Source organism: Achromobacter sp. SX5, assembly GCF_056711425.1.
Genome location: NZ_CM160041.1, coordinates 2,979,008 through 3,092,236, shown reverse-complemented (window position 1 = coordinate 3,092,236; position 113,229 = coordinate 2,979,008). Strand labels below are relative to the sequence as shown.

Below are 113,229 nucleotides of genomic sequence, written 5' to 3'. Positions count from 1 at the left end.
GCGCTTCGTAGGTGCCGGCCAGCGCGCGGGCGGCCTCCTGCATGCGCGGCAGCCACGCGCGCGCGCCGTCGATGGACAGCCGCGCCACCGGCGCATGCAGCGCCACGGCGGCGATGGCGCGCTTGCCGTGCAGGATGGGCACCGCCATGCAGACGATGCCGAGCAGGTATTCCTCGCGGTCGAAACTGGCGCCCTCGGCCTTGATGGCGCGCAGTTCGCGCTCCAGCGCCGCCACGTCGCACAAGGTGTTGGGCGTGTAGCGCGGCAGCGGCGCGGCGGCCAGCAGGCGCTGGCGCGCCTCGCGCCGCATATGGGCCAGGAACAGCTTGCCGCTGGCCGAGCAGTGCAGCGGCACGCGCGAGCCCGGCTGCAGGTTGACGCGCAGCGGCCACGCGGTCTCGACGCGGTCCAGGTAGATGACTTCGTCGCCGTCGAGCATGGTGCAGTTGCAGGTCTCGCCGATTTCGTCGACCAGGCTGTCGAGGATGCGGTGGCGTTCGCCGCGCAGCGGCGAATTGATCAGCGTGTCGCGCGCCAGCGCGCTGAGCCGCGGCCCGCTGACGTAGCTCTTGGCGGCCGGCTCGCGCAGCAGCATGCCGGCGTCGACCAGCCGCGAGAGGATGCGCAGCACCGAAGGCTTGGGCAGGCCGGTGGCCTCGGTGAGCGCGGCCAGCGACACCGGATGTGCGGCGCGCGCAACCTGTTCCAGCAAGGCCAGCGCGCGCAGCGCGGCGGAGGATTCGTCTTTCATCTTTCAATAATTGAAGATTCGGCGCGGTGATGCCTATGCTCGCACGGATTTTGCAGAAAATGAAACGCGGCGGGCTGGGATAGGCGGACGTTCTGCTGCAGTATCAAGGCACGCCGGCCTAGATGCAACCCGACCCGCGCCGGCCTGCCAGGAGAGACACCATGAGCAGCAAGCAACACATGACGCCCAGCGAAGCCTTCGTCGAGACGCTGGTCGCCCAGGGCGTAAAGGATGTATTCGGCATCGTCGGCTCGGCCTTCATGGACGCGCTGGACCTGTTCCCGGCGGCGGGCATCCGCTTCGTGCCCACCGTGCACGAGCAGGGCGCCGCGCACATGGCCGACGGCTATTCGCGCGTGACCGGCCGCCACGGCGTGTGCATCGCGCAGAACGGCCCCGGCATCACCAACTTCGTGACCGGCGTGGCCGCCGCCTACTGGGCGCACAGCCCGGTGGTGGCGATCACCCCCGAGACCGGCACCTCGGGCATGGGCCTGGGCGGCTTCCAGGAAACCGAGCAGCTGCCGATCTTCTCGCGCATCACCAAGTACCAGGCGCACGTCAACCGGCCCGACCGCATGGCCGAATTCACCGCCAAGGCGTTCGACAACGCCATGGCCGAGCGCGGTCCGAGCCAGCTGAACATCCCGCGCGACTACTTCTACGGCGAGATCGACGTGGCCATCCCCGAGCCGCGCCGCGTGCGCCGCGGCCCCGGTTCCGACGAGGACCTGGAAGCGGCGGCCGCGATGCTGGCGCAGGCCAAGTTTCCGGTCATCGTGGCCGGCGGCGGCGTGCTGTTCTCGGACGGCCAGGCCGAATGCGTGGCGCTGGCCGAACTGCTGGGCGCGCCGGTCGTCACCAGCTACCTGCACAACGACGCCTTCCCGGCCAGCCATCCGCTGTGGTGCGGGCCGCTGGGCTACCAGGGCGCCAAGGCCGCCATGCTGCTGTTGTCGCAGGCCGACGTGGTGCTGGCGCTGGGCACGCGCCTGGGCCCGTTCGGCACCTTGCCGCAGCACGGGCTGGACTACTGGCCGCAGAACGCGCGCATCATCCAGGTCGACGCCGACCACCGCATGCTGGGCCTGGTGCGGCCGGTCTCGGTCGGCATCTGCGGCGACGCCAAGCCGGCCGCCGCCGCGCTCACGGCAAGGCTGCAGCAACGGGAAGTCGCCAGCGCACGCACCAAGGCCGAGCGCGCCAGGCAGATCGCGGCGCAGAAGGCCGAATGGGAAAAGGAACTCGACAGCTGGGCGCACGAGCGCGACGACTGGAGCCTGGACGTGATCGAGCGCGGGGGCGGGCGCATGCACCCGCGCCGCATGCTGCGCGAACTGGAGCGCGCCATGCCCAAGCACGTGATGGTGTCCACCGACATCGGCAATATCTGCTCCGTGTCCAACAGCTACCTGCGCTTCGACGAGCCCAACTCCATGCTGGCCGCGATGAGCTTCGGCAATTGTGGCTACGCCTTGCCGGCGCTGATCGGCGCCAAGCTGGGCCGGCCCGACCGTCCGGCCGTGGCCTACGTGGGCGACGGCGCCTGGTGCATGAGCTTCCAGGAACTGCTGACCTGCGTGCGCGAGCAGATCCCGGTGACGGCCGTGGTGTTCCACAACGGCCAGTGGGGCGCGGAGAAGAAGAACCAGGTGGATTTCTACGGGCGCCGCTTCGTCGGCAGCAACCTGAAGAATCCCAACTTCGCCGAGCTGGCGCGGGCCATGGGCGCCGAGGGCATACGGGTCGAGCACGAGGACCAGGTCGGCGCGGCGCTCGCCGCGGCGTGCCGCGCGCAGTCCGAGGGCAAGACCACGGTGCTGGAGATGATGGTCAGCCAGGAGCTGGGCGACCCGTTCCGGCGCGACGCGCTCAAGCAACCCGTGCGCCTGCTCGACAAATACAAGCGCTACGTGAACCAGCCGTTCCGCCCTGGCGAGGTGGCGCTGCCCATCGATCCGGTCGGCAGCTGACGCGACCCGTGGGGCGCGGCGCCCGCCGCGCCCGGCCCGCTGGCAGGAGCACACAGAATGGAAAGCGATCGAATGTTCGAGCCGCTGCGCCGCGCCGCGCTCGAGGCCGGACGCCTGCGCACGGCGGTGGCCTATCCGCTGTGCCCCACCAGCCTGGGCGCCGCGGTGCAGGCGCGCGAGGCCGGCTTCATCGAACCGGTGCTGGTGGGTCCGGCGGCGCGGCTGCGCGCGCTGATGGCCGAGACCGGGCTGGCCGAGGACGCGCTGGAGGTGGTGGACACGCCGGACGACGAAAGGCTGGCGGCCGGCGCGGCCGCCGCCCTGGCGCGCGACGGGGCCGTGCGCATGCTGATGAAGGGCAGCCTGCACACGGATCATTTCATGTCGGCCGTGGTGGCGCGCGAGGCCGGGCTGCGTGGCGCCCGGCGCATCAGCCACGCCTTCGTGATGGCGGTGGCGGCCTATCCCAAGCTGTTCATCCTGACCGATGCGGCGGTCAACATCGCGCCCACGCTGCAGGAAAAGGCCGATATCGCCCAGAACGCCATCGACCTGGCGCGCGCGCTGGGCGTGGCGCGTCCCAAGCTGGCGGTGCTGTGCGCCACCGAATCGGTCAACCCGTCCATGCCCGCCACGCTGGACGCGGCGGCCCTGTCGAAAATGGCCGACCGCCAGCAGATCCGCGGCGCCGAGGTCGACGGCCCGCTGGCCTTCGACAACGCGATCTCGCGCGCCGCAGCCGAACAGAAAGGCATCGTGTCGGCCGTGGCCGGGGACGCCGACATCCTGCTGGTGCCGGACATCGAGGCCGGCAACATGCTTTACAAGGAACTCACCTGGCTGGCCGGGGCAGGCACCGCGGGGCTGGTGCTGGGCACGCGCGTGCCGGTGCTGCTGACCAGCCGTTCCGACTCCATGCCGGCCCGCGTCAACAGCTGCGCGGTGGCCGTGCTGTACGCGCGCGCGCTGGCCGCCTCGTGAGCACCGGGGCGGGGCGCGCTGGTTCCAACAAGTCCGGCGGTTTGGTACTAAGCCCGGACCCGCATGCTGGCTACGCTACCCCCCAAGACCATCATCCGATGCATGGTTCATAAGCCGGAACATAAAGGGGTTCGACATGCGCAGCGCAAGACACTACCTGACCACCATACTGGCCGCGCTGGCGCTGGCCGGAACCGCCGCGGCGGCCGATGCGCCCAAATCCGGAGGCACGCTGGTCATCGGCTCGACGCAGGTGCCGCGGCACCTGAACGGCGCGGTGCAGTCCGGCACCGCGACCGCGCTGCCCAGCACCCAGCTGTTCGCCAGCCTGCTGCGCTACGACGCCGACTGGAAGCCGCAACCCTATCTGGCGCAAACCTGGGAGCTGGCCGAGGACGGCAAGTCGCTGACGATGCACCTGCGCAAGGACGCGCTGTTCCATGATGGCAAGCCGGTCACCTCGGAAGACGTGGCGTTCTCCATCATGGCGGTCAAGAAGAACCACCCGTTCCAGACCATGTTCGCGCCGGTCGAGGCCGTCGACACGCCCGACCCCTATACCGTGGTGCTGCGCATGAGCAAGCCGCACCCGGCGATCCTGCTGGCGCTGTCGCCGGCCCTGATGCCGGTGCTGCCCAAGCACATCTACGGCGACGGCCAGGACCTCAAGACGCATCCGCGCAATTCGGCCAATGTGGTCGGCTCGGGGCCGTTTGTATTCAAGGAATTCAAGCCGGGCCAGGAAATCGTGCTGGAGAAGTTCGACAAGTTCTTCCTGCCGGGCAAGCCCTACCTGGACCGCATCGTCATGAAGTTCAACCCGGACGCCACCAATCTGCTGATCGGGCTGGAGCGCGGCGACATCAACGTCTTGCCCTACATGACCGAGCCGACCATTCTGCGGCGCGCCAAGGACAACGCGGCGCTCACCATGACCAACCAGGGCTATGAAGGCATAGGCGCGCTCAGCTGGCTGGCCTTCAACACGGCGCGCAAGCCGCTGGACGACGTGCGCGTGCGCCAGGCCATCGCCTACGCGATCGACAAGCGCTTCATCACCAAGGCGCTCAATGGCGGGTTCGCCAAGGCCGCCGACGGCCCCATCGTCGCCACCAGCCCGTTTGCGTCCCCGGACGTCAAGAAGTATCCGCTGGACCTGAAGAAGTCCGAAGAACTGCTGGAGGCGGCCGGCCTCAAGAAGGACGCCAACGGGGTGCGCCTGACGCTCACGGTGGACTCCATACCGGGCTCGGACGTGCAGGGCAAGAACGTGGCGGAGTACCTGCGCAGCCAGCTCAAGAAAGTGGGCATCGCCATCCAGGTGCGCGCCTCGCCCGACTTCGCGACCTGGGCCAAGCGCGTGTCCAGCCACGATTTCGACCTCACCAACGACATTGTCTTCAACTGGGGCGACCCGGTGATCGGCGTGCACCGGACCTACCTGTCCACCAATATCCGCGACATCATCTGGACCAATACGCAGTCCTACGCCAATCCCAAGGTCGACGCCCTGCTGGAGCAGGCCGGCACCGAGACCGACGTGGACAAGCGCCGCGCGCTGTACGCCGAATTCCAGCGCATCGTCACCGAGGACCTGCCCATCGAGTTCCTGACGGTCGTCCCGTACCACACCCTGGCTTCCAAGAAGGTGCACGCCTTGCCCAACGGAATCTGGGGCGTCATGTCCCCCATGGACGACACCTATCTGCAGTAGGAGCGCAGCCATGATGCGCTATCTCGTGCGCCGTCTCGCCTATGCCCTGGTGCTGCTGCTGGCGGTGGTGACGCTGAATTTCCTGCTCATCCACATCGCGCCGGGCGATCCGGTCGAGACCATCGCCGGCTCGATGGGCGGCATCAGCGCCGAACTGAGCGCGCAGCTGCGCGCCCAGTACGGGCTGGACAAGCCGTTCCTGGCGCAGCTGGGCATCTACCTGTCGCAGGTGCTGCGCGGCGACCTCGGCTATTCGTACTTCTTCAACGTGCCGGTGGCGCAGCTGATCTGGGAGCGGGTGCCGGCCACGCTGCTGCTGGTGGTGACCTCGGTGCTCAGCGCCTTTCTGGTCGGCACGCTGCTGGGCACGCTGGCCGCGCGCAAGCCCAACGGGCCGCTGTCGCAGGGCATCACGCTGCTGTCGGTGGTGGGCTATTCGGCGCCGGTGTTCTGGACCGGCATCATCCTGATCCTGTTGTTCGCCTCGGTGCTGCCGCTGTTTCCGGTGTCGGACATGCGCTCGGCGGGCGGCCCGCAGGAGGGCTGGGCGGGCGGGCTGGACGTGCTGCACCACCTGGTGCTGCCGGCCTTCACGCTGGCCTTCGTGTACCTGGCGCAGTACAGCCGGCTGGCGCGCGCCAGCGTCATGGAGGCGCTGGCGGCCGACTACATCCGCACCGCGCGCGCCAAGGGCCTGCCCGAGCGCTCGGTGCTGTACAAGCACGCGCTGCGCAACGGCGTGCTGCCGGTGGTGACCATGCTGGGCCTGCAGTTCGGCAACGTGCTGGCTGGCGCCATCCTGGTCGAGACGGTCTTCAACTGGCCCGGGCTGGGGCGGCTGGCATTCGATTCCGTGCTCAGGCGCGACTATCCCACGCTGCTGGGCATTCTGCTGTTCGCATCGCTCCTGGTGGTGGTGATGAACCAGCTTACCGATCTGGCCTACCGCCTGATCGATCCCCGGATCAAGACGACATGAGCCAAGCTCCCTCCGCCATGCCTGTTATCGCGCCCGCCGACACGGCGGCGGCCCGCCCGCCGGCCCGGCCTTCCTACGAAGCGCTGCGCGTGTTCGCGCGCAATCCCTCGGCGGTGGCCGGCGCGCTGCTGCTGGCCGCCATCCTGGGCGTGACGATCTTCGGGCCGATGGTCATGCAGGCCGATCCTTTCGAGATCGCCTGGGCGCCCATGACCCCGCCGGGCGAGGACGCGCTCTTGGGCACCGACTACCTGGGACGCGACGTGCTGACCGGCATGGTCTACGGCGGGCGCGCCACCTTGCTGGTGGGCCTGGTGGCCGCCGTGCTGTCCATGGCGATCGGCCTGACGGTGGGCGCGCTTGCCGGCTATTACGGCGGCTGGATCGACGAGATCCTGATGCGCATCACCGAGTTCTTCCAGGTGCTGCCCACCTTGCTGTTCGCGATGGTGCTGGTGACGCTGTTCTCGCCATCGCTGGCCACCATCGCGGTGGCCATCGGCGTGGTCAGCTGGACCGGCACGGCGCGGCTGGCGCGCGGCGAGTTCCTGCGGCTCAAGCGCCGCGAGTACGTGCTGGCCGAGAGGGTCATCGGCGCGTCGGACGCGCGCATCATCTGGAAGGTGATCCTGCCCAACGCGCTGGCGCCGCTGATCGTGTCGGCCACGCTGGCCATCGGCACGGCGATCCTGTTCGAGGCCGGGCTGTCTTTCCTGGGCCTGGGCGATCCGAACGTGATGAGCTGGGGCCTCATGATAGGTAGCAACCGGCCCTACATCCTGACCGCGTGGTGGGCCGTGACGCTGCCGGGCGCCGCCATTTTCCTGACGGTGCTGGCCGTGAGCCTGATCGGCGACGGGCTGAACGACGCGCTCAACCCCAACTCGCGGGGGCGCGCATGACGGCCGCCGATCAGACCCCGGTGCTCGAAGTCGACGGCCTGAGCCTGGAATTCCGCACGCGCTCGCGCGTGGCCGAGGTGCTGAGCGCGGTGAGCTTCGACATGCGCGCCGGCGAAACGCTGTGCCTGGTGGGCGAGTCGGGCTGCGGCAAGAGCATGACGGCGCTGGCCATCATGCGGCTGATCCCGCCGCTGGGCCGGATCGGCGCGGGCAGCGTGCGCCTGCGCGGCGCCGACCTGGCCGCGCACGACGAAGCGGCCATGCGCGAGGTGCGCGGCAACAAGATCTCGATGATCTTCCAGGAACCCATGACGGCGCTCAACCCGGTCTACACCGTGGGCGACCAGATCGCCGAGCCGCTGCGCCTGCACCAGGGCCTGAGCAAGGCCCAGGCGCGCGAGCGCGCCATCGAGATGCTGAAGTCCGTCGGCATTCCGCTGCCCGAGCGGCGCGTGGACGACTATCCCCACCAGATGTCCGGCGGCATGCGCCAGCGCGTCATGATCGCCATCGCGCTGGCCTGCGACCCGGACGTGCTGATCGCCGACGAGCCCACCACTGCGCTGGACGTGACGGTGCAGGCCCAGATCTTCGACCTGCTGCGCGAGCAGCAGGCGCGCCGCGGCACCGCCGTGCTGCTGATCACGCACGACATGGGCGCGGTCTCGGAAATGGCCGACCGCGTGGTCGTGATGTACGGCGGGCGCGTGGTGGAGCAGGGCGGCGTGCGCGAAATCCTGGCCGAGCCGCGCCATCCCTACACCCGCGGGCTGATCGCCTGCCTGCCCGAACTGGACCGCCAGCCTACCGACATCCGGCCCGACCTGCCGGAGATCCCCGGCGTGGTGCCCTCGGTCTGGGAGCGCGGCGCGGGCTGTCCGTTTCGCGACCGCTGCAGCCAGGCGATGGCGCGCTGCGCCGAGGCCTTTCCGCCGCTCACCCAGGTGGGCGCCGCCCACGAGGTGGCCTGTTGGCTCTATCCGGAGGCAGCGCCATGACGACGCCGCACGCTCCCGCCTTGCTGTCCGTGCGCGACCTGGCGGTGCATTTTCCCATCGGCGGGCGCGGCCGCGACGGCAGGCCCGCGGTGGTCAAGGCCGTGGACGGCGTGTCGTTCGACCTGGCGCGCGGCCGCACGCTGGCGATCGTGGGCGAGTCGGGCTCGGGCAAGACCACCACGGCGCTGTCGGTGCTGCGGCTGGCCGACCCGACCGCCGGTTCCATCCACTTCGACGGCGCCGACCTGACGGCCTTGCGCGGCCAGGCCCTGCGGCGCATGCGGCGGCGCCTGCAGCTGGTGTTCCAGGACCCGTATTCCTCGCTCAATCCGCGCCAGCGCGCGGGCGACATCGTGCGTTCGCCGCTGGACCTGATGGGCATCGATCCGCCCGGCGGGCGCGAGGCGCGCGTGGCCCGCATGTTCGAGCTGGTCGGCCTGCGGCCCGAGCAGCGCCAGCTGTTTCCGCACCAGTTCTCGGGCGGCCAGCGCCAGCGCCTGAACGTGGCGCGGGCGCTGGCCAGCGCGCCCGACCTGATCGTCTGCGACGAACCCGTGTCGGCGCTGGACATCGCCATCCGCGCGCAGATCCTGAACCTGCTGCGCCGCATCCAGCGCGAGCAGGGCCAGTCCTTTCTGTTCATTTCCCACGACATGGCGGTGGTCGAGCACATCTGCGACGACATCGCGGTCATGTACCTGGGCAAGATCATCGAACAGACCACGCGCGAGGCATTCTTCTCGCGCCCGCTGCATCCCTATAGCGTGGCCCTGATGTCGGCGGTGCCTACCGTCAAGGGCGGACGCGAGCTGGCCGCGCGCCGCGTGCGGCTGGCCGGCGACCCGCCCAGCCCGGTGGACCCGCCGCCGGGCTGCCGCTTTGCCGGGCGCTGCCCGGCCGCCCAGCCCATGTGCGCCGCGCAGGAGCCGGCGCTGCGCGAGGTCGCGCCGGGCCACCGCGTGGCCTGCCATTTCGTCGAAACCCGCAACGGCGTGCTGACTTCGCCGCTGCAGGGCTGACCCCGGATAGCCAGAGGAGAGAGCCGGATGAACACCACGATCTATGCCGCACGCAGCATCCTGACGATGAACCCGGCGCAGCCGCGCGCCACCCACGTCGCCGTGCGCGACGGCCGCATCCTCGGGGTGGGCACCAAGGAGTCGCTGGCTGGCTGGGGGCCGGCCCGGCTGGACGAGCGCTATGCCGGCCAGGTGCTCATGCCGGGGCTGGTGGAAGGCCATTGCCACCTGCCCGAAGGCGGCATGTGGAAGTTCGTCTACGTCGGCTTCTATGACCGGCGCGGGCCCGACGGCCGGCTGTGGGAAGGGCTCAAGAGCTTCGAGGCGGTCGCCGCGCGGTTGCGCGAGGCCGAGCGCGCGCTGGCCCCGGACGCCACGCTGATCGGCTGGGGCTTCGATCCCATCTTCTTCGAAGGCCGGCGCATGGACGTGCGCGACCTGGACGCCGTTTCGGCGCAACGGCCGGTCGTGGTCATGCACGCCAGCATGCACCTGATGAACGTCAACACGCCCATGCTGGCGCGCGCCGGCATCGACCGCGACACCGACATCGAAGGCATCACCCGCATGGACGACGGCCAGCCCAGCGGCGAGCTGTGCGAATTCGCCGCCATGTTCCCGGTGATGCGCCTGATCGGCAGCCCGTTTCGCACGCTGGGCGTGTCGGAAGAGGGGCTGCGCATGTTCGGCCAGGTGGCGAAATGGGCCGGCGTGACCACCGCCACCGACCTCGTCAACGAGCTGACCGAGGAGGGCGCCGCGGCGCTGGCGCGCGTGACCGCGGAGCCGGACTATCCGGTCCGCATCGTGCCGGCGGCCTCGGCCCTGACCTACGCCGGCGATCCGGCGGGCTGCCTGGCCCGGCTGGAGCGGGCGCGCGCGCAGAACCACGACAAGCTGCATTTCGGCATGGTCAAGCTGGTGGTGGACGGCTCGATCCAGGGCTTTACCGCCCGGGTGCGCTGGCCGGGCTATTACAACGGCGCGCCCAATGGCATCTGGGTCACCGCGCCGGCGGAACTGGACGCGCTGGTGCAGACCTATCACGACGCCGGCGCGCAGCTGCACATCCATACCAACGGCGACGAGGCCACGCAGCTGGCCATCGAGGCGGTGGACCGGGCGCTGCGCCGCAATCCGCGGCGCGACCACCGCCACACGCTGCAGCATTGCCAGATGGCCGACGCCGCGCAGTTCCGGCGCATGGCCAGCCTGGGCATGTGCGCCAACCTCTTCGCCAATCACATCTACTACTGGGGCGACGCCCACTACGCGCTGACCATGGGCCCGGACCGCGCCAACCGCATGGACGCCTGCGCCACCGCGGCGCGCGCCGGCGTGCCGTTCGCGATCCACTCGGACGCGCCGATCACGCCGCTGGGGCCGCTGTTCACCGCGTGGTGCGCCGTCAACCGGCAGACCGCCTCCGGCCGGGTGCTGGGCGAATCGGAACGCATCGGCGTGGACGCGGCGCTGCATGCGGTGACGCTGGGCGCGGCCTACACCCTGCACCTGGATCATCTGGTCGGTTCGATCGAAGTCGGCAAGTACGCCGATTTCTGCGTGCTGGAGGACGATCCGCTGAGCGTGCCGGCCGACGGCCTGAAGGACCTGAAGGTGGCCGGCACCGTCATTGGCGGGGTGCCGCTGGCCTTGCAGGAAGGCTGATGGCCGCGCGCATCGCGCTCACGGTGGTGGGCGGCTTCCTGGGCGCGGGCAAGACCACGCTGCTCAACCACGTGCTGGCCGACAGCCGCCGGCGCGCGGCGGTGCTGGTCAATGACTTCGGCCCGGTCGACATCGACGCGGGCCTGATCGCCCAGCGGGCCGACGAGGTCATCCGGCTGGCCAACGGCTGCGTCTGCTGTTCGATGGCCGGCGGGCTGGACGACGCGCTGGCGCGCGTGCTGGCGCTGGACCCCTTGCCCGAATGGATCGTGATCGAGGCCAGCGGCGTGTCCGACCCGGCCCGCATCGCCCAGGTCGGCATGAGCGATCCGATGCTGCAGCTCGAAAGCGTGGTGGTGGTGGCCGACGCCGCCCACGTGCGGACGCTGGCCGCCGATCCGCTGCTGGCAGACACGCTGGAACGCCAGCTGCGCGCCGCCGACCTGCTGGTGCTGAACAAGACCGACCTGGCGCCGCCCGAGGAACGCGAGGCGCTGCGCGCCTGGCTGGACCGCATGACGGGCGGCGCCCCGCTCATCGAGGCCTGCGAAGGACGCGTGGACCTGCGCTATCTGCTGGGCGATAGCGCCGCCGCGCCGGCGCAGGGCCATGCCTGCGCGGGCTCGGGCTGCAGCCATCCGGCGCACCATCACGAGGACCCGGCGCATCCGTTCGAAAGCTGGCTGTGGCCCGCGCCGGCCTTGCTGAACGCCGACCGGCTGGCCGAACGGCTCAGGCAGACGCCGCGCCAGCTGCTGCGCGCCAAGGGCTGGGTGCGCACGGACCGGCACGGACTGGTGCTGGTGCAGCTGGCGGGGCGCCGGGTGCGCTACGACACGCGGGCGAGTCCGCCGACAGAGGCGCCGCCGCAGGGGCTGGTGATGATAGGGCTGCGCGGGGCGCTCGACCGGGACGCGTTAGCGGCGTGGCTGGCGGCGGCCGTGGCGTAGCGCGAATTCTGGTGCAAGCGATTTCCCGTTTCTGGTTCTAGACCCTGTCCCGGCGCTCACTTACCTTGGCTCATGAGCACTGGCGCGCCGTGCGCCGGCGCATACCGGAGGTTCGCAATGCACAACACCGTCACCGAGGAAATGCTGGCCGACTTCGCGGCTGCCTGGAACCGACACGATATCGACGCCCTGATGTCCTTCATGAGCGAGGACTGCGTGTTCGAAACCGTGGGCGGGCCCGAGCAGTGGGGCACGCGGCATTCGGGGCGCGAGGCGGTGCGCGCCGCCTTCGCCGCGGCCTGGGCCGCCTTTCCCGACGCGCAATGGCGCAACGGCAGGCACTGGGTCGCGGGGGATCGCGGCGTGTCCGAATCGACCTTCACCGGCACCGCGGCCGACGGGTCGCGGGTGGAGGCGGACATGGTCGACGTCTTCACCTTCCAGGACGGCAAGATCCGCGTGAAGAACGCGTTCCGCAAGCAGCGGCCGGCCCTGCCGGCGCGTTCCTGACCGTCGACTCGCATCCGTCAGCCATGCATCCAACAACCGGAAGCCGCAGCATGGATACCCAAATGTCCTTCGAATCCGCAGGTCCGGCCCGCCCGGGCGGCGCGGCCATCAACGCCTATAACCCGGCCTACGATCCGCTGGTCTCGCCGCCGGGGCGCGGGCAGGACTACGCGCCCACCTACTGGGTCGCGACGGCGGGCGAGCCGCCCGCCGACGACGGCCCGGTCGACGGCGACATGGAGGCCGACGTGGTCATCGTCGGTTCGGGCTTCACGGGCCTGTCCGCGGCGCTGACGCTGGCGCGCGACTTCGGCGTCAAGGCGGTGGTGCTGGAGGCCAACCGCGTGGTCTGGGGCTGCACCAGCCGCAACGGCGGCCAGGGCCAGAACGCCTCGGGCCGGCTGTACCGCTCGCAGTGGATCGCGCGCTGGGGCCTGGACACCGCCAAGCGCCTGGACGCCGAGATCCGCGACGGCTTCGAGTACTGGAAGAGCCTGGTCGCGCAGGTCGATTGCGACGCGCAGCCGGGCGGGCACCTGTACACCGCGCACCGCCAGAAGAAAATGGCGTTCCTGCAGAACGAGGCGCGCGTGATGCGCGAAGTGTTCGGCTACGACACGAAGATGCTGGGCAAGGCGGAACTGCGCGAGCGCTACATCGACGACCACGAGGCGGTGGGCGCCATGCACGAGCCCGACGGCGTGGGCGTGCATCCGCTCAAGCTCGCCTACGGCTATCTGCGGCAGGCGCGCGCGCTGGGCGTGCGCGTTCATCCGGGCAGCCCGGTGCTGGGCTGGCGCGCGGAAAACGGCCGGGTGCGGCTGCAGACGCCGGGCGGCGTGGTGCGCGCGCGGCGGGTGGCGTTCGCCACCGGCGGCTATACCGCGCAGGGCGTCAACCGGCTGCTGGACAACCGCATCATGCCGGTGCTGTCGAACTCGCTTGTCACGCGCGTGTTGTCGCCCGCCGAGCGCGAGGCCGCCGGCCTGAAGAGCACGGTGTTCATCACCGACACGCGCACGCTGCGCTTCTATTACCGCCTGCTGCCGGACGGCCGCATGCAGATAGGCAGCCGCAGCGCGCTGCGCGGCGCGGATGCGCAGCATCCCCGCCACCTGGCCTTGCTGCGCGAGGGGCTGGCGCGCAAGTTTCCCGCGCTCAAAGGGATAGAGGTGGCGTATTCGTGGTGGGGCTGGGTGGACGTCAGCCACGACATGATGCCGCGGGTCACGCAGCCCGATCCGGCCCAGCCGGTGTATTACGCGTTCGGCTATGGCGGCAACGGCGTGGCGTTCTCGGCGCAGGCCGGCCGGCGGCTGGCGCAGCGCATGATGGGCCATGACGACCAGGCCTGGAACCTGCCCATCTACGACACTCCCTTGCCGGGACATCCGTTCGCGCCGTTCCGGCGGCTGGGCCAGGGGCTGCTGTACCGGTGGTACTACTTACGAGACGAACTGCTCTAGGGCGCTGAGGGCCGGGCCGGCCGGCTGCCGGCTTTCGGCCTGCGCGCGGTAGCGGGCCACCACCCTGGCCAGCCTGGCGATGCCCGGCTCGATGTGTTCCGGGCGGATGGACGTGAACCCCACGCGCAGGAAGTTGCGCGGCGCGCTGGCGCCGTCCATGAAGAACACGTCGCCCGGCTCGACCACCACGCCTTCGGCCAGCGCCGCCTCGGACAGCTCGGCGGCGTCCAGCCAGGGCGGGCCTTGCAGCCAGCACGAGGACGATCCGGTGATGGGGATGGCCTTGAAGTCGGGCAGGTGCTGCGCCAGCGCGCGCGCCAGCTCCTGGCCGCGCTTCTGGTAGGCCTGGGACTGCCGGCGCAGCAGCGCGTGGTGATGGCCCAGCGAGATGAACAGCGAGAACGCCCGCTGGATATAGGCCGACGGGTGGCGCAGCATCAGCCGGCGCAGCGCGCGCAGTTCGGCCGTGAGTTCGCGCGGGGCCACGATATAGCCGATGCGCAGGCCGGGCGCGAAGGACTTGGCCAGGCTGCCCACGTAGATCACGCGGCCGTCGCGGTCCAGGCTCTTGAGCGCCGGGATGGCGCCTTCGCCCCAGCGGGTCTCGCTTTCGAAGTCGTCCTCGATGATCAGGCTGTCGGCCTGGCGCGCCAGCGCCAGCAGGGCCTGCCGGCGTTCGGGCGCGAGCGTGACCGTGGTGGGGCACTGGTGGCCGGGCGTGACGAACAGGTAGTCGCAGCCCAGCAGGTGCGTGCCGGTGCGCAGGCCCTGTTCGTCCACCGGCATGGGCAGCAGGTGGCGCGTGTGGCTGGCGAAGATGTTGCGGGCGTCGGGGTAGCCGGGATCTTCCATGCCGACCACCGTGTCCTCGTTGACCAGCAGGTCGGCCAGCAGGTAGAGCGCGTGCTGCGCGCCCACGGTGATGACGATTTCCTCGGCGTCGGCCCATACGCCGCGGCGCGGCAGCACCTGGGTGCGGATCTGCTCGATCAGCGCCGGGTCGTCATGGGTGATGAGGTCGGGCGCCCAGCTGCGGATGTCCAGGACCGACAGGGCCTTGATGCAGCATTCGCGCCATTCGGCGGTGGGGAACAGGTCCTGGTCGAATTGCGCGTAGACGAAAGGGTAGGGCTGCTTCTGCCAGTCGCGCGGCTTGCTGATGTTGCGCTGGCGCGAGGGGCGGAAGCGCAGCCGTTCGTTCCAGCGCACGGCGGGCGCGCCGCCGGCCGGCGGCGCGGGATCGGAGGCGGGGCCGGAATGCCCCTGCATGACGGTCTCGCTGACGAAATGGCCGCTGCGCTCGCGCGAGACGAGGTAGCCTTCGCTGACCAGCTGCTGGTAGGCGAAGACGACGGTGTTGCGCGCGATCCGCAACTGGTCGGCGAGATGGCGGCTGGATGGCACCGGCGTGCCGGGCGGCAGGTGGCCGCTGAGGATGGCGGACACCAGCATCTGGCGCACGCAGCCTTGCAGGCTGAGGTTGGGCGCGCTTTCGCGTTCGAACAGGCGCTCCCACAACACGGGCTTGAGCATCGAGGCCTGGCTGGACATGAGGGCTCCCCCTTGGGTGGACCGCGGAGACGGCGCTGCGTCCCCGGGGCTGCCACTGAGAATAGAGGAGCGGGGTTGGCGAAGGAATGAGGGATTGCCCGGGCGGCGATCAGACCCGTCCCTTCCAGGGTATGGCGAACTTTTCGAGGTAGCGCACCAGCAGGTCGAAGGCGAAGGCGAACACCCCGATCACGATGATGCCCATGATGACCGTGTCGCTGGCCAGGAACTGGGCGGCGTTGAGCACCATGAAGCCCAGGCCGCGATCGGCGGCCACCATTTCGGCGGCGACCAGCGTGGTCCAGCCCACCCCGATGCCGATGCGCATGCCGGTGAAGATTTCGGGCATGGCGGCCTTCAGGATCACGTGCCGGACGATCTGCGCGCGCGAGCCGCCCATGGCGTAGGCCGCGTGGATCTGCTCGATGGACACCGAGCGCACGCCGGCGCGCGCGGCGATCGCCATGGGCGCGAAGATGGCCAGGTAGATCAGCAGGATCTTGGGGAATTCGCCGATGCCGAACCAGATGATGATCAGCGGCAGGTAGGCCAGCGGCGGCAGCGGGCGGTAGAACTCGATGGGCGGGTCGAATATGCCGCGGGCGTAGCGGTTCACGCCCATCAGGATGCCGACCGGGATGGCGGTGGCGCAGGCCAGGAAAAAGGCGCCGAAGACCCGCGACAGGCTGGCCAGCGCGTGCTCGGCCAGGGTGGAGTTGGCCACGCCTTCGGTCATGGCGAAGACGAACTTGTCGTAGACCGCCAGGGGCGAGGGCAGGAACAGCGGCCGCACCCAGCCGGAGGCCGTCACCAGGAACCACAGCGCGATCAGCGCCAGGCTGGTCAGCAGGCTGATGTGGCCGCTGTAACCCGCGCCCGGCGCGCCGTACACCATGCCCGGCGCCGCGGGTTTGTGCCCCTTAGGCATGGAGGCCCGGCGACGAGGCGACGGCGCGCTCGTCGCCATAGATGATGCCGAGGACCTGCTCGCGCATGTCGATGAAGTCGGGACTGGATTTGATGCTGCGGCCATCTCGGGTCTCCAGGTAGCGTCGGTTGAAGTCCGGCGTGAAGGTGTGCGTGATCCGTCCCGGGCGCGGTGACATGACGATCAGCCGCGAGCCCAGGAACAGCGCCTCTTCCACGCTGTGCGTGATGAAAAAGAACATCTTGCCGGTCTGGCGCCAGATGTCCAGCAGCAGCTCCTGGATGGTTTCGCGCGTCAGCGCGTCCAGCGCCGCCATGGGTTCGTCCATCAGCAGCATGGCGGGGTCGCAGGTCAGGGCGCGCGCGATGCCCACGCGCTGCTGCATGCCGCCGGACAGCTGGTAGATCATGTGGCGGTGGAAGTCCTGCAGCCCGACCAGTTCCAGGTTGCGGCGCGCCCGCGCGCGGCGGGTCTGCTTGTCCACGCCCTGCAGCATCAGGCCGAACTCGGTGTTCTCCAGCACGTTCAGCCAGGGCAGCAGGGCGTGCTTCTGGAACACCACGCCGCGGTCCGCGCCGGGGCCGACGATGGGCTTGCCGCCCAGCGTGATCTCGCCCTCGGTCGGCGAAAGAAACCCCGCCAGCAGGCTGAGCAGGGTGGTCTTGCCGCAGCCGGAGGCGCCCAGCGCGACCACGAACTCGCCCGGCTGGATGGTGAGGTTGACGTTCTGCAGCGCGATCACCGGGCCGCTGTCGTGCAGGCCGGGGTAGGTGACGCTGACGCTTTCCGCGCACAGGCGCTGCGCGGCGCTGGGGGATGGCTGGGTCATGCCGGCTCCTGGTTGAACGGCGGGGATGGCTACTTGGCCGCCGCCTTGGCGTACTGGCCGTTGACGTGGGCGCTGTAGTCGTCCAGGCTGCGGTCGATCTGCTTCTGGTCCTTGAGGAACTTGGCGCTGGCCGCGAACGCGCGCGCCGCGCCCGACTCCTTGCCGCCGCCCAGCCACTCGTTGGAAGCCTGCTCCTGCGCGGTGGGAAACACCAGCAGCTTGAGCGCCTCGACCACGTCTTCGGGCTTGCCGCCGATCAGCTTGACCATGCCCTTGACCTGCGGCGAATCGGCCGTCCATTTGGCGCCGTTGGCGCGATAGTCGGCGTAGGACTTGGCCAGCACGGCGGTGAACGCCGCCATGAACTTGGGATGCTTGGCGGCCCAGGCCCGGTCGGCCACGATGCCGTCGAAGGTGGGCACGCTGGCCTTGCCGATCTGTTCCGAGTCCGCAATGATCTTGCCGGTCTTGGCGATCTCGGTGAGCGCCGGCGGCCAGACATAGGCAGCGTCGATATCGCCGCGCTGCCAGGCGGCGACGATCTGCGGCGGCTGCATGTTCAAGAGGCGCACCTCGCGCGGGTTGATCTTCCAGACCTGCTCCAGCCCCACCAGCAGGTGGAAGTGCGAGGTGGAGACGAACGGCGTGGCGATGCGCTTGCCCTTCAGGTCGGCCGTGCCGTTGATGCCGGAGCCGTTGCGCGCCACCAGCGCTTCGGACTTGCCGATGTTGTCCAGCACCCAGAAGAGCTCCATGTCCACGCCGCGCGTGGAAGCCGCGGTGATGCCGGTCGAGCCTAGCACGCCGACCGGCACGTTGCCCGAGGCCAGCGCGGTGGAGATGTCGCCGCCGGACGTGAACTGGCGCCAGTCCACCTGGTAGCCCGCCTGCTTGAGCGCGGCGTCGAAGCTGCCGTCGGCGATGGCGGACAGGAACGGGCCGACGATCAGCTGGTATCCGACCACGAGCTTGGTCTGGGCGTATGCGGGAGCGGCCAGCAGCGCGGCGGCCAGGCCGGCCAGGGTGCAGCGGCGGATGAGGCGGGATATCGCGTTCATGGTGATCTCCGTGGGTGAGACCGCGTTCCGGCGCGTCCGGCTACGCCGCGTTGCTGCGGTTTGATGTCAGTTTGCCCGGATGGATTCGGAACGCTAGGACCAGATGGGGAGATCAGTAGGTGCCAAAGAGACGGTGCGTTCAGGTCCGGCTGAATTGCTCGACCAGGAAATCGAGAAAGGCGCGCAGCTTCGGGGCGACATGCTGTCTGGACGGATAGACCGCATAGAGCGTGGTTTCGACCGTGGCCCAGTCTTCGAGCGCCGCCTGCAGCCGTCCCGCTTTCAAATCGTCTTCGACGTAAGGACGAGGCATCAGGCTCAGGCCCAGCCCGCCGCGCAGCGCATCGCGCACGGCCAGGCTGGATGACACGGAGTATTGCCCCTTGACCGCGATGCTTTCGGTGTGGCCGTTCTTGCTGAACTCCCATGCGTCCGCATGCCCCGAAAGGCTGAACCGGATGCAGTTCAGCGCCTTCAGGTCGGCGGGCGCTTGCGGCTTTCCATGCGCCTTGAAATAGGACGGCGCCGCGCACAGCACGTGCGGCATGACCGCCAGCTTTCTGGCGATCAGGCTGGAGTCTTCGAGCTTGTCGCTGCCGCGGACGGCGAGGTCGAAACCCTCGCGGATGAGGTCGACCCGCCTGTCGTCCAGATGCAGGTCGAGCCTGAGGTCGGGATGGCGCGCCAGGAATCCGGGGATGGCGGCCGACAGGCGCGTCAGGGTCACGGTCATGGGCGCGCTGACGCGCAGCGTGCCGCTGGGCGCCGCCTTGACCGGGCAGAGGGCCTGGTCCGCCTCGACCAGCGCGTCGAGCCCGCGCGTCACGTGCTCCAGGTAGATCCTGCCTTCTTCGGTCAGGGCCATGCGCCGCGTGGTCCGGTTGATGAGCCGCACGCCCACGTGCGCTTCCAGTTCGGCGATGTTCTTGCTGACGGCCGCGGGCGAGAGTCCGAGCCGGCGCCCGGCCTCGGCGAAGCTGTTGCGTTCCGCCACCTGGCGGAATACCTGCAAGGCGGTCAGGCGGTCCATGGGTAATATTCTTTTGGTAAATAATGAATTTGTATTATCGAATATTATCTTTATTGGGTGAATTATGTATATTTTTCCGTAAGCCCCTCAAGAGCGGAACGAAATGATGATCGACGTCCTGGAAATCGCATGAGCACGCGCGGCGCCGATCTGCTGCTGACGGCCGTGGCCCCCGCCATATGGGGCAGCACGTATATCGTCACGACCGAATTCCTGCCCGGCTTTGCGCCGATGACGGTGGCCATGCTGCGCGCGCTGCCGGCCGGGTTGCTGCTGCTCCTGATCGTGCGGCGCCTGCCTGCCGGCATATGGTGGCTGCGCATCTTCGTCCTGGGCGCGCTCAATTTCTCCATCTTCTGGGGCATGCTGTTCATCTCGGCGTACCGCCTTCCGGGCGGCGTCGCCGCGACCGTGGGCGCGATCCAGCCGCTGATCGTGGTGTTGCTTGCCGCCGTCCTGCTGGGCAGCGCGCTGCGCGCGATAACGGTCGTGGCGGCCATCGCCGGCGCCTTCGGCGTGGCGCTGCTGGTGCTGACGCCGGGCGCCTCGCTCGATGCCGTCGGCGTCACGGCCGGCCTGGCCGGGGCGGTGTCGATGGCGTTCGGAACGGTGCTGAGCCGCAAGTGGCGGCCGCCGGTGTCGCTGCTCACCTTCACCGCGTGGCAATTGACGGCGGGCGGCCTGCTGCTGGTTCCGGTGGCGCTGCTGTTCGATCCGTCCATGGGGCTGCCGACCGGACGCAACCTGATCGGACTGGCATGGCTGGGGCTGATTGGCGCGGCCCTGACCTATATGCTCTGGTTTCGCGGCATCGCGCGGCTGGAATCGGCCGTCGTGTCCTCGCTGGGCTTTCTCAGCCCGGTCACCGCGGTGCTGCTCGGTTGGCTGTTCCTGGGCCAGACGCTGACCCCGGTTCAGCGCATCGGCGTGGCCCTCGTCATCGGCAGCATCTGGTTCGGCCAGCGCGCCGGCGTCCGGAACCAGACTGGAGGGATGGCTGCGCAGCAGCCGGAACGACGTTAAGCTCGATGCCGTCCACCGAACGGAGGCATCCCCCATGGCCCGCATCGAGTCCGTAGACATTTTCCTGGTCGACCTGCCGCCCAAGACCGTGCGCACCGACGCCGTGCAGAGTTTCGAACGGCAGGAAACCCCAATCGTGCGCATCACCGACAGCGACGGCGCGGTGGGAGTGGGCTACAGCTACACCATCGGCACGGGCGGCTCGGCGGTGGCGCGCCTGCTGGACGAACACCTGGCGCCCATGCTGCCCGGCCGCGAGGCCGAAGACATCGAAGGCCTGTGGCGGGACCTGATGTACCGGGTCCACGCGACCACGGTGGGCGCGCTGACTTCCATCGCGCTGGCCGCCATCGACACCGCGCTATGGGATTTGCGGGCGCGCCGCGCCGGCCTGCCGCTGCACCGGCTGGCGGGCGGGGCCAAGGATCGCATCGCGCTCTACACCACCGAGAGCGGCTGGCTGCACCTGCCCGCCCAGGCCCTGGTCGAGGGCTGCCAGCAGGCGCGGGCCGATGGCCTGCGCGGCGCCAAGCTCAAGGTCGGGCGGCCTCACGTATCCGAGGACGTGGCGCGCATCGCGGCGGTGCGCGAGGCGATGGGAGAGGGCTGGGAGATCATGGTGGACGCCAACCAGGGCTTTTCGCTGCCCGAGGCGATACGCCGGGCGCGCGCCTTCGAAGCGCTGGACCTGGCCTGGCTGGAAGAACCGATACATGCCGACGACGTGCACGCGCATCGGCGCCTGTCGGAGTCCACCCGCCTGCCCATCGCGGTGGGCGAGTCGCTCTACAGCCTGTCGCAGTTCAAGGACTATCTGCATAGCGGCGCGTGCTCGGTGGTGCAGGTGGACGTGGGACGGATCGGCGGCATTACGCCGTGGCTGAAAGTCGCGCACCTGGCCGAAGCCTATAACGTGCCGGTCTGCCCGCACTTCCTGATGGAAATCCACGTGGCGCTGTGCTGCGCCGTGCCCAACAGCCGCTGGCTGGAATACATCCCGCAGCTGGACCTGATTACCGAGTCGCGCCTGCGGATCGAGGACGGCCACGCGCTGCCGTCGCAGGAGCCGGGGCTGGGGATTGCGTGGGACTGGGCCGCGATCGAGCGGCTGGCGGGGTCTCGCAGCCGGCACGGGTGATTGGCGGCCGGGGCCGCCCGATGGGTTGCGCGCGCTCGCGGTTCTCTTTCTTGCCTATGGTTTCTCGCGCTGCACCCATCCTACCGGATCAGGCTGAGGAATTCCGCGCGGGTCGAGGGGTTGTCGTGGAACTCGCCCAGCATCACGGACGTGACCATGGACGAATTCTGTTTTTCGACCCCGCGCATCATCATGCACATGTGCTGGGCCTCGATCACCACGGCCACGCCGGCGGCGCCGGTGACCGACTGCACGGCCTCGGCCACCTGGCGGCTGAGGTTTTCCTGGATCTGCAGGCGGCGCGCGTACATCTCGACGATGCGCGCCACCTTGGACAGGCCCAGCACCTTGCCGTTGGGCAGGTAGGCCACGTGCGCCTTGCCGATGAAGGGCAGCATGTGGTGCTCGCACAGCGAATACAGCTCGATGTTCTTGACCAGCACGATCTCGCGCGTGTCGGAGGTGAACAGCGCGCCGTTGACGATCTCTTCCAGGTTCTGGCCGTAGCCGCGGCACAGGTGGCGCATGGCCTTGGCGGCACGCGCCGGCGTATCGGCCAGCCCTTCGCGGGACGGATCTTCCCCCAGCTGTTCGAGTATGGCGGTGTAGTGTTGTTCCAATGACATGGGGGACTCCTGGATGCTGCGGCGTTTTGCTGTTGCTCTGGGACGCAAGTCTACCTCAGGGTCAGACCCCTCGGTTTTCTACGGCGTATTTGATGAGCTCGGCCTGGCCGTCTATGCCGAGTTTGCGCTTGATGTTCAGCCGGTGCGTTTCCACCGTGCGTACCGACAGGCCGAGGTCGTGGGCGATCTGCTTGTTGGCGTGGCCGCTGGCGATGTGGCGCAGCACGTCGCGTTCGCGCTGGGTCAGCAGGGTGGCCGGCGCGCTGGCCTGGGACAGGCGCAGCGCGACGGCGGCGCTGAAGTAGCTGCGCCCGGCCATGACGGCCTCGATGGCGGTGACGATTTCGTGCGCCGGCTCGTCCTTGAGCAGATAGCCGCGCGCGCCCGCCTTGACGGCCTGCACCATGTATTCGGGGTTGTCGTGCATCGACAGCACCAGCACGGCGATCTGCGGGTAGCGCTCGTGCAGTTCGGCGGTCAGTTCCAGGCCGCCGACGCCGGGCATGTTCAGGTCCATCAGCGCCAGGTGCGGCAGCGTGCCGCCCTGCGGGTCCTCGGCCATACAGGCGCCCAGGAAGGCGCGGGCCGCGGCGGCGTTGCCGGCCTCGCCGACCACGCGCAGGTGCGGCACGGTCTCCAGGCGCAGGCGCAGCCCGTCGCGCACCAGCGGATGGTCGTCGATCAGCAGGAGTCGGACAGGGGCGGGCTTGGCGGTCATGCTTGGGGCTCCGGAGCGGAGACGGCAGGCGGCAGGGGCAGCCAGGCCTGCAGGATCGTGCCGTGGGCGGTGGATCGGAAAGTCAGGTTACCCGATAGCGCATTCATGCGTTCGCGCATGTTGCGCAGGCCGATGCCGCGGCGCGGGTCCTGCTGCACTTCGTCGTAGTCGAAGCCGCGGCCGTCGTCGGCGATGGTCAGGCGCAGGTCGCGTTCGGAATAGGCCAGGGTCATGTCGGCGCGGGTCGCGCCGGCGTGGCGGATGACGTTGGTCAGCGCCTCCTGGGTCACGCGGAACAGGGCGGTGGCGTAGGCTTCGGGCAGCTTGACCGGACGGCCGGTGGTGTGCAGGCGCACGGCCAGCGGCGGCGCGCCGTCCGGGCTGGGGATGGCGAACTCGCGGCCCAGGTGTTCGAGCGCGGCCGGCAGGCCCAGGTCGTCGAGCAGGGTGGGGCGCAGGTTGTGCGAAATCCGCCGCACTTCGCCCACGGCGGTGTTCAGGCGCTCCAGCGCGCCGCCCAGCGGACCGTCGATGTGGGCCAGCGCGCCGGCGTCGGCCGGCAGCGACTGGCGCAGCCGTTCGCGCGCGGCTTCCAGCGACAGCTTGCTCGACACCAGCACCTGGCTGATGCCGTCGTGCAGCTCGCGCGACAGGCGGGCGCGTTCGTCCTCCTGGGTGCGCACCAGCTGCCGCGCCATCAGGCGCAGCTTGGCGTCGGACTGGCGGTGGTCGCTGATGTTCAGGGCCAGGCCGCAGGCGGCCACGCCCAGGATGGAGACGGCGGCGATGCCGGCCACCCAGGTGAACATATTGATGATGTTGGCCTGCGCCGCCGCGTCGATGCGCTCCAGCGCCTGTTCCACGTCGTCCAGGTAGATGCCGGTGCCCAGCATCCAGCCCCAGCGCTCCAGCACCACGACGTAGCCCAGCTTTTCCTCGGTCTGGTGGGTGGAGGGCTTTTCCCACAGATAGCGCACCGCCTCGCCTTCCTGGCCGCTGCGGCGGGCGGCGGTCAGCAGGTTCTGGATCACGGGCTGGCCGTGGGTGTCGCGCAGGTTCCACAGGTCCTGGCCCACCAGTTCCGGCTGGCGCGGGTGCATCAGGTTGCGGCCGTGCAGGTCATAGACGAAGAAATAGCCGTCGTGGCCGAATTCCATCTGCGCCAGCAGGTCCAGCGCGCGCTGGCGCGTGGCCTCGTCGTCGGACAGGGCCTGCAGCGGGGCGATGGCGCTATAGGCCAGGTTCACGTAGTGGCGCAACTCGCCCTCCTTGCTGGCCAGCCAGGCGTTCTCGACCACCTGTTTCTCGCGCTGGGCCAGTTGCAGGCCCTGCACGTAGACGGCGACCGTGATGGCGGCCAGCGCCACCAGCAGGGGCACGGCCGCCAGCAGCAGGATTTTCAGGCGCAGCTTCATAGGGATTTGTATCAGCGCGGATTCGCTTGTTGCGATGCAATATCGCGTGGGCCCCGATGGAGGAACGTTCGGGGCATGCCGCAGATTTTACGATTTCCGGAAAATTATGTTGCGGCGCATTGCGTAGTAATACGTAGCGGGCTTGCGTAGTTCCGCGCTTGTTGCTGCCGGGGCAAAACGAAATACTAGCGTCCGCGCTTACCGGGCGCAGTGTGGACGCGTGCGTCCGCCACCCCACAACAATGAGTCTGCCTTCCGCGGGACGACAACAGCGTTTCCACGCCAAGAGCATGGCGGGAGGCAAGAGGAGCAGTTATGCAAACCAGCAGTAAAGGACTGGGTCAACACCTGGTCTGGCTGGCGGTTGCGGTGCTGGGCGCGTTCGCGCTGGGCACCGTGGCGCTGGCCAGAGGGGAGACCATCAACGCGCTATGGGTGGTGATCGCCGCCGTCTGCGTCTATCTGATCGCGTATCGCTACTACAGCCGATTCATCGCCAACAAGGTCTTCCAGCTGGACCCCACGCGCATGACCCCGGCCTGGAAGTACAACGACGGCCTGGACTACGTGCCGACCAACAAGCACGTGCTGTTCGGCCACCACTTCGCCGCGATCGCCGGCGCCGGTCCGCTGGTCGGCCCGGTGCTGGCCGCGCAGATGGGCTATCTGCCGGGCATGCTGTGGATTCTGGCCGGCGTGGTGTTCGCCGGCGCGGTGCAGGATTTCACCATCCTCTTCATCTCGACCCGCCGTGACGGCCGCTCGCTGGGCGACCTGGTCAAGTCCGAACTGGGCAAGGTCCCGGGCGTGATCGCGCTGTTCGGCGCCTTCATGATCATGGTCATCATCCTGGCGGTGCTGGCGCTGATCGTGGTCAAGGCCCTGACGCACTCGCCCTGGGGCACGTTCACCGTGGCCGCGACCATCCCCATCGCGCTGTTCATGGGCGTGTACCTGCGCTATATCCGTCCGGGCAAGATCGGCGAAGTCTCCATCATCGGCTTCGTGGGCCTGATGGCCGCCATCACTTTCGGCCAGGACGTGGCCGCGCACCCGGTGATCGGCCCGATGTTCGACTTCGACGGCAAGGGCCTGACCTGGATCCTGATCATCTACGGCTTCATCGCCTCGGTGCTGCCGGTGTGGCTGCTGCTGGCGCCGCGCGACTACCTGTCGACCTTCCTGAAGATCGGCACCATCGTCGGCCTGGCCATCGGCATCGTGGTGGTTGCGCCCGAGCTGAAGATGCCCGCGCTGACGCAGTTCGTCGACGGCACCGGTCCGGTGTGGTCGGGCAACCTGTTCCCGTTCCTCTTCATCACGATCGCCTGCGGCGCCGTGTCGGGCTTCCACGCCCTGATCTCCTCGGGCACCACGCCCAAGCTGATCGAGAACGAAACCCAGGCCCGCTACATCGGCTACGGCGGCATGCTGATGGAATCCTTCGTGGCCATCATGGCCCTGGTGGCGGCCTGCGTGATCGAGCCGGGCATCTACTACGCCATGAACAGCCCGGCCGCGGTCATCGGCACCACGCCGGACCAGGTCGCCCAGGTGGTTTCGAGCTGGGGCTTCGTGGTGACGCCGGCCGACCTGGTGCAGACCGCCAAGGACGTGGGCGAAAGCACCATCATCTCGCGCGCCGGCGGCGCGCCCACGCTGGCCGTCGGCATGGCGCACATCCTGCACCAGGCCCTGGGCGGCCCGAGCATGATGGCGTTCTGGTATCACTTCGCCATCCTGTTCGAAGCCCTGTTCATCCTGACGGCCGTCGACGCCGGCACGCGCGCGGGCCGCTTCATGCTGCAGGACCTGCTGGGCACCTTCGCGCCCTCGCTCAAGCGCACCGACTCGCTGCCGGCCAACCTGATCGCCACCGGCCTGTGCGTGCTGGCCTGGGGCTACTTCCTGTACCAGGGCGTGGTCGATCCGCTGGGCGGCATCAACACGCTGTGGCCGCTGTTCGGCATCGCCAACCAGATGCTGGCCGCGGTGGCGCTGACGCTGGGCACCGTGGTGCTGTTCAAGATGAAGCGCGACCGCTATGCGTGGGTCACCGTGCTGCCGACGATCTGGCTGCTGGCGTGCACGCTGACGGCCGGCTGGCAGAAGATCTTCGACGCCGATCCGCGCGTCAGCTTCCTGGCGCACGCCGCCAAATACAACGCGGCGATCGCCGAAGGCAAGGTCCTGGCCCCGGCCAAGTCGCTGGCCGAGATGTCCCGCGTGGTGTTCAACGACTACATCAACGCCGGCCTGTGCGGTATCTTCATCTTCGTCGTGGTGAGCATTCTGGTGTTCGGCCTGCGTTCGGTGCAGCGCGCGCGCAACGAGAACAAGCCCACCGCCCGCGAAACCCCGTACGAGACGCTGCCCGCCGGCGCCGGCGCGGATTGAGCAGGAGAGCCGCATGCTGTTCGCCAACATGAGCTCGGCCGCCGGCGCGGCCGGCCGCTACCTGGGGCAGACGCTCCGGCTGATGGTGGGGGTGCCCGACTACGAGACCTACGTCGAGCACGTGCGGCGCACCCATCCCGACCGGGAGCCGATGAGCTACGAAGAGTTCTTCCGCGAGCGCCAGGACGCGCGCTACGGCGGCAAGAAACGCATCGGCTGCTGCTGACGCCAAAAGGCCTCGCCACCCGGCGAGGCCTTTTTCATGGCACTCAGAACGAGGCCGTGAGGCTGGCGTAATAGGCGCGGCCGGGTTCGTTGTAGGTGGCCGCGCCGGCCTCGACCGCGTTGCCTTCGCGGTAGCGCTTCTTGTCCAGCAGGTTGCTCACGCCCACGCGCAGCCGCAGGTTGCGGTTGAACGCGTAGCCGGCGCTCAGGCCCACCAGGGCGTAGGGGCTGACGCCTTGCAGCCCGCGGTCCGTGATCGCCTCGCCGCGGCGCGGGTTCAGGGTCGGACCTTGCTGCCGGCCGTAGTAGGTCAGGTTGGCCTGCAGCGAAAGCCGTTCGGTGGCGTACCAGTCCAGCGTGGAATTGACGGTGTATTTCGGGATCACGCTCAGCGGCTGGCCGTCGTCCTTGCTTTCGCTGCGGATCATGTAGGTGAAGTTGGTGTTCCAGTCCAGGTCCGGCGCCAGGGCGATGAACAGATTGCCTTCCACGCCCTCGACCACCGCCTTGCCGGCGTTGCTCCATTGCAGCACGCGCGCGCCGTTGGCCAGGCGGTAGGCGATGTCGGTGCCGGCGACGATCTTGTTGCGGTAGTCGTTGCGGAAGTAGGCCGCGCTCGCGCGCCAGCCGCCCGGGTCGTACTCGAAGCCGATTTCCTTGTTGACGCTGGTCTCGGGCGCCAGATCGCGGTTGCCGACGAGATAGCAGCCGTTGCGGTTGGCCTGCGATACCGGGCAGCCGTAGCCGCGGCTGTACATCAGGTAGTTGGGGTTGGACTGGTACAGGTTGGGCGCCTTGTAGGCGCGCGCGACGCCGCCTTTCAGGCGCAGCGCCGCGGTGAGCTCGTAGGCGGCGTTCAGGCTGGGGCTCCAGTTGCTGCCGAACTTGTCGTTGCGGTCGAACCGCAGGCCCGGCGTCAGCGTGGCGCGCGCGCCGGCCTGGATGTTGTCCTCCATGAAGAGCGCATAGCTGTTCTGGGCGGTTTTCGGGTCGCGGCCGTCCATGGCCACGCCGCCGATGGCGCCGCCGGTATAGGTCTGGCGCAGGCTGGCGGCGTCTTCCAGCGATTCGCGCAGCCATTCCACGCCTATCGTGGCGACCTGCTCGAAGCCCAGCTCGAACGGCAGATTCACTTCGCCCACGGCGCTCCAGTTGCGCAGCCGCGACGTGGCCCGGCCCAGGTCCACCGGCATGCCTTCGCCGCCGCCGGCCAGGCCCTCGTTCTGGCGCGCATTGCGCGTGTAGTCGTAGCCCAGCGCGGCGCGCGATGTGCCCCAGTCCCAGACGCCGCGGTGGGTCAGGCCCAGGCTTTCGCGGTAGAGCGCGCTGGTTTCCTTGCCGTACAGGCTGTCGGAGAAGGACGAGGTGCTGTTGAGCATGGTGTCGCCGGCGTACAGATTGCCCTGGCGGCTGAACGCGGCCTCCAGGTCCACCGTGTTGCGGGCATCCGGGCGCCACGAGAACAGCGCGTTCAGGTCCTGGTTGACCACGCCTTCGCGGCCGGCCGATTCCGCCAGGCCGTCGGCGTTGAGTTGCGAGCGCGCGGCGTTGATGTTGCGCGCGTCGGGAGTGGTTTTGTTGTAGTTGCCGTAAAGCCGCAGGCTCAGGGTGTCGCTGATCGGGCCGCTCAGGCGGATGCCGACGCGGTTGGTATTGCCTTCGTCGCTGTCCTCGGGCTGGTTCAGGTAGTAGGTGAGCGACCCGCCGAACCGGTCCGCGGGACGCTTGGTGATGATGTTCACCACGCCGCCCATCGCGCCCGAGCCATAGCGCGCGGCGGCCGGTCCGCGCAGCACCTCGATGCGCTCGACTTCCTCGGCCGGCACCCAGTTGCTGTCGCCGCGGGTATCGCGGTCGCCGTTCCAGCCGTAGCGCACCGCATTGCGCGACGTGGCGGGCCGGCCGTCGATCAGGATCAGGGTGTTCTCGGGGCCCATGCCGCGGATGTCGATCTGGCGGCTGTTGCCGCGCGAGCCGCTGGCGCTGTTGCCGGTGAGGTTCACGCCGGGTTCGCGGCGCACGATGTCCGACAGATCGTTGACGGGCGGGCGGCGGGCGATCTCGTCGGCCGTGATCACCGAGACGCCGAGCGCTTCCTTGACTTCTTCTTCGGCGGTGCCCAGCACCTGCACGGTCGGCAGTTCCGGGACGGCCTGCGCGGCGGCGATGGTTCCATGCAGGCCGCAAAGCAGCAGGGCGGCGTAGTTCAGACGGTGCACTGACATTTCTCCAAGAGCAGAAAGGCAACCCGGAAGCGGGCGGCCATGTTTTAATTGAGAACGATTGCTATTTGAATTTCGGCGAAATTATGTCAGCGGCTACACGCGCCGGGGTTTGCGGCGCCACCACAAAACTTTGCGGCAGCGCCAACTCCCCAGAATCGGACCAAGAGAAAGCAGGCAGCGTGGGCGGGCCGCAACTGCTGCCGGCGCGCCCGGACGGGTATGGCCGGACGGCCGCGGCGCGTCCGCGCGCCATGCTGGAGGGCTGGTCCGACCTGACGGAACTGGCGCCGGGCATGGTGCTGCGGCGCCTGGACGTGCGCGATCTGCAGGGCGCGAGCGCGCGCGGCTCGCTGCGGCCGGGCCTGCACATTGCCCTGGTGGTGGGCGGGCGCGTGAACGTGACGCTGGCCGGCCAGCGGCTGGCCCTGGGGCCGCGCCCCGACGGCAAGGTACTGGGCGTGGCGCTGTCGGTGCGGGAGCCGGACGGCTTCGTGCGCGAATCGTGCCTGGGCGACATCGAGCGCACGGTGCTGCTGAGGCTGGAACACGAATGGATGGACCGTCAGCGGCTTTGCGCCGGACTGCCGGCGCTGCGCAATTTCGCGCAACGCCACATGGCGTTGCGGACCTGGCAGGCTTCGGGGCCGGCAGTCGCGGCGGCGGAGCAGATGCTGCGTCCGCCCGTGATGGCGCCGTCGCTGTGGCGTCTTTACCAGCAGTCGCGCGCGCTGGCCATTCTGGTGGACGCGTTGGAAGGGCTGCAGGATGGGGCGGCCGACCACACGCCGGAACTCGGCCAGCGCGAGCGCCTGCGCATGATGGCGCTGCGCGAACTGCTGGACGAGGGCGGCGCCGATGCGCTGTCGCTGGCGCAGATCGCGGCCCGGGCGTGCATCAGCGTCAATACCCTGCAACGGCATTTCCGGGCGATGTGGGGCACCACGGTCGCCCAGTACCTGCGCGAGCGCAAGCTGGCGCGCGCGCGGCTGGCGCTGGAGGTCGATGGCGTCAGCGTGACGCAGGCGGCATGGCTGGCCGGCTATAACAGCGCGGCCAATTTCGCCACCGCGTTCCGGCGCAGGTTCGGCATGACGCCGGGGCAGGTGCGCGCGCGCCGCCGCTGACGCAGCCGGGCGGCGCGGCGCGCGGGATCAGCGCTTCATGCCGTCCTTGGACATGCCATCCTTGGCCATGCCGTCGTGCGACATGCCGTCCTTGCCCATCTTGTCCTTGGACATCTGGTCCTTGCCCATGGCGTCCTTGCCCATGGCGTCCTTGGACATGCCGTCCTTGCCCATCGCATCCTTGCCCATCTTGTCCTTGGACATCTGGTCCTTGCCCATGCCGTCCTTGGACATGGCGCTGTGGTCGCCGGCTTTCTTGTCCATGGCGTCGGCCGCGAGCGCCGTGGTGGCGGCGCCGAAGGCCAGGCAGATAGCGAATGCTGCGGTAGCGTAAGTCTTCATGGTGTGTTCCTTTTAGAACAGGGGTGGGGAAAAAAATCTTGGCCTAGCTGCCGCCGAACCAGTTGTAGCCCTGGTCCTCCCAGTAGCCGCCGGGATAGGTGTTGGTGACGAAGATCGCCTGGACGTGCTTGGGGTTCTTGTAGCCAAGCTTGGTCGGCATGCGCAGCTTCATGGGAAAGCCGTATTCGCGCGGCAGCGTGCGGCCGTCGTAGGTCAGCGCCAGGATGGTCTGGGGATGCAGGGCGGTGGGCATGTCGATGCTGGTGTAGTAGTCGTCGGCGCACTTGAATCCCACGTACCTGGCGCTCAGGTCCGCGCCCACGCGCTTGAGGAAATCCGCGAACGGCACGCCGCCCCATTTGCCGATGGCGCTCCAGCCTTCCACGCAGATGTGGCGGGTCACCTGTTCGGCCTGGGCCATGGCGCGCAGCTCCTCGAGCCGCCAGGCGCGGCGGTCGGCGACCAGGCCGCTGACTTCCAGCCGGAACGATTCCTCGTCCACGCGCGGCGCCTGGTCGATGCCGTAATAGGCGTTGAACGGAAACGGCCGCGCGATCATGGATTCGGGATAGGTGGGAGCCAGCTGGGTCGGATCGAACAGCCAGCCCTGGACGCGGTCGTTCCAGCGCGACACCGCGGCCAGCGCGCGCTCCACGCCTTCGTCGTCGGCCAGCGAGCAGCCCGACAGCATGGCCAGCCCGCCCAGGGTCAGCCCGCGGCGCAGGAAGGCGCGGCGCGCCGGCAGCGGCAGGCGCTTTTCCAACAGCCCGCCGGCTTCGCGCAGGATCTCCGCGGCGTCCGGGCGGGCGGCGGCGAGACGGTTTTTCGGCTTGGATTGCGGATTCATTCGTGGCTCCCGTTCGTTTGCTCAGCGCCCGCGGATCATGGCGGCCAGGCTGCGCGGCACCACGGCCACCATCAGCACGTGCACCGCGACGAAGGCCGCGAGCAGGGCCATGGCGTAGAAGTGCACCAGGCGCGCCCCTTCGTATCCGCCCATCAGTTCGCGCAGCAGTTCGAACTGCACCGATTTCCACAGCACCAGGCCGGAGGCGACCAGCAGCGCGATGTCGGCCATCGCGAACAGGTAGGCCAGGCGCTGCAGCTGGTTGTAGCGGCGCGGGTCGGCGTGCGAGAGCCGGCCGCGCAAGGCCGCGCCCAGGTCGGCGGCCAGGCCGCGCAGGCTCAGCGGAAAGAATTTGCGGCGCAGCCGGCCGGTGGCGAGATTGGCGGCCAGGTACAACACGCCGTTACCGGCCAGCAGCCACATGCCGGCGAAATGCCATTGCAGGGCGCCGCCCAGCCAGCCGCCGAGCGTGACGCCGGCGGGGAAGCTGAAGTCGAACAGCGGCGAGGCGTTGTAGATGCGCCAGCCGCTGGCGGCCATGACGCCCACGGCCAGCGCGTTCAGCCAGTGCTGGATGCGCAGCCAGCCGGGGTGGACAGGGCTGGCGCCAGGGGCGCGGTGGGCGGGAATGGCCGGCATGGAAGGCTCCGGGTTGCTTGTCGTTGGCGACATTCTTGTCCGGGGCCGGTGGCGAAGTCCTCACGCAAACTTAAATTAAATGTGATAACTCGCCGCGCGCGGATTGGCGACAATACGCGCATCATTCCCCATCCGAGCTGCCCATGGACACGCCCCGACGCGTACTGATAGTCGAAGACGACGCCCACATCGCGGAACTGCTGCGCATGCACCTGCGCGACGAAGGCTATGCGGTCGAACACGCCGCCGACGGCCACGACGGCATGCGCAGGCTGGAGGAAGGCAACTGGGACGCGCTGGTGCTGGACCTGATGCTGCCCGGGATCGACGGGCTGGAGATCTGCAAGCGGGCGCGCGGCATGGCGCGCTACATCCCCATCATCATCACCAGCGCGCGCTCCAGCGAAGTGCACCGCATCCTGGGCCTGGAGCTGGGCGCGGACGACTATCTGGCCAAGCCGTTCTCCATGCTGGAGCTGGTGGCGCGCGTGCGCGCGCTGCTGCGCCGCAGCGAGGCGCTGGAGCGCAACGCGCGGCTGGACGCCGGCAGCCTGTCGCTGCACGGCCTGGCCATCGATCCGCTGGCGCGCACGGCCGACGTCGACGGCCGCCGGCTGGAGCTGACGCCGCGCGAATTCGACCTGCTGCTTTTCTTTGCGCGCAATCCGGATCAGGTGTTCTCGCGCCTGGACCTGCTGAACCAGGTGTGGGGCTACCGGCACGAAGGCTACGAGCACACGGTCAACACCCACATCAACCGGCTGCGCGCCAAGATCGAGGCGGACGCGTCCAATCCGCAGCGCATCCTGACGGTCTGGGGCCGGGGCTACAAATTCGCGGCGGCGCCCGGCCGCGCGGGAGACGCGGCATGAAACGCCTGACGCTCACCCAACGCCTGTCGGGCGTGTTCGCGCTGCTGCTGCTGGCCTGCTGCGGCGCCTCGGCCTGGCTGCAGATCGCCGCCAATTCGCGCTACCAGCAGGAGGTGGTGCAACGCCTGTCCAGCGGGCTGGCGCAGCATATCGCCGGCACCAACGAGCTGATGGACGTCAACGGCTGGCGGCCGCAGGCCGTGCGCTCGCTGTTCGACATGCTGATGGCGGTGAATCCGGCGGTGGAGGTCTATCTGCTGTCCAACGACGGCCACATCGTGGCCGACGCCGCGCCGCCCGGCGAAATCAAGCGCGGGCGCGTCGACATGAAACCGATCCGCCGGCTGCTGGCCGGAGACATGATGCCCATCGTCGGCGACGATCCGCGCAATCCGCAGGCGCGGAAAGTCTTCAGCGCCGCGCCGGTGCGCGTGGGCGGACAGGAGCAGGGCTATGTCTACGTGGTGCTGCAGGGCCAGGCGCGCGACGCGCTGGCCCAGGACGTGTCGCGCAGTTCGGTGCTGCGCATGACCTTGTGGTCCATCGGCCTGGTGGCGCTGCTGGGCCTGGCCGCCGGCCTGGCGGCGTTCGCGCTGATCACGCGGCCGTTGCGCGGCCTGACGCGCGCGGTGCGCGCTTTCGGCACGGACGACGGCATGGCGCTGGCCGCGCTGGAAGGTCCGGACGACGGGCGCGCCGGCGAGCGCGGCGACGAAATCGAGGTGCTGCGCCGCAGCTTCGTGCAGATGGGCGCGCGCATCTCCGAGCAATGGCGCGAGCTGACGCGGCAGGACCAGCAGCGGCGCGACCTGGTGGCCAATATTTCGCACGACTTGCGCACGCCGCTGACTTCGCTGCACGGCTACCTGGAAACGCTCCGGCTCAAGGACGCCACGCTGGAGCCGGCCGAGCGGCGCCGCTACCTGGACATCGCGCTGGCGCAGAGCCGCAAGGTGGGCCGGCTGGCGCAGGAGCTTTTCGAATTGGCGCGGCTGGAGTCCGGCCTGGTGCGGCTGGAGCCCGAAACCTTTTCGCTGCCGGAGCTGGCCCAGGACGTGATCCAGAAATTCGAGCTGGCCGCCGAGGCGCGCCAGCAGCGGCTGGCCACCGACATCGCGCACGGGCTGCCGCCGGTGCGCGCGGACCTGGGTCTGATCGAACGGGTGCTGACCAACCTGCTGGACAACGCCATCCGCCACAGCCCGCCGGGCGGGCGCATCGAACTGCGCCTGGGCGCGGCGCAGGACCGGGTGCGCGTACAGGTCAGCGATTCCGGCGACGGCATCCCGCAAGCGCTGCGCCCCGGGCTGTTCGTGCGGGCCAGCGCGCTGAACCGCGGGCCGGGGGAAAGCGGCGGGCTGGGGCTGGTGATCGTGCAGCGCATCCTGCAACTGCACCAGAGCGAGATCCGGCTGGTGGAGCAGGCGGGGTGGGGGGCGGTGTTCGAGTTTGAATTGGTGGCGGCTGGGGCCGCCTGATGGGTTTCGCGCGGTTGACAGCAGGTTTCTTATATCGGATGCCGCGCGCTGCACCCATCCTACGATCCGATCCCCGAACGTAGGATGGGTGCAGCGCGAGATTCCTTATGCAAGAACTCGAATACCGAACGCGCGAAACCCATCAGGCGGCAAAAGCCGCCACCGCCTAAACCCGCCGCACCGTCCCCCCGCCCGCATCCACCTCCAGCACGTCCCCGCTGCCCACTTCCCGCAATATCCCCTGCACGTTCACGACAGCGGGAATACCGAATTCCCGCGCCACGATGGCGCCGTGCGACAGGTAGCCGCCGGCCTCCATGACCAGCGCCGCGGCGCGCAGGAACAGCGGCGTCCAGGCCGGATCGGTGGAGGGCGCGAGCAGGATGCTGCCGGCCGGCATCTCCAGTCCCTCGGCCGGCGTGCGCGCGACGAAGGCGGGGCCGGTCGCCCGTCCGCCGGCCGCGGGCGTGCCGCGCCAGGCGCCCGAGGCGGATTGTCCGGCCGGGCGGCTTGCCGGCTGCGCCGGCGCCGGCACCCGCGCGCCGCCCGCCGCGGGTTCGACGATCACGTCCGGGTCGGGCGTGGCGGCCCAGGTTTCCAGCTGGGTGCGGCGCAGGGCCGCGCGGCGGCCCGCCGCCACGGGTGCGAGCCGGCCGTCGGCCAGCGCGAACAGTTCGGTGGCGGTCAGGTGGAATACGTCGTCGGCCACCGCCAGGCCCTGGCCGAGATAGCGTTGCCCCAGCGCCAGCGCGCTGCGGCGCGCCGCCGCCAGGTAGGCCACCAGCACGCTGCGCGCGGCCTCGCGCTGCCGGCCTTCAAGGCGCGAGGCCTGCAGCAGTTTCGCGGCCAGCGGACGCTGCCAGAACGGCAGCGCGGCGCGTAGCCGTTGCCAGGCCAGGCGCGCCGCTTCTTCCTGGCGCGCGCGCAGCGCGCCGGCGTCGGCGCCGATCAGGTTGACCACGCTGTCGAGCAGGTAGCCCGGCGCCTCGCGCCAGCGCGGATTGCGCAGATAGGTTTCATACACGGCGCGATGGCCGTAGCGGGCCAGGAAGTCGGCGAAGGCCTGTTTGAACGGGCTGCTGTCGGGCAGCGCCTCGCGCCAGGCGGCGCTGTCGCGCTGCGGGCTGCGCAGCCAGGCCAGCGCCGCCGCGTCGGCCTGGGCAAGTTCGGCCAGCGCCATCAGCGCATAGCCCTGGCTCGCGGTCACGCTGGGCTCGCCGCCCGCCATCAGCGCGGCCGTCAGGGCATGGCCCTGGCCGGGGCAGGCCTTCTCGACCAGCTCCAGCAGCTTCGACAGTGCGCCGCCGCCCGAGCCTTGCAGGAAGAACAGTTCGTCCGCGCCCAGCACCGTCAGGAACTGCGTGCGCAGGCGCGCGCCGAGTTCGGCGCCGGCGTCCGGCAGCGGCTCGTCCAGCCAGGCCCGGGCGCGCGCCAGCAGCCGTGGCAGGTCGGTCTCGGCGCGCTTGCGCAAGGGGGCGGCGCGGCGCAGGTAGCGCAGGATGCGCGCGGCATGGCGCAGGCGCTGCGCGGGCGTGGGCGCGGGCGCCTCGATCGCGGGCTGGGGGCCGCCCAGCAGCGCGTTCATGGCCGCCGGCGGCACGCCCAGGGCGTCGTAGCCGACCCACTGGATGACCGAGGCGTCCAGGTACACGCGGCCCTGGAACAGCGCCGCCAGCCGCACGCCCGGCAAGGGCGCGTAACCGCTCAGTTCGAAACCGCTGCTCAGCATGCGCTGGGCCATGACCCGGCCGCTGTCCCATTCCAGCGCCGACATGGCCTCGGGCAGCACTTCGCGCGTGTTGCCGCGCGACCAGTACGAAGGCTGCGAACGCAGCGCGGGATAGGTGTAGCGCGCCGCCGCGGTGATCGGGCGCGCCTGCAGAATCCAGAATTGCCGCCCGTCCCAAGCCCATTCGAGGTCGTGGCCGGCGCCGGCATAGTCCAGGGCGCGGGCCGCGTCGCGCGCGATCTCGCCCAGCGCCTCGGCCTGCGCATCGCTAAGCACGGGCTGCGCGGCCCGGGCGGCCGCGGTGTCGGCCAGTTGCGTGCCGCCGGCGGCGGCGGGCAGGCTGGCCTGGCGCTTGGCGCCCACGCGCCGCGACGCCAGCGGCCAGGCCAGGCGCAGGTAGTCTTCGCGCAGCCGGTATTCGTCGCCGTCGGCCTGTCCGGCCACCAGCGATTCGCCCAGGCCCCAGTTGGCGTGGATCAGCATTTCGTCGCGGCGTCCGGACAGCGGGTCCATCGTGAACGCGATGCCGGAAGCGGCGGCCTCGATCAGCGGCATCACCACCACGGCCATGCCGCCCTCGGCGTCCAGCCCCAGACGCTGGCGATAGGCCTGCGCCTGCGGCGTGGCCTGCGAATCCCAGACGCGCGCCAGCGCCTCCAGCACCGCCTGTTCGCCGGTTACGTTCAGGCAGGAAAGATGGATGCCCGCGAAGGACGCGCCCGCGGAGTCCTCCTGCGGCGCGGACGAGCGCAGCGCCAGCGGCCGCGCCAGCCAGCCGCGGTCGCGCAGCGCCTGCAGCAAGACGCGCTGCGCCTCGGGGGGCACCGGCTGGCCCGGCTGGCGGCCCAGGCTGGCCGCGGCCGCCAGCACGAAGCCTTCGGGCACGGGCACGCCGAGCTGCGCCATGCGCGCCAATTGCCAGCCCTTGCCGCCGGCGGCGCGCGGCCCGGCTTTTTCGGCCGCCGCCCAGTCCAGCACCAGCGCGTTCATGGCGCCTCCTTGGCGGCGCCGCCCAGAAACAGGCTCAGGGCTGCGTCGTATTCGTCGCGCAGGCTCGCGCCGGGCCGGTCCAGCCAGCGCAGCATCGCGCCCAGGTGCAGGAATTGCAGGTGGTGAGCCAGTTGCTCGGCGGACAGGTCGGCGCGCAGCTGGCCCGCCGCCTGCGCCTCGGCAATCAGCGAGGCGTACGCCGGTTGCAGGCCGCTGCGGGGATGGCGGGCGGCGTCGGACTGCGCATGGGCCAGGCGATAGCGCAGATACGGGCCCAGATACGCGCGATGCGATTCGGACCAGTCGGCCGAGGCGCGCAGGATGCGCGTCAGCCGTGCGGCGAACGAGGGCAGGGCGCGCAGCGCCGGCCACAGCGCCGCCAGCGAGGCGGCGAGTTCGCCGTGCAGATGGTGCGCGAGCAGCGCCTCCTTGACCGGGAAATGGTTGTACAGCGTGCCCTTGGCGACGTCGGCCGCGGCCGCGATCTGCTCCATCGTGACGGCGTCGTAGCCCTGCGCCTCGAACAGGCCGAAGGCGGTGCGCGCCAGATGGTCCAGCGTCTGCAGGCGCTTGCGCTCACGGCGGCCGGGATCGGCCGCCGGCGCGGCGGGCGGGAGGGATTCGGTGGCGGACATGGCGGCTCGGATTATCTGAACGATGAATAATATTATACGTCGTTCAATAATTTATCAAAGCCGCCGGGCGGGCGGTGGCCGCAGGGATCAGGCGTTGGCGGGCATCTGTCCGTGCAGCAGGTAGTCCATCAGTTCGCGCACCGAGCGCATGGCGTTGCCGAAAGGCAGCTTGGATGCGCCGCGGAAGAACAGGCCGCGGCTGACTTCGCCGCGCATGGCGGCGGCCAGCTTGAGGTCGATGCAGAACTGGCCGAAGCGCGACAGCCCGTCGCGCAGGCCGCACTGCGTCAGGCAGTCCATGCGCTGGCTGCAGCGGCGCGCGTCGCAGCGGGTGTTTTCCTGCAGCGTCTTTTCCTGGCGCAGGTAGCGCGTCAGCCACGGCGTGGCCACGGCGCGCGCCGGCAGGCCGGCCACGCTGGTGAATTCCTTCAACTGGTCGGGGTCGGCGTCGATCAGCACGCGCTTGAAATTCTCGTGCGCGTCCCCCTCGATAGTGACGGCGAAGGCGGTGCCCACCTGCACGCCGTCGGCGCCGTGCCCCAGCCAGTGGCGCACCTGGTCGTGGCTGCCCACGCCGCCGGCCACGATGAGCTTGGGCGCGTCCTTGCCCAGCGCCAGTTCCTGGAACAGCTTGTGGCAATCGGCCAGCACGCGCTTGAAATCGAAGCGTTCGTCGTGCACGTCTTCGAGCCGCGCCGCGCCCAGGTGGCCGCCGGCGTGGCCGGGATGCTCGATCACCACGGCGTCGGCCAGCCGGCCCTTCTTGATCCATTTCTTGAGCACCGCGGCCACGCCGCGCGCTTCGGACAGAATCGGCACCAGCGCGACCTTGGGGAAATCGGCGGTCATTTCGGGCAGGTCCAGCGGCAGGCCCGCGCCCATCACGATGGCCTGGGCGCCGCTTTCGCAGGCCTGGCGCACCAGGGCCGGGTGGCCCCGCACCGCCTTCATGACGTTGACGGCGACCAGGCCGCGGCCCTGCGCCGTGTCCAGCGCGGCGCGGATTTCGCGGTGCAGCGCTTCGAGGTTGGCGCTGTCGATCAGGTCGCGGTCATGGCAGCGCTCGGTCTTTTCGAGCAGATCCGGATGATGGTGGCGCAAATCGATGCTGGCGATGGTGCCCATGGCGTTCTGGCTGGCGACCGCGCCGGCCAGGCGATGGGCCGAGATGCCGACGCCCATGCCGCCTTGTACGATGGGCAGCAGTTCGCGTCCGGCGAGAGTGAGTGATTTGAACCACGTCATGATCAGGTCTTTCCTCAGGTCAAGTTGACAGAGGCTAGAGCAAGGGCCGTCCGATCGCCTTGCGCGGGATCAAGCGGCGGGGAATTGCGGACGGGGCCGGGCCCCGTCCGATACGCGGTATTTCAGGCCAGCAGCTTGACGATCGCCGGCACCGACAGCACGGCGGTGTAATAGCCCATGAACTGCACGCCGGTGTTGAAGCCGAACAGGCGCGACAGCAGGCCGCCGAACAGGCCCATGGTGAGGATCACGAGCAGGCCCAGGAACTGGCCTTCCCAGACGCTGATGACGATGATCAGGCCGACGAAGGTGGCGATGATGGCCTCGTGGCTGACCTTGCGCGACACGAACAGCGCGGCGCGGCGCGCAAAGTTCATGGCGAACGGATAGGACACCACCGCGGCCAGCAATACCGCCAGCATGCCGTAGCCCAGGAACTCCCAGTGGTTCAGCAGGTTGTGCAGATTGTTGGTCTGGCCGGTGGCGGCGTCCACCGTGAAGCGCGGCGGCGCGTTGAACAAGGGCGCCGCGGGGCCGGCGGCCACCGGACTGAGCGGCAGGCCGAAGGCGATCAGCGGAATCAGCGCCTCGGCGATGTAGGTGGCCTCGGTGACGCCGTTGCGCGCGCTCAGCACGGTGGTCAGGCGGTGATAGGCATGCTTGACGCGCGAGCCCACCAGCTCGCCCAGCACCACGGTCATGGCCACGGGGCTGAACACGAAGGTGGCGCTGGAGACCGCGGCCGTGGCCAGCGTCCAGCGGGTCTGCGTGCGGTCCATGACCTTCAGCGGGTTGGGGAAGTAGCCCGACCAGCCTTTCACGTCCGGCGCCAGCGAGAAGGTGCGTACCTTGTCGCGCAGCATGCGCGAGCGCCCCTGCGGCGAGGCCACGCTGAACAGGTCCGCGATCAGCGGCCCGATGGCGATGCCCAGGAAGTAGCTGATGCTCAGCTTGACCCCGTACTTGGCGGTCAGGCTTTGCAGCGCGACGATGAGCACGACGAACGGCACCAGCAGCGCGACCGCGGCCCAGCGGCCGGCCGAGAAGTAGGCGATGAGCAGCGCCGCGGCCAGGAAGATCCAGGGCGCGAACCGGGTGATGACCGCGCCGAACGGCGCCAGCAGCACCGCGAACAGCACGGCCAGCGGCACCGCCACGAACGCGGCGACGATGGCGCCGGACACCATCTTGCGCAGCGCGATGTGCGGCACGCCCAGCTTGCGCAGCATGTTCGCGTCCTGCAGCAGCGGCGTGGCCATGGTGTCGCCGGGTATGCCCAGCAGCGCCGTCGGCACGGCATGGGTCATGTGCTTGGCCACGGCGCCGGCCAGGAAGAAGGTGAAGACGCCCGCCGGCGGCACGCCCAGCAGCACCACCAGCAGGGTCAGCGGCGCCAGCGTGGTGGTTTCGTCGGTGCCGGACACCAGGCCGATGGCCGCGAACACCACCGCGCCCAGCAGGCCCATGGCGGCCGCCATCATGATTTGTTCGAGTAGCGCGGGATTGCTCATGCCAGCGCCTCCTTGTTCGCGCCCTGCGGCGCTTCGGCGCGCACGCGCGCATCGGACGCGGGCGCGGCGGGCTGGGCGAACAGCTCGTACAGGTCCAGCGCCTTGAGTTCGCGCACGGCGGCCTCGGGCAGATCGGCCAGCGTGCCCAGGCCGCCGGGCTGCTCGGCCAGTTCGGCCAGCACTTCGGCGCGCCAGGCCGGGTCCTGGGTGGCGCTGTGTTCGACCACGATGCGCTTGGGCGGGAACAGGCGGGCGCAGATCAGGCCGGCCAGCACGCAGCCCGCCAGCCCGGCCAGCATGGCGTAGGCATGGGCCAGCTCGGGCGAGGCGACGACGCCGCGCAGCCAATGGCTGGCGGCATAGAACCCCGCCACGCTGATCACGATGCCGATGCCGATGGCCCACGCCAGCTGGCGCAGGTCGACCGTGTCGCTCCAGACTTCCGCCAGGCGCGCAGGCGGCGCCGGGGTGTTCGGATTCATGTCTCTCTCCTTGGTTCTTGTCAGGCCGGATGGCCGGGTTTATCGGGGCGCGCGCAATTCCTCCAGCAAGGCGCGCGCGCGGTCGCTGGTTACGTCCCGCAGGGCCGCCATGCGCTTGGCGACGGTGTCGATCTCGGCGCCCGCCGCGCCGGCGGCCAGGGCGATGTTGCGCGCGTGCAGCGCCATGTGGCCGCGCTGGATGCCTTCGGTGGCCAGCGCCCGCAGCGCGCCCAGGTTCTGCGCCAGGCCCACGGCCACGGCGATTTCGCCCAGTTCCTGCGCGCTTTTCACGTCCATGATCTTCAGCGCCAGGCGGGCCAGCGGATGGGTTTTGGTGGCGCCGCCCACCAGGCCCACGGGCATGGGCATTTCGATGGAGCCGACCAGCGCGCCCGCGGCGTCTTTCTCCCAGTGGGTGAGGGAGGTGTAGCGGCCGTCGCGGCTGGCGTAGGCGTGGGCGCCGGCTTCCACCGCCCGCCAGTCGTTGCCGGTGGCGACGATCACGGGGTCGATGCCGTTCATGATGCCCTTGTTGTGCGTGGCCGCGCGGTAGGGATCGACCGCGGCGAAGGTGTAGGCGTCGAGCACGCCTTCGATGATGTCGGCGCCGCTGCGCTCGGCCGTGTCCAGCGCCTGCGGCGTCAGGCGCACGCGGGCGCGCGCCAGGCGCAGGTCGGCCAGGTTGGACAGGATGCGCAGGCGCACGGAGCCGCCGGAAATTTCCTCGATCAGCGGCGCCACGGCCTCGGCCATGGTGTTGACGGCGTTGGCGCCCATCGCGTCGCGCACGTCCACGATCAGGTGCAGCACCAGCATGGGGCCGCGCGGGGTGTCGGGAAATACGTGGACTTCGATGTCCTGGCAGCCGCCGCCCAGCTCGACCAGGGTGCGGTCGCGGCCGTTGGCCAGCGCCACGATGCGCTCGCGTTCGCGCAGCAGCGCCAGCCGCGCGCCCTGCGGATCGCCCAGCCCCAGCACCTGCACCTGGGCGCGCATCAGCGGCCGGGTGCTGGAAGTCTCGAAGCCGCCGCAGGCGCGCGCCAGCTTGGCCATGTAGGACGCGGCGGCCACCACGGACGGCTCCTCGACCGCCATCGGCACCAGCACGTCGCGGCCGTTGACCTGGAAGTTGGCGGCCACGCCCAGCGGCAGTTCGAACGCGGCGATGACGTTCTCTATCATGCCGTCGGCGCGGTCCAGGCCCAGCGCGCCTGGCGCGGCCAGCAGCCGGCGCTCCTCGGCGCTCAGGTCCACGGCGTCGGCCACGGCCGCCAGGCGGTCGGCGGGGGTGAGGGAACGGAAGTTGGGCAGGCGGGAATCGGCCACTTGCGGGGTCTCCATGTATCGGAATCGGGTGGCCAGATTCTAGGTAGACTGTACCGGTATTGAGAGGTACAGTTTCGACAAACAGTGTCATTGCACTGCACCAATTTTTGCATATGTCCGGCAGCCTTCCTCCCCTGGCGACGCGCCCGCCGCGCGCCGCGCCCATCGCCGAAAGCCTGGCCCGGCTGATCGGCCAGCAGATCGCCGACGGCGTGTACCGGGCCGGCGACAAGCTGCCGTCGCTGCGCGAGCTGGCGCAATTGCACCGCTACGCGAAGAACACCGTGGTGGTGGCGTTCGAAATGCTGGTCGCGCAGGGCCTGGTGGAGCCGCGCCGGGGTTCCGGCTTCTACGTGCTGGAGACGGGCAGGACGCGCAAGGCCGCCGACGAGGAGCCGGGGCAGCTGAGCCGCGCCATGGACATCGTGTGGCTGATGCGCGAGCAGCTCAAGACCCAGCCCGACGCGGTCGCGGTGGGCGACGGGTTTCCGCCGGTGGAATGGCTGGCCGACATGCGCATGGACCGCTACCACCAGAAGGTGGTGCGCACCGGGCTGGGCGCCTTGTTCCGCTACGGCAGCCGCTTCGGCTATGCGCCGCTGCGCGAAAGCCTGGTGCGCAAGCTGGGAGACGTGGGCATCAATGCGGCGCCGCCGCAACTGGTGCTGACGCACGGCGCGAACGAGGCCATGGACCTGGTGATCCGCTACTTCGTGCCGCAGGACGCGCCGGTGCTGGTCGACAACCCCGGCTATTACCCCCTGTTCGGCAAGCTCAAGCTGGCCGGGGCGCGCATGCTGGGCGTGCCGCGCCTGCCGGACGGTCCGGACATCGCCGCGCTGGAAGCGCTGCTGCAGCGGGAAAAGCCGCGCCTGTTCTTCACCCAGTCGCTGGCGCACAACCCCACGGGGTCGGACATCTCGCCGGCCAAGGCGTACCGGGTGCTGCAGCTGGCGGAGCGCCACAACCTGATCCTGGTGGAGAACGATCCGCTGGCGGACTTCAAGCCCACGTCCGCGGTGCGCCTGGCGGCGCTGGACCAGCTGGAGCGCACCATTTACATCGGCAGCTTCTCCAAGTCATTCTCCGCCGCGCTGCGGGTGGGCTTCATCGCCTGCAACGCCGCGCTGGCCAGCGACCTGGCCGACCTCAAGGCGCTGGTGCACGTCAGCAGTTCCGAGTACTGCGAGCGCATGGTGGACGTGATGCTGCGCGACGGCCACTACGAGCGGCATCTGGTCAGGTTGCGCCAGCGCCTGGAAGCCGCCACCGGCCATGCGCTGCAGGTGCTGGATTCGTTGGGCGCCGAGGTCTTCGCCCGGCCCACCAGTTCGCTGTACCTGTGGTCGGCCTTTCCCGGCGTGGACGACACGCTGGCCCTGGCCGCCGAGCTGATGCCGGAAAAGATCATCATGGCGCCGGGGCGGGTGTTCAGCGTGGACCCCACGATCCGATCGCCCTGGGCGCGCTGCAACGTCGGCGCCATCGGCTCGCCGCGTTTCCGGGAGGCGATGGCGCGGCGTGCGATGGGGGCAGGCTCAGCGGTAGTCGAATAGCTCGAACCATTCCCGCATCCGGCTTTCGGCCTGCGCGCTCAAGTGGCGCGCGGCCGGCGAGTCCGGCGTGCTGCGCGCGCCCTGCACGGCGAAGCGCCGCACGCCGCGGCGGGACAGTTCCCGGGCCACGTCCAGCAGCCGGGTCTCGTCGAACCAGTCGGGATGCCAGGTGACGCGGCATTCGAAATCGCGCCGCGCCGACAGCAGCTGGGCCAGGCACGACATGGCGGGACGCTCGGAATCGCGGCGGCCGGTGATGTCGTCGTAGCCGGCGGCGTCGGCCTTGATGTCCAGGCCCACCCAGTCCAGGTGCTGCAGCACGTCGGCCAGGCGCAGCGGATAGATGCCGGCGGTGTGCATGCCGACCTGGTAGCCCATGCGCCGCACGTCGCGGATCATCTGGGCCAGGCGCGGCTCGCTCAGGGGTTCGCCGCCGGAGAATACGACGGCGTCCAGCAGCCCCTTGCGGGTTTCGAGGAAAGCGCGGATGTCATGCCAGTCGTAGCGCGCGGTGCGCGTCTGCAATTCGGTGTTGTGGCAGTAATGGCAGCGCCAGGGGCAGCCGGCGATGAAGACCACGGCGGCCAGCTTGCCGGGCCAGTCCACGGTGGAAAAAGGCACCAGCCCGCCCACCGAATGGGCGTGGCGCGGCAAGGGCTGCAGTACCGGCTGCGGCAAGGCGGCGTAGGCCGGCCTGACGGCCATCCTGCGCGCGGCGGGAGCGGACCCCGGCCCGCAGGCCGGGGCAGGACGCGCGCCCTCAGGCGCGGCGTTCGACGAAGAAGCGGCGTTCATTGAATTCGCCTTGTTTGCCGGTGTTGAAGGACGAAACGGGACGGTGGTAGCCCATCACGCGGGTCCAGATCTCGCAGCGCACGCGCTGGCTGTCGTCCAGCATCGGGGCGGTGGCGGGGGCGATGTCGGGGGTGGTCAGGGTTTGCATAGAGGTTCCTTGGTAGAGGCCAGGGGGATATCCGGCTAGGCCGGGGTGCAGCATGACGATTGCCGGGCGAGCAGCTCGGCATCGCATTTGGGGCAGAACTCGTGGCGTCCCGCCAGATAGCCGTGGTTGGGGCAGATCGAGAAGGTCGGCGTGACGGTGATGTAGGGCAGGCGGAAATTCGACAGCGCGCGGCGCACCAGCTCCTTGCAGGCGCCGGCCGAGGACACGGCCTCGTTCATGTACAGGTGCAGCACGGTGCCGCCGGTGTACTTGCCCTGCAGCGCTTCCTGAAGCTCCAGCGCATGGAAGGGGTCGTCCGTATGCCCCACCGGCAGCTGGCTGGAATTGGTGTAGTAGGGCTGCGCGTCGCTGCCGGCCTGCAGGATGTCGGGATAGCGCTTGCGGTCCTCGCGCGCGAAACGGTAGGTGGTGCCTTCGGCCGGCGTGGCCTCCAGGTTGTACAGGTGGCCGGTCTGTTCCTGGAATTCGGTCATGCGGGCGCGCACGCGGTCCAGCAGCCGGACCGCCATGGCGTGGCCCGGCCCGGTGGTGATGTCGTCCATATCGCCGGTGAAGTTGCGGATCATCTCGTTGATGCCGTTCACCCCCAGCGTGCTGAAGTGGTTGCGCAGCGTGCCCAGGTAGCGGCGGGTGTAGGGATACAGGCCCTGGTCGATGTAGCGCTGCACCACCTTGCGCTTGGTTTCGAGCACGTCGCGCCCCAGTTCCAGCAGATGGTCCAGGCGCGCCATCAGCTTGCCCTCGTCGCCGCGGCAGGTATAGCCCAGGCGCGCGCAGTTGACCGTGACCACGCCCACCGAGCCGGTCTGCTCGGCCGAGCCGAACAGGCCGTTGCCGCGCTTGAGCAGTTCGCGCAGGTCCAGCTGCAGGCGGCAGCACATGGAGCGCACCATGTGCGGCTCCAGGTCGGAATTGAGGAAGTTCTGGAAATAAGGCAGGCCGTAGCGCGCCGTCATTTCGAACAGGCGTTCGGTGTTGGGATGGTCCCAGTCGAAGTCCGGCGTGATGTTGTAGGTGGGGATGGGGAAGGTGAAGACGCGGCCCTTGGCGTCGCCGGCCATCATGACTTCGATGTAGGCGCGGTTGATCATGTCCATCTCGGCCTGCAGGTCGCCGTAGGCGAACGGCATTTCCTCGCCGCCCACGTACGGAATCTGTTCGCGCAGGTCGGCCGGGCAGGTCCAGTCGAAGGTCAGGTTGGTGAACGGCGTCTGCGTGCCCCAGCGGCTGGGCACGTTGAGGTTGTAGATCAGCTCCTGCATGGCCTGCTTGACCTGCGCGTAGGTCATGGCGTCGCGGCGGATGAAAGGCGCCATGTAGGTGTCGAACGAGCTGAAGGCCTGCGCGCCGGCCCATTCGTTCTGCAGCGTGCCCAGGAAGTTGACGATCTGGCCGATGGCGGCCGACATGTGGCGCGGCGGCGTGGCCTCGACCTTGCCGGGGATGCCGTTGAAGCCTTCGGTCAGCAGCTGGCGCAGCGACCAGCCGGCGCAATAGCCGCTCAGCATGTCCAGGTCGTGGATGTGGATGTCGCCTTCGCGGTGGGCGCGTCCGGCCTCCGGCGCGAAGACATTGGACAGCCAGTAGTTGGCGGTGACCTTGCCCGCGACGTTCAGGATCAGGCCGCCCAGGCTGTAGCCCTGGTTGGCGTTGGCGTTGACGCGCCAGTCGCGCTGCTCCAGGTATTCCTCCATGGCGCTTTCCACGTCCACCAGGGTGTGGCGCAGCGAGCGCAGGCGGGCGTGCTGCTCGCGGTAGACGATGTAGGCGCGCGCCGTGCGCCAGCGGCCGGCCTGGACCAGGACTTCCTCGACGCGGTTCTGGATGGTTTCGACGCCGGGGCAGGGCTGGTCGGCCAGCGCGTCGATGACGGCGTCGGTCAGCGCCTGCGCGCCCGCGAGGTCCAGTTCCCCGGTGCTCTGGCCGGCCGCGGCGATGGCGAGGGCGATCTTGTCGCGGTCGAACGCCACGACCCGGCCGTCGCGCTTGAGTATGTGCTGGATATGCATGACTGACACCATATGTAGTAGGGTGGTGAAACTCTATCACCACATATGGTGTCGTCGACGTACGCGAGACGCGGGATTTCAGCCCTGCTTGATGCGCGTCAAACGCGTTTTTCGCGCCTTGCGCGGACCGTCAAAAGCCGATTCCGACCCCGGCCAGCGCGATCGCCAGGGCCAGCGCCGCGGTGCGCGCCGCCGGCTGCGGGGCCCACGACAGCATGCCGACCCACAGCAGGGCGCCGGCCGACAGCCAGCCCAGCCAGGCCACCACGCCCACCGTATTGCCCCACAGGCTGACGCAGGGCAGGAGGGCCAGGGCCAGCAGCAGCAGGCCGGCGCCGCGCAGCACGCGGCTGTGTCCGGCCGACGGGTCGCGGCCCCAGACCTGGTCGTAATGGCGCGGCATGGCCAGGCTCAGGCAGGCCATGCCGGAGTAGGTCAGCAGCAGGGCCATGCCGATGGCGTACAGGTCGTTGGAATTCATGCCGCTGCCTCTTCGTTTGCGCGGGGGATGCGCTGCGAGGGCGCCGTAGCGGGCCGGCGCCATAACCGCAGGGCCGCCCAGCCCGATAGTACGCCGAAAGCCAGGGCGCTCAGTTCGACGCCGGCGCTTTCCCAGTCGCCGCGCGCGATCTGCGCGTACAGGTGGTCGCCCACGGCGGCGTACGACATCAGCGGCAGCAGCAGGCACAGCGCCGACAGCAGGCCCAGCTGCATGATCCAGGCGCGGCGCGGGGCGCATAGCCAGGCATGCGGCAGCGTCAGCGCCCAGATCAGGAAGAAGACGCGCAGCTCCCAGGCGGCCCGGTCCTGCAGCGTCACCGGCAGCAGGCGATTGGCCCAGAAATAGCCGACGCAGGCGATGCCCAGCCCGGCCATCGCGGCCACGTTCAGTCCTTCGATCAGGCGGTAGACGCGCGCGGTGGCGGCGCCGAATTCGCCGCCGTGCCGGGCGCGGCGCTTGACCATGAAGAGGACCGCGCCGGTGCCCATCAGGGCCGCGCCGGCCATGCCGCAGATGAAATACAGCCATTGCATGGCCACGCCGCCGAACCTGGCCATGTGCAGGTCGCTCAAGACCTGGCGCGTGCGCGGCGCGGCGCCGCCCAGCACTTCGCCGGCCGGGCGCACGCGCAGCAGTTCGCCGTCGCCCGTGAACTCCGCCATGCCGGTGGTGGCGCTGATGTTGCGCAAGGTGTCGGCCGCCTCGTTCCAGCCGTACACGCCGATGCGCATGGAGCTGTCTTCGGGGTTGCGGATGACGATGGCGCGGGCGGTCTGGCCGATCAGGCTTTCGGCCCGGGCGACGATGGGCTCCAGCGCCGGCACGGCCTGGGCGGCGCCGCTGCGCGCGAGCATCGGCTCGCCTTCCAGTTCGGCCAGATAGGCGCGCAGCGCCTGCGGGCCCTCGCCGTAGGTGGCGGAAACGGGAGCGGGCATGAGCGTCGCGCCGGAAATCACCACGCCGGTGTAGGCGATCATGAACAGAAAGGGCAGGGTCAGCACCGCGCTCGTATTGTGCGCGTCCAGCCACGAGCGCTGGCCCTTGTTGGCGCGGAAGGTGAAGAAATCCTTGAAGATGCGTTTGTGCGTGACCACGCCGGAAATCAGCGCCACCAGCATCGCCATGGTGGCGAAGGCCACGATCCACAGCCCCAGCCCGGCGTCGTGCAGGGTGTAGTGGAAGTCCACGAAGTGCTGGCCGCCCAGCGTGGCGCGGCTTTCGGCCTCGTCGTGGTGCTCGTCCAGTTCGGCGCCGGTGACGGGGTCGAGCTCGGCGTCGGCGTAAAGGCCGTTCTTGTCGAACCAGTAAACCGTCAGCCCATTGTCGTGGTAGCGGTTGACCGGCCAGATTTCCCACATGCCCGCGCCGGCATGGTTGCGGGCCATGTAGTCCACCGCCAGGCCGAAGCGGTGGGCGCGGTCCACCGGCGCGCCTTGCCGCTCGGCGGCCGAGGCTTCGGCAGCCTGGTGTTCGGGCGTCATCCAATGGGTGATGGGTTCGGAGAACACGGCCAGCGAACCCGTCAGGAAGACGGCGAACAGCAGCCAGGAGAACCACAGGCCGACCCACGTATGGAGCCAGGCCATGGACAGGCGGAAACCGGATTTCAGGGCGAGCCTCTTTCTTGTGACGCCGCCGCGAACCGAGGCGGTCTGATTTTATTGAGAATAATTCCGATTCTAAACTAAATGGGGCCAGTGTTGTCCGGTCCGGGGCTTTGTATTTTCTGCACCCGGTGCGCGCAGGCGCGGCGTGCGGGGCGGCGCGGGAACGCGGGTTGCTGGGGTCGCGCAGGTCGCCAGGCCGCCGGTACGCGGCGGCGGTGGCGCGACACCACACAGACAGAGGAGCGTCCAATGAAACGCAAAGCCGGAAATGCCGCGCAGATCGAGGAACTGCTGTATCAGGCCCTGGAAACCGAGATCGGGGGATTGAAAATCTACGAGACCGCCGTGACCTGCGCGGTCAATGAAGACCTGAAGCAGGAATGGCAGGACTATCTGGAAGAAACGCGCACTCATCGCCGCGTGCTGCTGACCGTGTTCGAGCAGCTGGGGCTGGACCCCGAGCGCGAGTCGCCGGGCCGCGAGGTCGTGCGCCATATCGGCGAGTCGCTGGTGAAGGCCATGAAGATGGCGATCGCCGCCGGCGACGCCGACGCCGCGCAGCTGGTCGCGACCGAATGCGTGGTGCTGGCCGAGACCAAGGACCACGCCAACTGGACGCTGATCGGCGTGATCGCCGAGCAGCACGGCGGCACCGAGGGCAAGGTGCTCAAACAGGCCTATGACGCGGTGGTCACCGACGAGGAACACCATCTCTATCACACCAAGGGCTGGTCGCGGGAGCTGTGGATCGAGGCCCTGGGCTATCCCGCCGTGCTGCCGCCGCCCGAAGAGGTCAAGCAGGTGGAGTCCGCGATCGGCGCATCCCGCGCCGAGCAGTCCCGCGCCAAGATGCTTTAGGAGAACCGCCATGCCAGGGAAGAAACCAGCCAAGGCGGGCGCCGCGCCGGCCGTCGATAGCGCCTACCAGAACACCGACAGCGGCCCCGGCGCCGCGCCCGAGGGCGGCGCGCGCGGCCGGGCGCGCAGTCCGGCCGCCAGGCGGGCCGCGGCCGTGGACGCCGCCGCATCCGCGCTGGACCACAACGCCGGCAAGGCCGCCGAGTATGGCGAGGAAGGCGCGCGCTGTCCGTATACGGGCGCCAGCGTGTCTCCGGCGGACCCGGCCGCGGGCGCCAGCTCCCTGTCCGAAAGCGCGGACTCGCCCAAGACCGGCGGGCCGGCCGCGCCCGGCGTCAACGCCGCCGACGGCCGGCTGGCGCGCGTGCGCGCCGACCCCACGGGCCAGCCGCTGACCACCAACCAGGGGGTGCGCATCAGCGACAACCAGCATTCGCTCAAGGCGGGGCTGCGCGGACCGGCGCTGCTCAAGGATTTCATCCTGCGCGAGAAGATCACGCACTTCGACCATGAGCGCATCCCCGAGCGCATCGTGCACGCGCGCGGCTCGGCGGCGCACGGCTACTTCGTCTGCGAGCGGGCCCTGACCGACCTGACCGCGGCCGCGCCGTTCGCCGAGGTCGGCAAGCGCACGCCGGTATTCGTGCGCTTCTCGACCGTGGCCGGCGAGCGCGGCTCCAAGGACACCGCGCGCGATGTGCGCGGCTTCGCGGTCAAGTTCTACACCGACGAAGGCAACTGGGACCTGGTGGGCAACAACATGCCGGTGTTTTTCATCCAGGACGCGATGAAATTCCCGGACCTGGTGCACGCGGTCAAGCCCGAACCGCACCACGCCATGCCGCAGGCCGCGTCCGCGCACGACACGTTCTGGGACTTCGTGTCGCTGATGCCGGAATCCACCCACATGCTGATGTGGCTGATGTCGGACCGCGCGATCCCGCGCAGCTTTCGCATGATGCAGGGCTTTGGCGTGCACACCTTCCGCTTCGTCAACGCCGACGGCGAGTCGCGGCTGGTCAAGTTCCACTGGAACCCCTTGCTGGGCACGCATTCGCAGGTCTGGGACGAGGCCGTCAAGACGGCCGGCGCCGACCCCGATTTCCACCGGCGCGACTTGTGGGAGGCCATCGATTCCGGCAACCCCCCGCAATGGGAGCTGGGCGTGCAGGTCTTTACCGAGGAAGAGGCCGAACGCTTCAGCTTCGACGTGCTGGACGCCACCAAGATCGTGCCCGAGGAACTGGTGCCGGTGGTGCCGGTGGGCCGGCTGGTGCTGGACCGCAACCCCGACAACTTCTTCGCCGAAACCGAGCAGGTGGCTTTCTGCGCGGCGCACGTGGTGCCGGGCCTGGACTTCACCAACGATCCCTTGCTGGCCGGACGCATCCATTCCTACGTGGACACGCAGATTTCTCGGCTGGGCGGCCCCAATTTCCACGAGATCCCGATCAACGCGCCGCTGGCGCCGGTGCAGAACAACCAGCGCGACGGCATGCACCGCCAGGCCATCCACCGGGGGCGGGCGGCCTACGAGCCCAATTCGCTGGGCGGCGGCTGTCCGTTCCAGGCCGGCATGGACGGTTTCGTGTCCTTTCCCGAGCCGGTGGCGGGCGACGAGCTGCGCGGCCATCCCGAGAAATTCGCCGAGCACTACAACCAGGCCACGCTCTTCTACCTGAGCCAGACCGAATGGGAGCGCCGCCACATCGCCAGCGCGTTCGCGTTCGAACTGAGCAAGGTCACGGTGCCGGCCGTGCGCCGGCGCATGGTGGCGTCCCTGCGCAACGTGTCCGACGAGCTGGCCGGCTCGGTGGCGCAGCGCCTGGGCATGGCCTTGCCCGATCCGCTGCCGCGCGCCTGCGAACCGCCGGCGCCCGAGGTCGAGGTCTCGCCCGCGCTGTCGCTGACCGCGCGGCCCGGCGACGGCGGCGCGGCCACGCGCAAGGTCGCGATCCTGGTGGCCGAAGGCGTGGACGCCCGCGCCGTGCGCGCCTTGGCCGACGCGCTGATCGCCGCCGGCGTGGTGGTGCGGTTGGTCGGCCAGCGCATCGGGCCGCTATCGGGCGAGGGCGAAGTGCTGGACGCCGACGCATCGCTCGACAACCAGCCCTCGGTGCTGTTCGACGGCGCCATCGCGCCCGGCGGCGCGGCGGCGGCGGAGCGTCTGCACGCCGACGGACGGGCGCTGGAATTCCTGCGCGACGCCTATCGCCACGGCAAGACGCTGATGGGGCTGGCCGAAGGCAAGCAGCTATTCGTTGCGGCCGGCATCGAGCCGGACGAAGCCGACGCCGGCCTGCTGCTGGTCGACGGCGAGCCGGGCAACAGCGCGCCGCTGTTTCTGGAGGCGCTGGCCCGCCATCGCCATCCCGAACGGGAGACCGATCCGCCCGCCGTCTAGTCCTGTCGCGTCCAGGCCCTCGTCCATCGGCGGAGCTTGACAACGTACGCGCGCCTGCCAATACTTGCTCGGGCAAGTCGGGGCGAGCGCGCGTGGCGCTTGCCGTCTTCATTCCAGGAGGCTGTATGCGTCGCGTATCCGTTTTGCCTGTCAAGTTTCACGGTTGGCTGTGGGCCAGCCTTTTTTTATGGGTGGCCGGTTTCTGTATGGCGACCCAGGCCCGCGCCGAGTCGGCCGCCGACATCAGCCGCGATGCGCGGGCGGCGCTGGAACGGCTGTACCAGCAGGAGCCCAAGACCCGGGTGCTGGGCGAGAAGGCGGTCGCCGTGCTGGTGTTTCCCAGCATTCTCAAGGGCGGACTGCTGGTCGGCGCCGAGAGCGGCGACGGCGCCCTGATCCGCCACGGCAAGGTCCAGGCCTACTACAACATCACCGCGGTGTCCTTCGGCCTGCAGGCCGGCGCGCAGAAGTTCGGCTACGCGCTCTTCTTCATGAACGAGGCGGCGCTGAAGTTCCTGGACCAGAGCGACGGCTGGTCGCTGGGTTCCGGACCCACGCTGGTCATGGTGGACGAAAGCTACGCGGCCAGCATCACCACCACCACCCTGACCCAGGACGTGTACGCCGTGCCCTTCGGCGGACAGGGGTTGATGGCCGGGGTGGGGCTGCAAGGGTCCAAGATCACCTCGTTGAACCTCAATTGAGCGTTGGCGGCTCGGCGATGCCGGGCCGCGCTGTCATCGCGCGGATTGGTCAGCAAGAGCGTAGGCGCCTGGGTCGGCGCGGCCGCGCTTAAAATGCGCCTGTCGATGCGCGGCCCGTCGCCGCGCCACGCTGATGAAAGGCTCCCGCCATGCAACAAAATCCGCCCGCCGCGCCGCAGCCGCGCCAGAAGTTCGAAGCCCTTAGGCACGATTTGCAAGAGGCGCAGGCCCGGCTGTCCCGGTGGGGGCAGGTCGCGCAGGACTATGCGCAGCGGTACGCCGACGAGCTGGCGCCGCTGGAAACCATGGAAGTCGAACTGAAGGCCAGACTGGTCCTGTGTTTCGACCACGCCTGCAAACAGAAGGAACTCAGCAAGGGGCAGCGCCAGCTGGCCTCCGAAATCGCGGCGCAGCTTGCCGACGAAACCCTGTGTTCGCTGGAGCTGGACGGCACGCCCGGGGAATGCGACCTCGCGAAGCTGAAGGCCGTGTACCGCAAGCACGCGGGCAGCGATTTCGATGCGGACTATGCCGATGAGCGCGGCGCCGCAGACGCGCTGGCCGAGGAGCCGCCCGCCGCCTTGCCGCCGGCGGATGCGCCGGCCTTGCCGGAAGAGGCCGGGGCGCTGGAGGCGCGGCTGGCCGAGGTGCGGGCGGCGGTGGCCGGCGCCGAACGCGCGTTCAAGGCGCGCTACCGCTTCGACCCGGAACAGTCGATAGATCCGGCCGATCTGATGGAGGACCTGGAAGCCGAGATCGCCGACGTGCGCGAATATATCGGCGAGCTGGAATTCGAACTGGCGCAGTTCGTGGACATGCAGCAAGTCAAGGCCTGGCTCGATGCCATGAAACAGCAGATGGCGGCGCAGCGGCGTCGCGAAGCGCGCCGCTGAACGCATTGCGCGCGATTCAGGCGGCCGGGCGTCCGGGAGCCGGCGCGACGCGCATGACCGGCGCGGCGGTTTTGCCGGCGTCGGCGCGCGGCCGGATCATCATGGGGAAGAAGCGCCACAGGTACAGCGCGAAGCCCAGCGCCCACGCCGTGGCCGAGGCGTGCAGCAGGCCCAGCGCGGCCGCGGTGGGCAGCAGGGCGGCCAGGCGCAGCAGCGCGGCCAGTATCACCAGCACGTAACTGGCGACCATGCTGCGGTCGGCGCGCAGCGGCCGGCCCAGGTGGCCCAGCGCGGTGCGCGTGGCCATGCCGATGATCAGCACCGAAAACCCGGCCACGCCGACCACGTGCGCGGGCCAGGCGGTGCGCAGCACGAAGCCGGCCAGTTGCGCCGCGCCGACCAGCAGGCCCACGCCCAGTCCGAAATAGCCCGCGTACAGAATCCACAGCAGCGGCACGCGGCGCGCGGCCCAGGGCTTCCAGGAGATCCATTGCACCAGCGCGATCAGCCCGGTCGCGGCCAGCGCCACGGCCGCGATCTGCGGACGTCCGGCCAGCAGGCAGGCGATGGCGACCACGCCCGTGCCCAGCTGCCAGTGGCCGCTGCGGGTATGCGGTGGAATGTCCAGGCCGGCCACGGCGCGCTTGGCGAAAAAGGGCAGGATGCGGCGCGCGATCAGCAGGGTCAGCACGGCCATGCAGAGCAGGCCGGCGTTGAAGTAGCGCATCAGCGCGAAGTAGTCGCCCTGGACCGTGGCCCACAGGTACAGCGCGTTGGTCAGGGCCAGCGCCACCAGCAGCAGCGGTATGCCGTAGTTGCGCCGGTTGCGCGTGATGGCCACGGCGCGTCCCAGCGCGGCCGCGCCCCACAGGAAGAACAGCAGATCGGCCAGCGCGGCGATGAGAAACGCGGGCCGGCCCGGCGCCAGGTAGCCCGCGCGCGCCACGATCCATAGCACGCACAGCGCCGCCAGGGCATTGCCGCGCAGCGGATTCCTGCCGGTCCAGTTGCCGCCGGCGGTCAGCAAAAAGCCCACGGCGATGGTGGCGACGAAGCCCCACAGCATTTCGTGCGCATGCCAGGGCATGCCGCCCAGCACGCCGTTGAGCAGGGACGGGGCATGCACCCACAGCAGCACCGAGGCCAGCGCCCAGAAGCAGCCCGCCAGATACAGCGGGCGGAAACCCATTTCGGTGAAGGCGCGCCATTGCGGGCGCGCGCGGCGCGAGTCCTGGTCGGGTTCGTCGATGGTCAGCAGCGTGCTCATGGGGGCCTGCGTTTTTAAAGGTGTATTTCAAATGCATATTAATACGCCGCACCGCGCATCGCCAGCTTGGCGAATTGATCCAACGCAAGCCCGGCCGCAACGGCGGGGTGACTAGTCACATCGACAGGCCGCTTCTGGTCGGCTGGCGAATGGTGCGCAAGGCGCGCCGTCCTTAGGCTTGGGGCAAGTCAGATTTCTTCGTGACCAAAGCGAGAATAACCATGGCAGCAACCAGTCATTCCTCGGCCGGCGCGCCGATGCGGGTCCTGATATCCAGCACGTTCGCCTTCACCATCTGCTTCGCGGTGTGGATGATCTTCGCCGTACTGGGCATACCCATCAAGACGCAGCTCGGCCTGTCCGAAACCGAATTCGGCCTGCTGGCCGCCATGCCGGTGCTGACCGGTTCGCTGGTGCGGGTGCCGCTGGGCATCTGGACCGACCGCTACGGCGGCAGGCCGGTGTTCTTCGTCCTGATGCTGGTGGCCGTGGTGCCGATCTGGCTGCTGTCCTACGCGACGCAGTACTGGCAGTTCCTGGTGCTGGCGCTGTTCGTGGGCCTGACCGGCGGCTCGTTCTCGGTGGGCACGCCCTACGTGGCGCGCTGGTTTCCGCGCAACAAGCAGGGCCTGGCGATGGGCGTGTTCGGCGCCGGCAACTCCGGCTCGGCCATCACCAAGTTCGTGGCGCCCGCGCTGATCGCGGCCACCGCCGGATCGTGGATCATCGTGCCGCAGGTCTATGCGATCGCGCTGCTGGTGACGGCGGTGCTGTTCTGGCTGTTCTCGGCCTCGGACCCGTCGCACCGGGTGACCGGCGGGGCCAGCCTGTCGGCGCAGTTCGCCATGCTCAAGGACCCGCGCGTCTGGCGCTATTGCCAGTACTACTCGGTGGTGTTCGGCGGCTACGTGGCGCTGGCGCTGTGGATGACCAAGTACTACATCGGCGAGTACGGCTTCGACATCAAGCTGGCGGCGCTGCTGGCGGCCTGCTTTTCGCTGCCCGGCGGCGTGCTGCGCGCGGTGGGCGGCTGGATCTCGGACCGCTACGGCGCCTACAAGACCACGTGGTGGGTCATGTGGGTGTGCTGGGTCGCCTTCTTCATCCTCAGCTATCCGCAAACGCACTTTACGGTGCTGACCACCGCGGGCGCGCGCAGTTTCGATATCGCGCTCGGACCGGTCGTATTCACCATTCTGCTGTTCGTGGTCGGCATCGCCATGGCGATCGGCAAGGCCTCGGTGTTCAAGTTCATTTCGGACGAGTTCGGCGAGAACATCGGCGCGGTTTCGGGCATCGTCGGCCTGGCCGGCGGCCTCGGCGGATTCGTGCTGCCCATCCTGTTCGGCATCCTGCTCGACTACACGGGCGTGCGCTCCAGCGCCTTCATGCTGCTGTACGGCACGGTCTGCGTCTCTCTCATCTTCATGCACTTCAGTTTCCGGCCGGAAAGCGCGGCGCTGGCCCGGCAACACGCCACCTGATCCAACCTCAATCTGGGAGCACCTATCATGTCCACTCAAGTCCTGGCGCGCTGGGAGCCGGATAATCCCGGCTTCTGGAAACAGACGGGTTCGCGCGTCGCCAACCGCAATCTCTGGATCTCCATTCCCGCCCTGATGCTGGCGTTCTGCATCTGGATGCTGTGGAGCGTGGTCGTGGTCAACCTGGACCGCGCCGGCTTCATGCTGTCGAAGAACCAGATGTTCTGGCTGACGGCGCTGCCGGCGCTGTCGGGCGCCACGCTGCGCATCTTCTATTCGTTCCTGGTGCCGGTCTTCGGCGGGCGCAAGTGGACCGCCATTTCCACCGCCTCGCTGCTGATCCCGGCGCTGGGCATGGGCTTCGCGCTGCGCGATCCCACCACGACCTATCCGACCCTGCTGATCCTGGCGCTGCTGTGCGGCCTGGGCGGCGGCAATTTCAGCTCCAGCATGGCCAACATCAGCTTCTTCTTCCCCAAGGAAAAGAAGGGCCTGGCGACGGGGCTGAACGCCGGCATCGGCAACCTGGGCGTGTCGGTGGTGCAGTTCGTGGTGCCGCTGGTGATCTCCGCCAGCGTGTTCGGCGTGCTGGGCGGCGATCCCCAGACGGTGACCCGCGACGGCGCGCAGCACAGCCTGTGGCTGCAGAACGCCGGCTTCATCTGGGTGATTCCCATCGCGCTGGCCTCCATCGCCGCCTGGTTCGGCATGAATGACATCGCCGACGCGCGCGCTTCCTTCGCGGACCAGGCCGTCATCTTCAAGCGCAAGCACAACTGGCTGATGTGCTGGCTGTACGTGGGGACGTTCGGCTCCTTCATCGGTTTTTCGGCGGGCTTCGCCATGCTGACCAAGACCCTGTTCCCGCAGGTCGATCCCACGGCCTACGCCTTCCTGGGCCCGCTGGTCGGCTCGCTGACCCGTCCGGTCGGCGGCTGGGTCTCGGACAAGCTGGGCGGCGCGCGCGTCACGCTGTTCACTTTCGCCGCCATGATCGCGGCGGTGCTGGGCGTGGTGGCCTACCTGCCGGGCGCCTCGGGCGCGGGCGACTTCAACGGCTTCCTGGCCATGTTCATCGTGCTGTTCGCGCTGACCGGCGTGGGCAACGGTTCCACGTTCCGCATGATCCCCGCGATTTTCCTGCGCGAGCGCATCCAGGCCGCCAAGGGCAAGGACGCGGCCGCGCAGAAGCAGGCGCTGGCCGACGCCGCCAAGGAATCGGCCGCGGTGCTGGGCTTCTCGGGCGCCATCGGCGCGTACGGCGGCTTCTTCATCCCGCGCAGCTTCGGCACCTCGCTGGAGATGACCGGCAGCGTGCAGGCCGCGCTGTACTGCTTCATTGCCTTCTACGCCACTTGCATGGCGATCACGTGGTGGTACTACGGCCGCCGCGGCGCGCCGGTGCCGTGCTGACCGGCGGGCGCTTGGCCGGGGTGACTAGTCATTCTGCCGCGCCCGGCCTATGCCACCGGGCAATGGTCCCGCAGACAGGCCAGGCCTAAAGTGATTGCAACCGCATCGATCGCAGTATGCGCCGGCCGGGCCGGCGCTCTTGGAGAATAGAGAATGAGCCATTTTCTGGACCGCTTGAAGTTCATGTCCAGGGTGAAGTCCACCTTCGCGAACGGACACGGCGAGACGGTCAACGAAGACCGCAGCTGGGAGAACGCCTACCGCGCCCGCTGGCAGCACGACAAGGTGGTGCGCTCGACCCACGGCGTGAACTGCACGGGTTCGTGCTCGTGGAAGGTGTACGTCAAGAACGGCCTGATCACCTGGGAGACCCAGCAGACCGACTATCCGCGCACGCGGCCGGACCTGCCCAATCATGAACCGCGCGGCTGTCCGCGCGGGGCTTCCTACAGCTGGTACGTGTATTCGGCCCAGCGCGTGAAGTATCCGATGATCCGCGGACGCCTGATGGAAATGTGGCGCGAGGCCCGCAAGACCATGGACCCCATCGCCGCCTGGGAATGGATCAGCCAGGACCCGGCGCGCGCCAAGCGCTACAAGGCCGTGCGCGGCCTGGGCGGTTTCGTGCGCGCCGACTGGGACACCGCCACCGAAATCATCGCCGCGGCCAATGCGTACACGATCAAGAAGTTCGGCCCCGACCGCCTGATCGGCTTTTCGCCGATCCCGGCCATGTCCATGGTCAGCTACGCCGCCGGCGCGCGCTACCTGAGCCTGCTGGGCGGCGCCTGCCTGAGCTTCTACGACTGGTACTGCGACCTGCCGCCGGCCAGCCCGCAGGTCTGGGGCGAGCAGACCGACGTGCCGGAATCGGCCGACTGGTACAACTCGACCTATCTGATGGTGTGGGGCTCCAACGTGCCCCAGACCCGCACGCCCGACGCCCACTTCTATACCGAGGTCCGCTACAAGGGCACCAAGACCGTGGCCGTGTCCAGCGACTACGGCGAAATGGTGAAGTTCGGCGACATCTGGCTGGCCCCCAAGCAGGGCACCGACGCGGCGCTGGCCATGGCCATGGGCCATGTGATCCTGAAGGAATTCCACCTGTCCGGCGCCTCGGCCTATTTCCGCGACTACGTGAGCCGCTACACCGACATGCCCATGCTGGTGCAGTTGAAGGAGCGCGACGGCTGCTACGTGCCCGACCACTTCCTGCGCGCCTCGCACCTGGACGGCGCGCTGGGGGAGCAGAACAACCCCGACTGGAAGACGCTGGTTCTGGACGCCAAGAGCGGCGACCTGGTCGCGCCCAACGGCAGCATCGGCTTTCGCTGGGGCGAGGGCGCCGTCAACGGCGGCGAGAAGGTCGGACGCTGGAACCTGGAATCCAGGGACGGCGGCAGCGGCCGCGAGATCGAGCCCACGCTGACGCTGCTGGGCCGGTCCGACGCCGTGGTCGGCGTGGGCTTTGCCTACTTCGGCGGCGAGCATGGCGATCTGCAGGTGCGCAACGTGCCGGCGCGCCGCATCCGCCTGGCCGACGGCGGCGAGGCCCTGGTGGCCACGGTGTACGACCTGCAGATGGCCAACTACGGCCTGGACCGCGGCCTGGGCGGCGGCAACGTCGCCGGCAGCTATGACGACGACGTGCCCTACACGCCGGCCTGGCAGGAAAAGCACACCGGCGTGCCGCGCGCGCAGGTGATCCAGGTGGCGCGCGAGTTCGCCCAGAACGCGCACGACACCGAGGGCAAGTCCATGGTCATCGTCGGCGCCGGCCTGAACCACTGGTACCACATGGACATGATCTACCGCGGCATCATCAACATGCTGATGATGTGCGGCTGTGTGGGCAAGAGCGGCGGCGGCTGGGCGCACTACGTGGGCCAGGAAAAGCTGCGTCCGCAGTTCGGCTGGGCCCCGCTGGCCTTCGCCGCCGACTGGGTGCGCCCGCCGCGACAGATGAACGGCACCTCGTTCTTCTACGCCCACACCAGCCAGTGGCGCCATGAAAAGCTGGACGTCACCGAAGTGCTCGGCCCCACCGCCGACCGCGCCAAGTACGCCGACCTCAGCATGATCGACCTGAACGCCCGCGCCGAGCGCATGGGCTGGCTGCCGTCGGCGCCGCAGCTGCGCACCAATCCGCTGGACGTGGTGGCCGAGGCCGACGCGGCCGGCAAGGACCCGGTTGCCCACGCCGCCGAAAAGCTCAAATCCGGCGAACTGCGCATGGCCTGCGAGAACCCGGACGACCCGGCCAACTTCCCGCGCAACATGTTCGTGTGGCGCTCCAACATCCTGGGCTCCAGCGGCAAGGGCCACGAGTACTTCCTGAAGTACCTGCTGGGCACGCAGAACGCGGTGTTCGGCGACGAGGCCCAGGCCATCCGGCCGTCCGAAGTCACCTACCAGGAAGACGCGGCCCAGGGCAAGCTCGACCTGCTGACGGTGCTGGACTTCCGCATGAGCACGACCTGCCTGTACGGCGACATCGTGCTGCCCACGGCCACCTGGTACGAAAAGGACGACCTCAACACCTCGGACATGCACCCGTTCATCCACCCGCTGAGCGAAGCCGTGCAGCCGTTGTGGGAAAGCAAGACCGACTGGGAGATCTACAAGCTGCTGGCCAAGCGCTTCAGCGAGATCGGCGGCCCCTACCTGGGCAAGCGCCGCGACCTGGTGCTGACCCCGCTGATGCACGACACGCCGGGAGAACTCGGCCAGGCCTTCGAGCCCAAGGACTGGAAGCTGGGCGAGTGCGACCTGGTGCCGGGCAAGACCGCGCCGACCATGACGGTGGTCGAGCGCGACTACAACGACATCTACCGCAAGTTCACCTCGGTCGGCCCCTTGCTGGACAAGCTGGGCAACGGCGGCAAGGGCATCAGCTGGAACACCGAGCACGAAGTGCGCGAGCTGGCCAACCTGAACGAGGCCGTGGCCGAAGCCGGCGTGAGCCAGGGCCGTCCGCGCCTGGACACCGCCATCGACGCCGCCGAGATGATCCTGACCTTCGCGCCCGAGACCAACGGCCACGTGTCGGTCAAGGCCTGGGAGGCGCTGGGCAAGATCACCGGCCGCGACCATACCCACCTGGCGCTGGGCCGCGAACACGACAAGATCCGCTTCCGCGACATCGTGGCGCAACCGCGCAAGATCATCTCGGCCCCGACCTGGTCGGGCCTGGAAAGCGAGGAAGTCAGCTACAACGCCGGCTACACCAACGTGCACGAGCTGATTCCGTGGCGCACGCTGACCGGCCGCCAGCAGTTCTACCAGGACCACCGCTGGATGCTGGACTTCGGCGAAGGCTTCTGCGTGTACAAGCCGGCCATCGACACCAAGACGGTGGCGCCCATGCTGGGCCGCTACCCGAACGGCGAGAAGGAACTCGTGCTGAACTGGATCACGCCGCATCAGAAGTGGGGCATCCACAGCACGTACTCCGACAACCTGCGCATGCTCACGCTCAGCCGCGGCGGCCCCCACGTCTGGGTGTCGGAAACCGAGGCCCGGCAGGCCGGGCTGGTCGACAACGACTGGGTCGAGGTGTTCAACGTGAACGGCACGCTGACCGCCCGCGTGGTGGTCAGCCAGCGCGTGCCGGTGGGCATGTGCCTGATGTACCACGCGCAGGAAAAGATCGTGAACGTGCCCGGCGCCGAAACCAGCGGCAAGCGCGGCGGCATCCACAACTCGGTCACGCGCACGGTGCTCAAGCCCACCCACATGATCGGCGGCTACGCCCAGCAGGCCTATGGCTTCAATTACTACGGCACGGTGGGCGCCAACCGCGACGAGTTCGTGGTGCTGCGCAAGATGAAAAAGGTGGACTGGCTGGAAGGCCCGCTCGTCGAAGAATCGCAAGAGGAAGAGAAGCAATCATGAGGATACGCGCCCAAATCGGCATGGTGCTGAACCTGGACAAGTGCATCGGCTGCCACACTTGCTCGGTCACCTGCAAGAACGTCTGGACCAGCCGCGACGGCGTCGAGTACGCCTGGTTCAACAACGTCGAGACCAAGCCCGGCATCGGCTATCCCAAGGAATGGGAGAACCAGGCCAAGTGGAAGGGCGGCTGGGTCCGCAACGCCGCCGGCAAGCTCGAACCGCGCCAGGGCAGCAAGGTGCGCATCCTGGCCAACCTGTTCGCCAACCCGAACCTGCCGCAGATCGACGACTACTACGAGCCGTTCACCTTCGACTACGAGCACCTGAAGAACGCGCCGCTGTCGCAGACGCCGCCGACGGCGCGGCCGGTGTCGGTGCTGACCGGCCAGAAGATGGACAAGATCCACTGGGGCCCGAACTGGGAAGACGACCTGGGCGGCGAGTTCAGCGCGCGCAGCCGCGACGCGCTGTTCGAGGGCGTGCAGAAAGAGATGTACTCGACCTTCGAGAACACCTTCATGATGTACCTGCCGCGCCTGTGCGAGCACTGCCTGAACCCGACCTGCGTGGCAAGCTGTCCGTCCGGCTCGATCTACAAGCGCGAAGACGACGGCATCGTGCTGGTCGACCAGGACAAGTGCCGCGGCTGGCGCATGTGCATCTCGGGCTGCCCGTACAAGAAGATCTACTACAACTGGAACAGCGGCAAGGCCGAGAAGTGCACCTTCTGCTATCCGCGCATCGAGGCCGGCCAGCCCACGGTCTGCTCGGAAACCTGCGTGGGCCGCATCCGCTACCTGGGCGTGCTGCTGTACGACGCCGACCGCATCGAGTCCGCGGCGTCCGTGGCCAGCGAGCAGGACCTGTACGAATCGCAGCTCGACCTGTTCCTGGACCCGCACTCGCCCGAGGTCATCGCCGCCGCGCGCGAGCAGGGCATTCCGGAAGCCTGGCTGGAGGCCGCGCGCAATTCGCCGGTCTACAAGATGGCGGTGCAATGGCGCGTCGCCTTCCCGCTGCACCCGGAATACCGCACGCTTCCGATGGTCTGGTACATCCCGCCGCTGTCGCCGATCCAGTCGGCCGCCGAGTCGGGCAAGATGCCGCAGCGCACCCTGGGCAAGAGCGCCATCATCCCGGACGTCTCCAGCCTGCGCATTCCGGTGCGCTACCTGGCCAACCTGCTGACCGCCGGCAAGGAGGCCCCGGTGCTGCTGGCGCTGGAGCGCATGCTGGCCATGCGCGCCTACAAGCGTTCGGAAACCGTGCATGGCGAGCGCGACACCAGCGTGCTGGCGCCGGTCGGGCTGTCCGAGGAAATGGTGCAGGACATGTACAAGATCATGGCCATCGCCGACTACGAGGACCGCTTCGTCATTCCGTCCAGCCACAAGGAGATGGTCGAGGACAGCTTCAACGAGAAGGGCAGCTGCGGCTTCACCTTCGGCAACGGCTGCTCGGGCGGCGCTTCGGACAGCACCCTGTTCGGCCGCAAGCCGCAGGGCAGCGAGATCTTCATCGAGATGCCGAAATCCCGCAAGAAGAAGGCCGCTTCGGTCTAGGAAAGGAGAAAACCATGAGTCCGTACCGCCTGCTTTCCGCCTTGCTGTGTTATCCCGAGCCCGAGCTGCTGGACGCGCTGGGCGAGATCGAAACCGCGCTGGCCGACGATCCCGACGCCGAAGAGGCCTTGCAGCCGCTGATGGCGTACCTGGCCACCCACGACCTGATTTCGCTGCAGGAGAACTACGTGGCCACCTTCGACCGCAACCGCTCGCATTCGCTGCACCTGTTCGAGCACGTGCACGGCGAAAGCCGCGACCGCGGCCAGGCCATGGTGGATCTGCTGCAGACCTACCGCCAGCACGGCTTCGAGCCGGTGGCCGCCGAGCTGCCCGACCACGTGCCGCTGTTCCTGGAATTCCTGGGCGTGATCGACCCGGACCAGGCCCAGGCGCTGCTGGACGACGCCATCCACGTGCTGGCGGCGATCGGCGCGCGCCTGGCCCGCGACGACAGCCCCTACGCCTGCGTCTTCGCCGTGCTGCGCGCCCGGTCGCGGGTGATCCCGCGCGAGCAGACCGATGCGCCCGTGCGCGACATGGACGAGGCCATGGAGATGTACGGCGCCGGCCATGACGGCGTGGAACCGCTCTTGCGGCCGTTCTCGGGCGATGGCGCGCAGACCGTGCGCTTCCATCCGCGCATGGCCCATTAATCTTCAGGACGACGCAACATGAACACCCTGAACCAGTTCTTCTTCGGCATCTATCCCTATATCGCGGGCGCCATCTTCCTGCTGGGCAGCCTGGTGCGCTTCGAGCGCGAGCAGTACACCTGGAAGTCGGACAGCTCGCAGCTGCTGCACCGCGGCCAGCTGCGGCTGGGCAACATCCTGTTCCACGTCGGCATACTGGGCCTGTTCTTCGGCCATCTGGTGGGCCTGCTGACCCCGGTGGTGGTGTGGGACGCGCTGGGCGTGTCGCATACGTTCAAGCAGGGCGTGGCCATGGCGGCCGGCGGGGTCATGGGCATCATCTGCCTGATCGGCCTGGCGATCCTGATCCACCGCCGCCTGAGCGATCCGCGCATCCGCGCCACCACGCGCACCGGCGACAAGGTGCTGCTGCTGTGGATCCTGGTCACGCTGCTGCTGGGCCTGTCCACCATCGTCGTGTCGGCCGGCCACATGGACGGCGAAATGATGGTGCGCCTGATGACCTGGGCCCAGCACATCGTCACCTTCCACGGCGACGCCGCCAGCCATATCACGGACGCGCCGTTCCTGTTCAAGGCGCACCTGTTCATGGGCCTGACGCTGTTCCTGATCTTCCCGTTCACGCGGCTGGTGCACATCTGGAGCGGCTTCGCCTCGCTGGGGTACCTGGGCCGCGCCTGGCAGCTGGTGCGCCCGCGCTGAACCCCGTCACCAGGAGCCGAACATGCCCGTCATCGTCAATGGCGTCGAACTGAACGACGCCGATCTGGAACAGGAACTGCCGCAGCACCAGCAGGCCGACAATCCCATGCGCGCGGCGGTCACCGCCCTGGTGCTGCGCCGCGTGCTGCTGGACGAAGCCGGCCGGCAGGGGCTGGACGCCACGGACGAAGAGGCCGCCATCGGCGAACTGCTGGCCCGCGAGGCGACCGCGCCCGAGGCCGACGAGGCGGCCTGCCGCCGCCATTACCAGATGCACCCCGAGCGCTTCATGGTGGGCGAGCTGGTCGAGGCCGACCACATCCTGTTCCAGGTCACGCCCGGCGTGAACCTGGACATGCTGCGCGGGCACGCCACCATGGTGCTGGAAGCGCTGCTGGCCGACCCCTCGCGCTTTGCCGAGGTGGCGCGCGAGCAGTCCAACTGCCCGTCGGCCGCGGTCGGCGGCAGCCTGGGCCAGCTGGGCCGCGGCGATACGGTGCCGGAGTTCGAGCGCGCGCTGTTCGCGCTGCCGGCCGGCGGCCTGCTGCCGCAGCTGCTGCAGACGCGCCACGGCCTGCACATCCTGCGGGTGACGCGCCGCATCGAAGGGCGGCTGCTGCCCTACGAACACGTGGCCGGCCAGATCGCCGCGGCGCTCACGGCCATGAGCCGCGACACCGCCTGGCGCCAGTACATCAAGCTGCTGGTCGGCCGCGCCCGGATCGAAGGCATCGACCTGGACGACGGCGAACCCGAGCGCGTCTACAGCGCAGGCCCCGCATGATGGACGCGCCATCCGCTTCACCGCTGCAAGACGGCTACGGACGCCGCATCGATTACCTGCGCGTGTCCGTCACCGACCGTTGCGACCTGCGCTGCAGCTATTGCCTGCCCAAGGATTTCAAGGGCTTCGAAACGCCGGCCAACTGGCTGGACCACGCCGAAATGCAGCGCCTGGTCGGCCTGTTCGCCGGGCTGGGCGTGCGCAAGGTCCGGCTGACCGGCGGCGAGCCGCTGCTGCGCCGCGGGCTGGCGGGCCTGGCCGGCGCCATCGCCGCCATGCCGGGGCTGGCGGATCTGTCGGTCTCGACCAACGGCACCCGGCTCGCGCGCCACGCACAGGCCTTGCGCGCCGCCGGCGTGACGCGCCTGAACGTCAGCCTGGACACGCTGGACGCGGCCGCCTTCGGCCGCATCACCGGCCGCGACTGCCTGGCATCGGTGCTGGAAGGCCTGGACGCGGCGCGCCGCGCGGGCTTCGCGCCCATCAAGCTCAACAGCGTGGTGCACGCGGCCACGCCCGAGGCCGAGGTGCGCCGGTTGCTGGACTACGCACTGGCGCAGGGCTTCGTGCTGCGTCTGATCGAGCCCATGCCGATGGGCGAGTGCGGCCGCGGGTTCAGCCATACCGACCTGAACGCGATGGGCGCGCGCCTGGCCCGCGACGCCGGCCTGGTGCCGGCGCTGGCGCCCGCGGGCGGCGGCCCCGCGCGCTACTGGGGCACGGGCGATGGCGCGCCGGCGCTGGGCGTGATCACGCCCATGTCGCGCCATTTCTGCGCCAGCTGTAATCGCGTCCGGCTGGGCGTGGACGGCACGCTGTACCTGTGCCTGGGCCAGGAAGACCAGGTGCCGCTGGGCCGGCTGCTGCGCGAAGGCGCGAGCGACGCCGACCTGGTGCGCGCCATCCGGGCCGGCATCGCGGCCAAGCCGGAGCGGCACGAGTTCTCCAGCCGGCCGGAACGCATCGTACGGTTCATGGCCCAGACGGGAGGATGATATGCGCGACATCGAACGCCTGGTCGACGGTTTCCAGCGTTTCCAGCAGCAGTACTACGAGGACGCGCCCTCGCTGTACCGCAGCCTGCGAGACGGGCAGCACCCCAGCACGCTGCTGATCGGCTGCTGCGATTCGCGCGTCGACCCCGCCATGCTGCTGGGCTGCGACCCGGGAGACATCTTCACCGTGCGCAACGTGGCCAACCTGGTGCCGCCGTCCAACATGGACCGCGGCCTGCAAGGCGTGCTGGCGGCCATCCAGTTCGCGGTCGAGCAGCTGCAGGTCAGCCGCGTCATCGTGCTGGGCCACGGGCAATGCGGCGGTATCCGCACCCTGATGGAGCGCGGGACGGGCAGCCGGCCCGCGCGGCGCGCCGACGCGGGCGGCGAGCCCGACTACATCGAGCGCTGGATGGACATCGCCGAGCCGGCGCGCAGCCGGGTGCTGCAGCAGATGCCCGAGGCCACGCCCGCCGAGCGCCGCCGCGCCTGCGAGCAGGCCTCCATCCTGATCTCGCTGCGCAACCTGGAAGAGCTGTCCTTCGTGCGCCGGGCGCTGGAGGCCGGCCGCCTGACCCTGCATGGCTGGTACTTCGACCTGGCCGCCGGCGCTTTGCTGGCATACTCGGCCCGGGCGGACGCGTTTCTGCCCATCGTATGCCCATTGTTCACGGAGCTAGGATGAGCCCAGTTTTCGCTATCGCCGGCCGGTCCGGCAGCGGCAAGACCACCCTGATAGAGGCCATGCTGCCGGTGCTGGCCGCGCGCGGCCTCAAGGTCAACGTGGTCAAGCACAGCCACCACGATTTCCAGATGGAGCCGCCGGCCAAGGACAGCGCGCGCTTTCGCGCGGCGGGCGCCCAGGAGGTGATGATCGCCTCGCCGTTTCGCTTCGCCATCGTCCACGAACTGCGCGGCGCGCCCGAACCCACGCTGGACGAGCAGCTGGCGCGCCTGTCGCCGGCCGACCTGGTGCTGGTCGAAGGCTTCAAGCGCGCCGAGGTGCCGCGGCTGGAAGTCTACCGGCCGGCCGTGGGCAAGCCGCCGCTGCATGCCGAAGAGCCCGGTTTCCTGGCGGTGGCGACCGACGTGCCGCTCGATATCGCACTGCCGTGTCTTCCCCTGGGCCAGCCGGCCGAGGTCGCGGCCTTCATCTGCCGCGCCCTGGGGCTGATGTGAACGTCCGGGCCGCCGCGCGGCCGGGGCCGGCGGGCGCGTCGGGCTACACTGATGGCCGTTATACCGCTCCACGGGCGCAGACCGCTCCCAACCCCATGAATCCGCCAGCTCCTGCCGACTCCGACAGCCTGCCATCGCCCCGGCACCGGCTGTCCACGCGCATCGTCGCCAGTTCCCTGGTGGCCCTGGTGGTGGTGCTGGCCATGGTCAGCTGGACGCTGTGGGTCTCCTGGCAGCTGGAAGGCGCCGGCGCGGCCATCAACGACACCGGCAGCCTGCGCATGCGGGCCAACCGCGTGGCGGTGGAGCTGATGCGGCCGCAGGCCGGGCGCGAGTTCCGCACGCGCGAGCAGATCGACGTCATGGACGACACCATCGCGCGCCTGGAGCGCGGCAATCCGGCCCGTCCGCTGTTCCTGCCCAACGACGAGGCCATCCGGCTCCAGTGGCGGGAAGTGGCCAGCTACTGGAACGACATCATGAAACCGGTGGCCCTGCGCGCCCTGGGGCAGCCCAGCGCCGCGGCCTACCTGGAAACGCTGCCGGAGTTCGTCGAGCGCGCCGATTCGCTGGTGCGCATGATCGAGCAGGACAACGCCGGCAAGACCGCTTCGCTGCGCCTGTCGCAGGGCGTGCTGGCCGCCATCGCCAGCGCCGGCACCCTGGCCATGATCTACCTGCTGTATCTGTGGATCATCTCGCCGGTGCTGCGCCTGCGCGACGGCCTGCAGCGCATGGCCGCGCGCGAATTCAGCACCCGGCTGCCGGTGGAAAGCCAGGACGAGTTCGGCGTGCTGGCGCGCGGCTACAACCGCATGGCCGACGAATTGCAGGATCTCTACACCGGCCTGGAACGGCGCGTGGAGGAAAAAACCGCCCAGCTGGCCGCGCAGAACCGCGACATCGGCGCGCTCTACGACATGGCGGCCTTCCTGAACCAGCCCAACGAGATCGAGGCGCTGTGCGACGGCTTCCTGCGCCGCGTGATGCTGCAGTTCGACGCCGAAGGCGGCAGCATCCGCGCGCTCGACCCGGCCACCGACAAGCTGAACCTGATGGTCTCGGTCGGCCTGTCCGACGCGCTGGTCGAGTCCGAGCATTGCATGAACGTGGACGACTGCTATTGCGGCACGGCCACGCGCCAAAAGAGCGTCATCGTCATCCAGGACCTGAGCAAGGCGGCGCAGGCCAGCAGCCTGAGCTGCCGGCGCGAAGGCTACGCCAGCGTGGCGGTGTTCCGCATCGTCACGCGCGACGAGGTGCTGGGTTCGTACTCGCTGCATTTCCGCCGGGAGCGACAGCTCACGCCGGGGGAATCGCAGATGCTGGAAACGCTGGGGCGGCACCTGGGCGTGGCGCTGGACAACCGGCGCCTGGGCGCGCAGGCGCGCCAGCTGGCCGTGGTGCAGGAGCGCGGGCTGGTGGCCCAGGGGCTGCACGACAGTCTGGCCCAGGGCCTGAATTTCCTGAATCTGCAGCTGCAGATGCTGGACGCGGCGGTCAAGCGCGGCGACGCCGACGAAATCGAGGAAATCCTGCCGCTGCTGCGCGCCGGCGTGGACGAAAGCTACCAGGACGTGCGCGAGCTGCTGACCAACTTCCGCAGCAAGCTGGCCCAGGGCGACCTGCAGGCCGCCATCGAGGACACGGTGGAGCGCTTCCGCCGCCAGACCGGCATCGCCACCGAGCTGCGCTTCGGCCAGGGGCAGGGCGCGCCGCTGCCGCCGGAGCAGCAGCTGCAGGTGCTGTTCATCCTGCAGGAAGCCCTGTCCAACGTGCGCAAGCATTCCGAGGCCGACCGCGTCGAAGTCGCCGTCGACAACGGCCGCGATTTCAGCCTGCTGGTGGCCGACAACGGCCAGGGGTTCGACCCCGCCGAGGTGGCCGAACGCGGCGAGTCTCACGTCGGACTGCACATCATGCGCGAGCGCGCCGCCCGCATGCGCGCCATGATAAAACTCGAATCGCAGCCCGGCGCCGGCACGCGCGTGCGGCTGAACCTGCCGGGCAGCGAACGCCAGGCCGCTTGATATTTTCCAGACCATGCCTATCCGTATTCTCCTCGTCGACGACCACACCCTGTTCCGTTCGGGCGTGCGCCTGCTGCTGCAGCGCCAGCCGGACTTCGAGGTCGTGGCCGAGGCCGGCGACGGGGTCGAAGGCCTAAAGCGCGCCAAGGAGCTCAAGCCCGACGTGGTGCTGCTCGACCTCAACCTGCCCGGGCTGTCCGGGTTGGAAACCCTGCAGCTGCTGACGCAGGACCTGCCGTCCTGCGCCGTCATCATCCTGACCGTTTCCGAAGAGGCCGACGAGCTGGGCCAGGCGCTGCGCGGCGGCGCGCGCGGCTACCTGGTCAAGAACATCGACGCCGACGCGCTGACCGCCGCCATCCGCCGCGCCGCCGGCGGCGAGCCGGTGATCGCCGACAGCATGACCGCCAAGCTGGTCGAGCAGTTCCGCGGCCAGGCCGGCCAGGGCGGGGCGGGCGCGCAGGCCGCGGGCAGCGGCGACCGCCACCGCCTGACCGCGCGCGAACGCCAGATCGTGCAGTGGCTGGCGCGCGGCGCCAGCAACAAGGTCATCGCGCGCGAACTCGACGTGAGCGAAAGCACGGTCAAGATCCATGTGCAGAACGTGCTGAAGAAGCTCAATCTCACCAGCCGGGTGCAGGTGGCGGTGTACGCGGTGGAGCATGGGTTGTATGTGGAGGAATAGGGCGGCCGGCGCCGCCTGATGGGTTTCGCGCGTTCGATGGCCGGGTTCTTGCGCGGAATCTCTCGCGCTGTACCCATCCTACGATGACGCATCCGTAGGATGGGTGTAGCGCGAGCGTCCTCAACCAAGAACACCTATATCAAGCGCGCGAAACCCATCAGGCGGCGCCAGCCGCCATCCCACCCCCCGCGTTTGATCTGCGACAAGGCCCGGCGTGCCCCCGGCCCATAGACTGGCCGGCATGCATACTCGAACCTCACCCATGGAGCTCGTGGCTCCCGCCGGCAGCCTGGCTGCGCTGAAAGCGGCGCTGGAGGCCGGCGCCGACACCGTCTATCTCGGCCTGAAGAACGCCACCAACGCGCGCAACTTCGCCGGGCTCAATTTCACCGAAGCCGACATCCGCGCCGGCGTGGAGCTGGCCCACAGCCGCAAGCGCCAGGTGCTGTTCGCCATCAACACCTTCGTGCAGGCGGGCAGGGCGCAGGAATGGCGCGCCGCCGTGGACGCGGCCCACGGCCTGGGCGCCGACGCAGTCATCATGGCCGATCCGGGCCTGCTGGCCTACGCCAGCGACCGCTATCCCGACCTGCGCCTGCACCTGTCGGTGCAGGGCTCGGCCACCCACGCCGACGCCATTGAGCTCATGAAGGAACAATTCGGCATCCGCCGCGTGGTGCTGCCGCGCGTGCTGACGCTGGCCGAGATCGCGCGCATCTGCGCCAACGTCAGCGTCGAGGTCGAGGTCTTCGGCTTCGGCAGCCTGTGCGTCATGGCCGAAGGCCGCTGCCTGCTGTCGTCCTACGCCACCGGCGACTCGCCCAACAACAAGGGCGTGTGCTCGCCGGCGCACGCGGTGCGCTGGGAGGAAACCGACGGCCGCATGGATGCGCGCCTGAACGGCATCCTGATCGACCGCTACGAACCGGGCGAGCCGGCCGCGTATCCCACGCTGTGCAAGGGCCGCTTCGAGGTCGACGGCCAATCCGACCACGCGCTCGAAGAGCCCACCAGCCTGAACGCCATCGGCCTGCTGCCGCGCCTGGCCGGGATGGGCGTGTCCGCCATCAAGATCGAAGGCCGCCAGCGCAGCCCGGCGTACGTCACGCAAGTGGTGTCCACGCTGCGCGCCGCGCTCGACAGCGCGCATGCCGACGCCGCGCGTTTTTCTCCGCGCCCCGAATGGAACGCCATGCTGGCGCGCCATGCCGAGGGTTCCCAGGTCACTCAAGGGGCATTCGAACGTCCATGGAAATAACGCCCAACTTCTTCCAGATCTCGGTCGGCCCCCTGCTGTACTACTGGCCGCGGCGCGACACGCTGGACTTCTACGCCGCGCTGGCCGACAGCCCGGCCGACATCCTCTACGTGGGTGAAACCGTGTGCAGCCGCCGCCACGAGCTGCGCGCCGACGACTGGCTGGACCTGGCGCGCGACCTGCGCGCCGCCGGTAAGACCGTGGTCCTCTCGGGCCGCACGCTGATCGAGACCGGCGCCGAGGCCGCCGCGCTCAGGAAACTGTGCGAGCAGGACGACTTTCCGGTCGAGGCTGGCGAGATCGGCGCCATACGCCACCTGGCCGGTCGCCCATTTGTGGCCGGCCCGCACCTGAACGCCTACCACGGCGGCACGCTGGACTGGCTCGCGCAGCGCGGCGCCGTGCGCTTCGTCGCGCCGCTGGAAATGGACGCCGAGACCCTGGGCCGCCTGTTGCAGGAAAGGCCCGTGGGACTGGAGGCCGAGGCCTTGGTGTGGGGCCGCATGGCGCTGGCGTTTTCGGCGCGCTGCTTCACGGCGCGCCACTTCCGCCTGAAGAAGGACGACTGCGGTTTCCGCTGCATCGAGCATCCCGACGGCCTGGACATGCGCACCCGCGAATCGCGCGGCTTCCTGGCCATCAACGGCATCCAGGTGCAGTCCGCTGCCTGCCTGGACCTGCTGCCGCTGGCGCCCAGCCTGGCCGCGCTCGGCGTGGAGGTGCTGCGCGTCAGTCCGCAATCGTCGGGCACGCTGGAAGCGGTGGCCGCGCTCGACGCGATGCGCCAGGGCCGCCGGCCGGTCCCGGTGGCGCCGCCGGCGGGCATCGAACGCTGCAACGGCTATTTCCATGGCCGCGCGGGCATCGATCTGCTGGAGGAAGCGGCATGAGCCCGCCCATCGTCCTGCCCGCCATGCTGGCCCGCATCGGCCGGCGCCTGCCCACGCCGCTGGTGTCGCTGCACTTCGTCGCCGGCCTCGAAGTGGCGCGCCGCCTCAAATGGCTGGCGCCGCCGCCGGAACTGGAAGGGCGCAGCTTCGCCATCACGGTCGAGGACCTGGGCCTGCGCAACTGCTTCACCGTGAAACGCGGCGCGTTTTGGCCCGTCTGGAACGGCGCGCCGGCCGAACTGGAGCTGGGCGCCAAGGCGGCCGAGCTGCTGGCGCTGATGCGCCAGGAAACCGACGCCGACACGCTGTTCTTCCAGCGCCGCCTGCGCATATCGGGCGACACCGAACTGGGCCTGATCGTCAAGAACTGGCTGGACGCCGCGCCCCGGCCGGCCTGGCTGCAGCGCGCCGCCGGCGTGGACGCGCCGCTGCGGCCCTGACCGCGCGCGGCCTCTGGTCCATTCGCCTGGGAGGGCGGCTACTATAGCGAGGGACAGTTCCCTTCCATAACGAAACCAGAGAGACACATGAGCGATCCGAAACAGTCCTGGCGGCTAGAAACCATCGCGGTGCATGGCGGCTACCGCCCCGACCCCACCACGCGCGCGGTGGCGGTGCCCATCTACCAGACCGTGGCCTATGCGTTCGACGATACGCAGCACGGCGCGGACCTGTTCGACCTCAAGGTGCCGGGCAACATCTACACCCGCATCATGAACCCGACCACCGACGTGCTGGAGCAGCGCGTCGCGGCCCTGGAAGGCGGCGTCGCCGCGCTGGCGCTGGCCTCGGGCCAGTCCGCGGTGACCTACGCCATCCTGACCATCGCCGAAGCGGGCGACAACATCGTGTCCTCCAGCACCCTGTACGGCGGCACCTACAACCTCTTCGCGCACACGCTGCCGCAATACGGCATCACCACGCGCTTCGCCAATCCGGCCGACCTGGCCAGCTTCGAGGCGCAGATCGACGAGCGCACCAAGGCCATCTTCGCCGAGTCCGTCGGCAACCCGCTGGGCAACATCACGGACATCGCGGCCCTGGCCGAACTGGCGCACCGCCACGGCCTGCCGCTGATCGTCGACAACACCGTGCCGTCGCCTTACCTGCTGCGCCCGATCGAGCACGGGGCCGACATCGTGGTGCAGTCGCTGACCAAGTACCTGGGCGGCCACGGCACCAGCCTGGGCGGGGCCATCATCGACTCGGGCAAGTTCCCCTGGGCCGAGCACAAGAGCCGTTTCAAGCGCCTGAACGAGCCGGACGTGAGCTACCACGGCGTGGTCTACACCGAAGCCTTCGGCGCGGCCGCCTATATCGGCCGGGCCCGCGTGGTGCCGCTGCGCAATACCGGCGCGGCGATCTCGCCCTTCAACGCCTTCCAGATCCTGCAGGGCATCGAGACCCTGGCGCTGCGCGTGGACCGCATCGTCGAGAACGCGGTCAAGGTCGCCAACTTCCTGCGCGAGCATCCCAAAGTCGAATGGGTCAACTACGCGGGCCTGCCCGACCATCCCGACCACGCGCTGGCGCAGAAATACCTGGGCGGCAAGGCCCCGGGCCTGTTCACCTTCGGCGTCAAGGGCGGGCGCGAGGCCGGCGCGCGCTTCCAGGACGCGCTGCAGCTCTTCACCCGGCTGGTCAACATCGGCGACGCCAAATCGCTGGCCACGCATCCGGCCTCCACCACGCACCGCCAGCTCAATCCGGAAGAACTGCAGAAGGCGGGCGTGCGCGAGGAAACCGTGCGCCTGTCCATCGGCATCGAGCATATCGACGACCTGCTGGCCGACCTGGACCAGGCGCTGGCCAAGGCCTGAGCGCCGCGCGCCCGCCTATTTGCGCGGGCGCTTGCCGGCGGCCGGGCAGATCAGCCCGCGCAGCTTGCGCTGCACCGGGTCGTGCGCGACCGGCGCATCGTGGATGCCGGCCGTCGGCGTCGCTTCCACCAGTTCGCCGGTGGCGTTCTCGCCGGCGTAGTGCAGCGTGCGTTCCACGCTGTAGGTTTCGGCCGCGCAATTGAGCACGACCGGCTGGGCCACCGAGCGGTAGGGCTTGCCGTTGGCTTCGGAGATCCGCGGCTGGGCATAGAACCAGGCCACGGTGACGGCCATGACGGCCGGGCTGTCGGATACGGGCTTGATCGAAGCGCTGTCGTAGAACACGCCCGGCATGGCCTGGGGGTCCAGCGGCACCCAGTCCGGGCCGCCGAACAGCATGCCCGCCGGCCCCGGGTCGCGCGGCAGCACGTTCACGGCGCAGGCGCCGGGCGGCACCGGGTCGCCCTCGCGCACCGTGACGGTTTCGCAGGCGCCGGGCGGGGCGGCCGGCGCGGCGGGACTCCACAGGGCCGCGGCCAGCGCGGCCAGGACGAGTCGCAGTCTTGCGTGCCTGGCGATCATGGGAGGGTTCCGTGGGGTGAGCATGCAGGCCATGGCAGACCGACGAAAGACCATGGGACGTTCCCGATCATAAACGGCGCGCGCCTCATGCGGGGGCCATTCTTTCGGTGCAGCCCTTACGGCGCAGCGCGATCTCCGGATTGCGACGCCGCAATGGCCGCCATCAGGTCGTCCGCATGCACCATCAGCTCGCGCGCCTGGCGCAGCATGGGGTATTGCTGCAGCACCCCGGCCCATTGCGGAGACTCCAGCAGCAGCGTCCAGACCGGTTCCAGCATGGCGGCGGGCGCGTCTTCGCCTTGCGTCAGCCGGCCGGCGTAGTCCAGGCTGGCGTCGGCGCCCAGCAACTGCATGCGGCTGGCGGCGCTGAGCAGGCGCGGCCTGGCGTCGGCGGGGGCGTCGCTGAAATAAAGCACGGCCCGTTCCAGCGCCGGGCCCTCCGTCGGCAGCGCGCGCAGCGAGCCGCCGCGCAGCGCATAGCCGCCTTCGCGCGCGCGGAACGGGTAGTCGGTCTGTGCGTCGGCGTGCGCCAACAGGCGCAGCCCGCGCAGCAGGCGTGGAAAATCCGTGGCCGCCGCGTCGGCCGAGGCCTTGGCCTCCAGCAGCAGGCACACGTCCCAGGTCGGCGCGGCGTCGCCGCCGCCGGCGCGCCGCAGCAGGGCGGCGTCCCATTCGCTCTTGGCGCGCTCGGCGCTGGCCGGGATCGACGGGGGCACGCGCATCGAGGACACGGCCAGGTACGGCGCGCCGTCCGCGGCCGCGTTGAGCGCGCGGGCCAGGGCCTGCATGGCCCGCAAGGCCAGCGCTTCGACGGCGGCGCCGCGCTCGCGCGAGGCATCGCCCTGCGCGGCGGCGTCGGCGCTGCCGGGCGCCGGCCCCTGGCTTAGCCACCGTTCGCGGTAGCGGCGCACTTCGGCGTCCGAGGCCAGCGCGTCCAGGCGCTGCAGGCGCCGCAAGGCGGGGCCGGCCAGCAGCCGCTGCAGCACGGCCGGATCGCAGGCCCCGGGCAGGCCCTGCAGTTCGTCCGCGGCCCGCGCCAGCTCGGCCCACGATTGCGCGGTGACCGCCGCGTGCAGGCGGGCCAGCGCGGCGCGCGGCGGGGCCGCCGGCATGCGTTCCAGCTTGGCGGGATGGGCCAGCGTGTTGGCGGCGGCCACCAGATCGCGGCGGTCGCGGGCCGCGCCGGCCGACAGCGCCGCATACTCGCGCACGCTGGCGTTGCGATGCCGCAGCAGCAGCGCCTGGAACACCGGGTCGCCGCCCGGTTCGCGCAAGGCCTCGCGGATCAGGCGCGCCAGCGCCGCCAGGAAGGCATGGCGCAGGGCTGGCGGCGGCGTTTCGCCGGCGGCCAGCGCCCGACGGGCGTGTTCGATGGAGACGGCCAGCGCGGCGGCCGCGCCGGCGTCATGTGCGGACAGTTCGGACACGGCCGGCACGCGGTAGCGGCGGGCCGCTGCCCGCAGCGTCGCGTCCAGCAGGGGATGAGGGGACGGGAGCATGACGCGAGCCTAACGCGTCGCGGCATGCGCCGCAACGCGCCGGGCCGCGGCCTACTTGAACATGGCGGCGTTCTGTTCCAGCACGGCGTCGGCGCACTGGGCGTCCAGGTGGCCGCCCGGCGCGCCGGCCACGCCGATGGCGCCGATCACGTTTGCGCCGGCCTTGACCGGCACGCCGCCGCCCAGCAGCAGAAAGCCCGGGATATCCGTCAGGTTGGCGGCGCCGGGGTTCTTCTGCGCGTTCTCCATCATGGCCAGCGTGGGCGACTTGGCCGAGACCGCGGTGAACGCCTTGGCGCGGCTGGCCTCGATGGTGTGCGGGCCGGCGTTGTCGGCGCGGGCGAAGGCCTTGAGCAGGCCGGCGCGGTCCACCACCGCGGCGCTGACGTTGTAGCCCTTGGCCTGGCAGGCGGCGACGGTCTCGGTGGCCAGCTTCTGCGCATCGGCCATGGACAGGTTGCTCTCGGTCAGCACGGCCGCGTTGGCGGCGCCGGCGCAGGCGAGGAGGGTGGCGCAAGCGAGAAATTTGGGCGACATGTCTGGGTCCTTTCAGGAATGGATAACAGGAGCAGACAGATTAAAGATGGCGGCGCGGCGGCGGTAGCCGGTCGGTTACGCTGGCGGCTCCGTAGGGCTACGGAGGCCGCCGGGCGGTCAGCCCAGCAGCACGGCGTATTCGCGGATCAGCGCGGCCAGGGTGTCGGCCTCGAGCTTGGCGAACACATTGGCGCGGTAGGTTTCGACGGTGCGCGGCGACAGGTCGAACTCGCGCGCGATCTCCTTGTTGCTCAGGCCCTGCACGATGCGTTCCAGTACTTCGCGCTCGCGCCCGGACAGGCGCTCCAGCCGCTCCTGCGCGGCCTGCGTCAAGGCGAGTTTCTCGCGGCTGGCGATATGGGTGCGCACGGCGGCCTGCACCGCGTCCAGGAACACGTCGTCGTCCACCGGCTTTTGCAGGAATTCCATGGCGCCGCCCTTGAAGGCGCGGCGGCACAGGTCGACGTTGGCGTGGCCGGTGAGCATGACCACCGGCAGGTCGGATTGCGCCGCCAGCCGGCTCAGCACGTCCAGGCCGCTGATGCCGGGCATGCGGATGTCGAGCACCACGCAGCCGATGGACTGCGGCGTCAGCGCCGCCAGAAAAGCCTGGGGATCGGCATGGCCCTCGCTGCGCAGGCCCACGCTGCGCAACAGCAGCGCCAGCCCGTCGCGCACCGCGTCGTCGTCGTCGACCAGATACACCAGCGGAGATTGTTCAAGCATGGGAGATTCCTGTGGCGGCCGGCGCGCCGCCCGCCAGCGGCAGGCTGAGCGTGAAGCAGGCGCCGGCCGGGCTGAGGTTGCGCGCGGCGATGCGGCCGTCCATGGCGCCGGCCAGGGTCTCGCACAGCGCCAGGCCCAGGCCCATGCCTTGCGGCCGGGTGGTATAGAACGGCGCGAACAGGCGCGGCAGCGCGTCGGCGGCGATGCCCGGGCCGGTGTCGCTGACGCTGAACAGATAGCTGGCGCCGTCGGCGCGGCCCTCCAGCGCGATGTGGCGCGCGCCGTCCGCGCCGGCCAGCGCGTCGGCGGCGTTCTGGACCAGGTTGTGCAGGATCTGCTCCAGCGCGACGCGGTCGCCCAGCGGCCGCGCGCCGGGGCTGGCGTTGCGCCACGTCAGCCTGATGCTCTGGCCGGCGAGTTCGGGCTCGCGCAGAAAGCGCAGCGAGGCCACCAGCGCGTCCGGGTCCAGGGCTTCGCGCCGCCCCGGCGAACTGGGCCGCACCAGCGCGCGCATGCGGCTGATGATGTCGGCGGCGCGCTTGGCCTGTTCGGCGCTGGCCAGCAGCGCGCGGCGCACCGCGGGGCGCTCTTCTTCGTCGTCCAGCAGCCGTTCGGCGGCGCGGGTCTGCGCCAGGATGGCGGTCAGCGGCTGGTTCAGTTCATGGGCGATGCCGGCGGCCATCTCGCCCAGCGCGCCCAGCCGGGCCATCGCGCCCAGCCGCAGCTGTTCCTGGCGGCGGCGGGCCTCGGCGCGCGAGCGCTGCCAGGCCACGGCGCCGGCCACCAGCAAGGCGCTGGCCACGGCCCAGGCGAGCCATGCGGTCCAGGGCCAGGTGTCGGGCGTCAGGCGGCGCTCGCTGCGCATCGTGAAGGGCTGGCTGGCCGCGCCCAGCGGCTTCTGCAACGCGAGCCGCCAGCCGGGCGCGCCGCCTTCGGGCTGCTTGTCCAGCAGGCGCAGCGGCGCGGCGCCCACGGTCAGCGTCAGGTTGGCCAGCCCCGGCGGGAAGTCGGCCGCCGGCACCAGTTGGCGCGCATCGAGCAGCAGGCTCCAGCCGGACGGCGCCGCCAGCCAGTAGCGCGCATCGTCCACGGGCAGCGTCACCGGGCGCTGCATCTGGCGCGCGCGCCCGATCGCCTCGGGCAGGCCATCTGGCGCGGCCATGCTGCCGCGCCAGACGCCGTCGTGCAGATGGCCCAGGCCCAGCAGCTGCGGCATGGCCGGCTGCAGGCTGGGGTAGAGCCGTTCGGGGGCGGGAGGATGGGACAGGGCGGCCAGCGTGGCGAGCACGGCTTCGTGCTGCACCGTCTTCTGGCTCAGCATGCGCTGCGCCACGCTGGTGTTCTGCAGAAAGCGTTCGTGCTGGTCCGTGTATTCCTGCCGGCCGATCCAGACGGCGCCGAGACAGAACAGGACCAGCCAGCAGAGTAGGGCGCCGGAGCGCGAAAGAGGTTTCACGCCTGGATTATGCCCTGCGCGCGCGGCCGGCAGGCATCCGTAGGGCTACGGAGACGCGGCGCTCAGGCCGCCAGCCTGCCCAGGCGCGGATCGTCGGCCTGGGTGCCGGCGGACACGGCGATCTGGTAGAGCGCGGCCACCAGGTCCGACTGGCTTACCAGCCCGACCAGGTCGCGCGACTCGTCCAGCACCGGCACGCAGTGCAGGCCGTCGGACATCGGGCGCGCGAGTTCGATGACGGGCAGGCCCGGCGTGGCGAAGGGCACTTCGCTGTGCATGCAGTCCGCGACCGCCAGGTCCGGCACGCCGGTTGCGTCGGCGGCCACGCTGGCCAGCCGGTTGCGGCGCGCCAGCACGTCGCCCTGGGCGATCATGCCGGCATAGCGGCCGTTCTCGTCCAGCACCGGCAGGGCCTGCACGCGGTGCTTGTCGAACAGGCGCACGGCGTAATCCAGCGGATCGTGGGCGCGCACCGTGACCACGTCGCGCGACATGATGTCGGCGCAGCGCACGTCGCCGTAGCGGCGCACGCTGGCGCGCAGCTCGGCGGCCAGCACGATTTCCTCCAGGTCTTCCTTGCGGATGTCCAGCAGTTCGCCGCGCTGGTTCAGCGCCTCGTCCAGGTCGTGCAGGCTGAAGCCCAGCCGCGCGCTGGGCGCCGGATCGCGGGTGCTGTGGGCGCCGGCCGCGTCGATGTGGCGGCGCGGGTAGTTGCGCTTTAGCGCGCCGTTGAAGACCACGGCGATGCACAGCAGGATGAGGGAATTCAGGGCCACCGGCCACAGCGCGAAGCCGTAGCCCAGCTTGGCCACGGGCGGGCCGCCCAGCACCGCGGTCAGCGCCACCGCGCCGCTGGGCGGATGCAGGCAGCGCAGCGAGAACATGGCGCCGATGGACAGGGCCACGGCGGCCGCGGCCGCCAGGCCGGGCAGGGGAATGAACTGGGCGCAGAACACGCCGATCAGCGCGGCGATGAGATTGCCGGCCATCAGCGACCAGGGCTGGGCCAGCGGGCTGGCGGGGGCGGCGAAGAGCAGCACGGCGGACGCGCCCATCGGCGCGATGAACCAGGGGCTGGCCGATCCCAGCGCATGCCGGCCCACCCATTCCGTGCAGAACAGGCCCAGCAGCGCGCCCACCGCGCCAAACAGCTTTTCGCGCCCATTGACGCCCACCGGCGCTGGCGCGAACGCTCCCAGCCAGCGCATGAAACCCACACCCACTGCTCTCTCCAAGCGACTCCGATTATGTCGCGGGGCGATAATTTATCACGCAGGGCGTTGCGGTGCAGCATAAGCTTATGCCGCGCGGAGCAGGACCGAGATTCAGGCCTGGTCCGGCTCTTCGCCGATGCGCGCGAGCAGGCGGGTCAGCAGCGGCCGCATGGCGCGCAGCTCTTCCAGATGGGCGGCGGAAAGGTCTTCCAGCAGGCGTTCGGCCTTGGCCGTGAGCACGACCTCGACGCGGCGGCCGTCCTGCGGGTCCGGTTCGCGGCTGACCAGGTCGAGCCGCGCCAGCCGCCCCACCAGTTCGGCGGCGGTATGCGGCCGGATCAGCAGGCGTTCGGCGATTTCGCCCACATACAGGCCGCGGCGGCCCGGGGCGGCCGAACGCGCGCCCTTGATGGCCAGCAGGGCCTGGTGCTGCTGCGGCATCAGGTCCAGGCGGGCGGCGGCGCCTTCGCTGAAGACCGAGAAGCGGCGCAGCGCGTAGCGGAAGTCGGACAGCAGTTCGTAGTCTGCCGCGGACAGCGTGGCGGGGGGCGGGGGGGCAGATTGATTCACATGTTAGATTCTAATATATATCGTGATACGATATATTGATTTTCCGCAAATTCACGCGGATCTCTTTTCCCTTTTTCCAACATGCCCGCCAATTCCGCTTCCGCCCGGGCCGCGCTGCGCCTGGGCGATTTCACCACCGACAGACGCGTCGTACTGCTGATGGGCCTGGCCATTCCGGTCGGCCTGGCCAGCGTGGCCGCCGCATGGGTGCTGCTGCGCCTGATCGCGCTGTGCACCAACCTGGCCTACCACGGCCTGTTTTCCTTCGCCGACCTGCCGATCACGGACGGGCGGCTGGGGCCGGCCTCGGTCGCGATTCCGGTCGCCGGTTGCCTGATCATCGGCCTGATGGCGCGCTACGGCTCGGAGAAGATACGCGGTCACGGCATACCGGAGGCGATGGAGGCCATTCTGATCGGCAAGAGCCGCATCCAGCCCAAGGTGGCGGTGCTGAAGCCAGTGTCCTCGGCCGTGTCCATCGGCACGGGCGGGCCGTTCGGGGCCGAAGGCCCCATCATCATGACGGGCGGCGCGATCGGATCGCTGCTGGCCCAGACCATTCACCTGGACGACGGCGAGCGCAAGACGCTGCTGGTGGCCGGCGCGGCCGCCGGCATGACGGCGATTTTCTCCACGCCGCTGGCGGCGGTGCTGCTGGCGGTGGAATTGCTGCTTTTCGAATGGAAGCCGCGCAGCTTCCTGCCCGTGGCGGTGGCCGCGCTGGTCGCCGCGGCCACGCGCGCCTATCTGCTCGACGCCGGGCCGATCTTCGCCTACGCCGGCACGCTGCCGTTCACGCCTGCGCATCTGGCCGCCTGCGCGGCGGTCGGCGTGCTGGCCGGGCTGGGTTCGGGCGTGCTGACCTCGATGGTCTATGCCGCCGAAGACCTGTTCGAAAAACTGCCGCTGCACTGGATGTGGTGGCCGGCCCTGGGCGGGCTGGCGATCGGCATCGGCGGTCTGATCGACCCGGCCGCGCTGGGCGTGGGCTACGACAATATCCGCCACCTGCTCGCCGGCGACCTGGCCCTGCAGGCCGTGTTGCTGCTGCTGGTGGTCAAGGTGCTGATCTGGTCGATCGCGCTGGGGTCGGGCACCTCGGGCGGGGTGCTGGCCCCGCTGCTGATCTTCGGCGGCGCGCTGGGCGCGCTGGCCACGCCGCTGCTGCCGCAGGCCGACGCCGGCTTCTGGGCGCTGCTGGGCATGGCCGCGATGATGGGCGGCACCATGCGCGCGCCGCTGACGGCCACGCTGTTCGCGGTGGAACTGACCGGCGACGTGGGCGCGCTGCTGCCGGTGCTGGCAGCCTGCGTGTTCGCCTACGGGGCCACGGTGCTGCTGCTCAAGCGCTCCATCCTGACCGAGAAAATCGCGCGCCGCGGCCACCACATCAGCCGCGAATACCGCGTCGATCCCTTCGACCTGCTGCGCGTGCGCGACGTGATGACGTCGCCGGTGCAGACCCTGCCGCAGGACTGGACCGTGGCGCAGGCGATCGAGCATTTCACGACCGCTCAGCCGGTGCATACCAGCTATCCGGTGCTGGACGCCGACGGGCAGGTGGTGGGCGAGGTGACCCGCGCCGACACCCTGGCCTGGGCGCTGGACGGCGGGCTGCATGCGCAGACCCTGGGCACGGCCTTGCAGGGCCGCGAGCTGGTCTATGGCTATCCCGAGGAACTGGCCAGCCAGATCGCCGACCGCATGGCCTTGTCGGGCGCGGGCCGGGTGCCCATCCTGGACCGCGCCAGCGGCCGGCTGGTCGGCATCGTGGGCCGCAAGGACCTGTTCCGCTCGCGCGCGCGCCGGCTGCGCGAGGAAAGCCAGCGCACGGCGTACTTCCGCCGGCCGCCCCCCGCCGGCGCCTGAGGCGGGCGTTGCGCTAACGCGCCGCGCGCAATTCCCACAACACGTCCAGCACGTGCCGGGTGGCCTGTTCCACGCTTCCGGCACGGTGCGCGATGCCCAGCGGACGCCACAGCGCGGGCCGCAGCGGGCGCATCGCGATGCGCGGATCGGGCTGTGGCGCGGTGGCCTCGTGCGGCAGCAGCGTGGCGCCGTAGCCGGCCGCCACCAGGCTTTTGATCGCGTCGTTGTAGTTGAGCTGGATGCGCGGGCGCGGGTGCAGGCCGGCGGCCGCGAACCATTCGGTGGTCTGGCGCGAGAGCCGCGTGCTGGCGTCATTCAGGATGAGCGGCCGCTCGGCCAGCCAGGCCGGCGCGATGCGGGCCGGCGCGCGCCAGCCGGCCGGCAGGAAGGCCATGATCGGGTCGCGCCGCCACGGCCGCAGCACCAGGCCGTCCAGCGGCGGCTGGGGCAGGGCCACCAGCCCCACGTCCAGCGTGCCGTCGGCCAGGCGCTGCAGGGTTTCCTGCGAAGTCAGCACCGCGACCTGCACGTCGATGCCGGGGTGGTTGCGTCCCAGCGATTCCAGCGCCTGCGGCAGCAGATGGGCGATGGCGCCGGTGGAGGCGCCCAGCCGCACGCGTCCGGCCAGCCCCTGCACCTGGCGCTGCACGTCGTCGAGCGCCTGGTCGGCTTCGGCCAGCAGGCGGCGCGCGCGTTCCAGCAGGGTTTCGCCGATGGCGGTGGGCCGGACCTGGCCGCGCTTGCGGGTCAGCAGCGGCGCGCCGATGCGCGCCTCCAGGTCGGCCACGTGCAGGCTGACGGTGGGCGGGGCCAGGTACAGGGCGCGGGCCGCCTGCGCAAAGGAGCCCAGGTCGGCGATGGCGACCAGAGTGCGAAGCCGGTCCAGGCTGATGGCGCGCATGATGGTGAAGTTTCCGTCGTTCAGTAAAGCTGAATCAGACGATCATGATATTCGACTTTTGTTATCCAGCCTCGCGGCCGATGATAGAGCCTTATTCCGCCATCCTCTCCTGCTACGGGAAACCCGCGACATGACCCAACCTCTAGTTTTCATCGACGGCGACCAGGGCACCACCGGCCTGCAGATCCACGAGCGCCTGCACGGACGCGCCGACCTGCGGCTGCTGACCCTGCCCGAGGCCGAACGCAAGAATCCGCAGCGCCGCGCCGAGGCGATCAACGCCTGCGACGTCGCCATTCTGTGCCTGCCCGACGAGCCGGCGCGCCAGGCCGTGGCGGCGATCGCCAACCCGGCGGTGCGGGTCATCGACGCCAGCTCGGCGCATCGCACCGACGCCGGCTGGGTCTACGGTTTCCCGGAAATGAACGCCGAGCAGGCCGGCCTGATCGCCCAGGCGCGGCGCGTGAGCAATCCGGGCTGCTATCCCACCGGCGCCATCGCGCTGCTGGGGCCGCTGGTGCGCGCCGGCCTGGTGCCGGCCGACTATCCCGTGGCCGTGCACGCGGTGTCGGGCTATTCGGGCGGCGGACGCGCCAGCGTGCAGGCCTACGAAGATCCGGACGGACCGCGGGGCCCGGCGTTCCAGCTCTATGGCCTGGGCCTGGCGCACAAGCACACGCCGGAAATCCAGCGGCACGCCGGCCTGACGCAGCGGCCCGTGTTCGTGCCGGCCTACGGCGCGTTCCGCCAGGGCATCGTGCTGACCGTGCCGCTGCAGCTGCGGCTGCTGGCGCCGGGCGTGGACGCCGCGCGGCTGCACGATTGCCTGCAGGGCCATTACGCGCAAGCGGCCCACGTGCAGGTGGTGGCGCCCGAAGAAGCCGCCGGCCATACCCACCTGGACCCGCAGGCCTTGAACGGCACCAACGACCTGCGCCTGGCGGTCTACGGCAACGCGCAGCACGGCCAGGTCCTGCTGACCGCGGTGTTCGACAACCTGGGCAAGGGCGCCTCGGGCGCGGCGGTGCAGAACCTGGACCTGATGCTGGCGGCGATGCGCTAGTTCGGCGCCCCGATCGCGTCCAGGCGCTGCGCCAGCGCCGCCAGTTCAGGCCGCATGCTGCAGCGGGGCCGGCGCCTGGGCGATGCGGCGCGTGATCTCGGCGGCCGCGCCGCACACCAGTCCGGCCAGATAGTCTTCGCGGAACGCCGCGAAGGCGGGCTGCGACCCGATCAGCGTGATGCTGCCCAGCACGTGGTTTTCTTCATCGAAGATCGGCGCGGCGATGCCGGTCTTGCCGGAATCCAGCTCTCCCGAGCTGATGCAGTAGCCGGCCTTGCGCACTTGCAGCATGAGGCGCGAAAAGGCCTTCCAGTCGCGCGCCAGGCGCTGCATGTCCGGCGCATCCGCATGTTCGTCGTAGACGCGGCGCAGGGGCCGCGGGCCGAGATTGGCCAGGATCACGCGCGCCGTCGCGCTGCGCAGCAGCGGCATGTAGCGCCCGCGGCCGAAGTTCAGGGCCTGGGTGTTGCGGCCGGCCTGCTGGTGCACGTTGATGACCTTGTCGTCGTAGCGCTCGCTGAGCAGCACGTCCAGCCCGGTCTGGGCGGACATTTCCTCGATCAGGTCGCGGCTCAGCGTGAGCATGGGGTCGTACTCCCGCATCTGCAGGTCCAGCGCGATGATGCGCGGGCCCAGCGCATAGCCGGCGGGCAGGCGCACCAGCAGCCCGCAGGCGCATAGCTCGCGGACATAGCGGTAGGCGGTGGCCGGCGCGTAGCCGCGCAGCCGGCAGATGGCTTCCACATCCAGGACCGGCCGTTCGGGCTGAAAAAGATCCAGGACATCGAGCATGCGGCGAAGACTGTTCATGGGTGTAAGCGGTGATGGGAAGACTTGCGGTGAGGGTGCACCAAGGGACGCGGATTGGCAAATCGGCCTCGCGCGGCCCGCGCACGCGTGCTTATAGGCCAACATCGATTGTTCATCAAATAGATAATCTTAATGGGTTGAGTCGCATCAAACGGCCAAAAAGAATTGCAGAATTATCAAATTACGATAAAGTAGCAATCAAAGGAGGCTGAAATGATGACTGGAGCTAAAGCCCTGCTGGAGGCCCTGCGCGAGCAGGGCGTGGAACTGTGTTTCGCCAACCCCGGCACGACCGAGCTGGATCTGGTGCGCGCGCTGGAGGAGGTGCCGGGCATGCGCTGCGTGATCGGCCTTCAGGAAAACGTGTGCACCGGCGCGGCCGACGGCTACGGCCGCCTGGCCGGCAAGCCCGCCGCCACGTTGCTGCACCTGGGGCCGGGATTCGCCAACGGCATCGCCAACCTGCACAACGCGCGCCGCGCCCGCACGCCCATCGTCAACGTCATCGGCGACCACGCCAGCTGGCACCTGGACTGCGACGCGCCGCTTACCTCGGACATCGAGTCGCTGGCGCGCCCGGTCTCGGGCTGGGTGCGGCGCATCGCCTCGGCGCAGGACGCCGCCCGCGACGCCGGCGAGGCGGTCGCGGCCAGCCTGGCCCGCGGCGGCCAGGGCGCGACGCTGATCTTTCCGGCCGACTTCCAGGCCGAGAACCTGGACGGCCAGGCCGCGCCGGCTCCGGCCGCGGCCGTTGCGGACCGGGCGGACGACGATTTCGACGCCGTCGCCGTCTGGCGCCGCCTGAGCGCGGCGCGGCGTCCGCTGTTCCTGCTGGGAGGGGGCGGGCCGGACAGCGGCCTGGGCCGCCGCGCGCAGATCGCCGCGGCGCGGCTTTGCGCCGCACTGGGCGGCTCGGCCTACGCCGAGACGTTTCCGGCCCGCTCCGAGCGCGGCCGGGGGCTGCCGGATTTCGACCGCCTGCCTTATTTTCCCGAGCCCGCCCGGGCGGCGCTGGACGCGGCCGACCTGGTGGTGCTGGCCGGCGCGCTGCCGCCGGTGACGTACTTCGGCTACCCCGGCCACCCGAGCCGGCTGGTGCCGGCCGAGCGGCTGCTGACGCTGGCCGCGCCGGGCGGCGACGCCGCCTCGCGCCTGGAGGCGCTGGCCGAGCTGGCGGGCGCGCCCGCGTTCGAGCCGGCCGACGCCTTGCTGCCGCAGCCCGCCGCCGGCGCGCTCACACCGCAATCCATCGCGGCGGTGGTGGCGCGCGCGCTGCCCGAGCAGGCCATCGTGTCGGTGGAGGGCGGCACCTGCGGCTATCCCCTGTACGCGGCCTCGGCCGGCGCGGCCCCGCACACGGTGCTGACCAATACCGGCGGCGCGATCGGACAGGGCCTGCCGGTCGCCATGGGCGCGGCCATCGCCTGCCCGGATCGCCGCGTGGTGGCGCTGCTGTCCGACGGCAGCACGCAATACACGATCCAGGCGCTGTGGTCGCTGGCGCGCGAAAACCTGCCGGTCACGGTGCTGATCGCCGCCAATCACCAGTACGCCATCCTGCGCAACGAACTGCGCCGCGGCGGCGCGGCGCTGGGCGAGCGCGCCGCCGCAATGACCGCGCTGGACGCCCCCCGCATCGACTGGGTGGGGCTGGCCGCCAGCTACGGCGTGCCGGCAAGCCGCGCCGCGACTTCCGAAGCCCTGGCCGAACAACTGGAACAGGCGCTGCGGCGTCCGGGTCCCGCCCTGATCGAGATGGCGCTGTAGGCGCCGCTCCCTCTCTCTATCTATACACAAGGAGCAAGACGCGATGGATTTGCAACTCAAGGGGAAAGTCGCCGTGGTCACGGGCGGCAGCCTGGGCATCGGACGGGCGGTGAGCGAAGCGCTGGCGGCCGAAGGGGTGCGGGTGGCCATCGTGGCCCGCCGCCAGGCGCAGCTGGACGAAGTCGCCGCCGAGATCACCCGCGCCAGCGGCGTGGAGGTGCGGGGCTTCGCCGCCGACGTGTCCGACACCGCCCAGGTCGACGCGATGATGCAGCAGGTGGCCGCCCATTTCGGCCGCATCGACATCCTGGTCAACGGCGCCGCGCATCCGGGCGGGCTGGTGCGCAGCGAGATCGACGAGGCCGATCCCGAAGGCCTGCTGGAAGACATCAACATCAAGGTCGTGGGCTACATGCGCTGCGCCAAGGCCGCCGCGCCCCACATGCGCCGCGGCGGCTACGGCCGCATCGTCAACATCGGCGGGCTGACCGGGCGCGGCAGCAAGCAGCTCTCCGGCATGCGCAACGTCGCCATCTGCCACCTGACCAAGACGCTGTCGGACCAGCTCGGCCCGGACGGCATCACTGTCAACGTAATCCATCCGGGCGTGGTCGAGACCCCGCACATCCATGAGCTGTACGCAAAGGAAGCCGCCAAACAGGGGCTGACCGCCGCGCAGGTGGAGGCCAACTACGCGAAGGCCACGCCCATACGCCGCGTGCTGCAGCCGGCCGAGATCGCCGACGCCGTGCTGTTCCTGGCATCGCCGCGCGCCGGCGCGATCACCGGCGAGTCGCTGGGCGTTGACGGCGGCATCACGCGCGGCATTTTTCTTTGACCGGCAAGCGCCGGATAGGAGTCTGGATATGCAAGGCACGATACTGGTCGGCACGGCCGGCCAAGGAATATTGCGCAGCGTGGACGACGGCGCCACCTGGCACCGCCTGGGCCTGAAGGAAGCCATCGAGTTCGACGGTACGGTGCGCAGCCTGGCCGTGGACCCGGCCGACCCGCGCCGCGTGTTCGCCGGCGCCGACGCCGGCCTGTGCATCAGCACCGACGGCGGCGCGCATTTCGCCCGGGTGGACTCGCCCATGAACGGCATGACGGTCTGGGCCATCGCGATCGATCCGTCCGACCCCCGGCGCATGTACGCCGGCACCGGCGCGCCCTCGCGCGCCGCCATGTTCCGTTCGGTCGACGGCGGCGCCAGCTGGCAGCGCCTGTCGCCCGAGCTGCCCGAGTTCTGCCGCGGCGTGAATCGTCCGCGCATTCTTTCCGTCTGCGTGGACCCGGACGACGGCCGCGAAGTCTGGTTCGGCGTCGAGGAGGGCGGGCTATGGCGCAGCCGCGACGGCGGCGACACCTGGCTGCGCGTGGACCAGGAGGACGGCGCCATCGCCAACCCCGACATCCATTGCGTGGCCATCCTGCCGGCCACGGCCGCCGCGCCCAAGACTGCGATGGTGCTGAGCGTGAACTCGGTCTACGTGAGCGAGGACGACGGCGGGCATTGGGAGGGCGCGGCCTCCAAGTCGCGCTTCGACGGCATGTATTACACCCGCACGGTGCAGGCCCTGCCGGGCGCGCCCGATACGCTGCTGCTGGCCATCGGCGACGGCACGCCGGGCACGCGCAGCCGCATCTACCTGTCGGACGACCGCGGCCGCAACTGGCGGCCGGCCCTGCTGCACACGGCGCCCAACTCCACCTTCTGGGCCTTCGGCGTGCATGCCGCCGACCCCGGGCTGGCGTTCGCCGGCACCAAGTACGGCCACCTGTTCCGCTCCACCGACGGCGGGCGCAGCTGGTTCAAGGAGTGGCGCGACTTCAGCGAGATCACGGCGGTGGCCTGGACGCCGCACGTCGCGCCGGTCACGGCGCATCCCCAGTCCATCAACTGAACGCACGGAGACCGCCATGTCCAACTCCGCCCTCGCGCCGGCCGAGCGCCGCCCGCGCATTGCGCGCACCCACCTGGCCCTGTTCGTGCGGGACCCGTTCGCCTCGGCGTCCTGGTACGAATCCGTGCTGGGCATGCAGGAGACCGCGCGCGGCGAGCAATGGGTGTTCCTGTCCTTCGGCCGCAAGCACCACGATATCGCGCTGATCAAGGCGCCGCAGGAAGAGGGCGGCGCCGCGCCGGCGCGCGGCCCCATCAACATGCAGCACTACGGCCTGGAGATCGAGGGCGACGTCGACGAGCTGCGCCGGCTCTACGGCATGTTGCTGGCCAAGGGCGTGGACGTGGTGAAGATCACCGACCACAAGGTGGGCTACGGCGTGTACTTCACCGACCCGGACGGCCACCGCTTCGAATTCTTCTGCGAGACCGTGCACGGCGACGAGGCGGGCAAGCGCGTGCTGCACGAGCACAACGCCCCCAGCGTCCCCATGACGCTCGATCCGCTGTAGGCGCCGCCGCAGGTCCCCATTCCGATTCCCAATTCACTGGAGCATCCATGAACACCCCCAACTTCGGCCCCTACCGCATCCGCAAGTGGTATCTGCAAGTCGAGGACACGCTGGCCACCGAGACCGGCGAGCCGGCCGACGGCGCGCCGCTGCGCAAGATCGTCATCGCCGCCGTGCTGCACAACCCGTACGCGGGACGCTTCGAGCGCGACCTGTCGGCCTACGTCGAGCCCTCGGGCATGCTGGGCGAGGAGTTCGGCCGCCGCATCATCGAGGCAGCCGGCGGCCAGCCGCTGGAAAGCTACGGCAAGGCCTGCGTCGTGGGCGCCGATGGCGAATACGAGCACGGCAATGCGCTGCTGACCACGGTGTTCGCCGAGCCGGTGCGCGCGGCCCTGGGCGGCGGCAAGGCCTGGGTGCCCTCGACCGGCAAGCGCGGCGGCCCCGGCGCCGTGGTCGACATTCCGCTGGCGCACAAGGACGCGCTCTACGTGCGCTCGCACTACGACACCGTGACCGCGCTGTTCGCCGACGCGCCCAACCGCGACGAAGTGCTGATCGCCTTCGCGTTCGCGACCCGCGGCCGCCTGCACGCGCGCCTGGGCGGCCTGGCGGCCAGCGAGATCGCGGGCCAGGACGGCCTTTGCTGAAAGGGGCGCAGCCATGCAACGCCGCGACTCCGACATCGCCGTCAACGGCCTGAGCCTGCGCCTGACCGAATGGGGGCCGCGGGACGGCCGCCCGCTGTTCATGCTGCACGGCATCCGCGGCTATGCCGAAACCTTCGCCGGCATCGCCCGGGCGCTGCAGCCGGAGTTCCGCGTGCTGGCCTATGACCAGCGCGGCCGCGGCGCCAGCGACTGGGACCCGGCGCGCAACTATTACACCGACGCCTACGTGGCGGACCTGGCCGGCGTGGCCGACGCGCTGGGCCTGGAGCGCTTCGACCTGCTGGGCCACTCGATGGGCGGCATCGCCGCGATCGTGTTCGCGGCGGCCCATCCGCGGCGCGTGCGCCGCCTGGTGGTCGAGGACGCGGGCCCGGCGGCGTACGAAGGCAGCGCGGGCGCGGCCCGCATCCAGCGCGAACTGCGCGAGACGCCCGAATCTTTCGCCGACATCGGCGCGGCGCGCGAGTACCTGCGGGCGCTGCGGCCCAGCGTGCCGGAGGCCGCGCGCGAGGAACGGCTGCGGCACATGCTCAAGCCGGACGGGGCGGGCGGCTGGACCTGGCGCCACGACCATGCCGGCATCGCGGCGACCCGGCTCGATCCCGATCCGGCGCGCGTGGTGGACCTGTGGCCGCCGGTCGCGGCGCTGGCCTGTCCGACCCTGGTGCTGCGGGGCGGGCGGTCCGACTACCTGCAGGCGGCCACCGCCCGCGACATGGCGGCGCGCAATCCGAACGTGGCCTGGACCGAGATCGCCGGGGCCGGCCACTACATCCACGACGATCAGCCGGACGCCTTCGCGCAGGCGGTGGGCGAATTCCTGCGGCGCGCCTGAGCAGGGCGCGCGCGCATACGACAAGAAACCAAGGGAGAGCCGACATGGCGCATATCGAAGAAGTGCCGGTGCTGGTGGTGGGCGCCGGGCCGGTGGGCGTGACGCTGGCCAATCTGCTGGGCAGCTACGGCGTGGCCACGCGGGTGCTGGAGCGCAACGCCGACGTGCTGGACTATCCGCGCGCCGTCGGCCTGGACGACGAGGCCATGCGCACTTTCCAGAGCGCCGGCCTGGCCGACGAGATGCTGCGCGACATGATCCAGAACGTGCCCATGCGCATGTACACGCGGACCAAGCGCTGCTTCGCCGAAATCCTGCCGGCCACGCGCGAATTCGGCTGGTACCGCCGCAACCTGTTCTCGCAGCCGCTGGGCGAACGCACCCTGCGCGCGGGCCTGCGGCGCTTTCCGCACGTGGCCCTGGAACTGGGTACGGAACTGCTGGCGCTGGACCAGGACGCCCACGGCGTCACGGCGCGGGTGCGCGGGGCCGACGGCGCCGAGCGCGAGATCCGCGCGCAATACCTGCTGGCCGCCGACGGCGGGCGCAGCACGGTGCGCGAGCGCCTGCTGAAGCTGCCGTTCGACGGCAACACCCATCCGCGCAAGTGGGTGGTCATCGAGTGCGACCAGGACCCGCTGGACGCGCCCTATACGGCGCTGCATTGCGAGCCGCGTCGTCCCTACGTCTGCCTGCGCCTGCCGTATGGCCTGCGGCGCTGGGAATTCATGCTGTTCCCGGGCGAGGACAGCGAACAGATCCTGCAGCCCGAAAAAGTGCAGGAGCTGCTGCGCCACCACGTGGCCGATCCGAGCCGGCTCAACGTCATCCGCGCGCGGGTCTACACCCACAATTCGCGGGTGGCGCGCAGCTTCGTCAACGGCCGCGTCTGCCTGGCGGGCGACGCCGCCCACCTCACGCCGCCGTGGATCGGCCAGGGCCTGAACGCCGGCCTGCGCGACGCGTTCAACCTGGCCTGGAAGGTGGCCTGGATCGTGCAGGGCCGGCTCGATCCGGCCGCGCTGCAGAGCTACCACGACGAACGCCACGCCCACGCCCGCGCCATGATTTCGCTGGCCGACATGTTCGGCGCCATGCTGTCGCAGACCAACCCGGCGCTGGCCGCGCTGCGCGACGCCTTTTTCATGTCGATCCGCAAGATCCCGCGCATCCGGGACTACGTGCTGCAGATGAAGTTCAAGCCCATGCCGCGCTACAGCCGCGGCGTTGTGGGCGACAGCGCCGACCGCGTCCAGCGCGAATGCATCGGCCGCATGTTCATCCAGCCGCTGGTCGAGACCGAGGACGGGGCCACCCGCCGCATGGACGAGGCGCTGGGCACCGGCTTCGCCCTGCTGGGCTGGCGCTGGGACCCGCGCGCGGCGCTGACGCCGGCGCTGCGCGCGCAGCTCGACAGGCTGGGGTGCCGCTACGTGGCCGCGCAGCGAGCCCGCAGCGGCTGCGCGCCGGACGAGGCCCAGGCCGGGCCGCTGCCGGTGCTGCAGGACACCGAGAACGCGCTGCATTTCTGGTTCCAGCGCACCGGCGCCGACTGGGTGCTGCTGCGGCCGGACCGCTATGTCGCGGCGCTGGGACGGCGCGAGGATGCCGCCGCGCTGCTGGGCCAGTTCGCCGCCCGCTTCGTGCCGGGCGGCGCGCCCGCGCCCGCCGAGCCGGCGCAGGCCGCCGGCCTGGCCTGCGCCGCGGCGGCGGCGCTGACCGGAGCGCAGCCATGAGCGCCGGCGCACGCACGGTCCGCAACGTGCTCTTCATCATGTGCGACCAGCTGCGCGCCGATCATCTGTCCTGCTATGGCGGGGCCGGCGCGCTGCGCACGCCGAACATCGACCGGCTGGCGGGCATGGGCGTGCAGTACGACCGAGCCTACGTCACCTCGGCCGTCTGCGGCCCGTCGCGCGCTTCGTACTACACCGGCCGCTATCCGCTGTCGCACCGGGTCACCTGGAACCGCGTGCCGCATCCGGTGGACGAGTGGTGCCTGGGCGAGTACCTGGCCCAGTCCGGCCGCGCGCTGCACCTGCTGGGCAAGACCCATTTCGTGCCCGACCGCGCCGGGCTGCGCGCCAAGGGCTATGCGGCCGAGGACGAACAGCGCTTCCTGCAGGGCGGATTCGTGCCGCTGGAGCGCTACGACGGCCACTTCGAACTGGCCGAGAACAGCGCGTACCGCCGCTACCTGCGCGAGCGCGGCTACGACAGCGAACGGCCCTGGGAAGACTACGTCATCGGCAGCCTCGGCCCGGACGGCGCCCCGGCCAGCGGCTGGCTGATGCGCAACGCGCCGCTGCCGGCCCGGGTGGACGCGGCCGATTCCGAAACCGCCTACCTGACCGACCGCGCGCTGCAGTTCATGCAGGAGCAGGGCGACGCGCCGTGGGCGCTGCACCTGTCCTACATCAAGCCGCATTGGCCGTACAAGGCGCCGGCCCCGTACCACGCGCTGTACGGGCCGGAAGACTGCCCGCCGCCGGTGCGCTCGCGGGCCGAGCGCGAACGGCCCCATCCGGTGCATGGCGCCTACCAGCGCCTGGAAGAATCCGTATCGTTCGCGCGCGACGAGGTCTGGCGCGGAGTGCGTCCGGTCTACATGGGGCTGGTCAAGCAGATCGACGACCAGATCGGCCGGGTGCTGGACTTCCTGGAGCGCAGCGGCAGGCTGCGCGACACGCTGATCCTGTTCACCTCGGATCACGGCGACCACCTGGGCGACCACTGGCTGGGCGAGAAGGAATACTTTTTCGAGAGCGCCATGCGCGTGCCTTGCCTGGTCTACGACCCCACGGCGCAGGCCGACGCCAGCCGCGGGCGGCGCAGCGACGCCTTCGTCGAGTGCATCGATATCGTGCCCACGGTGCTGGACGCGCTGGGCCTGCCGCCCGAGCGTCACCGCATCGAGGGCCGCTCGCTGGTGCCGGACATCCGCGGCGGACAGCCCGAGGCGCCGGCCCGCGAGTACGTGGTGGGCAGCCTGGACTACGCCTACCGCGAGGCGCGCCTGTTCCTGGGACGCGGCACGCGCGAGTGCACCGGCCTGATGGTGCGCGACGAACGCTACAAGTACCTGCACTGGCAGGGCTATCCGGCCCAGCTGTTCGACCTGCGCGACGACCCGGGCGAACTGCGCGACCTGGGCGCCGACCCGGGCATGGCGCCGGTCGTCGCCCGCATGAGGGCGGCGCTGCTGGACTGGCACGAAGGCCTGAAACGCCGGGCCAGCGAGACCGACGCCGAGGTCTGTGCGCGCACGCACGCGCACGAACGGATGATGGGCATACTGATCGGCCGCTGGTGAAGCGCGCCGGTCTGATCTAGGGTTTCTACACAAGGGGAAGTGCCATGGGATCGCCGTATCGCTGTTGTTTGCAAGCTGTATTGTGGGCCTCGCTCGCATTGACGTCCGCCGGGCCGGCCGCGGCCCAGGGCTGGCCGTCGGACACCGTCAAAATCGTGGTGCCGTATCCGCCGGGCACCGAGCCGGACGTGCTGGCGCGCGACCTGGGCAACCGGCTCTTCAAGCAGAGCGGCCAGACCGTGATCGTGGAGAACCGGCCCGGCGCCAACGCCATCATCGGCAGCGACTACGTCGCCCGCGCCGCGGCCGACGGCAACACGCTGCTGATGATCGACCGGCTGGCGCTGGAGACCAATCCTTTCCTGTACGCCAAGGTGCCGTACCGCTGGCAGGAGGACTTCAAGCCGGTCACCGACCTGGGCCAGGTGCAGCTGTACGTGGCGGTCAGCGACGCCTTTCCGGCCAAGACCTACCGCGAATTCATCGACTACGCCCGCGCCAACCCGCAGCGCATCAACGTGGGCACCGGCGGGCAGGGCCACGTGAACCACCTGGGCATGGCCATGCTGGCGCGCGCCGAAGGCGTGCAGTTCACCTACGTGCCGTTCAAGGGCGTGGCGCCGGCGATGACGGCGGTCATGGCCGGCGACGTGGACAGCGTGATGGCCGGCGGCCTGGCGGTGGCCGAGCAGTACAAGGCCGGCAAGATCCGCGTGCTGGTGGCGGGCTCGCCGCAACGGGCCGCCATGATGCCGGACGTGCCGACGCTGGAGGAGGCCGGCGGCAAGCCCGGCAGCATTCCGTCGACGGTGTTCTCGCTGTTCGTCCCCGGCAAGACGCCGGACGCCCTGGTGGCGCGGATCAACCAGGCCGTGACCGCGGTCACGGCCGAGCCGGATTTCCGCAAGACCTACGAGGCGCGCGGCCTGCAGGTGCTGGGCTCCGCCCCGCAGGCGACCCTGGAAGCCATGAAGGCGGAAGCCGCCCGCTACCAGGCCCTGATCGAGGCCGCCGGCATCCGCAAGGACTGAAACGGCGGGCCTGCGGGCGCGCGGCGCGCAAGAGGATAAAATACCGGCTCGCGGCTTTAACCGGCCCCCGGTTTTCTCCATTCCTGCGCCCCGCGCGCCCATAAGCATGAAAAAACTGACTGCACTGCTTCTCGTGTCCGCCACCGCGATGCTCACCGCCTGCGGCCCTGGCGACAATACGCCCAAGGCCGACGCGCAGGCGTCCGCCGCCGCCAAGAAGGTCGTCGTCGGCCTGGACGACAACTTCCCGCCCATGGGCTTTCGGGATGCGAACAACCAGATCGTCGGTTTCGACATCGACATGGCCAAGGAAGCCAGCAAGCGCCTGGGCATGGAAGTCGAGTTCAAGCCGATCGACTGGAGCGCCAAGGAAGCCGAGCTCAACGGCAAGCGCGTCGACGTGCTGTGGAACGGCCTGACCATCACCGAGGAGCGCAAGAAGAACATCAGCTTCACCTCCCCGTACATGGCCAACCACCAGATCATCATCGTGGGCAACGCCTCGCCGGTGAAGCTCAAGGCCGACCTGGCCGGCAAGGTCGTCGGCGCCCAGGACGGCAGCAGCGCCACGGACGCCATCGCCAAGGACCCGGTCGCCGCGCAGATCAAGGAAGTCAAGAAGTTCGGCGATAACGTCACGGCCCTGATGGACCTGGCCGCCGGCCGCCTCGACGCCATCGTCGTCGACGAAGTGGTGGGCCGCTACCTCATCAGCAAGCGCGCCGGCGAATACCGCGTGCTGGACGAGAACTTCGGCACCGAAGACTACGGCGTCGGCGTGCGCAAGGACGACACCGAACTGCTGGCCAAGCTGAACCAGACGCTGGACTCGATGAAGCAGGACGGCACCGCCGGCCGCATCGCCACCCAGTGGTTCGGCGCCAACATCATCAAGTAAGCGGCCTGGGGCGCCTGCGGCCAGCCGGCCCGGGCGTCCCGCCGAGTTTTCCGCAGCCCGCCGCAGCGCCGTCGCGCGCCAGGCGGGCTTGCTCATGAATCCCTGTTGCCCTGGCGGCGCGAACCCACTGCATGGACTACGTACTCTCCCTATTGGGGCCATTGGCGGAAGGCGCGAAAGTGACCTTGACGCTGTTCTTCATCACGCTGGCGCTGGCCGTGCCCCTGGGGCTGGTGCTGGCGCTGGCGCGGATATCCAAATGGAAGCTGCTTAGCCGCCTGGTCAACGGCTACATCTGGCTCATGCGCGGCACCCCGCTGATGCTGCAGATGCTGTTCATCTATTTCGCGCTGCCGTTCGTGCCCGTGGTGGGCGTGCGCCTGCCGGACTTTCCCGCCGCGGTCGTGGCCTTCGCGCTCAACTACGCCGCCTATTTCGCCGAGATCTTCCGCGCCGGCATCCTGTCGGTGGACCGCGGCCAGTACGAGGGCAGCAAGGTGCTGGGCATGACCTACCTGCAGACCCTGCGCCGCATCGTGCTGCCGCAGATGGTGCAGCGGGTGCTGCCGCCCATGAGCAACGAGACCATCACGCTGGTCAAGGACACCTCGCTCATCTACGTGCTGGCGCTCAACGACATCCTGCGCACCGCGCGCGGCATCGTGCAGCGCGACTTCACGACCTCGCCGTTCCTGGTCGCCGCCGCCTTCTATCTCATCATGACGCTGGTCCTGACTTGGTTCTTCCAGCATATGGAAAAGCGCTATGCCAAATACGACCAGTAATCCGACGTCCGGACGCCCCGTCATGATCGAGGCGCGCGACATCGTCAAATCCTTCGGTCCGCACCGCGTGCTGGACCGCGTATCCCTGACCCTGGGCCAGGGCGAAGTGGTGGCGGTGATCGGCCCGTCCGGTTCGGGCAAGAGCACCTTTCTGCGCTGCCTGAACCACCTGGAAACCATAGACGAAGGCAGCATTGAGATCGAGGGCGAATCCATGGCCCGCGCGGTCGAAGGCGGGCGCAGCCAGTACGCCGGCGACGCCGACGTGCGCCGCATCTGCCGCAAGATGGGCATGGTGTTCCAGTCGTTCAACCTGTTCCCGCACATGACCGTGCTGCAGAACGTGATCGAGGCGCCCATCACCGTCAAGGGCATGGCGCGCGCCGACATCGTGCCCAAGGCCGAGGCGCTGCTGCGCAAGGTCGGCCTGCTGAACAAGCGCGACAACTATCCGGGGCGGCTGTCCGGCGGCCAGAAGCAGCGCGTGGCCATCGCCCGCGCGCTGGCGATGGAACCGGACATCATGCTGTTCGACGAGCCCACTTCGGCGCTGGACCCGGAACTCACCGGCGAGGTGCTGCGCACCATGAAGCAGCTGGCCGACGAACGCATGACCATGCTGGTCGTCACCCACGAAATGGGTTTCGCGCGTGAAGTCGCGCACCGCGTGATCTTCATGGACGAAGGCCGCATCATCGAAGAAGCGCCCTCGGCCGAATTCTTCAGCGCCCCGCGCCAGGCCCGCAGCCGCGAATTCCTCGCGCACATGCTGTAGGCCCCGTGCCGATTCAGCCCCGGCCGGCGCGCCGGGGCACGATCATGGGGCTGCCGGTCTCCGGGTCCGGCGCCACCCGGCACTCCAGGTCGAAGACCTGCCGTATCGAATCTTCCGTCACCGCGCTGCGTACCTCGCCGTGCGCCGCCACGCGCCCGGCCCGCATCATGACGACCCGGTCGGCGTAGCGGAACGCCAGGTTCAGGTCGTGCAGCACCGCCACCAGTGTGCGCCCGTCGCGGTGCAGCCGCGCGCACAGCTCCAGCAGGTCGATCTGGTGGCGGATGTCCAGGTAGGTCGTGGGCTCGTCCAGCAGCATGATGCCGGCGTCCTGCGCCAGCACCAGCGCCAGCCATGCACGCTGGCGCTGTCCGCCGGACAGCGTATGCACGGGGTGGTCGGCCAGCTCCGCCAGGTCGGTGTCGGCCAGCGCCGCGTCCACCGCGCGGGCGTCGTCCGCCGACCATTGCCGCAGCAGGCTCTGGTGCGGGTAGCGGCCGCGCGCCACCAGCTCGCGCACGCTGATCATTTCCGGCGCGATGGGGTTCTGCGGCAGGTAGGCCAGCCGCCGGGCCACCGGCTTGCGCCGCAGCGCCGCCAGATCGGCGCCGTCCAGCAGCGCCTGCCCGCGGGTGGGCGCCAACGCGCCGCCCAGCACCCGCAGCAGCGTGGATTTGCCGCAACCGTTCGGGCCCACTACCGCGGTGAAGGCGCCGGCTGCGATCGTCAGCGACAGCGACTCCAGCACCTGCCGCTCACCATAGGCCAGGCTGACCCGGCGTAGTTCGAGCGCGGGCGCGCCGGGGTTGCGGTCGAGGGGATCAGGGTTCATGCGGAAGTCTTGCGCCATTCGAGCACCAGCAGAAAAGCCAGATAAACGCCGCCGATGCCGGCGGTCAGCACGCCCGCCGGCAGGCCGCCGGGACCGGCGGCGCGGGCCAGCAGGTCGGCCCCCGCCAGCAGCACGGCGCCGGTCAGGGCGGACAGCAGCGGCTGCGGTCCGCTGGCGCGGGCGCAGCGGCGGGCGATCTGCGGCGCGGCCAGCGCGATGAAGGCCACCGGGCCGGCCACCGTGACCGCCGCGGCCGCGGCCAGCACCGCCACCAGCGTGGCCGCCAGCCGGCTGCGGTCGGGCCGCGCGCCCAGCGCCTGGGCCAGGTCGTCGCCCATTTCCAGCAGGCGCAGCCGGGCGCACAGCGCCAGCGCCGGCGGCAGCAGCGCGGCGCAGGCCGCGCCGATCAGCGCGACGTCGCCCCAGGTCTTGCCGGCCAGGCTGCCGTTGAGCCAGGCGGCCGCCACATAGGCCTGCTCGCGCCGCAGGCTGGACAGGCCGAACTGCACGAAGGCGAAGGCCAGCGCGCCCACGGCGATGCCGGCGATGACCATACGCCTCGGCGCGGCGAAGCCGGCGCCGGAGCCGAACCAGACGCCCAGCGTGGCCGCCAGCGCGCCGGCCGCCGCGCCCCAGGCCACCGGCATCACGCCGGGCCAGATCATGGTCGCCGCCACGGCGCCGGCGGCCGCGCCGGCCGTCAGCCCGATCACGTCGGGGCTGCCCAGCGGGTTGCGGGTCAGGCTCTGGAACAGCGCGCCGGACAGGCCCAGCGCCGCGCCCGCGCCCAGCGCCGCCAGCGCGCGCGGCAGCCTGACCGCGTGCAGCAGCCATTGCTCCACGCTGCTGCCGCCGCCTTGCAGCGTGCGCCACAAGGCATCCCAGGACAGCAAGGGATCGCCCGCGCGCAGCGACGCCGCCAGCAGCACGCCGGCCAGGATCAGCAGCAGCACGCCGTAGCCCAGCGCGCGCGGCGCCAGCGGCAGGGCCAGCCAATCGCCGGCGCGCAGCACGGCCGCCGGCCGCGTCATGCCGGCTCCCGCCCGCCGCGGCGCAGCGCCGTCAGCAGAAAGGGCGCGCCGATGAACGCCACCACCACGCCGGTCAGCAACTCGGCCGGCGCGCGCAGCAGCCGCGCCAGAATGTCGGCGACCAGCATCAGCAGCGGACCCAGCACGACGCAATAAGCCAGCAGCCAGCGCAGGTCGGAACCGGCCTGGCGGCGCGCGATGTGCGGCACCGCCAGGCCGACGAAGGCGATGGGGCCGGCCGCCGCCGTGGCCGCGGCCGCCAGCACGGCCACGCACAGCAGTCCCAGCGCGCGGTACAGGCCGGCGCGCAGCCCCAGCGCCTGCGCCAGTGCCCGGCCCAGCGCCAGCAGATTCAGCGGCCGGGCCAGCGCCGCGGCCAGCAGCAGGCCGGCGCCGATATAGGGCGCGGCGCGCAGCGCGGTGTCCAGGCCCTGTCCGGCCAGCGAGCCCACGGCCCAGAAGCGGTAGGAATCGAAAAGATCGTCGCGCAGCAGCGCCACGGCCTGCACGTAGGCGAACAGCACGGCGTTGACGGCGGCGCCTGCCAGGATCAGCCGCTCGGGCTGCAGGCCCCGGCCGCCCGCGCCGATCAGATAGACCACGGCGGCGGCGCCCAGCGCGCCGGGCAGGGCGGCCCAGAACGGATGCGGCGGCAGCCCGCCCAGAAGCAGCGCCACGCTCACGATGGAAGCGGCGGCACCCGCGTTCACGCCCAGCAGGCCAGGCTCGGCCAGCGGGTTGCGGGTCAGCGCCTGGATCAGGGCGCCGGCCACGGCCAGCGCCGCGCCGGTCAGTAGGGCCAGCAGGGTCCGCGGCACCCGGGACGCAACCACCAGCGCGGCGTGGCTGTCATCGGGCCGCGTCAATGCCTGCCAGACGGCGCCCGCCGACAGCCCGCGCGAGCCCAGCCACAGGCTGGCCAGCGCGGCCGCGGCCAGCAGCATACAGGCCGCGATCAGCAGCGCCGCGCGGCGCCAATGCGTAGCGGCTGCCGTCACGGGCGGCCCTCGTCGTGTTCGGCCCGGCGCGCGGCCTGCGCCAGTTGCGGGGCCAGCCGGTCCAGCATCCAGGACACCGCCAGCGGCGTGCCGGAAGACGACGCCATCACCAGCGCCGGGTCGCTCAGCGCCACGTAGGCGCCGCGGCGCACCGCCGGAATGGCGGCGTACAGCGGCAGCGCCTCGGTGCGCTCACGCTCCTGGGGCGTGTAGAACCAGCTCACCAGAATGTCGGCGTCGGCCAGCGCGTCGGCATTCTCCAGCCCCAGGTAATGCGCGAAATGCCCGGCGCTGGCGCGCATGTCGCGTACCGACGGGGCCAGCGCCAGCCCCATGGCCCCCAGCGTGTCCACCCGCGGATCGCCGGCGACGTAGACGGTGAAGTTGCCGGTTCCCAGATCGGCGCGCGCATAGGCGAAGGTCTTGCCGGCCAGCTCGGGATAGCGCCGCCCGGCCTGCGCCAGCGTCTCGTGGATGCGGGCCTTCAAGGGGGCGGCGGCGTCCGGCTTGCCCAGGGCCGCCGCGATCAGATCGATCTGCGTGTCCACCGGCGTCAGAAAGGGCTGATCCGGGTAGGCCACCACCGGCACCATCCTGGACAGCTGCGCATAGGCCGCGGGGCTCACGCCGGAAAACGGCGCCAGCACCACGTCCGGGCGCAGCGCGATGATCTTTTCGATGTCCAGTTCGGGATAGACGGTGATGCGTTCGGGCAGCGGCTCGCCGCGGGCCTCGATGGCGGCGCGCACCCAGGGCCAGTAGTGATCGGCGTCCCCGCCCCAGTCGGCCCGGCCCACGCCCACCGGCACCACGCCGAGCGCCAGCGCCAGGTCGTCGGCGCCCAGCCCGAGGGTGACGACGCGCCTGGGCGGGGCGGGGATCACCGCCTGGCCCAGCGCGCTGTCCAGCGTAACGGGAAAGCCGGCTGCGGCGGTTGCGGCATCGGCCGCAGAAGCCGCGGGCGCCTGCGGCGCGCGCTCGCAGGCGGCCAAGCCAAGCACCAGGGCCAGCGCCGCGATAGCCAGATTCAAGAAACGCATCGTGCTGGCCGCCGTCGCCATCAGTATTGCGCGCGCAGCGTCAGCATGACGTTGCGGGGCGCGCCGTACCAGCCCTGGCTGTAGAAGCCGATCTGGTCGTAATACTTTCTGTCGAACACGTTGTTCAGGTTGAGGGTGGCCGAAAGCCGCTTGGAGAAGTCATAGCGGGCCATCAGGTTGACCAGGGCGTAGCTGCCTTGCTGCACGCGCACATTGCCGCGCGGGCTGGGTGCGGACCGGTAGATGCTGCTTTGCCAGTTGACGCCGCCGCCCACGGTCAGGCGGTGCAGGTCGCCCGGCAGGCGGTAGGTGGTGTAGACCTTGAACAGGCTGCGCGGATGCTCGGTGTTGATCGCGTTGCCCTTGGCGTCCCTGGTGGTGAAATGCGTGTAGCTGGCGGCGACGTTCCAGCCGGGCGAGAGCTGGCCGTTGGCCTCCAGATCGAAGCCCTGGACCTTGGCGCCCGAGACGGCGCGATAGGCGGGCGTGCCGGGCATGCCTTCGACGAACTCGTCGGGGATGAGCTGCGCCAGGTTGTCCTGGCGGGTCTGGTACAGCGCCACCGCGGCGTTCAGCAGCCCGTCCAGGTAGGAGCCCTTGAGCCCGATCTCGTAGCTCTTGCCGTCGATGGGGGGCAGGATGGAGCCATCGGGCGAGCGCGCGTTCTGCGGTTGGAAGATCTCGGTGTAGCTGGCGTAGGCGCTATAGGTCTTGTCGATGTCGTAGACCAGGCCGGCATAGGGTGTGAACTGGTTATTGATCTTGTACTCGCGCTTGCTGCCGAAATAGTTCTGCCTGGTTTCCCAGTTGCTCCAGCGCCCGCCCACGATCAGGTGCAGCGGATCGGCCAGCGCTAAACGCCCCACCGCGTAGATACCGGTTTGCTTGACCCGCATGTCGTCGGCGGGCGTCTTGTCGCTGGCCCAGGTAGGTTCGGCGATGCGGTCCTGGCGCCAGTCGAAGTAGCTGCCCAGGTCCGGCGCGGCGCCGGTCATTGCGTAGCGGCCGATGTCGCTGTGGTCGTTCACGCTCATCCAGCCCAGCGCGAGCTCGTGCTTGCGGCCCAGCAGCTGGAACGGGCCGGACAGCGTCAGGTGGATGTCGTCGCGCGAGCGGTCGCCGTCGTAGTTGTTGAACGCGCCGGTCATGCCGGCGCCGGTGACGCGGTCCGGGTAGCCGCCGCGGAACATGTGCTTCAAACGATATTCGCCGCTATTGTGGCTGTAGGCGGCGCGCGCCTTCCAGTCGTTGGCGAAGCGGTGCGCCAGGTCCACGAAGGTGGTGGTGGATTCGACGTCGAAACGGGCCCAGCGCGTGTTGTTGGCAACGGAGCGATTGAAATCGGTGCGCGAGCCGTCGGCGTAGAAGAGCGGAAAGCCGCTGCCGAAGCCGCTGCTCTGGTTGCGCAGGTATTCGAGGCCCACGGTCAGCACGGTGTCCGGGGTCAGGTCGGCGGCGACCGTGCCATAGAAGGTGCGCTTGCGCTTGTCCAGGAAGGTCACGTAGCTGTCGCCCTGATCGTAGGCGGCCACGAAGCGCGAGCGGATGCGGCCGTTTTCGAGGATGGGCACGGACAGGTCGACGTCGCCGCGGACGTGGTTCCAGCTGCCGACGCTGGCGCCGCCGGACAGGGCGAACTCGCGCAGCGGCTTCTTGCGGACGAAGTTCACCGCTGCCGAAGGGTTGCCCGAGCCGGTCATCAGGCCGGTTGCGCCGCGTACGATTTCGACCCGGTCGTAGATGGCGGAGTCCAGATCGGTGGCGCCGTAGTTCCACAGGCTGAGGATGGGGGAATTCAGGCCGTCGAACTGGAAGTTGTCGATGGCGAATCCGCGCGACGAGAAGGACAGGCGGTTGCTGTCGCTGGTGGTGACCGAGATGCCCGGCGCGCTGGCCAGAATGGAACCGGTGTCCTGCAGGCCCTGGTCCTCGATTTCCTGGCGGGTGACCACGCTGACCGACTGCGGCGTTTCGCGCGGCGACAGCGTCATGCCGGTGGCCGTGCTCATGGCTTCGGTGGTGTAGGAGCCGGTGCCTTCGGTGGTGCCGGTGACGCCCTCGCCGCTGACGGTGACCGAGGGGAGTTGCTTCACGTTTTCGGCGGACTGTGCGCCGGCGGCCTGGTGGGCGAGGGCGGAGCAGGCCAGGGCCGCCTTGATGGCGTAGACAAGAGGAGTCGTCCGGCGCGGGCGGGCGGCGGGCGAGGACAGAACGAACAGCATGAGGCGGGCTCCGGCAGAAAGATTTGGTAATGAGAATTGTTGTTTTTTACCGACCCGCCTGGGTATGCCGGACGATGCGATACGTATGCAGAATGCCGCCCTGCTTAGCCTGACTCGGTGTTGACCACGGGCGCTGCGCGGCGGTGCAACCAGGCCCAGCCCGCGGCGCTTGTCGCCACGCATGCCAGCATGCCGGCGGCAAGCTGCAGCGGCCGGCCATAGACCAGCGGCACGCACCAGCCGCTGACTATCGAGAACGTGAGCATCTGCATGAAGCCCAGCACCGAAGCGGCGGTGCCGGACAGGTCCGGCGCCCGCGCCAGGATGCGCAGGGTCATGGCGGGCACCGCCATGGCCAGGCCGCAGGTGTACAGGCCCGGCAGCAGCACCGCCCACGGCAGGCGCGGCGGCGCGGCGCCTGCCATGTACAGCACGAAGGCTAGGCAGCTGGCGCCCATCAGTCCGTAGGCCAGCAGCGTGACGCGGCCGTCGGACCAGCGGCCGGCCTTGCGCGCCGCCAGCAGTGCGCCGGCCATGGCGCCGGCCACCAGCGGCACGAACAGATAGGCGAAATCGGTTTCCGGCAGGCCCAGCACGTTGGCGATGAAGTCGGGCGCCGCGCCGATGAGCAGCCCCTGGGCGGCGAACAGCAGGCTGAACGCCAGGCCCAGCGAGACATAGCGCCGGTCGCGCAGCAAACGCAGATAGTTGGCGCCCAGCGTGCGCCAGGCCAGCGTCTGGCGCCGGCCGGGCGGCAGGGTTTCGGGCAGGCGCCGCGCGCACAGCAGCAAGGCGGCGCCGGCCAGCGCCGCCAGCAGCACGAAGATGGAACGCCAGCCCTGGTGCGCCGCCAGGTAGCCGCCGATGATGGGCGCCAGCGCCGGCGACAGGTTGAACACCAGGATCAGGTAGGACATGGCCCGGCGCGCCACGGCGCCGTCGTAACAGTCGCGGACGATAGCCTGGCCGACCACGATGCCCGCGCCGGCCGACAACCCCTGCACCGCGCGTGCGGCCAGCAGCCAGCCGAAGCTGGGCGCCATTGCCGCCATCAGCGTCCCGCAGAGATAGACCCCCAGCGCTGTTAGCACGATGCGGCGCCGTCCCAGCGAATCCGACAGCGTGCCGTGCAACAGCAGCATGGACGCGTAGCAGGCCATGTAGACGCCCAGCGTGAGCTGCACGGTTTGCGGCGCGACCGCGAACTCCCTGCCGAGCGCGCCGAAGGCGGGCAGATAGGCGTCGATGGTGGCTGGCGCGACGCAGGCCAGCACGCCCAGCATCAGCACCATAGTGGGAAAGGAAGGCAGGGGTTCGGAGCGCGGCACGAGGGCATCCATGGCTGGCGCTTCCCACTGCGGGAAGCTCTGCCCGATGGTCGCCCGCCGCCGTGCCCGCGGGGAATGGAGAATGCCGCAAGAGCAATGAGCGCCGCCGTAAGCCCCGCAAGGCCATGCGCTCAGTTCAGTTCACTGGGGGCGATGCCGTAGCGCTCGCGAAACGCCGTGGCGAAATTGGTGGCGTGCCGGTAGCCGACCAGGTGCGCGGCCTGCTGCACGCTGCAGCCTTGGGCCAGTTGTTCGCGGGCGACCTCAAGCCGGCGCTCGCGCAGCCAGCTGAATACCGAGCGCTGGTAGGCGGCCTGGAACTTGGCGCGCAAGGTGCTGGGACTCATGCAGGCCAGCCGGGCCAGGTCGTCCAGCGTGTGTTCCTCGCCGGGCGCGTCGTGCAGGCGTTCGCGCACGCGTTCGAGCAGTTGGCGGTCGCGCTCGGACAGCGTGCCTTCGGCGGGCGCGCGCTGTTCCAGCGAGGCCAGTGCGTGGGCCAGCAGCTCCATCGCCACGCCTTCGCGCAGCAGGTCTTGCAAGGGAGCGTCCCAGTCGCAGGCCAGCAGGTGTTCGATGGCGTGCAGCAGATGGCCCGGCGCCTGCCAGCGGCGCAGGCGCAGCGCGGGCGTGCGCAGCGCTTTCCAGATGGTTTCGCTGATCCGGTCGTCGGCCGCGCCGTCGGGGGCCGACAGGGACAGGTTGACGCTGCGCAGGCGCTGCCCGGCCGCGTGGGTGCCGGTCATGGCGACGGTGTCGCCGTACAGCGCGCTGATGCCGCTGTGGGCGGCCAGCCTGACGTCGTCATGGCGGTCGAGGCGGGTGCGGGCATGGCCTTGCAACATGACGATGGCGGAAAAGCGCGGGGACATCATCGAGGCAGCCTCGTAGTCCTGGTGCACGCGCACGTCTGAGAGCACCAGCGTCAGGCCGGGCCGGATCTGGTAGGTTTCGACCCGGCCTTCGGCGATGCACAGGGTTTCGGGGCTGGCGCGCAGCCCGCCGCCAGGCTGCGGCAGGCGGTAGCGGAAGCCGTTTTCGCTGCCCATGCGGTCGAAATCGGCCACGGTGAAGCGGACGGGGGAGGGAGCCGGGTTCAAGGTCGTCGCTGGCATTACGGGATGAGCCCATGGGCGGCGCGTCAACCGCCGTTTATCATGAAAATGAGAATAGCACAGATTCGCATCCGCATTGTTCATGGCGCGGCGCAGTCTCCCAATGCATCGCCCATGATGCCGCGATACCAGTCGTGGAAGTGCTGCATGCCGTCCTCCATCGGCGATTGATACGGCCCGCTGTCGGACACGCCGCGGCGCAGCAGCGCCAGGCGGCCGGCGTCCATGCGCTCGCCGATTTCGTCGTCCTCGATCGCGGTTTCCATGTAGGCCGCGCGCTGCGCCTCGACGAAGGGGCGTTCGAACAGGGCGATTTCCTCGGGGTAGTAGAACTCGGCGATGTTAAGGGTTTCTTGCGGCCCTTTCGGGTACAGGGTCGAGAGCACCAGCACGTGGGGGTAGAGCTCGATCATGTGGGTGGGGAAGTACGTCACCCAGATGGCGCCGAAGTCGGGCGCCGAGCCGCTCCGGTAGCGCATCAGCGTGTCGTGCCAGTCGCGGTAGACGTCGGAACCCGGTTTTTCCAGCGCGTCGTGCACGCCGACGCGCTGCAGGCTGTGCCAGTCGCCGAATTCCCAGCTCAGGTCCTCGCAGGTGACGAAGCGGCCCAGCCCGGGGTGAAACGGTCCGACGTGGTAGTCCTCGAGGTAGACCTCGATGAAGGTTTTCCAGTTGTAGTTGCACTGGTGCACCTCGACGTGGTCGAGCACGTAGTCGGAGAAATCGAATTCGGGACGACCGAACAGGCCGCCCAGGTCGCGCAGCGGATCGCGCGGGCCTTCGAACAGCAGGCCGTGGCAGTTCCTGAGCGGAAAGCGCGGCAGATTCAGGCACGGGGTGCTGGGGAACTGCGGCGCGCCGAGCAGATGGCCCTGGTCGTCGTAGGTCCAGCGGTGCAGCGGGCAGACGATGTTGCCGCCGGTGGCCGACAGGTTGCCTGCCGGGTTGCCGGGGCCGGTCACCGCGCCGGTTTCGCCGCCGAGGATCAGCGCCTGGCGGTGGCGGCAGACGTTGGACACCAGCTCCACGCCGCGCGCATTGCGCACCAGCACGCGGCCGCCTTCCTCGTGGGGCAGGCGGCGCCAGTCGCCCGGTTCGGGCACGCCTTTTTCGTGGCCCAGGTACGTGGCGCATTGCTTGAATATGAGTTCCTGTTCGCGGGCGTACAGGGCCTGGTCGAAATAGGCCCGCACGTGCAGCGGGCTGACAGCCTGCTCTACGTGAGCGAGACGGCCGATATCGTTCATGTGCGACTCCTTGTGCCGTGCCGCCCGGGCCGCCGCGCCTTCAGGCGGCTTCGGCGTGCTCGGCGTCGATCCGGGCCATGCGGTCGGCAAGATCCAGTTTGGGGCAGGTGCTGCAGTAGTCGCCGTCGCGCTTGCGGAAGTCATGGCAGCAGACCTGCCGGTCGACGGCGATGCGCGGCAGCGATGCGCGTTCGTAGCTGAGGTAGCCGCTGCGTCCCTGCAGGCCGAGCAGGTCCAGCCACAGGCCGGCCTGGCGCTGGGCCCAGGCGTTGGCGCAGGCGCCGTGGTCGCGGCGCGCGGCCAGGAGGGCCTGCAGCACGCAATCGGCCTGCATGCTTTCGGCGGCGCGCGCGCTGATCCGCAGCGCGCGGCTCAGTTCGCCGTAGAAGCCGGCGCATAGCGTGCGCAGCTGCGCGGCGGCGGTATGGATGCGCTGGCATGGGTCGGCGCGCCAGGGGGCGTGGGGCGGCAGCGTATACCCGATGATGAATCCGTCGTCCGGCACCGGGAGGCTCATGCCGGACAGGTCCGGCACGATGGCGCTGCGGTGCGCCGCGATCACGCTCAGGTATACCGGCTGCCAGATCAGCAGCCCCCAGCAGCGCAGGGCTAGGTAGTGCGGGCCGGCCTCGGGATGCCGCTGGCGCCAGATGTCGCGCAAGCCCGCGATGGCCTGGGCGTTGTCGGCGCCCGGGCGGATGCCCGGGCCGCTGCCGGCCGCGACCTGGCCGGCCAGGCCGGGCACCAGGCGGGCGGTCAGCGCCAGCAGGTCTTCCAGTTCGCGGTTCACGCAAGCGCCCGCGCGGCGTCGGCCGCTTCCTGGTCTAGCCACTGCGGCCGGTAGGGGGCGATCGGGTTGGGCAGGCGCGGCGCCATCTGGAAGCTGCCGATCGGGTCGGCCAGGTTGACCATCTGCAGATTGTTGGCCAACTGCAGGCGATTCAGGCACGAATGGATCATGTCGGGGGCGTACAGGTCGTAGCGGCGGTATTTGTCGAGCCGCTGCGGATGCGCCTGCTGGTAGGCGGCGACGCGGCCGGCCACCAGTTTCCAGAACGCGTCCTCGTGCATCAGGCCGGTATCGGCCAGCACCTGCGAGAGGTGGCGGAAGTAGCCTTCGAACACGTCCACGAAGATGGTGAGCAGCTTGTACTCTTCGGGCACGTCGGCGGCCAGGCGGCGGGCGTTCTCGGGCAGCGCGGCCTGCGGGTCGAGGATGGACGATTCCTCGGCGATGTCTTTCATGAAGGCGCGCACCGGCACGTGGTCTTCGACCACCAGGATCACGTTTTCGCCGTGCGGCATGAAGACCAGGTCATGGGCGTAGAAGCAATGCACCAGCGGCGTGAGATAGGCGTCCACGTAGCGTTCGAGCCAGGCGCCGGTGTTCAGGCCCGAGGCGCGGATCAGCGCGGGCAGCAGCGCTCCGCCTTGCGGGTCGACGTGCAGCAGCGCGGCCATGGTCATGAGGCGCTGGCCGGGACCGATCAGCGCGACGGGGTTTTCGCGCCACAGCGCCGAGAACATCTTCTTGTAGGGCGTGTCGACCGAGATCGCGGCTTCGTAGTAGTAGTTGCGAAAGCCCAGCGAGGCCGCTTCGCGCAGGATGGTGAAGCCGTTTTCGCGCAGCCAGCGATCGGACGCGATCAGCCCGTGTATGTACTCGTTGATGGCCGGGGTGCCGGACATGTAGTAGGGCGACAGCCCGCGCATGAAGCCCATGTTCAGGATGGACAGCGAGGTCTTGACGTAATGCTTGCCGGGCTGGGAGATGTTGAAGAAGGTGCGGATCGATTGCTGCGCCAGGTAGTCGTCGTCGCCGTAGCCGAGGCAGACGATCTTGCGCGCGGCCACGTAGGGCGCGAAGGCCAGGGACAGCTTGTTGAACCACTGCCAGGGATGCGCGGGCATGATGTAGTAGTCGGCCGGGTCCAGGCCCATGTCGCGCAGCGTGTCGCGATGGCGGGCCAGGACGGCGGCGCCCAGTTCGTCGCGCAGCAGGCTGTCGTGGTCCATCGTGGACAGGCACGCGAAATGGGCGTTGTCCTTGTGCACCGCCAGCCACAGCAGCCGGATCGGGCTGGCGCATTCCGGGGCGTAGGCGTGGTAGTCCTCGGCGTCGAAGCCCAGCCGGCCATTGTTGGCGACGAAGCTGGGATGGCCTTCGATCATGGCGGTTTCGATGGTCTGGTAGTCGGCCAGCGCCAGCTCGGCAGCGGGCAGCGCATCGCGGGTGTGCTTGTAGGCGCTGCCGTGCAGCGTGCTGGTGATTTCGTCCAGGTAGATGGGCAGACGGTCTTCGGGCAGGCCCAGTTTGTCGCGGATTTCGATCACGAATTGCAGCGCGTCCAGCGGCGCGGGCGTGCCGGCGACGGTCTTGGAGATGGACTCGGGCGGGATGCGCCAGTGGCGCATGGCCATCATCTGGGCGTCGAAATGGTAGACGGCGTGGCCGTCGGCCAGCGCCAGCCGGTAGCGGTCGAAGCCGGGGGCCTCGGCCGGGCCCAGGCGCTCGGGTTCCAGCAGCCATTCGTGGGCGTATTCGGAGATGGCTTTCCTGAGTAGCAGGCGGTTGACCTTCTGCCAGACGTCGGGCGCGAGGTGGTCGGCGATCCGGGCGGGATGGGGCTGGGTGCTCATAGGGACGACTCCTGGAGTTGGGCCTGTTCAAACTGCCGCCGGGTGCAGAAGGCGATGCTGGCGGTCTTTTCGCGAAAGCGCGCCTGGCCGGCGTAGGTAAAACCCATGGCCAGGTTGAGCGCATGGATCTTGATGTTGTTGCTGTCGGGCTCGACCACCACGCGCCGGGCGTGCAGCCGGTCGAACAGAAAGCGCATGACGAAGGCGAACACCCGGCGGCTGAAGTGAGGGATGCGCACCTCGGGCGGCCCGATAAAGATGTGCATGCCCAGGTCGCCGTGGCATACGGGATAGTGCTCGCCGACCTGGTCGTGGGCGGGGTCGTAGCACTCCAGCAGGAAGGCCGGGCGGTCCTGGTAGCTGCCGAGCCAGGCGGCGGCGTGGCCGCTGTCGGCCAGCGCTTCGTAGAATTCGCGCACCTGCGCCTCGGTGTGCTCCTGCATGGACCAGAAACGGGCATAGTCCATCGAGAACCACTGGCGCAGCAGGGCGGCGTCGGCGGCCGGGTCCAGCGGGCGCAGCGCCAGGCCGGCGCCGTCGTCATAGCGGTTGCGCGCCTGGCGGTCGATGGCGCTGAGGAAGGTGGCGGTCATGATCATCATCGCGGCTCCTTGCGGACTCGGGTCAGACCGAGGCCGCCCGGTGCCCGTCGAGCAGCGGCATCGGGTCGAGCGCCGCCACGCGGTGGCGCAGCATGCCGCCGGCAGGCGGACGGAAGTCCTGCAGCGCGGTGCGGGGCTCGATGGCGTAGTGCTCGTGGCCGGTGAGGTCGCGCAGGATCTGCGAGTTGCGGTAGCAGCAGAAGCCCAGGTCGGGATTGGTGACGCCGTGGCTGAGCAGGCCGCTGTTCTGCACGAAGATTTCGTTGCCGCCGTGGTCGATGGTGTAGTTGCGCGCGACGCGGTAGCCGCCGTGTTCGGTCCAGGCGATGCGGTCGTGGATGGGGTTGACGCACGCGGGGATGCTGCGCGCGTAGCCGGTGGCCAGCACCAGCCCGTCGGTGGCGTGCGAGAACGGCTGCGCGGTATCGACGTGGCGGAATTCCAGCTGGTAGCGCTCGGCGGACCGGTCGTAGCGGCTGGCGCGCAGTTCCGCGTTGGTGAGCAGCGTGTAGCGGCGGTCGCCGTTGTGGATTTTTTCGTCGAGCAGGTCGTAGATCTGGTTGATGAGCGAGGCGTTGATGCCCTTGTACAGGCTGCTTTGCTCGGCCAGGATCTGCCGCCGGCGGGCTTCGGGCAGGTCGTGGAAGTAGTCGGTGTAGTCCGGCGAGATCAGTTCCAGCGTGAGCTTGGTGTTTTCCATCTGGAAGAAGCGCGGCGAGCGCGTGATCCAGGCCAGGCTGTAGCCGTGCGCGTCGCTGTCGCGCAGCAGGTCGTGGAAGACCTCGGCGGCGCTCTGGCCGCTGCCGATCACCGTGATGGAATCCCGGCGTTGCAGCGCGGGCTTGTGGCGCAGATAGTCGGCGCTGTGGATGTAGGGCGCCTCGCGCCGGTCGCAGCACGCCGGCAGCGCCGGCTGCGAGCCCAGCCCCAGCACCAGCTTGCGGCAGCGGAACATGAAGCGTTCGCCGGTGGCGCTGTGCTGGCCGGTGACGAGATAGGTGTTCGTCGCGGGATCGTGCAGGACGCTTTGCACGTCGCTGTTGAAGCGCAGGTTGGGCAGGCGGGCGGCCACCCATTTGCAATAGCGGTTGTACTCGGCGCGCGTCAGGTAGTGGTTTTCGCGCATGTAGTACGAGTAGATGCGGCCGGTCTGCTTGCAGTAGTTGAGATAGCTGTATTCGCTGCGCGGATCGGCCAGGCTGACGAGGTCCGCCAGAAACGGATTCTGCAACGTGGAGGCCTCGATCAGCAGGCCGGGATGCCAGTCGAAGCCCGGCTTTTTGTCGAGGAACAGGGCGCGCACGCCGGGCAGCGGAGCAGACAGGCAGGCCAGGCTGAGATTGAACGGGCCTAGGCCGATGGCGACGAAGTCATAGAGTTCACGGGTCATGTTGGTGCCACCTCTGGGTCTGTGATTCACGGGCGGCGTTCTGCAACGAGCGCCGCGGGACAAGGCCGGGCGCGGCGTCTAATCGGTGGGAACGGGGCGCGGCTGGCGGGGTTGCCGGCCTGTCCACCGCATCGGCGAAGGATTGTCTGCACCGCTGTTGCACGACTCAAGCATCTGCATGGGTATGATTCGCATTTGCAATATATGTACTCTAGCAAATCGTTTTTTGCAGCGTTGGATTGCAAAGAACACATAGGCGGCATCCATATGCAGGGTGGCGAAACGCATAGGGCCGTGTCACGGGTTATGCTTGCCGCCATGTCAGACGAAGCTCCCTTGCTCAGGCTGCGCGGCCTCTACAGCCGCCGCCTGGCGCCCGTCAGCCTGGATCTCGCGGCGGGCGAATGCGCCGCCGTGCTCGGCCCTTCGGGGGCCGGAAAATCATTGCTGTTGCGGCAGATCGCCGATCTGGACCCGGGCCACGGCGAGGCCGAGCTGGGCGGGCGGCGCCGTTCGGGCATGCGTGGCCATGAATGGCGCCGGCAGGTCATGTACTGCCAGGCCGAGGCGGGCTGGTGGGAAGACCGCGTGGCGCCGCATTTCAAGGACCGCGCCCGCGCCGTCGCGATCATGGGCCGGCTTGGCCTGTCCGAG

General features: G+C 69.6%; 100 protein-coding genes (2 of these 100 only partly in view). 54 read left to right on the top strand and 46 right to left on the bottom strand.

Annotation, left to right across the window (positions count from 1 at the left end; translation table 11 throughout):
• A protein-coding gene (locus tag AC1M14_RS14520; RefSeq protein WP_479729883.1) for an IclR family transcriptional regulator crosses the window boundary here: on the bottom strand, positions 1–751 show its 5' portion. It extends 8 nt beyond the left edge of the window; the window shows 751 of its 759 coding nt (coding positions 1–751); it begins with the start codon at positions 749–751; the stop codon falls past the left edge of the window.
• Positions 752–912: 161 nt separating this feature from the next.
• Between AC1M14_RS14520 and xsc the strand changes: the two genes are divergently transcribed.
• The 11 genes from xsc (at position 913) to AC1M14_RS14465 (ending at position 13,911) form a co-directional block, all read left to right on the top strand.
• Positions 913–2,724 carry a sulfoacetaldehyde acetyltransferase gene (gene xsc, locus AC1M14_RS14515; RefSeq protein WP_111825249.1) on the top strand — a complete coding sequence of 604 codons (1,812 nt, stop codon included), beginning with the start codon at positions 913–915 and terminating at the stop codon, positions 2,722–2,724.
• 57 nt (positions 2,725–2,781) lie between these two features.
• A complete protein-coding gene (locus AC1M14_RS14510; RefSeq protein WP_111825248.1) occupies positions 2,782–3,705 on the top strand; it encodes a bifunctional enoyl-CoA hydratase/phosphate acetyltransferase in 924 nt (307 codons plus the stop codon).
• 136 nt (positions 3,706–3,841) lie between these two features.
• Positions 3,842–5,419 (top strand): ABC transporter substrate-binding protein, encoded by a 1,578-nt coding sequence (locus AC1M14_RS14505; RefSeq protein WP_102771002.1) that lies wholly within the window; start codon positions 3,842–3,844, stop codon positions 5,417–5,419.
• Positions 5,420–5,429: 10 nt separating this feature from the next.
• Positions 5,430–6,398 carry an ABC transporter permease gene (locus tag AC1M14_RS14500; protein ID WP_479729882.1) on the top strand — a complete coding sequence of 323 codons (969 nt, stop codon included), beginning with the start codon at positions 5,430–5,432 and terminating at the stop codon, positions 6,396–6,398.
• The gene (locus AC1M14_RS14495; protein ID WP_102771004.1) at positions 6,395–7,300 is read left to right on the top strand and encodes an ABC transporter permease; all 906 of its coding nucleotides are present in this window, start codon (positions 6,395–6,397) and stop codon (positions 7,298–7,300) included. The genes AC1M14_RS14500 and AC1M14_RS14495 overlap by 4 nt, the downstream gene beginning before the upstream one ends.
• On the top strand, positions 7,297–8,298 hold the full coding sequence (locus AC1M14_RS14490) for an ABC transporter ATP-binding protein (RefSeq protein WP_111825247.1): 1,002 nt from the start codon (positions 7,297–7,299) through the stop codon (positions 8,296–8,298). Before AC1M14_RS14495 ends, AC1M14_RS14490 begins: the two co-directional genes overlap by 4 nt.
• Positions 8,295–9,317 (top strand): ABC transporter ATP-binding protein, encoded by a 1,023-nt coding sequence (locus AC1M14_RS14485; protein ID WP_111825246.1) that lies wholly within the window; start codon positions 8,295–8,297, stop codon positions 9,315–9,317. Before AC1M14_RS14490 ends, AC1M14_RS14485 begins: the two co-directional genes overlap by 4 nt.
• Before the next feature lie 27 nt (positions 9,318–9,344).
• On the top strand, positions 9,345–10,985 hold the full coding sequence (locus AC1M14_RS14480; protein ID WP_102771007.1) for an amidohydrolase: 1,641 nt from the start codon (positions 9,345–9,347) through the stop codon (positions 10,983–10,985).
• On the top strand, positions 10,985–11,935 hold the full coding sequence (locus AC1M14_RS14475) for a CobW family GTP-binding protein (protein WP_479729881.1): 951 nt from the start codon (positions 10,985–10,987) through the stop codon (positions 11,933–11,935). Before AC1M14_RS14480 ends, AC1M14_RS14475 begins: the two co-directional genes overlap by 1 nt.
• 117 nt (positions 11,936–12,052) lie before the next feature.
• Positions 12,053–12,445 (top strand): nuclear transport factor 2 family protein, encoded by a 393-nt coding sequence (locus tag AC1M14_RS14470; protein WP_102771009.1) that lies wholly within the window; start codon positions 12,053–12,055, stop codon positions 12,443–12,445.
• Positions 12,446–12,495: 50 nt separating this feature from the next.
• On the top strand, positions 12,496–13,911 hold the full coding sequence (locus tag AC1M14_RS14465; protein WP_102771010.1) for an NAD(P)/FAD-dependent oxidoreductase: 1,416 nt from the start codon (positions 12,496–12,498) through the stop codon (positions 13,909–13,911).
• On the opposite strand, the gene pdxR is transcribed toward AC1M14_RS14465, so the two are convergent.
• From pdxR to AC1M14_RS14440, 5 genes are all read right to left on the bottom strand, one after another.
• Entirely contained in the window at positions 13,891–15,462 is a 1,572-nt protein-coding gene (gene pdxR, locus AC1M14_RS14460; RefSeq protein WP_102771011.1) for a MocR-like pyridoxine biosynthesis transcription factor PdxR, read from the bottom strand. The two genes, AC1M14_RS14465 and pdxR, sit on opposite strands and share 21 nt — an antisense overlap.
• Positions 15,463–15,571: 109 nt before the next feature.
• Positions 15,572–16,429 (bottom strand): ABC transporter permease subunit, encoded by an 858-nt coding sequence (locus tag AC1M14_RS14455; protein WP_479729880.1) that lies wholly within the window; start codon positions 16,427–16,429, stop codon positions 15,572–15,574.
• Complete coding sequence (locus tag AC1M14_RS14450) at positions 16,383–17,219, bottom strand: taurine ABC transporter ATP-binding protein (protein WP_102771013.1); 837 nt, start codon at positions 17,217–17,219, stop codon at positions 16,383–16,385. The genes AC1M14_RS14455 and AC1M14_RS14450 overlap by 47 nt, the downstream gene beginning before the upstream one ends.
• Before the next feature lie 29 nt (positions 17,220–17,248).
• Entirely contained in the window at positions 17,249–18,277 is a 1,029-nt protein-coding gene (tauA, locus tag AC1M14_RS14445) for a taurine ABC transporter substrate-binding protein (protein WP_102771014.1), read from the bottom strand.
• Between the two features lie 139 nt (positions 18,278–18,416).
• Positions 18,417–19,307: a LysR family transcriptional regulator gene (locus AC1M14_RS14440; protein WP_102771015.1), complete on the bottom strand. Its 891-nt coding sequence runs from the start codon at positions 19,305–19,307 to the stop codon at positions 18,417–18,419.
• A 129-nt stretch (positions 19,308–19,436) separates the two neighbouring features.
• Between AC1M14_RS14440 and AC1M14_RS14435 the strand changes: the two genes are divergently transcribed.
• Positions 19,437–20,330 carry an EamA family transporter gene (locus AC1M14_RS14435; protein ID WP_479729879.1) on the top strand — a complete coding sequence of 298 codons (894 nt, stop codon included), beginning with the start codon at positions 19,437–19,439 and terminating at the stop codon, positions 20,328–20,330.
• A gap of 34 nt (positions 20,331–20,364) precedes the next feature.
• Positions 20,365–21,468 carry a mandelate racemase/muconate lactonizing enzyme family protein gene (locus AC1M14_RS14430; RefSeq protein WP_479729878.1) on the top strand — a complete coding sequence of 368 codons (1,104 nt, stop codon included), beginning with the start codon at positions 20,365–20,367 and terminating at the stop codon, positions 21,466–21,468.
• 80 nt (positions 21,469–21,548) lie between these two features.
• Here AC1M14_RS14430 and folE read toward each other — a convergent pair whose 3' ends face one another.
• The 3 genes from folE to AC1M14_RS14415 all read right to left on the bottom strand — a co-directional run bounded on the left by folE (position 21,549) and on the right by AC1M14_RS14415 (position 24,227).
• Positions 21,549–22,094 (bottom strand): GTP cyclohydrolase I FolE, encoded by a 546-nt coding sequence (gene folE / locus AC1M14_RS14425; RefSeq protein ID WP_209166149.1) that lies wholly within the window; start codon positions 22,092–22,094, stop codon positions 21,549–21,551.
• 61 nt (positions 22,095–22,155) lie between these two features.
• Positions 22,156–22,812, bottom strand: coding sequence for a response regulator (locus AC1M14_RS14420; RefSeq protein ID WP_102771019.1), 657 nt, complete (start codon positions 22,810–22,812; stop codon positions 22,156–22,158).
• Complete coding sequence (locus AC1M14_RS14415) at positions 22,809–24,227, bottom strand: cache domain-containing protein (RefSeq protein ID WP_102771020.1); 1,419 nt, start codon at positions 24,225–24,227, stop codon at positions 22,809–22,811. The genes AC1M14_RS14420 and AC1M14_RS14415 overlap by 4 nt, the downstream gene beginning before the upstream one ends.
• Before the next feature lie 315 nt (positions 24,228–24,542).
• Between AC1M14_RS14415 and AC1M14_RS14410 the strand changes: the two genes are divergently transcribed.
• Together AC1M14_RS14410 and AC1M14_RS14405 are read left to right on the top strand one after the other, a co-directional pair.
• Complete coding sequence (locus AC1M14_RS14410; RefSeq protein ID WP_102771021.1) at positions 24,543–26,624, top strand: carbon starvation CstA family protein; 2,082 nt, start codon at positions 24,543–24,545, stop codon at positions 26,622–26,624.
• Between the two features lie 13 nt (positions 26,625–26,637).
• Positions 26,638–26,850, top strand: coding sequence for a YbdD/YjiX family protein (locus AC1M14_RS14405; protein ID WP_102771022.1), 213 nt, complete (start codon positions 26,638–26,640; stop codon positions 26,848–26,850).
• Positions 26,851–26,893: 43 nt separating this feature from the next.
• Here the strand turns inward: AC1M14_RS14405 and AC1M14_RS14400 are convergent, their stop codons facing one another.
• A complete protein-coding gene (locus tag AC1M14_RS14400; RefSeq protein WP_479729877.1) occupies positions 26,894–29,074 on the bottom strand; it encodes a FepA family TonB-dependent siderophore receptor in 2,181 nt (726 codons plus the stop codon).
• A gap of 179 nt (positions 29,075–29,253) precedes the next feature.
• Here AC1M14_RS14400 and AC1M14_RS14395 point away from each other — a divergent pair, with 179 nt between their 5' ends.
• On the top strand, positions 29,254–30,198 hold the full coding sequence (locus tag AC1M14_RS14395; RefSeq protein WP_479729876.1) for a helix-turn-helix transcriptional regulator: 945 nt from the start codon (positions 29,254–29,256) through the stop codon (positions 30,196–30,198).
• Positions 30,199–30,225: 27 nt separating this feature from the next.
• Here AC1M14_RS14395 and AC1M14_RS14390 read toward each other — a convergent pair whose 3' ends face one another.
• From AC1M14_RS14390 to AC1M14_RS14380, 3 genes are read right to left on the bottom strand one after another with little or no spacing between them, the layout of a single operon-like run.
• Positions 30,226–30,540 (bottom strand): pentapeptide MXKDX repeat protein, encoded by a 315-nt coding sequence (locus tag AC1M14_RS14390; RefSeq protein WP_102771024.1) that lies wholly within the window; start codon positions 30,538–30,540, stop codon positions 30,226–30,228.
• Positions 30,541–30,583: 43 nt separating this feature from the next.
• Positions 30,584–31,387 carry a molybdopterin-dependent oxidoreductase gene (locus AC1M14_RS14385; RefSeq protein WP_479729875.1) on the bottom strand — a complete coding sequence of 268 codons (804 nt, stop codon included), beginning with the start codon at positions 31,385–31,387 and terminating at the stop codon, positions 30,584–30,586.
• A 21-nt stretch (positions 31,388–31,408) separates the two neighbouring features.
• Positions 31,409–32,026 (bottom strand): cytochrome b/b6 domain-containing protein, encoded by a 618-nt coding sequence (locus AC1M14_RS14380; protein WP_102771026.1) that lies wholly within the window; start codon positions 32,024–32,026, stop codon positions 31,409–31,411.
• Positions 32,027–32,169: 143 nt separating this feature from the next.
• On the opposite strand from AC1M14_RS14380, the gene AC1M14_RS14375 reads away from it, so the two are divergent.
• Both AC1M14_RS14375 and AC1M14_RS14370 read left to right on the top strand, forming a co-directional pair.
• Positions 32,170–32,898 (top strand): response regulator transcription factor, encoded by a 729-nt coding sequence (locus tag AC1M14_RS14375; protein ID WP_102771027.1) that lies wholly within the window; start codon positions 32,170–32,172, stop codon positions 32,896–32,898.
• A complete protein-coding gene (locus AC1M14_RS14370) occupies positions 32,895–34,376 on the top strand; it encodes a sensor histidine kinase (protein ID WP_479729874.1) in 1,482 nt (493 codons plus the stop codon). The genes AC1M14_RS14375 and AC1M14_RS14370 overlap by 4 nt, the downstream gene beginning before the upstream one ends.
• 166 nt (positions 34,377–34,542) lie before the next feature.
• On the opposite strand, the gene AC1M14_RS14365 is transcribed toward AC1M14_RS14370, so the two are convergent.
• From AC1M14_RS14365 to AC1M14_RS14340, 6 genes are all read right to left on the bottom strand, one after another.
• Entirely contained in the window at positions 34,543–37,095 is a 2,553-nt protein-coding gene (locus tag AC1M14_RS14365) for a PEP/pyruvate-binding domain-containing protein (RefSeq protein WP_479729873.1), read from the bottom strand.
• Positions 37,092–37,730, bottom strand: coding sequence for a TetR/AcrR family transcriptional regulator (locus AC1M14_RS14360; protein WP_209166142.1), 639 nt, complete (start codon positions 37,728–37,730; stop codon positions 37,092–37,094). Before AC1M14_RS14360 ends, AC1M14_RS14365 begins: the two co-directional genes overlap by 4 nt.
• Before the next feature lie 87 nt (positions 37,731–37,817).
• The gene (locus tag AC1M14_RS14355; protein WP_102771031.1) at positions 37,818–38,975 is read right to left on the bottom strand and encodes an NAD(P)H-dependent flavin oxidoreductase; all 1,158 of its coding nucleotides are present in this window, start codon (positions 38,973–38,975) and stop codon (positions 37,818–37,820) included.
• Between the two features lie 122 nt (positions 38,976–39,097).
• Positions 39,098–40,486 carry a tripartite tricarboxylate transporter permease gene (locus tag AC1M14_RS14350; RefSeq protein WP_111825232.1) on the bottom strand — a complete coding sequence of 463 codons (1,389 nt, stop codon included), beginning with the start codon at positions 40,484–40,486 and terminating at the stop codon, positions 39,098–39,100.
• Positions 40,483–40,968, bottom strand: a complete 486-nt coding sequence (locus AC1M14_RS14345; protein ID WP_479729872.1) for a hypothetical protein — start codon at positions 40,966–40,968, stop codon at positions 40,483–40,485. The genes AC1M14_RS14350 and AC1M14_RS14345 overlap by 4 nt, the downstream gene beginning before the upstream one ends.
• A 39-nt stretch (positions 40,969–41,007) precedes the next feature.
• On the bottom strand, positions 41,008–42,309 hold the full coding sequence (locus tag AC1M14_RS14340; RefSeq protein WP_479729871.1) for a hydroxymethylglutaryl-CoA reductase, degradative: 1,302 nt from the start codon (positions 42,307–42,309) through the stop codon (positions 41,008–41,010).
• 98 nt (positions 42,310–42,407) lie between these two features.
• On the opposite strand from AC1M14_RS14340, the gene AC1M14_RS14335 reads away from it, so the two are divergent.
• On the top strand, positions 42,408–43,850 hold the full coding sequence (locus tag AC1M14_RS14335) for an aminotransferase-like domain-containing protein (RefSeq protein WP_479729870.1): 1,443 nt from the start codon (positions 42,408–42,410) through the stop codon (positions 43,848–43,850).
• Here the strand turns inward: AC1M14_RS14335 and AC1M14_RS14330 are convergent.
• The 5 genes from AC1M14_RS14330 to AC1M14_RS14310 form a co-directional block, all read right to left on the bottom strand.
• The gene (locus AC1M14_RS14330; RefSeq protein WP_479729869.1) at positions 43,833–44,645 is read right to left on the bottom strand and encodes an anaerobic ribonucleoside-triphosphate reductase activating protein; all 813 of its coding nucleotides are present in this window, start codon (positions 44,643–44,645) and stop codon (positions 43,833–43,835) included. The two genes, AC1M14_RS14335 and AC1M14_RS14330, sit on opposite strands and share 18 nt — an antisense overlap.
• A complete protein-coding gene (gene nrdD / locus AC1M14_RS14325) occupies positions 44,611–44,793 on the bottom strand; it encodes an anaerobic ribonucleoside-triphosphate reductase (RefSeq protein WP_102771037.1) in 183 nt (60 codons plus the stop codon). The genes AC1M14_RS14330 and nrdD overlap by 35 nt, the downstream gene beginning before the upstream one ends.
• Positions 44,794–44,828: 35 nt before the next feature.
• Positions 44,829–46,823: a ribonucleoside triphosphate reductase gene (locus tag AC1M14_RS14320; protein ID WP_479729868.1), complete on the bottom strand. Its 1,995-nt coding sequence runs from the start codon at positions 46,821–46,823 to the stop codon at positions 44,829–44,831.
• A gap of 130 nt (positions 46,824–46,953) precedes the next feature.
• A complete protein-coding gene (locus AC1M14_RS14315; protein WP_479729867.1) occupies positions 46,954–47,304 on the bottom strand; it encodes a DUF3325 domain-containing protein in 351 nt (116 codons plus the stop codon).
• On the bottom strand, positions 47,301–48,911 hold the full coding sequence (locus AC1M14_RS14310) for a PepSY-associated TM helix domain-containing protein (protein WP_479729866.1): 1,611 nt from the start codon (positions 48,909–48,911) through the stop codon (positions 47,301–47,303). The genes AC1M14_RS14315 and AC1M14_RS14310 overlap by 4 nt, the downstream gene beginning before the upstream one ends.
• Before the next feature lie 270 nt (positions 48,912–49,181).
• Between AC1M14_RS14310 and AC1M14_RS14305 the strand changes: the two genes are divergently transcribed.
• The 4 genes from AC1M14_RS14305 to AC1M14_RS14290 all read left to right on the top strand — a co-directional run bounded on the left by AC1M14_RS14305 (position 49,182) and on the right by AC1M14_RS14290 (position 53,791).
• Positions 49,182–49,790: a hypothetical protein gene (locus tag AC1M14_RS14305; protein ID WP_102771041.1), complete on the top strand. Its 609-nt coding sequence runs from the start codon at positions 49,182–49,184 to the stop codon at positions 49,788–49,790.
• 10 nt (positions 49,791–49,800) lie between these two features.
• A complete protein-coding gene (locus AC1M14_RS14300; RefSeq protein WP_479729865.1) occupies positions 49,801–52,194 on the top strand; it encodes a catalase in 2,394 nt (797 codons plus the stop codon).
• 206 nt (positions 52,195–52,400) lie between these two features.
• The gene (locus tag AC1M14_RS14295; protein ID WP_247747875.1) at positions 52,401–52,898 is read left to right on the top strand and encodes a lipid-binding SYLF domain-containing protein; all 498 of its coding nucleotides are present in this window, start codon (positions 52,401–52,403) and stop codon (positions 52,896–52,898) included.
• Positions 52,899–53,047: 149 nt separating this feature from the next.
• Positions 53,048–53,791 (top strand): hypothetical protein, encoded by a 744-nt coding sequence (locus AC1M14_RS14290; RefSeq protein ID WP_479729864.1) that lies wholly within the window; start codon positions 53,048–53,050, stop codon positions 53,789–53,791.
• A gap of 16 nt (positions 53,792–53,807) precedes the next feature.
• Here the strand turns inward: AC1M14_RS14290 and AC1M14_RS14285 are convergent, their stop codons facing one another.
• Positions 53,808–55,058, bottom strand: a complete 1,251-nt coding sequence (locus AC1M14_RS14285) for an NnrS family protein (protein ID WP_102771045.1) — start codon at positions 55,056–55,058, stop codon at positions 53,808–53,810.
• Positions 55,059–55,279: 221 nt separating this feature from the next.
• Here AC1M14_RS14285 and AC1M14_RS14280 point away from each other — a divergent pair, with 221 nt between their 5' ends.
• From AC1M14_RS14280 to AC1M14_RS14205, 16 genes are all read left to right on the top strand, one after another.
• The gene (locus AC1M14_RS14280) at positions 55,280–56,542 is read left to right on the top strand and encodes an MFS transporter (RefSeq protein ID WP_209166556.1); all 1,263 of its coding nucleotides are present in this window, start codon (positions 55,280–55,282) and stop codon (positions 56,540–56,542) included.
• Positions 56,543–56,569: 27 nt separating this feature from the next.
• Complete coding sequence (locus AC1M14_RS14275) at positions 56,570–57,955, top strand: NarK family nitrate/nitrite MFS transporter (protein WP_102771047.1); 1,386 nt, start codon at positions 56,570–56,572, stop codon at positions 57,953–57,955.
• Positions 57,956–58,108: 153 nt separating this feature from the next.
• Positions 58,109–61,852 (top strand): nitrate reductase subunit alpha, encoded by a 3,744-nt coding sequence (locus tag AC1M14_RS14270; RefSeq protein ID WP_111825223.1) that lies wholly within the window; start codon positions 58,109–58,111, stop codon positions 61,850–61,852.
• On the top strand, positions 61,849–63,417 hold the full coding sequence (gene narH, locus AC1M14_RS14265) for a nitrate reductase subunit beta (RefSeq protein WP_479729863.1): 1,569 nt from the start codon (positions 61,849–61,851) through the stop codon (positions 63,415–63,417). The genes AC1M14_RS14270 and narH overlap by 4 nt, the downstream gene beginning before the upstream one ends.
• A gap of 14 nt (positions 63,418–63,431) precedes the next feature.
• Positions 63,432–64,073: a nitrate reductase molybdenum cofactor assembly chaperone gene (gene narJ / locus AC1M14_RS14260; RefSeq protein WP_102771050.1), complete on the top strand. Its 642-nt coding sequence runs from the start codon at positions 63,432–63,434 to the stop codon at positions 64,071–64,073.
• 18 nt (positions 64,074–64,091) lie between these two features.
• Positions 64,092–64,775, top strand: a complete 684-nt coding sequence (gene narI / locus AC1M14_RS14255; protein WP_479729862.1) for a respiratory nitrate reductase subunit gamma — start codon at positions 64,092–64,094, stop codon at positions 64,773–64,775.
• Between the two features lie 22 nt (positions 64,776–64,797).
• Positions 64,798–65,559, top strand: a complete 762-nt coding sequence (locus AC1M14_RS14250) for a peptidylprolyl isomerase (RefSeq protein ID WP_479729861.1) — start codon at positions 64,798–64,800, stop codon at positions 65,557–65,559.
• Positions 65,556–66,554: a GTP 3',8-cyclase MoaA gene (gene moaA / locus AC1M14_RS14245; protein ID WP_102771053.1), complete on the top strand. Its 999-nt coding sequence runs from the start codon at positions 65,556–65,558 to the stop codon at positions 66,552–66,554. The genes AC1M14_RS14250 and moaA overlap by 4 nt, the downstream gene beginning before the upstream one ends.
• A 1-nt stretch (position 66,555) precedes the next feature.
• The gene (locus AC1M14_RS14240) at positions 66,556–67,239 is read left to right on the top strand and encodes a carbonic anhydrase (RefSeq protein ID WP_102771054.1); all 684 of its coding nucleotides are present in this window, start codon (positions 66,556–66,558) and stop codon (positions 67,237–67,239) included.
• Positions 67,236–67,733: a molybdopterin-guanine dinucleotide biosynthesis protein B gene (gene mobB, locus AC1M14_RS14235; RefSeq protein ID WP_479729860.1), complete on the top strand. Its 498-nt coding sequence runs from the start codon at positions 67,236–67,238 to the stop codon at positions 67,731–67,733. Before AC1M14_RS14240 ends, mobB begins: the two co-directional genes overlap by 4 nt.
• 95 nt (positions 67,734–67,828) lie before the next feature.
• Positions 67,829–69,763, top strand: a complete 1,935-nt coding sequence (locus tag AC1M14_RS14230; RefSeq protein ID WP_479729859.1) for a type IV pili methyl-accepting chemotaxis transducer N-terminal domain-containing protein — start codon at positions 67,829–67,831, stop codon at positions 69,761–69,763.
• A 13-nt stretch (positions 69,764–69,776) separates the two neighbouring features.
• Positions 69,777–70,448, top strand: coding sequence for a response regulator (locus AC1M14_RS14225; RefSeq protein ID WP_479729858.1), 672 nt, complete (start codon positions 69,777–69,779; stop codon positions 70,446–70,448).
• Between the two features lie 241 nt (positions 70,449–70,689).
• On the top strand, positions 70,690–71,706 hold the full coding sequence (gene ubiU, locus AC1M14_RS14220; RefSeq protein ID WP_102771058.1) for a ubiquinone anaerobic biosynthesis protein UbiU: 1,017 nt from the start codon (positions 70,690–70,692) through the stop codon (positions 71,704–71,706).
• On the top strand, positions 71,697–72,596 hold the full coding sequence (locus tag AC1M14_RS14215; protein ID WP_111825216.1) for a U32 family peptidase: 900 nt from the start codon (positions 71,697–71,699) through the stop codon (positions 72,594–72,596). The genes ubiU and AC1M14_RS14215 overlap by 10 nt, the downstream gene beginning before the upstream one ends.
• Positions 72,593–73,036 carry a ubiquinone anaerobic biosynthesis accessory factor UbiT gene (ubiT, locus tag AC1M14_RS14210; protein ID WP_479729857.1) on the top strand — a complete coding sequence of 148 codons (444 nt, stop codon included), beginning with the start codon at positions 72,593–72,595 and terminating at the stop codon, positions 73,034–73,036. The genes AC1M14_RS14215 and ubiT overlap by 4 nt, the downstream gene beginning before the upstream one ends.
• Positions 73,037–73,123: 87 nt before the next feature.
• Positions 73,124–74,416 carry an O-acetylhomoserine aminocarboxypropyltransferase/cysteine synthase family protein gene (locus AC1M14_RS14205; protein WP_102771061.1) on the top strand — a complete coding sequence of 431 codons (1,293 nt, stop codon included), beginning with the start codon at positions 73,124–73,126 and terminating at the stop codon, positions 74,414–74,416.
• Between the two features lie 15 nt (positions 74,417–74,431).
• Here AC1M14_RS14205 and AC1M14_RS14200 read toward each other — a convergent pair whose 3' ends face one another.
• The 7 genes from AC1M14_RS14200 to AC1M14_RS14170 form a co-directional block, all read right to left on the bottom strand.
• Positions 74,432–74,998 (bottom strand): surface-adhesin E family protein, encoded by a 567-nt coding sequence (locus tag AC1M14_RS14200; protein WP_102771062.1) that lies wholly within the window; start codon positions 74,996–74,998, stop codon positions 74,432–74,434.
• A gap of 116 nt (positions 74,999–75,114) precedes the next feature.
• Positions 75,115–76,497, bottom strand: coding sequence for a 3-deoxy-D-arabino-heptulosonate 7-phosphate synthase (locus AC1M14_RS14195; protein ID WP_479729856.1), 1,383 nt, complete (start codon positions 76,495–76,497; stop codon positions 75,115–75,117).
• Between the two features lie 51 nt (positions 76,498–76,548).
• Complete coding sequence (locus tag AC1M14_RS14190) at positions 76,549–77,034, bottom strand: GlcG/HbpS family heme-binding protein (RefSeq protein ID WP_102771064.1); 486 nt, start codon at positions 77,032–77,034, stop codon at positions 76,549–76,551.
• 117 nt (positions 77,035–77,151) lie between these two features.
• A complete protein-coding gene (locus tag AC1M14_RS14185) occupies positions 77,152–77,760 on the bottom strand; it encodes a response regulator transcription factor (RefSeq protein ID WP_479729855.1) in 609 nt (202 codons plus the stop codon).
• A complete protein-coding gene (locus tag AC1M14_RS14180) occupies positions 77,753–79,216 on the bottom strand; it encodes a sensor histidine kinase (protein WP_479729854.1) in 1,464 nt (487 codons plus the stop codon). Before AC1M14_RS14180 ends, AC1M14_RS14185 begins: the two co-directional genes overlap by 8 nt.
• Before the next feature lie 62 nt (positions 79,217–79,278).
• Positions 79,279–80,439 (bottom strand): HPP family protein, encoded by a 1,161-nt coding sequence (locus tag AC1M14_RS14175; protein WP_479729853.1) that lies wholly within the window; start codon positions 80,437–80,439, stop codon positions 79,279–79,281.
• Between the two features lie 102 nt (positions 80,440–80,541).
• Entirely contained in the window at positions 80,542–81,000 is a 459-nt protein-coding gene (locus AC1M14_RS14170; protein WP_246842384.1) for a MarR family winged helix-turn-helix transcriptional regulator, read from the bottom strand.
• 81 nt (positions 81,001–81,081) lie between these two features.
• Between AC1M14_RS14170 and AC1M14_RS14165 the strand changes: the two genes are divergently transcribed.
• Entirely contained in the window at positions 81,082–82,869 is a 1,788-nt protein-coding gene (locus AC1M14_RS14165) for a chloride channel protein (RefSeq protein ID WP_479729852.1), read from the top strand.
• 13 nt (positions 82,870–82,882) lie between these two features.
• Here AC1M14_RS14165 and AC1M14_RS14160 read toward each other — a convergent pair whose 3' ends face one another.
• A complete protein-coding gene (locus tag AC1M14_RS14160; RefSeq protein WP_209166568.1) occupies positions 82,883–83,770 on the bottom strand; it encodes a LysR family transcriptional regulator in 888 nt (295 codons plus the stop codon).
• Between the two features lie 130 nt (positions 83,771–83,900).
• On the opposite strand from AC1M14_RS14160, the gene argC reads away from it, so the two are divergent.
• On the top strand, positions 83,901–84,833 hold the full coding sequence (gene argC / locus AC1M14_RS14155; RefSeq protein WP_102771070.1) for an N-acetyl-gamma-glutamyl-phosphate reductase: 933 nt from the start codon (positions 83,901–83,903) through the stop codon (positions 84,831–84,833).
• Between the two features lie 45 nt (positions 84,834–84,878).
• Here argC and AC1M14_RS14150 read toward each other — a convergent pair whose 3' ends face one another.
• Positions 84,879–85,643: an IclR family transcriptional regulator gene (locus tag AC1M14_RS14150; RefSeq protein ID WP_168202121.1), complete on the bottom strand. Its 765-nt coding sequence runs from the start codon at positions 85,641–85,643 to the stop codon at positions 84,879–84,881.
• Positions 85,644–85,859: 216 nt separating this feature from the next.
• On the opposite strand from AC1M14_RS14150, the gene AC1M14_RS14145 reads away from it, so the two are divergent.
• From AC1M14_RS14145 to AC1M14_RS14090, 12 genes are all read left to right on the top strand, one after another.
• Positions 85,860–87,410: an acetolactate synthase large subunit gene (locus AC1M14_RS14145; RefSeq protein ID WP_479731806.1), complete on the top strand. Its 1,551-nt coding sequence runs from the start codon at positions 85,860–85,862 to the stop codon at positions 87,408–87,410.
• A 43-nt stretch (positions 87,411–87,453) separates the two neighbouring features.
• The gene (locus tag AC1M14_RS14140; protein ID WP_111825210.1) at positions 87,454–88,248 is read left to right on the top strand and encodes an SDR family NAD(P)-dependent oxidoreductase; all 795 of its coding nucleotides are present in this window, start codon (positions 87,454–87,456) and stop codon (positions 88,246–88,248) included.
• A gap of 28 nt (positions 88,249–88,276) precedes the next feature.
• Positions 88,277–89,314, top strand: a complete 1,038-nt coding sequence (locus AC1M14_RS14135) for a WD40/YVTN/BNR-like repeat-containing protein (protein ID WP_479729851.1) — start codon at positions 88,277–88,279, stop codon at positions 89,312–89,314.
• 16 nt (positions 89,315–89,330) lie between these two features.
• A complete protein-coding gene (locus AC1M14_RS14130) occupies positions 89,331–89,825 on the top strand; it encodes a VOC family protein (protein ID WP_102771074.1) in 495 nt (164 codons plus the stop codon).
• A 47-nt stretch (positions 89,826–89,872) separates the two neighbouring features.
• The gene (locus tag AC1M14_RS14125; RefSeq protein ID WP_111825208.1) at positions 89,873–90,475 is read left to right on the top strand and encodes an amino acid synthesis family protein; all 603 of its coding nucleotides are present in this window, start codon (positions 89,873–89,875) and stop codon (positions 90,473–90,475) included.
• Between the two features lie 13 nt (positions 90,476–90,488).
• On the top strand, positions 90,489–91,331 hold the full coding sequence (locus AC1M14_RS14120) for an alpha/beta fold hydrolase (protein WP_209166573.1): 843 nt from the start codon (positions 90,489–90,491) through the stop codon (positions 91,329–91,331).
• Positions 91,332–91,375: 44 nt separating this feature from the next.
• Positions 91,376–93,067: a bifunctional 3-(3-hydroxy-phenyl)propionate/3-hydroxycinnamic acid hydroxylase gene (locus AC1M14_RS14115; protein ID WP_479729850.1), complete on the top strand. Its 1,692-nt coding sequence runs from the start codon at positions 91,376–91,378 to the stop codon at positions 93,065–93,067.
• On the top strand, positions 93,064–94,644 hold the full coding sequence (locus AC1M14_RS14110; RefSeq protein WP_479729849.1) for a sulfatase-like hydrolase/transferase: 1,581 nt from the start codon (positions 93,064–93,066) through the stop codon (positions 94,642–94,644). Before AC1M14_RS14115 ends, AC1M14_RS14110 begins: the two co-directional genes overlap by 4 nt.
• A 68-nt stretch (positions 94,645–94,712) precedes the next feature.
• Complete coding sequence (locus AC1M14_RS14105; protein ID WP_479729848.1) at positions 94,713–95,675, top strand: Bug family tripartite tricarboxylate transporter substrate binding protein; 963 nt, start codon at positions 94,713–94,715, stop codon at positions 95,673–95,675.
• Positions 95,676–95,781: 106 nt separating this feature from the next.
• Positions 95,782–96,573 (top strand): amino acid ABC transporter substrate-binding protein, encoded by a 792-nt coding sequence (locus AC1M14_RS14100; RefSeq protein ID WP_479729847.1) that lies wholly within the window; start codon positions 95,782–95,784, stop codon positions 96,571–96,573.
• Between the two features lie 131 nt (positions 96,574–96,704).
• Positions 96,705–97,358 carry an amino acid ABC transporter permease gene (locus tag AC1M14_RS14095; RefSeq protein ID WP_102771080.1) on the top strand — a complete coding sequence of 218 codons (654 nt, stop codon included), beginning with the start codon at positions 96,705–96,707 and terminating at the stop codon, positions 97,356–97,358.
• Between the two features lie 22 nt (positions 97,359–97,380).
• Complete coding sequence (locus AC1M14_RS14090) at positions 97,381–98,133, top strand: amino acid ABC transporter ATP-binding protein (protein ID WP_111825204.1); 753 nt, start codon at positions 97,381–97,383, stop codon at positions 98,131–98,133.
• Positions 98,134–98,146: 13 nt separating this feature from the next.
• On the opposite strand, the gene AC1M14_RS14085 is transcribed toward AC1M14_RS14090, so the two are convergent.
• From AC1M14_RS14085 to AC1M14_RS14030, 12 genes are all read right to left on the bottom strand, one after another.
• On the bottom strand, positions 98,147–98,965 hold the full coding sequence (locus AC1M14_RS14085) for an ABC transporter ATP-binding protein (RefSeq protein WP_479729846.1): 819 nt from the start codon (positions 98,963–98,965) through the stop codon (positions 98,147–98,149).
• The gene (locus AC1M14_RS14080; RefSeq protein WP_479729845.1) at positions 98,962–99,996 is read right to left on the bottom strand and encodes a FecCD family ABC transporter permease; all 1,035 of its coding nucleotides are present in this window, start codon (positions 99,994–99,996) and stop codon (positions 98,962–98,964) included. The genes AC1M14_RS14085 and AC1M14_RS14080 overlap by 4 nt, the downstream gene beginning before the upstream one ends.
• The gene (locus AC1M14_RS14075; protein WP_246842380.1) at positions 99,993–100,994 is read right to left on the bottom strand and encodes a FecCD family ABC transporter permease; all 1,002 of its coding nucleotides are present in this window, start codon (positions 100,992–100,994) and stop codon (positions 99,993–99,995) included. The genes AC1M14_RS14080 and AC1M14_RS14075 overlap by 4 nt, the downstream gene beginning before the upstream one ends.
• Complete coding sequence (locus AC1M14_RS14070) at positions 100,991–102,025, bottom strand: ABC transporter substrate-binding protein (RefSeq protein ID WP_479729844.1); 1,035 nt, start codon at positions 102,023–102,025, stop codon at positions 100,991–100,993. The genes AC1M14_RS14075 and AC1M14_RS14070 overlap by 4 nt, the downstream gene beginning before the upstream one ends.
• A 29-nt stretch (positions 102,026–102,054) precedes the next feature.
• A complete protein-coding gene (gene fauA, locus AC1M14_RS14065; protein WP_479729843.1) occupies positions 102,055–104,256 on the bottom strand; it encodes a TonB-dependent alcaligin siderophore receptor FauA in 2,202 nt (733 codons plus the stop codon).
• 104 nt (positions 104,257–104,360) lie between these two features.
• Complete coding sequence (locus AC1M14_RS14060; RefSeq protein ID WP_479731805.1) at positions 104,361–105,584, bottom strand: multidrug effflux MFS transporter; 1,224 nt, start codon at positions 105,582–105,584, stop codon at positions 104,361–104,363.
• Positions 105,585–105,715: 131 nt separating this feature from the next.
• Complete coding sequence (locus tag AC1M14_RS14055; protein ID WP_102771813.1) at positions 105,716–106,630, bottom strand: helix-turn-helix transcriptional regulator; 915 nt, start codon at positions 106,628–106,630, stop codon at positions 105,716–105,718.
• Between the two features lie 146 nt (positions 106,631–106,776).
• A complete protein-coding gene (locus AC1M14_RS14050; protein WP_479729842.1) occupies positions 106,777–107,943 on the bottom strand; it encodes an aromatic ring-hydroxylating oxygenase subunit alpha in 1,167 nt (388 codons plus the stop codon).
• Between the two features lie 40 nt (positions 107,944–107,983).
• Complete coding sequence (locus AC1M14_RS14045; protein WP_479729841.1) at positions 107,984–108,733, bottom strand: siderophore ferric iron reductase; 750 nt, start codon at positions 108,731–108,733, stop codon at positions 107,984–107,986.
• A complete protein-coding gene (locus AC1M14_RS14040; RefSeq protein WP_479729840.1) occupies positions 108,730–110,583 on the bottom strand; it encodes an IucA/IucC family protein in 1,854 nt (617 codons plus the stop codon). The genes AC1M14_RS14045 and AC1M14_RS14040 overlap by 4 nt, the downstream gene beginning before the upstream one ends.
• The gene (locus AC1M14_RS14035) at positions 110,580–111,185 is read right to left on the bottom strand and encodes a GNAT family N-acetyltransferase (protein ID WP_102771090.1); all 606 of its coding nucleotides are present in this window, start codon (positions 111,183–111,185) and stop codon (positions 110,580–110,582) included. Before AC1M14_RS14035 ends, AC1M14_RS14040 begins: the two co-directional genes overlap by 4 nt.
• 22 nt (positions 111,186–111,207) lie before the next feature.
• Positions 111,208–112,575, bottom strand: a complete 1,368-nt coding sequence (locus tag AC1M14_RS14030; protein WP_102771091.1) for a lysine N(6)-hydroxylase/L-ornithine N(5)-oxygenase family protein — start codon at positions 112,573–112,575, stop codon at positions 111,208–111,210.
• A gap of 318 nt (positions 112,576–112,893) precedes the next feature.
• Between AC1M14_RS14030 and AC1M14_RS14025 the strand changes: the two genes are divergently transcribed.
• On the top strand, positions 112,894–113,229 hold the 5' portion of the coding sequence (locus AC1M14_RS14025; RefSeq protein WP_102771814.1) for an ABC transporter ATP-binding protein. The gene runs 279 nt beyond the window's last position; only the first 336 of its 615 coding nucleotides appear in the window; its start codon is at positions 112,894–112,896; its stop codon lies off the right edge, out of view.

Coding starts and splice junctions, on each gene's coding strand:
- AC1M14_RS14490 (WP_111825247.1), top strand. CDS start 7,297: ATGACGGCCGCCGATCAGACCCCGGTGCTCGAAGTCGACGGCCTGAGC.
- AC1M14_RS14095 (WP_102771080.1), top strand. CDS start 96,705: ATGGACTACGTACTCTCCCTATTGGGGCCATTGGCGGAAGGCGCGAAA.
- tauA (WP_102771014.1), bottom strand. CDS start 18,277: ATGAACGCGATATCCCGCCTCATCCGCCGCTGCACCCTGGCCGGCCTG.
- AC1M14_RS14080 (WP_479729845.1), bottom strand. CDS start 99,996: ATGACGCGGCCGGCGGCCGTGCTGCGCGCCGGCGATTGGCTGGCCCTG.
- folE (WP_209166149.1), bottom strand. CDS start 22,094: ATGTCATTGGAACAACACTACACCGCCATACTCGAACAGCTGGGGGAA.
- AC1M14_RS14215 (WP_111825216.1), top strand. CDS start 71,697: ATGGAAATAACGCCCAACTTCTTCCAGATCTCGGTCGGCCCCCTGCTG.
- AC1M14_RS14240 (WP_102771054.1), top strand. CDS start 66,556: ATGCGCGACATCGAACGCCTGGTCGACGGTTTCCAGCGTTTCCAGCAG.
- AC1M14_RS14275 (WP_102771047.1), top strand. CDS start 56,570: ATGTCCACTCAAGTCCTGGCGCGCTGGGAGCCGGATAATCCCGGCTTC.
- AC1M14_RS14485 (WP_111825246.1), top strand. CDS start 8,295: ATGACGACGCCGCACGCTCCCGCCTTGCTGTCCGTGCGCGACCTGGCG.
- AC1M14_RS14510 (WP_111825248.1), top strand. CDS start 2,782: ATGGAAAGCGATCGAATGTTCGAGCCGCTGCGCCGCGCCGCGCTCGAG.
- AC1M14_RS14310 (WP_479729866.1), bottom strand. CDS start 48,911: ATGGCCTGGCTCCATACGTGGGTCGGCCTGTGGTTCTCCTGGCTGCTG.
- AC1M14_RS14390 (WP_102771024.1), bottom strand. CDS start 30,540: ATGAAGACTTACGCTACCGCAGCATTCGCTATCTGCCTGGCCTTCGGC.
- AC1M14_RS14435 (WP_479729879.1), top strand. CDS start 19,437: ATGAGCACGCGCGGCGCCGATCTGCTGCTGACGGCCGTGGCCCCCGCC.
- ubiT (WP_479729857.1), top strand. CDS start 72,593: ATGAGCCCGCCCATCGTCCTGCCCGCCATGCTGGCCCGCATCGGCCGG.
- AC1M14_RS14085 (WP_479729846.1), bottom strand. CDS start 98,965: ATGAACCCTGATCCCCTCGACCGCAACCCCGGCGCGCCCGCGCTCGAA.
- AC1M14_RS14430 (WP_479729878.1), top strand. CDS start 20,365: ATGGCCCGCATCGAGTCCGTAGACATTTTCCTGGTCGACCTGCCGCCC.
- AC1M14_RS14320 (WP_479729868.1), bottom strand. CDS start 46,823: ATGCATATCCAGCACATACTCAAGCGCGACGGCCGGGTCGTGGCGTTC.
- AC1M14_RS14055 (WP_102771813.1), bottom strand. CDS start 106,630: ATGGGCAGCGAAAACGGCTTCCGCTACCGCCTGCCGCAGCCTGGCGGC.
- AC1M14_RS14150 (WP_168202121.1), bottom strand. CDS start 85,643: ATGAACAGTCTTCGCCGCATGCTCGATGTCCTGGATCTTTTTCAGCCC.
- AC1M14_RS14135 (WP_479729851.1), top strand. CDS start 88,277: ATGCAAGGCACGATACTGGTCGGCACGGCCGGCCAAGGAATATTGCGC.
- AC1M14_RS14165 (WP_479729852.1), top strand. CDS start 81,082: ATGCCCGCCAATTCCGCTTCCGCCCGGGCCGCGCTGCGCCTGGGCGAT.
- moaA (WP_102771053.1), top strand. CDS start 65,556: ATGATGGACGCGCCATCCGCTTCACCGCTGCAAGACGGCTACGGACGC.
- AC1M14_RS14115 (WP_479729850.1), top strand. CDS start 91,376: ATGGCGCATATCGAAGAAGTGCCGGTGCTGGTGGTGGGCGCCGGGCCG.
- AC1M14_RS14035 (WP_102771090.1), bottom strand. CDS start 111,185: ATGATGATCATGACCGCCACCTTCCTCAGCGCCATCGACCGCCAGGCG.
- fauA (WP_479729843.1), bottom strand. CDS start 104,256: ATGCTGTTCGTTCTGTCCTCGCCCGCCGCCCGCCCGCGCCGGACGACT.
- AC1M14_RS14380 (WP_102771026.1), bottom strand. CDS start 32,026: ATGCCGGCCATTCCCGCCCACCGCGCCCCTGGCGCCAGCCCTGTCCAC.
- narJ (WP_102771050.1), top strand. CDS start 63,432: ATGAGTCCGTACCGCCTGCTTTCCGCCTTGCTGTGTTATCCCGAGCCC.
- ubiU (WP_102771058.1), top strand. CDS start 70,690: ATGCATACTCGAACCTCACCCATGGAGCTCGTGGCTCCCGCCGGCAGC.
- AC1M14_RS14145 (WP_479731806.1), top strand. CDS start 85,860: ATGACTGGAGCTAAAGCCCTGCTGGAGGCCCTGCGCGAGCAGGGCGTG.
- AC1M14_RS14370 (WP_479729874.1), top strand. CDS start 32,895: ATGAAACGCCTGACGCTCACCCAACGCCTGTCGGGCGTGTTCGCGCTG.
- AC1M14_RS14475 (WP_479729881.1), top strand. CDS start 10,985: ATGGCCGCGCGCATCGCGCTCACGGTGGTGGGCGGCTTCCTGGGCGCG.
- AC1M14_RS14420 (WP_102771019.1), bottom strand. CDS start 22,812: ATGACCGCCAAGCCCGCCCCTGTCCGACTCCTGCTGATCGACGACCAT.
- AC1M14_RS14455 (WP_479729880.1), bottom strand. CDS start 16,429: ATGGCGACGAGCGCGCCGTCGCCTCGTCGCCGGGCCTCCATGCCTAAG.
- AC1M14_RS14125 (WP_111825208.1), top strand. CDS start 89,873: ATGAACACCCCCAACTTCGGCCCCTACCGCATCCGCAAGTGGTATCTG.
- AC1M14_RS14200 (WP_102771062.1), bottom strand. CDS start 74,998: ATGATCGCCAGGCACGCAAGACTGCGACTCGTCCTGGCCGCGCTGGCC.
- AC1M14_RS14140 (WP_111825210.1), top strand. CDS start 87,454: ATGGATTTGCAACTCAAGGGGAAAGTCGCCGTGGTCACGGGCGGCAGC.
- AC1M14_RS14050 (WP_479729842.1), bottom strand. CDS start 107,943: ATGAACGATATCGGCCGTCTCGCTCACGTAGAGCAGGCTGTCAGCCCG.
- AC1M14_RS14330 (WP_479729869.1), bottom strand. CDS start 44,645: ATGAACGCCGCTTCTTCGTCGAACGCCGCGCCTGAGGGCGCGCGTCCT.
- argC (WP_102771070.1), top strand. CDS start 83,901: ATGACCCAACCTCTAGTTTTCATCGACGGCGACCAGGGCACCACCGGC.
- AC1M14_RS14040 (WP_479729840.1), bottom strand. CDS start 110,583: ATGAGCACCCAGCCCCATCCCGCCCGGATCGCCGACCACCTCGCGCCC.
- AC1M14_RS14495 (WP_102771004.1), top strand. CDS start 6,395: ATGAGCCAAGCTCCCTCCGCCATGCCTGTTATCGCGCCCGCCGACACG.
- AC1M14_RS14400 (WP_479729877.1), bottom strand. CDS start 29,074: ATGTCAGTGCACCGTCTGAACTACGCCGCCCTGCTGCTTTGCGGCCTG.
- AC1M14_RS14285 (WP_102771045.1), bottom strand. CDS start 55,058: ATGAGCACGCTGCTGACCATCGACGAACCCGACCAGGACTCGCGCCGC.
- AC1M14_RS14360 (WP_209166142.1), bottom strand. CDS start 37,730: ATGTCCGCCACCGAATCCCTCCCGCCCGCCGCGCCGGCGGCCGATCCC.
- AC1M14_RS14480 (WP_102771007.1), top strand. CDS start 9,345: ATGAACACCACGATCTATGCCGCACGCAGCATCCTGACGATGAACCCG.
- AC1M14_RS14110 (WP_479729849.1), top strand. CDS start 93,064: ATGAGCGCCGGCGCACGCACGGTCCGCAACGTGCTCTTCATCATGTGC.
- narH (WP_479729863.1), top strand. CDS start 61,849: ATGAGGATACGCGCCCAAATCGGCATGGTGCTGAACCTGGACAAGTGC.
- AC1M14_RS14090 (WP_111825204.1), top strand. CDS start 97,381: ATGATCGAGGCGCGCGACATCGTCAAATCCTTCGGTCCGCACCGCGTG.
- AC1M14_RS14270 (WP_111825223.1), top strand. CDS start 58,109: ATGAGCCATTTTCTGGACCGCTTGAAGTTCATGTCCAGGGTGAAGTCC.
- AC1M14_RS14415 (WP_102771020.1), bottom strand. CDS start 24,227: ATGAAGCTGCGCCTGAAAATCCTGCTGCTGGCGGCCGTGCCCCTGCTG.
- AC1M14_RS14190 (WP_102771064.1), bottom strand. CDS start 77,034: ATGTCGCCCAAATTTCTCGCTTGCGCCACCCTCCTCGCCTGCGCCGGC.
- AC1M14_RS14375 (WP_102771027.1), top strand. CDS start 32,170: ATGGACACGCCCCGACGCGTACTGATAGTCGAAGACGACGCCCACATC.
- nrdD (WP_102771037.1), bottom strand. CDS start 44,793: ATGCAAACCCTGACCACCCCCGACATCGCCCCCGCCACCGCCCCGATG.
- AC1M14_RS14030 (WP_102771091.1), bottom strand. CDS start 112,575: ATGACCCGTGAACTCTATGACTTCGTCGCCATCGGCCTAGGCCCGTTC.
- AC1M14_RS14315 (WP_479729867.1), bottom strand. CDS start 47,304: ATGAATTCCAACGACCTGTACGCCATCGGCATGGCCCTGCTGCTGACC.
- AC1M14_RS14100 (WP_479729847.1), top strand. CDS start 95,782: ATGAAAAAACTGACTGCACTGCTTCTCGTGTCCGCCACCGCGATGCTC.
- AC1M14_RS14205 (WP_102771061.1), top strand. CDS start 73,124: ATGAGCGATCCGAAACAGTCCTGGCGGCTAGAAACCATCGCGGTGCAT.
- AC1M14_RS14225 (WP_479729858.1), top strand. CDS start 69,777: ATGCCTATCCGTATTCTCCTCGTCGACGACCACACCCTGTTCCGTTCG.
- AC1M14_RS14365 (WP_479729873.1), bottom strand. CDS start 37,095: ATGAACGCGCTGGTGCTGGACTGGGCGGCGGCCGAAAAAGCCGGGCCG.
- AC1M14_RS14295 (WP_247747875.1), top strand. CDS start 52,401: ATGGCGACCCAGGCCCGCGCCGAGTCGGCCGCCGACATCAGCCGCGAT.
- mobB (WP_479729860.1), top strand. CDS start 67,236: ATGAGCCCAGTTTTCGCTATCGCCGGCCGGTCCGGCAGCGGCAAGACC.
- AC1M14_RS14250 (WP_479729861.1), top strand. CDS start 64,798: ATGCCCGTCATCGTCAATGGCGTCGAACTGAACGACGCCGATCTGGAA.
- AC1M14_RS14230 (WP_479729859.1), top strand. CDS start 67,829: ATGAATCCGCCAGCTCCTGCCGACTCCGACAGCCTGCCATCGCCCCGG.
- AC1M14_RS14405 (WP_102771022.1), top strand. CDS start 26,638: ATGCTGTTCGCCAACATGAGCTCGGCCGCCGGCGCGGCCGGCCGCTAC.
- AC1M14_RS14385 (WP_479729875.1), bottom strand. CDS start 31,387: ATGAATCCGCAATCCAAGCCGAAAAACCGTCTCGCCGCCGCCCGCCCG.
- AC1M14_RS14130 (WP_102771074.1), top strand. CDS start 89,331: ATGTCCAACTCCGCCCTCGCGCCGGCCGAGCGCCGCCCGCGCATTGCG.
- AC1M14_RS14185 (WP_479729855.1), bottom strand. CDS start 77,760: ATGCTTGAACAATCTCCGCTGGTGTATCTGGTCGACGACGACGACGCG.
- AC1M14_RS14300 (WP_479729865.1), top strand. CDS start 49,801: ATGCCAGGGAAGAAACCAGCCAAGGCGGGCGCCGCGCCGGCCGTCGAT.
- xsc (WP_111825249.1), top strand. CDS start 913: ATGAGCAGCAAGCAACACATGACGCCCAGCGAAGCCTTCGTCGAGACG.
- AC1M14_RS14440 (WP_102771015.1), bottom strand. CDS start 19,307: ATGGACCGCCTGACCGCCTTGCAGGTATTCCGCCAGGTGGCGGAACGC.
- AC1M14_RS14120 (WP_209166573.1), top strand. CDS start 90,489: ATGCAACGCCGCGACTCCGACATCGCCGTCAACGGCCTGAGCCTGCGC.
- narI (WP_479729862.1), top strand. CDS start 64,092: ATGAACACCCTGAACCAGTTCTTCTTCGGCATCTATCCCTATATCGCG.
- AC1M14_RS14195 (WP_479729856.1), bottom strand. CDS start 76,497: ATGCTCCCGTCCCCTCATCCCCTGCTGGACGCGACGCTGCGGGCAGCG.
- AC1M14_RS14500 (WP_479729882.1), top strand. CDS start 5,430: ATGATGCGCTATCTCGTGCGCCGTCTCGCCTATGCCCTGGTGCTGCTG.
- AC1M14_RS14465 (WP_102771010.1), top strand. CDS start 12,496: ATGGATACCCAAATGTCCTTCGAATCCGCAGGTCCGGCCCGCCCGGGC.
- pdxR (WP_102771011.1), bottom strand. CDS start 15,462: ATGTCCAGCCAGGCCTCGATGCTCAAGCCCGTGTTGTGGGAGCGCCTG.
- AC1M14_RS14470 (WP_102771009.1), top strand. CDS start 12,053: ATGCACAACACCGTCACCGAGGAAATGCTGGCCGACTTCGCGGCTGCC.
- AC1M14_RS14335 (WP_479729870.1), top strand. CDS start 42,408: ATGTCCGGCAGCCTTCCTCCCCTGGCGACGCGCCCGCCGCGCGCCGCG.
- AC1M14_RS14280 (WP_209166556.1), top strand. CDS start 55,280: ATGGCAGCAACCAGTCATTCCTCGGCCGGCGCGCCGATGCGGGTCCTG.
- AC1M14_RS14160 (WP_209166568.1), bottom strand. CDS start 83,770: ATGCGCGCCATCAGCCTGGACCGGCTTCGCACTCTGGTCGCCATCGCC.
- AC1M14_RS14350 (WP_111825232.1), bottom strand. CDS start 40,486: ATGAGCAATCCCGCGCTACTCGAACAAATCATGATGGCGGCCGCCATG.
- AC1M14_RS14305 (WP_102771041.1), top strand. CDS start 49,182: ATGAAACGCAAAGCCGGAAATGCCGCGCAGATCGAGGAACTGCTGTAT.
- AC1M14_RS14290 (WP_479729864.1), top strand. CDS start 53,048: ATGCAACAAAATCCGCCCGCCGCGCCGCAGCCGCGCCAGAAGTTCGAA.
- AC1M14_RS14340 (WP_479729871.1), bottom strand. CDS start 42,309: ATGGAGACCCCGCAAGTGGCCGATTCCCGCCTGCCCAACTTCCGTTCC.
- AC1M14_RS14410 (WP_102771021.1), top strand. CDS start 24,543: ATGCAAACCAGCAGTAAAGGACTGGGTCAACACCTGGTCTGGCTGGCG.
- AC1M14_RS14345 (WP_479729872.1), bottom strand. CDS start 40,968: ATGAATCCGAACACCCCGGCGCCGCCTGCGCGCCTGGCGGAAGTCTGG.
- AC1M14_RS14355 (WP_102771031.1), bottom strand. CDS start 38,975: ATGACGTGGTTCAAATCACTCACTCTCGCCGGACGCGAACTGCTGCCC.
- AC1M14_RS14505 (WP_102771002.1), top strand. CDS start 3,842: ATGCGCAGCGCAAGACACTACCTGACCACCATACTGGCCGCGCTGGCG.
- AC1M14_RS14450 (WP_102771013.1), bottom strand. CDS start 17,219: ATGACCCAGCCATCCCCCAGCGCCGCGCAGCGCCTGTGCGCGGAAAGC.